Origin of the sequence: Desulfosarcina sp. BuS5, assembly GCF_028752835.1 — a bacterium.
Taxonomy (GTDB): Bacteria; Desulfobacterota; Desulfobacteria; order Desulfobacterales; family BuS5; genus BuS5.
The window spans coordinates 1-115,343 of record NZ_CP087952.1 but is presented as its reverse complement, the minus strand read 5'-3'; the positions used below and the strand labels follow the sequence as shown (position 1 = coordinate 115,343).

Sequence of the window (115,343 nt, the reverse complement as noted above, 5' to 3'; positions counted from 1 at the left end):
GAAATAATTTCACTGCGTTATCGGTCGTCGGAGTAGGGATTCAAGATTTTGAACCCCTACCACCTCCGGCCTTGTGCCAAATTTTAAAATCAGGTTATTATCTGACAATCTATATATCGGGTTAAAAGGATTGGTGGCAGTAAAACCGCTGACCTAAAAAAGGCAGAGCCTGGGAACGAGGGTTATGTGGATTTTTTTTGTTATTTCCGACAGTTACATTTTTTTGACAAAAATACTATATATAGCGATTTTTTTGTTGACGTGCAACAATATGTTGTATAAGTTGATTTCAATATTTTAATAAATAGAGAAGACTTAACAGTATTTCAACTTGTGATGCCGCTCCTGGAGTAACCTATGTTTGAAGAGATAAAAAAACGGGATGGAAGGATTGTCGAGTTCGATTCACCCAAAATTACAGCGGCTATTGCATGCGCAGGAAAGGCTACCGGCGAGTTTGAAGAAAGGGAGGCCAGGAAATTGACCCTCAGGGTTCTGACCCTGTCCCATGAGATTCGGTTGGGACCGATTCCGGATGTGGAAGAGATACAGGATATTGTCGAAAGAGTCCTCCTTGATTCACCATATTATAAAACAGCCAAATCCTATATACTTTACAGGGAGCAGCATGCCCGGATCAGGGATATTACCGCCAGGGCCAATATAGATCTGGTTGAGCATTATATCCGGAAAGAAGACTGGAAGGTAAAAGAGAACAGCAATATGTGTTATTCATTACAGGGGTTGAATAATTACATATCATCCGGAATTACATCAGAGTACTGGCTTAACCGGATATATCCCCCCGAGATAAGAAAAGCACACAAAAGCGGTGACATTCATATCCATGACCTGAGTCTGCTTTCCGTATATTGCGTTGGCTGGGATCTTGCCGATCTTTTAAAAAACGGTTTTAAAGGCGTTGAAGGCAAGGTAGAGAGCGCTCCACCCAGGCATCTCAGGTCGGCCCTGGGGCAAGTGGTCAACTTTTTCTATACATTACAGGGGGAAGCCGCAGGAGCCCAGGCACTTTCCAATTTTGATACCCTTTTAGCGCCTTTTGTCCGCCATGATAATTTAAGCTACACCGAAGTAAAACAGGCCATGCAGGAGTTTATCTTCAATATTAATATTCCTACGCGGGTCGGTTTCCAAACCCCTTTTACAAATATCACCATGGATCTGTGCGTGCCGTCCACTCACAAGGATCAGCCGGTAATTATCGGAAGCCTGGAAACCGATGATACCTACTCCGGTTTTCAGCCGGAAATGGATATGCTGAACCGGGCCTTTGCCGAGGTGATGATGGAAGGCGACGCCAGGGGCAGGGTCTTCACTTTTCCCATACCAACTTATAATATTACAGCCGATTTTGACTGGGATAATCCTAATCTTGATGCAGTATGGAGAATGACCGGCAAGTACGGCATCCCCTATTTTTCCAATTTTGTGAATTCCGACATGTCGCCTGAAGACGCAAGGTCGATGTGCTGCCGGCTGCGACTTGACAACAGGGAACTGTTGAGAAGGGGCGGAGGGCTTTTTGGGGCCAATCCGCTTACAGGTTCCATCGGAGTTGTAACAATAAATCTGCCCAGGATAGGATTCGTTGCCGGAAATGAAGAAGATTTTCTGGCAATTCTTAAAAATCATATTATGACTTCGGTTGAGAGCCTTTCGATCAAGCGCAAAGTGCTTGAACAGTTTACGGAAAATAATTTATATCCTTACTCAAAATTTTATCTGAGAGCCGTAAAAGAGGGTTCCGGGATTTATTGGAAGAACCATTTCTCCACCATCGGAATTATCGGCATGAACGAAGCCTGCCTTAACCTCCTTGGCCTTGATATTGCCAGTGACGCGGGACAGGCCTTTTCCCTTGGAGTCATGGATTATATCCGCGCTGTAATGGCTGAAGTGCAGGATCAAACCGGAGAAATGTTCAACCTGGAGGCGACTCCCGCCGAGGGGACCACCTATCGTCTCGCAATGATAGACAAGGATCGGTTTCCAGGGATAGTCTGCGCCAATGAGGATGAATACAAAATGGGAGCCGCGCCTTATTATACTAATTCAACCCATCTTCCGGTTAATTATACGGATGATGTTTTTGACACCCTCACGCATCAGGACAAGCTGCAGTCCAAATATACCGGAGGCACGGTGCTGCATGTTTTTCTTGGTGAACAGATAAGTGATATCAATACATTAAAGGGGCTGGTAAGGAAAGTTGCGCAAAATTACAGGCTGCCCTATTTTACGCTGACTCCTACATTCAGTGTATGTCCTTCGCACGGGTACATCAACGGCAGGCATGAAGAATGTCCTGTGTGCGGCGATCAGACCGAGGTATATTCCAGGGTTGTAGGGTATCTGCGGCCTGTGAAGCAGTGGAACAACGGTAAAATGGCGGAATTTACCATGCGGAAAACCTATAAATTTTCAGATAAATTAATTTCACAAGGCCAGAGGGAGTAGGGGTTCAAAATTTTGAACCCCTACTTCGACGACCGATAACGCAGTGAAATTATTCATGTGGAACTTTATATATAAAGTTGCATGATGGAATATGATATTCGGGGGAGTATTAAAAAATTCGTTCATCGATTATCCTGGTAAAATAAGTTCTGTGCTTTTTTTTGCGGGATGCAATTTTACCTGCCCTTATTGCCATAATCCGGATCTTGCGGTCGGCAGGTCTGAGAGACATGAGTTCCTCCATGAAGCGAAAGTCTTTACATTCCTTGAAAGCAGGCGGGGATTAATCGAAGGGATTGTGATTACAGGCGGTGAACCGACCTTATGTCCTGACCTTTTGCGAATATGTGAACAGATCAGGGGGCTGGGCTATCCGGTCAAGCTGGACACCAACGGCAGCAGGCCTGTAGTTGTTAAAAAACTTATCGATTCTGCTTTGGTCGATTATATTGCCATGGATATCAAGACCGATCCTGATAAATATTCGCCTTTAATATGGAAAAAAGCGGAACCTGATAAAATTCTTGCTTCGGCGGAGATTATTATGCGCTCAGGCCTGGATTATGAATTCAGGACAACCTGCCTTAAGCCTTTTGTTGATGAAAAGATCATTGAGAAGATATCGGGCATTATAAAAGGAGCCAGGCTTTATGTGCTGCAGAGATGTAATGACGAAAGAGTCCTTGATCGTGATTTTTTCAATACTACTGACCGGCTGATTAAAGAGGATGAGCTTCAGGGATTAAAATTGATTGCATCCGGACAGGTGGGTGAGTGTATTGTCAGGGGATAGGGACTAAAATCCCCACCAGGGACAATTGTCGTCGGCGTGTTTTTTTCGGTGGTATTTTTCGTATTTTGGGTATCCTCATGGGTACCTCTACTGATTTTTTTTTGTTGCAGTTTGCCCAATGCAATTTGGTTGGGGATTATATTGTGAACAGTAAGATCATTAAGTCCCAGAGAGCTCGTCTTAACCCGGAAATTGCTGCCTGCAATCTCATTGCAGGGCTGGTGTACATCCCCCCCCAATATTATCCCACTTCACCTGCAACTGTGGGGCTTTAAGCTAAGTTTGCGGTTACTTCCTGGATGCCGATTGAGGCTTGCGCCACATTTTCGGCAATCTCATTGCTGGTGGATGATTGTTCCTCAACCGAGATGTTAATTGTTTCTACAATATCTTTGACTTGATTGATTACTTTGGAAATCTGTTCAATCTTCGAAACGGTGTCCCTGGTCGAACCCTGGATGCATTCTATTTTCTGCCACATCTCCATAGGCGCTTCGGCAGTCTGTTTGGCCATCTCTTTGATTTTATTTGCAATAACCGTAAATCCTTTCCAGGTTTCCCCGGCCCGGGCCGCTTCGATAGTTGCATTCAGGGCCAGCAGGTTGGTCTGCTCCGCAATTTCCGTTATGGCCTTGGTAATATTACCAAGCTGATTTATTCGTTTGTCGTTCAACTCTTCCGCTGCAGCAGCGATGGTATGCGAGTAGCCGTTAAGATATTCCGTGCCGGAAGACATCTGAGCGGAAATATCTGCAAGTTCAGATGAAGAATTATTCTCATTATAACGGATTTAGGGGAGGCCTACCATAGCCCCTCAAAGAAGCCGAAACATAAAGGTTGTGCAGCCAATTATCGTGGTACCTGAACTTGTTTAACCGTTCAGCCGGACTTTTTAGCCTATGTAGTTTTTCTACGGTACGTGGATTATAGGGCGCAAAATTCTGGATAAGAACCCAACCTCTGATGCTCAGTTCGACTGAGGCCATGGAACCATGAAAATATTGGACGCTGAACAGGTGACGATCCATTCTTTGCATCAGCCGGTCGACCATATTACTGGTTCTATGGGCATTCGGGTGTTCATAAGCCACTTTATATTCAGCAATATTCTTGCGTAACTTTGCGATGGGCTTTGAAATGACGGCTGGCATCTCCTTTTTCTTGCACCACTCTACAAGTCTTCTGACTCGTTGTGAAAATGACCGCTTGTTCTCGGCATGATAACAGTCCCAAAGTTTTGAGGCGGCTTCAGTGAAAACAGACCTCGGAACGTACAAAGTGAATAGAAATACGTAAAGCCTTATTATTCAGGTAGTTAGACTATTCTCCAGTAATTTATTGGACAAGCATAATGTTGGACATTCATATGTTTAACCTATTTTATTTTAACTATTTCTTTTATTTAATGTAAATTTATTTTGTAAAAAATATTTTTTTGTGATACCTTATTAAAAATTCACATTGCGTACACCACATTAAGGTATCAATTATGCAAAAACAACTATTTCCAGATATACCAAAGAAAAAAAACGATAACACCAAAATGATTGGCGCAAATTTGTCGTTGGTTTTTAACAGAAGAAATAAGCACATGATTACCCTTAAAAACCGCGATATCATTGTTAAAAAGGTTGATATTTCTGACAAGCCGGCAAAAAAAATATTTGTTGTTGATGCCGTTGAATTGGGTGCGAATAAATCTTTATTGGCTGGTGCCCTTAATATTAGCAGACAAACGATACACAATTACATTGAGAGCAAAAAAAAATTTGGGACAGAAGGCTTATTGGGTGGATATAATCCCAAAATGGGCAAAAATCTTGAACAACATCGCAAGAGCACGCAGCACAAACGCATACAGGGCACCAAGGCTGTCATTCTCGCTAAAGAGAGAAAAGCTAAACGATTAGAAAATCAAAAAAAACAGCAGGAGCTTGATTTTGAATTCGGCGAACAACTTGTTTCAAAAGACGAACAACCATTTAAGAGCCTTCATGATTGGAAATTCACTCGTTTTGCAGGGATATTCCCTTATCTAATTGTTTTAATTAGTACAAATCAATGGCTTAAGCTGATAATGGGTTATTTTGGTTCTGCCTATAAAATATTTTTAGTTTTCTTGTTGATGGTCGCCAATAATATCAAATCCATAGAACAACTGAAAAATATTAACCAGAAAGAAGCGGGGCTTATTTTGGGCCTCAATAAATTGCCTCCAAAAAGAGATGTTTGGCAATGGTTCTATGCAGCTTGTAATTTACGATTTTCCACATCTCTTTGTAAATTATTTTTTAAGCAACAGCTTTTAGGCGGATTGGTCAGTACCTGTATATGGTTTGCAGATGGGCATCTGCTTCCATACACAGGCAGACGAAAAATTCATCTTGCCTTTAATACACAGCGCAAAATGATGATGCCGGGACAAACAAATATAGTTACATGCGATGAAAGTGGTCGTATTGTTGATTTTCAGATTCAAGAAGGAAAAGGCGATCTTAAAACTCATATTGTCGAACTGAAAAAAAAATGGGCCAAGGAACTTACAGAGCCTCCCATCATGGTCTTTGACAGAGAAGGGTATGGCGCTCCATTTTTTAACTCTCTTATTGAAGATAAAATTCCCTTTGTTACTTGGGAAAAACACGTTGATTCAAAAAAACTCAAGGAGTTAGATGATGATTGTTTTAACGAATCCTTTGAGATGAACAACAAAAAATACCGCATTTTCGAGGGTGAAAAGACCTTCACCCTGGAGGAAAATGGTAAAACTAAAACCTTTGAACTCAGGAAAATTTATCTTTGGAATCAGACCAGCAACCGTCGGACATGCTGTCTTGCATGGGATGACGGCAGACCTATAACTACTCTTCAATGCGCACAAGCTATATTGAACCGCTGGGGTGCCTCTGAAAATACATTTAAACACCTCCATGACAGGCATCCTTTTCATTATCACCCCGGCTTTAAAACATTAGATAGCGATAAACAGCTTATAGCAAATCCTGCTATCAAATCCATTGAGAAAGAAATTAAGACCGTACGTAAAAAGCTTGATAAAAAGCATAAAAAAAATTCAAGGACTAAGGAAGTTTTAAACAAAGATGGCTCAAGGCGCGAAAACAGCTTGAAAGCCTGTTTAGAATCAGGAATAAGCCAGTTAGAGGCAGAGCTCACAAAGCTCCTCAATGAGAAAAAACAACTGCCTGAAAAGGTGGATGTTTCTACTCTTGAGGATTATAATTCCTTTAAGAAGATTGATAATGAAGGAAAAAATCTTTTTGATTTTGTTACAGCTTCATTATGGAATGCGCGTAAGGATATGACTGACTGGTTATTGTGTCATTACCCGAATGAAAATGAATATGTGGACTTGTTTTATGCCATCACTCAGTCTCATGGATGGATCAAATCTGAAGCAGACAGAGTGGTTGTCCGATTGGAGCCTCTTCAACAACCAAGCCGCCGAAAAGCGCAGGAACAATTTTGTAAAAGATTGAATGCATTAAGCGCCTATATTCCGATTGGAAAAATATTACAGATTGAAGTTGGTTCGTCACCTATTTAAAAGGAAAGTGTCCAAAAAATTATGCTTAAAATGCTATTTTTTTCCGAGGTCTGCACCTTATGTTTATTCAACTTTTGAAAATGCCTTTGCGAGAGCGCCGCATACAGGACATTTTTCAGGCGGCTCGTTTTCACAGGTGTACCCGCACACGGGGCAGACATAGTAATCGCATTCTTTGGCAGAGTCTATATTGTCAAGGGCTTTTTGATAAAGGTCTGCATGGATCGCTTCAACTTTATTAGCATAGACAAAAGATCTCTCCGCAGCCTTTTTCCCCTCCTCTTTAGCAGTCTCTATCATAGCGGGGTACATCTCTTTGAATTCAAATCTTTCACCGGAGATTGCTTCTTTAAGATTTTCAACCGTTTTGCCAATACCATCCATGACGCGCAGATGGGCGTGGGCATGAACTGTTTCGGCTTCGGCCGCAGCTCGAAAGAGTTTCGCCGCCTGTGGATAGCCCTCCTTTTCTGCCTGCTTGGCAAAAGCCAGATACTTTCTGTTTGCCTGTGATTCTCCTGCAAAAGCTTCCTTTAGATTCTCTATGGTCTTGCTCATAACGATCCTCCTTCATAAAGTTGTTAAATAATACACGAACTAAAAAACCGTAAATCTTTCCACTATTTCAATACCCTGTTTTTTGCATACCTTCCGTGGGTTACAGCAGCTTTTTAAGGGCCATTAAAACTTCGGTGTAGTCAGGTTCATCTGCTATCTCTTTGACAATCTGAACATAATTGACGACCCCATCTTTATCCACAACAAACACTGCCCTCGCTAACAAACGCAGCTCCTTGATAAGAACGCCATATGCCTCGCCAAACGAAGCGCTGAAGTGGTCTGAAAGGGTAGTTACTTTATCAACCCCTGCTGTGCCGCACCAGCGCTTCTGGGCAAAAGGCAGGTCCATGCTGATAGTGAGTATGGCCACGTCGGAACCTAGCTTGCCCGCCTCTTCATTAAATCTTCGAGTCTCCATGTCGCAGACCGGTGTATCCAGGGAAGGTATCGAAGCGATAACACAGACTTTTCCCCGAAATGATGAAAGTCTTACCGGCGAAAGATTATTGTCCAGGACTTCGAAGTCAGGAGCAGGATCTCCAACCCTGGGTTGTTTTCCAAGCAAGGTCAAGGGGTTCCCTTTCATAGTGATTATTCCAGAATTTTCTTCCATTTTTAAACCTCCTTAAAAAGATAATATTATTTCAACCTATAGCTCGTCACATAAATAATTTATGTGAACATCTATAGATTGTCAGATAATAAATTTCACAAGGCCAGAGGGAGGAAGGCGTATTGTAATACTCCGACGACCGATAACGCAGTGAAATTATTTATGTGACAATCTATATAAGTATTTATCTATTAGTTTACCCAATACAGCCAGATGAGCCTTTTCTTCTTCTGCTATCTTATAAAGAATGGCTTTGCTTTTTTCTTCTTTAACACTCCGGGAATACCTCAAATAGAAATCCAATGCTTGTGCCTCAAGCATCATGGCAATACTCAGAACATCTTCCAGGGTCTGCATAACCGCTTTGTTCTTCGTTAAGAATTCGTCTGTAGTAAGACCGCCCTCCATGACATCTGCAGAGATACCGGCCTCAAATACCTCAATATCTCCAACACCCGGATTAAGGGTGCTATATACAGTATAAAGCTTTTCTTTATGTTTATCCTCAATACCGGCCAGCTTTGTCAGAATCCTGACTACTTCAGGCTCATCCAGCATTTCAGCAAGCTTTAAATACAATGATCCAAGGCCTGCCTCCATCCCATATGCAAGAAGAATTATTTCAGAAGCAGTTTCATCACCTTTTAAGTAAAGCATTCCAGCTTCTTCAGGACCTTCTGCAACGAGACCCTCCCAGGCATTGATACCACCCTTGAGATTATATACTTCTTTAAATCCTTTTCCGGAAAGCAATTGCGCGGCAGCCCGGCTGCGTCCTCCCATAGCTCAATATACAATAGTAGGTTTTTCAGGATCCAGTTCATCAGTGTCCTTTCGGCAAGCGTGCATAGCGCAAAAAAAAATTTGGCGTAGGTAAGCAGTCAGCGGTTAGGTGCCTGTTTTTTGCAGGCACCCGGCTGATCAATCAGGATGGAAATATTAAAAAGTGATTTTATGCTTCAGGATTGTCCGGTTCAATCAGTGCGGATTTATAATTCCACGGCATCCATTTATCTGGGGATTCTGACAACTCAGAGGCATGTTCCAGCAGTGCTGTCAGGTAATCAAAAGGATTGGTACCGGATAAATTACAGGTATGAATCAGACTCATGAACAGATCACCTACCATGGCACCATGCTCAGTTTTATAAAACAGAGCATTCTTGCGATGCAGAACGACCTTTTTCAAAGCCTGTTCGCAAATATTGTTGTCCAAAGGTACACCTGGTTCCCTGAGAAAAAGGGTCAACGCCTCCCAATGTTTGAGCATGTAGCCAATAGCCTGGCCCAGCCCGCTGTTGGGCTCCACCAAATGTTGGTCTATTTGTTTGTGAAACCAGGTGTTGAGCTTTTTCATCAGCGGACCGCTGTTGTCCTGATGAAACCGCAGCCGTTCTTCAGCTTCCATGTTCTGTTCTTTGGTAATCTTATCATTTTTATATACCTCTGCGAGGATTTCGAGTACATAACTGCACTCTTCCGGGAAGCTTTGCAGTACGTCAACAAACTGTCTTCGTCCATGTGTAAGACAATTTGCCAGCAGAGTTTCGAATTCTTTGGGAACATTTCTGGACAGAGCATCACACATCTGAATGGGTGGGCTCAGACCAATACGACGCTTAAGTAAATCCATCAAGTTTTCTCCGGCATGCTGACGGCCGGTAAAAAACAGTGCAATTTTATGATCATCGGTTTTTGACAGTATACCCGTGGTAAATATACCTTTACGTTCCGGGTTATTTTCTTTGTTTTCCTTCATCAGGGACAAAACCTTCATAGTGGTGTCATCATTATGAATGATATCGCCCTGAGCGCCCTGACGGATAAATTCCTGATAAATCGGAGTAAGTTCCATTGCCATTTGATCGACAATCTCGAACTGTGTCGATGCAGGCAATGGTATGCCAAGACTTTGCTGAAGATCTTTAAGTCTGTTAAATGGCATACCGGTACCATATTTCAAAAGAGCAATCATGGCCTTGGCTTTTGCATCATATTTGTCTTCACCCACATTTTCAGGTGTCGATGCGGTGAAAATTGCTCCACAGAGATTACAGCGTAAACGCTGCATTTCATAGACAGTTCCACTTAATGGAGCGTTTCCGGTGATGCGTATGATTCGCTGCGGCTCCTTTAATTCATATACCTTGCCCTTTAAACATTCAGGGCAGTTGTCTCCAGGTTTAAGAGTATCATGGAAGACTCTGACTTTTTTTGCCCCGGTATAATTTTTAGCAGGTTTGCGGCCATGACCTTTTTTAGCTTTAACAGAATTCTTCTTTTTTGGGTGAGCCTTTGTTTTTCCAGTTTTTTCGGTAGTTGCACCAAACAGCATGCGCAACAGCCGTCGTATGGAGGCGGCTTTATTGTCCACACACTGACTTAAAAGGTAGATAGTGTCAGCCATAGCCTTGATGAGTTCATAGTCCTCAGGTGGCAACAGTTCTTTAACACGCTTTAAAAGAGCATCTAACTGCTTGACGTCCAGGTCTATACGTTCCGGGGTCTTCACTGTGTGTCCCCCCGTAAAAGGCTGCGAAAATTTTTGGCTAATGGATATCCCCAAACAGCCTTTATAGATCGGTTCGGTTTAAATGTTTGATCATTTTTACCCCTGCCGGTGGTGTCTCCAAGATACTTCCAGTTCGCAGCCTTGTAACAGGTACCGGCAAAACGGGTTTTGTCCACAAAAGTTTCAAGGTACCAGATGGGATGATTGTAGATTTTACGCCAATCCAGGGCCAAGATTTTTATCATGTGACCAAGAAGATGGGAGGCCAGATGTGGTACGCGCACCCATGGTAGAATTAAAAATCGTGTATTATACGCCAAAAGGTGCAGATTTTTTTTACGCGTCTTCGCATCCCAGCCGATAAACCTGTCCCTGCAGCCTATATGCCTCGCTGCAGAAGACCAGGCAAAACATGCTATTGGCCGCCCATCAGTATAAACGATGTATTTCAGCTGTTCGCCCACTGAATGGCAGTAACCCAGATAATGGTAATACTCGATCAGGCTGTTGAACATTTTTTCATGCGGGCTTCTGCGTACCTGGCAAAATTCAAGCGGCCGTATTTTGGCTAATTTTGTTTCCAGTAAAGTTTGATTGATCTGAATTTTTTTAGGTTTTCTACGTTCTACAAATGGATTATGGGGATTACATTTTTTGTCCGGCAGACGTATGAATCCTGCACGGTGCAGTTCTAACATCATACCCCGACAGACCATATCACGCAATGCCCCATTGGCCTGGACCCAATTCCAGGCTATGCACAGTTTTCTGGAAAGCGCCCGGCGGCTGGCATCCGGATTTTGAGCAATAAGCTCCTTGATAAAAATAATATCTTTGTCAGTAACGACTCTGCCTCTATACGTAAACATGGGCATCAAATATCACATTTTTTACTGGAACGCAAGTCATTAAATATTTTTTTTTATTTTTTTACAGGAATTGGCCGCCACAATGGTGCAACATGAGCCTTTACAGGATTACCGTTCCAGATCAGAAGCTGCAGTTCATGAACGGCCAGAGGCCTGACCGCCTCACCGGATTTGTTTGGCCACCAGTTGAAACGTCCCTTAGACAGCCTTTTCTGACACATCCAGAATCCTTGGCCATCATACATAATGATCTTTATGGCAGTTGCCTTTTTATTACGAAAAATAAAAACATACCCTGAAAATGGATCGGAGCGCAGCACCTGCCGACAAACAGCATTTAGACCGTCGATACCTTTTCTGAAATCCACCGGGTCTATGGCCAGCAGGATACGCATTTGCGGAGTTATCTGAATCATGGCTGACTCCAAAACTGTTGGGTTATATTGATCAAGTCAGAACTGTCCGCAATTTGCATTGTCATCCTGGCACCGTTCTGATGTTGCATCTCGATAATGCCCTTGAAAGGCAAAGGGGCTTGGGCTACATCAAGTTCGATGAAAGATGCCGTCGGCACGGACGGATTTGGTGATATATTCTGGACGTAATGCTTTAGCTTGGTATGGTTGAGGCTCAAGGCTTTTGATATACGGTGCAGAGAATAGGCAGGGTATAACGAGGCAGCGGCTTCCCATAATGCTTCCGGAATGGCTTTACCTCTATCCCGGCTGTTACGCCATTGTTTAAATTTTTCCCGTACTTCATCCAGACTGTACTCGCCTGAAGGCTGCATAAGATTCATCGGTCATCCTCCTTATATAATATTACGTGATTTGAATGACCGATACTACCTTATTTGAATTTGTTTTTCATGCACGCTTGCCGAAAGGACACGTTCATCAAAACGATCGTTAATTTGCGGCAAAGGGATGAGCTTGGCTCCGGGAATATGCGATTTTTCGTACTCAGATGGCTGACGCACATCTAACAGAACATACTTTCCTTCTTTATGTTTTTCGATATAGGCCTTGGCGTTTTCACTGTCAATATTCGCTACAGGAGTTAATAACTGTTTCCAGCGCATAATTATTCATCCTTACATTTGATGAGATTGTTTGTGGGCCATCGGTATTTGTGTGATCTCCGACACCTCCTGCGACAATGACCTCATGTGGTGAGCAGCAAGCCCGGCTACGCTGCTTATGCCGCACAGGCGGCAGATTCTGGCTATTTCGTTTGTTGAAACCTTTATCAGGTTTTCAACTTCTTTTGACCGTTGTTCTACTACCAGCCTGCGTCTAAGAGCGGGATCCTGGGTTGTAATACCGGTGGGGCATCTGCCCGACTCGCAGGATCGGCAGTAAACGCAACCTAATTCAAATTTGATAAATCCGGCGCTGTATACGGCATCCGCACCCAGTGCCAGAACCTTGGCAAAATCGGCTGGTCCTTTAAGACCCCCGGCGGCGATCAGGGTATAACGATCACGAACCCTCTTTTTTCCGCAAAGTATACACCTGGCTGAATCAACATGGGAAACTCCCCCACACTCACAAGGGCTATGATCGAAAGATTCATCTTTTATTGATCCGCAATCACGGCATACTGCATAAAAAGAATTTTTATCCGGTTTGTTTTTACGAGACATAATTTTTATCATGCTGTATTCTTTCAAAAGATGACTTTCTTCAATTCTCACCTTTTATTTTCTTGATAATTTTGGGAATTAAGAAAGAAAAAATAAAAATAGCTTTATTCCGATTTTCCCTTCGCTGCTGTTCCACTTCTTTCACCCTCCTGACGCGTGTCCGTTCATAAGCAAGGGCACCGGTTCAACATCAAGCCGTGGTGTATGGGCACTACTTAAGGATTGGCTCTAATTTATTTATATCGGTAATAGGAGCCTGACATGCAAAATTTTTACACACATATGCCGTGGGACGTCCATCTCTTGGGAGCATGTTTTCCACAAAAGGGACCAGCTCCACGAGTCTGCCCGCATCGAGCCCGGCAGGATGAAATAACAACACCTTGTTGGGGAGAAAGTTCCGCACCGGAAAAATAAAGGCCCCCATTTTGTTCGTCCCAGAACATATCAAGCATGGCTCTGTTTAAAGCAATCGCCTCCTCAAGATAACTGACTTCAAAGGTGGCCTCATGCAGTTCAATCAAACCCCATACCAAGAAAGCATAATCGTCCAGAAACCCTGAATAGGCAGCATCACCATGCCTGTAACGATGTAAGAGTTTACCATCTTTTGTCCTGAGATTTTTTAAGATGAAATCGGCTGCTTTTCCGGCGGCCCTAATATATTCCTGGTCTCCCAAAGCCTGATAGCCTTTAGCCAGGGCCGCAATCATAAGTCCGTTCCATGATGTCAGGATTTTGTCATCCTTTAGGGGGTGGATGCGTTTCCTGCGAATATCAAAGAGCTTGCTGCGCGCATTATTCAAGAGATTCTCAAATTTTGCTGAATCCAGGCCTATTTCGGATGCAAAACCGGCAAGGGGAGTGGCAATATAAGGATTACCTTCGTTTGTCATAAAGATGGAAAGGGGCCACCCGCCGCTACCGGTAAGGCGCCGGCATACAGCCATGTAAACCATATCCACATCCGGTCGTTCTTCGCGATCAAGCTTAATAGCTATGAAATTCCTGTTTAAAAGCTCGGCTACGTCTTCATCCTCAAACGATTCATGTGCCACATTACATGACACCAGTGACAGGTGGCATAGCCGATAGAGAGAAATATCGGTTTCTCCTCCTGCCTGGCCCTTTGGAATGCCTCTTCTCCCCAAGGATACCAGTTTACCGGATTTGAGGCATGTTGCAACAGGTAGGGGCTCTTCTCTCCAGCCAAATGATTAGCATACTTATTCAGTTTTGCATCAACAGCCTGCACGTTTACCTCCATTCCCAAAATTAAAAGAAGAATCAGTAGTGTCCGGTTAGGTTTTTGCATGTTATATGGGATAAAAAAATTCAGTAGTGTCCGGTTAGGTTTTTGCATGTTATATGGGATAAAAAAATTAGAAAAATGTTCATTTTTTACTTGACAAACCAAATAAAAATTTTTTATCGTTTTGTTATAAAATATAATTATAACAAGGAGTTAAGACAAAAATGGACATATTCAATATCCCAAAAAAGAATTTTAATCCCCAATCTCATGCTCGATTTCTCAAACCTTTGCAAAAGATTTTTCCTGACACGCCACAGCTTAAATCCCGAGGTCACAGGCCATTGAAAATGACTTTTGAAGATCAGCTTCACGCACTGATATTTTTCCATCTACAAGAACATGAATCAGCTCGTGATCTTATTCAACACCTTAAAGAAGACGATTTTGCCAAAGAATGTGTCGCTCCAGATGGAGGGATCAGTCGTAGCAGTTTTTCCGAAATTATCAATTCTCGAGGGCTTGAACAGCTTGAATATGTTTTTCAAGCTCTTTGCAGCCAGGCACAAAATGCTTTACCATCAAATTATTCAGATCTCGGTGAACTCGTTTCCATTGATGGATCTTTAATTGATGCAGTTCTGTCCATGTACTGGGCTGATTACAGAAAAGGCGCTAAAAAAGCAAAAGGCCATTTCGGCTTTGATGTCAATCGCAAGATTCCTATAAAAATTCATCTGACAAATGGAAATGGCGCTGAACGCCCCTTTGTCAGGTCTATCCTTACAAAAGGCCAAACAGGAATCATGGATCGGGGGTATCAATCACATAAGGATTTTGATCTTCTTCAGGATGAAAAAAAACATTTTGTTTGCCGCATCAAAGCGAAAACAACAAGAACTATTATCAAAGAGCAGCCTGTTGATCCCGACAGCTATATTTTTTATGATGCTGTGGTTCTTCTTGGCACTCCTGGGGTAAACCAGACCAGAAAGCCGGTTCGACTGGTTGGTTATAAAATTGCCGGTGTCAAATATTTTGTGGCAACTGATCGTTATGATCTTACAGCCGAGCAGGTTGCAACCGTTTATAAGCTTAGATGGGATATCGAAACTTTTTTCAAATGGTGGAAGAAACATTTAAAAGTGTACCACTTGATTGCTCACAGTAGATATGGCCTGATGGTTCAAATCCTTGCGGGGTTAATAACCTACCTGCTTATGGCCATATACTGCCATGAACAGTTTAATGAACCTGTATCAATAAAGAGGATTCGTCAGCTTAGAAATACCATCCAGAACGAATTACGTACTGACGAAAAAAACGTATGGTCTAATAATCTGATTATCAAAGAGCAAATGCTATATGCAAAAACTTAACCGGACACTACTGAAGAAGAATAGATAACCAACTGTTAGCATAAAAAAATTTTATCTATTTCATTTTGCGACGCCAAAAAATCAGTACCCCATCTTTAGCAAAGACCGCCTGAACAAATTCCCATCCAATTGCTCCCCGGTCATTCAAAATATCCGTCAATATTTTTATCTCATCCCCGCCAACTTCTTCAATATTGCAGTGTCCGGATTCGGTGCAAAAATAAACCAGCGATTTAAATGTTTCTGTCGGATGTTTAGTGATTTCATATTCAAATTTCATAGTTCAACCTGTTATCTTATTCGTATTGAAAATTATTTTGTCAAATCAAATGTCTTCTAATTTTCCAGTTTATCTTCAGCATTCAAAAAACACTCTAATGCTTTAACTATTTGATGTTACAACAAAAACCCCTTTCCCTTTCCAATTTTTAATACCTTCCGAATATTGGAAAAAACTTTTTGACTTTGTCTCATCCAGAATTTAAAATCTTTTATCTTAAAAAGATAAATGCTATACATTAACAACAGCTATAAGGAGGTAATCATGATTAATGATAACACCCATGAGCCCGTCGTTATTACCCAATTTAAATGATCCGGCAAGCTCGGTCCTTTTAGTATTAAAACCAGTTGTGACGAGTGCGACCTGACCACCTCCATCCTTCAGGATATGTTGAAAAATGAATTCAAAAATAAAAACGTTACATTCGAAGTTAAACCATGGCTCGATAATTTCTTTTATTGTATTGTTAGATTCGCCTGGCATCCTCCCATTATTATGGTCAATGGCAAAAAATTTTATCAGTTTAACGAAAAGGAGCCCCTTTTTAACCGAAAAAAGTTAGCAGCGTTGGTGGAAAATTATCTCGGTTAAAATCTATTACAGATTTACTCTATTATTGACTTTCCTATTTTCTTACCAAACTCGATACAAGCTGCAAGGCTTTCCTTGTCCGGCACAAACTGAATTTTCAGTCCCGGATCTATGATTTTAAATTTCATGGCCTCTAATTCCCGGTTAATCAATTTGACCGATTCGCCGCTCCAGCCATAAGACCCAAAGGCTGCTCCAATCTTGTTCTTTGGTTTAAGACCCTTCATGTAGGTTAAAAAATCACTGACAGTGGGAAACAACCCGTTATTAATGGTGGGAGAGCCGACGATTATTCCCTTGGCATCCATGACTTCGGTCATGATTTCGCTGCGATGGGAACTCCTGATGTGGATCGGCTTGGCGCTTACGCCTTCCTCACCAATGCCGGCAGCTATTGCTTCGGCCATGGCCTGGGTGCTGTGCCACATGGTATCGTAAATAACAACCGCCTTTTTTTGCGGTTCCTGACTGCTCCAGTCAAGATAGGCATTAATGATTTTTGCGGGGTCTTTCCTCCAGACAATACCGTGGTCCGGGCAGATAGTATCAATTTCCAGTCCGAGTTCGTTAACTTTTTCTAAAAGTTTAAGAATCAGTGGCGCCATAGGCAAAAGAATGTTGGCAAAATATTTACGGGCGTGTGGCATGATTGCTGCGCCGATTTCATCGTCAAAACTTTCAGATCCGGCATAATGCTGTCCGAAAGCATCGCTGGAAAAGAGGATTTTGTCCTCCTTTAAATAGGAAAACATGCTGTCCGGCCAATGGAGCATCCTGGTTTCAAGAAAAGCCAGGGTTCTTTTGCCGAGGCTTAATTCTTCGCCATTTTCAACGGCCTTATAATTCCATTTTTGACTGAAGTGAAGAGAAAGATTTTTACAGCCCATTTTTGAGCAATAAAGCGGTTTATCTTCTCCTATTTTATGCATAATACGCGGCAGGCTGCCGGAATGATCCATCTCGGTATGGTTGCTGATTACATAATCGATTTTTTTGGGATCAATAATTTTGGCAATGTTATCCAAAAGCTGATCAGCAAATTCACTTTTTACAGTATCTATGAGGGCTACTTTTTCATCTATTATTAAAAAGGCATTGTAGGTTGTCCCCTGATAAACGGAATATCCATGAAAATCACGAATATTCCAGTCTCTAACGCCAACATTATAAATATTCTTTCCTGTTTCCAGCGGTTTCATATTTTGCTCCTTTTGTTGCAGTCTTGTCAGACTGAAGATTTAAACGATTTTTTGCTGGCGCCGCAAATCGGGCAGTGCCAGTCATCGGGCAAATCCTCAAAGCGGGTTCCTTTAGCAATTTTTCCTTTTTTGTCGCCCTTATCCGGATTATAAATATATCCACAATTTGATGTCTGGCACTGCCTCATTTCTTCCGGTTTTACCATTATATCACCCTTTAATTAATTTCAGCTTAGAAATTGTCGATCCATATATAAAAAATTTATCAAGCTCAAGAACAGCCTACTACTCCTGCACTATCGGACACCCCGCATTTATCCAGGCCTTCATGCCTCCCGCCAGGCTGTGAACATGCTCAAAGCCCTTACTTTGAAGAAAGCTTGCGGCAATATTACCACGATAACCGACCCCGCAAGTTACAATTATCTCCTCATCTTTTGAAATATCCGGCGCTTTTTTCAACAGCTCCGCGAGGGGATAATGTTCAGCTTCTTTTATGCGAAAAAGATTCCATTCATCTGTCGTCCGAACGTCCAAAAAATGCTTGTAATGGCCTGCATTAAGTTTATCATTTAATTTTGCGGTGGAAATCTGCCACAATTGCGAAATAGGATACCCGGCTTCCTGCCAGCTTGTAATTCCTCCATAAAGATAACCGATAATGTTGTCATAACCGATTCTGTGCAACTCAACGCACATAGCATCATATTTTTGCTCATCAGCCGTCACCATGATAAGTTCAGCGCCGGGCTCTATTACCATTCCTATCCAATTAGCGGTCTGTTTGGCAAAACCTATATTAATGCTGCCTGGTATATGCACTCCTCCGAAAGAAGCGTTGTCCCTGGTATCCAGCAGTACGGCTCCCCGTTCCAGATAATCCTTGACCTGCAACGGCGACAGATCCCTGGTTACCGGACACCGCTCCAGAAGCGGAGGACCGATTTTATTGGTTTCGATGATATGGGTAAAACTTTTAGGCCGTTCCGGAAACGTGGCAGACATTGTTTTTACAAAATCATCTTTGGAAAGGTTCAAAAAGGAATTGTTTAATTTTTCAAACCCAATGGTCGAGTTTGATTTGGCACTCATACCCTTGCCGCAAAGGGAACCTTGTCCGTGAGCGGGGAAGACTTCCATGCTTTCAGGGAGACGTCCCAGTTTATTATAAAGTGAATCAAAAAGATTGGCCACCTGTTCATCAATCAGTTCTTTTCCGGCCAGATCGGGCCGCCCGATATCTCCCACAAAAAGACAGTCACCGGTCAAAACCAGCCAGGGACTATCACTCCTTGTTTTATCCGTGACCAGAATTGAAATGGAATGGGGCGTATGACCGGGTGTTTTGATTATTTCAAGCCTTACATTACCTATCTCAAACCGATCCCCTTCTTCCACCCCCTTAAACTGGTAGTCGACAGGAGAATCTTTGAGAAGATAAATATCAGCGCCGGTCCTGGATCTAAGTTCCATGTTCCCTGATACATGATCGGCATGGATATGGGTTTCAAAAATATGTGTGATTTGCATACCGTTTTCACGGGCAATATCGATATAATCCTGCACATCCCTTTTGGGATCGACAACACATGCTGTTTGAGCTGCCGGGCATCCGATCAAATAAGAGAGGCAGCCTAGCCCTTCGGCAGTAACCTGTTTAAAATACATATTATACTCCTTGTTATAAAAGAATTACAGCGCCGCCTTTCCTCAGCTTTTCCATAGCCCGTGGAGATTGCAATATTCCCGGGCCGTAATCTGTTCGGCCTCTACCTGAAAAGTCGCCTCGGGCGTTTCACCTGGATTTAGAAAGCGGCGATAAGCCATTCCATCGGCAACAATCTCTATCCACTGAATATAGTGTTTCTCTTCCATGGGATGAGCCACACTACCCACTGTAACTTTTACTCCGCCTGAAATTTTTTCTATCATCGGCACATGTTTTTCTTTGGCGGCATCGACACTGTTCTCAGCCATAAGTTTCATCGGCTGATTGCAGCATGCAAGTTCGCCCTTTTCTCCCTGAAGAACTTCGACAATATTTCCACAAACCTCACATTTATAAACTTCCAGTCTTTCAGCCATGTTATCCTCCTTTTAAAATGTTCAGAAATTTACAAACTCATTATAACTATCTGATAGGTAAAAAATTGATTAACAATCAATTTTTTTTGGTGGATTCGCTTCGCTTAATCCACCCTACAAACTACCAACTTTTATATTAAATTGTAGGGTGGATTAAGGAGCGTAGCGACGAATCCACCAAAGTTAACAATATCAAACAGTTATTCAGTTTGTAAATTTCTGATGTTATAATTTTCCACAGTAGGGGTACGATGCATCGTGCCCCTATAATTTTAATGTAATACCCCAGCGATTTCTGCGTTCTCCGCGGTTAAACCGGTTTTTTGTACAAAGTAAAGGATTACCAGTTTTCACCCAGCAACTCAAAATGGGCCTGGGGATGGTCGCAGGCCGGACATTTTCCTGGAGCCTCGTTTTCTTCGTGCAAATACCCGCAATTTCTGCAGCGCCATACTACCTTTTCAGTCTTTTTAAATACTAGACCGGCATCAATGTTGGCTGCCAAGTCATTGTATCTTTTTTCATGTTGTTTTTCCGCCACTGCGATGGATTTAAATATAAGGGCAACATCTTCAAACCCTTCCTCTAAGGCTGTTACGGCAAAACCGGGATACATTTCGGTATGCTCATAATTTTCTCCTGCAGCGGAAGCCTTGAGGTTCTCCAGGGTTGTTCCAATAACTCCGGCCGGGAAGGCTGCACCAATTTCAACCTCTCCGCCCTCTAATAACTTGAAAAGCCTTTTGGCATGCTCTTTTTCCTGATTGGCGGTTTCTTCAAATATTGCTCCTATTTGCACATAACCTTCTTTTTTGGCCTGGCCGGCAAAATAAGTGTAACGGTTCCTTGCCTGGGACTCACCTGCAAAGGCAGTTAAAATATTTTTTTCTGTCCGTGTTCCTTTTAAGCTTGCCATTTTTTGATTCCTCCTTAAGAAATGAGCACGGGATAAGTCCCCGGCCCTTGAATTAATTACGTTTATTAGAGTTATTGATCTTCTTTCCACCAGCCCTTTTTAATATGAGCCTGTTTCTCTTTTTCGGCATGTTTTTTAAGTTTATAAGCTGAATCGAGCAGCATTCCATAAAGGATTCCACACCCTGTATCTTCCCGATCCGCATCTCCTTTTACTGCGAGCTCAATCATGGCATCAGTTAATTTTAAAATTGCTTTCAGATTTTTGTCACATGATTTCAATGTATATTGTCCTTGGAAAGGCTTATAGTTTTCAAGTTCTATAATTCATGTATTTCATAGATTTCAATATGCATGCCAAATAAAATATACGGATTGCTTGTATTTAAATTATATAAAATTACAAATAGTTATGTAGTTATAACGGCTATCCGGGCGATCATTAAATAATTTATATTTGATACACACTGAAACATGAGTCACTGAGCCGCAATAAAATTTATAGGGTTTAGCTTATAACAAGTTAAAATTATATAGTATTATTACTAAAAAATATTTCGTTTTTATTTGTGAGACATTAGTGTCTCATGCAACAAGATTCTCGTATGAATTGGGGAAAGCAGCATTCTTATTTAAGACGCTGTTTACGAATGGTCGTTCAAAAAACGGTATAGGGTGGCCCTTCCAACACCAAGCAGCCTGGCAGCCCGGGCTTTATTACCCCCGGTCTTTTCCAGGGTTGCTTGTACCGCATGAATATCAAGTTTTTTAAAGGGACCGCGCTTTTTGCGATCAACCTGACTACCAGCCAGTTCCATTGGAAGATTTTCAAAAGATATAATATTGCCCTTACATTTGATAATAGCGAACTGTATGGCATTTTCAAGTTCTCTCACATTACCGGGCCAGCTATAATCCATCATTGCATACATAGCTTCTTTGGAAATATGCAGACGTTCCTTTTTATATTTTTCAGCGACTTGCTTAAGGAAATGATTGCACAAAAGAGGAATGTCGCTCTTCCTCTCGCGAAGGGGCGGGAGATCAATTGGTATGACATTTAATCGGTAATACAGGTCATCGCGAAAATTATTTTTTTTGACCTCCTTTTTAAGGTTTTTATTGCTTGCACTTATTATGCGCGTATTTACAGAAATCGTTTTTTCACTGCCGACTTTTTCAAGGGTTCCTTCCTGCAAAAAACGAAGCAATTTTACCTGGACATGTTTCGGCAATTCTGCAACCTCGTCCAAAAAAATGGTGCCGCCCTCAGCTAATTCAAAGCGGCCTTTTTTATCACGAACCGCCCCTGAAAAAGCTCCTTTAAGATGGCCAAAAAGCTCGCTTTCAATCAAGCCCTCAGGAAGAGCCCCGCAGTTGATTGCCACAAAAGGAGCGCCGCTGCGATGACTTTTATTATGAATAGCCATCGCCACAAGCTCCTTGCCGGTTCCGGTTTCACCATGAATATGTATCGCTGAGTCATATGAAGCAACATCCCTGATCTGCTGGAAAACCTGAAGCATCCTGGAATTCCGGCCGATAATATTGGCAAAGTTTGAAATTTCACCCAGCCTGATTTGCAGATCTAGAATATCGGTTACATCTTTAAATGAAGCCAGCACGCCGAAATCCTGACCGTTTTTATCTTTCATCATGGTGGATACCATGTCAAGCTGACGGATTTCTCCGCTTTTAGTTGTTATAGTGATGGAATAATCAACTGTATCGGTATCTATTTTTTTTTCTTGGGAGGGATTGCAGAACTGGCAATGTTCACCGCAAAAAGGCCCGCCATGCGCTTCATGACAATCTTTTCCAAGGACTTCATCTCTACTGTAGCCTGTTATTTCTTCAGCTTTCCGGTTATAATAAAAAATACGCCGCTCCAGATCATGAGCAATTATACCGTCTTGAAGATTATCCAGGATCCGCTCCAGATTTTCAGGTTCGGAAGATATTTTTTTAAGTAATATTTTTTTCATTCTCGCTTATCATCAAATAACGCAAGAATTGAGAAATTGCGCAAATGTAGTTTGTAACACATTAATTTTGTTGCTAAAATATTTCATAATGTTATAAGGTATGCTTAAAAAATACCACTTTTTGCTATTTTTTCACAAAGATGGGATAGGTGAACTTTATCAAACTATAATGAAATTACAAGATTATTTTGCAATGCGTTGGGATAAAAAATTTAGATTTAATGAAAAAACCAGATAGATAATATTCTTATGAATTTATATAATAAAAAATATGATATAATTATTGTCGGCGCGGGCCATGCCGGTTGTGAAGCTGCCCTGGCCGCGGCAAGGATGGGGTGCAGGGTTCTGCTGATGGCCATAGATCTGGACAAAATCGCGGCGATGCCGTGCAGCCCCTCCATAGGCGGCATGGCCAAGGGGCAGCTTGTCAAAGAAATAGATGCACTTGGGGGCGAGATGGCCAAAACAGCGGATAAAACCGCCATCCAGTATCGAACCCTCAACACAAAAAAAGGGCCCGCGGTGCAGTCTTCAAGAACCCAAAATGACAAGATTCGCTATCATATGGCCATGAAGTCGGTTATTGAAAAACAGGCCAACCTGAGCGTTAAGCAAGCCATGGTTGACAAACTTGTCGTGGAAAACGGCAGGATCGCAGGAGTGGAAGATCAGACCGGCTTCGGTTATCAGGCTGAAAACGTTATTCTGGCAACTGGAACGTTTTTATGCGGCCTGGTTCATATCGGCTTTAAATCTTTTAAGGCCGGACGGGCTGGTGAGTTTGCCTCCTATGGCCTTCCGGCACATTTAAAAGATATAGGGTTCCGACTCGGCAGGATGAAAACCGGTACTCCTCCCAGATTAAAAAAAGGGAGTATAGATTTTTCACAATTCACCCGGAAGGATTCAGAAAATGATCCGACTCCGTTTTCTTTTTTTTCAGATAAGATTAAAATGCCTCAGGTATCTGTATATATAGGACATACAGACAGAAATGTGCATAACATTGTGCGGAGCAGCTTGCACCTGAGCGCATTGCATAGCGGTATTATAAAAGGTGTTGCAGCGCGGTATTGCCCCTCATTCGAAGATAAAATAGTAAGATTTCCCGACAGGGACAGGCATCAGGTGATCCTGGAACCTGAGGGGCTTGATACTGATGAAATCTATGCCAGTGGTCTTGGGAACAGTCTGCCTATGGATGTTCAGATAAAATTTATAAGATCCGTCAAAGGGCTGGAAGAGGCGGAAATAATGCGGCCAGCTTATGCTATAGAGTATGATTATGTAAATCCTGTCCAGCTAAAAACAACTCTTGAAACAAAACTTGTATCCGGTCTTTATATGGCTGGCCAGATCAACGGCACTTCGGGTTATGAAGAGGCTGCAGCCCAGGGAATGTGGGCCGGGATCAATGCTGCTTGCAGAACGCAGGGCAGATCTGACTTTATCCTAGATCGCTCCCAGGCTTTCATGGGTGTTATGATTGATGATCTTATAACAAGAGGAACCAAAGAACCATACAGGATGTTTACATCCAGAGCCGAATACAGACTCACGATGAGAGAGGATAATGCAGATCTGAGATTAATGGAAAAAGGGCATGAGTTAGGCTTGATAGATGATAATACCCTGAAAGATATTAAAGCAAGAAAAGAGGAGATAGAAAAAGAGATTAAACGGATAAAAGGAATAGTTGTTAAACCTAAAAAAAAGATAAATGATTATCTTGTTTCCAGGGGAACCCAGCCCATTAATAATGGTATACATCTTGATCAGCTTTTAAAAAGAGCGGAATTAGATTACACCACCGTGGAGATTCTTGCTAAAAGCAATAATACGCTAAGCAGCAAAATAACCAGGCAGGTGGAGATAGAGATAAAATATGAAGGATATATAAAGAGACAACTGAAAGAGATTAACAAATTTAAATATTTGGAAAAAATAAAAATACCGGATAATATAGATTACAATGCTGTACACGGCCTGTCGAATGAACTTAAATCAAAATTAACTAAAATAAGGCCGGCCTCCCTGGGACAGGCCTCCCGCATTGAAGGAATAACGCCGGTTGCAATTTCCGTACTTATGATAGCAATTAAAGGACACGAAAAACGGGGTTAAATTGGAACGGTTAAAAATAGATTCCTTATATTTTCATAATATCGGCCCTGTTGATATTACTCTATACAGATCGGAATCTATTGGAATAACAGGTCCTTCAGGATCAGGTAAAACACTCTTTCTAAGGGCCATAGCAGACATTGACGATCATTCCGGCAGTCTTTTTTTGGATGGAAAAGAATACAGGGAATTTCCGGCTCATGTTTGGAGAAGAAAAGTCGGTTTACTACCTTCCGAAAGCAGTTGGTGGTTTGATTCTGTTGGAGAACATTTCTATAATCCGGACAAAAGTCAGTTGCAAATACTAGGTTTTGATCATACAATTCTTAGATGGAAGGTGAGCAGGCTTTCAAGCGGTGAACGCCAGCGTCTTGCATTGCTTCGTCTCTTATCAAACAATCCTAAAGTTCTTCTTTTGGATGAACCTACAGCTAATCTTGATACAAAAAATACTTTGAAGGTTGAAAAAATACTAATCAAATATATTTCTGAAACAGAATCATCCATGATATTTGCCGGACATGATATAGAGCAGTTAAAAAGAGTTTCCGACAGACAGTTTATTATTAAAGAGGGAATAATCTCTGGGTAAATGTTTAGAACATTGACATAAAGACTGTAAAACAAAACAGCTATCGCATTTCAGGTGCAATTTATAAAAAACACTCAAAGCGCAAAAAGACACCAAGTTTAAGAAAAATATTCTAAATCAATTACTGGAACAAGGATTGCTGGAAATAACAGGGGCAGGCAGGAATAGAAGTCCAAAACAAAATTATTATATCACGGGAAAAAAGCAAAATTGAACCTACTTTGGGCAATGTTCTTTCTTATATGCCATGTTCTGCTTTCAAAATAAAACCGAATTGGTAAACGCGTGTAATTATGGTATACATATATTATGGCTATATTGAAACACGAAAGAGCCAAAAAATGAAACATGCTTGATTGCAGAGGAGGACTTATGCCCACAATTTCAATGTTTTATGGCATTATTATACGAATGTATTATGCCCCAAGTAAACACCCACCCCCGCATTTCCATGTATACTATGGGGAGTATAGAGCCTCTGTCGATATTCAAACATGCGAAATAACCCAAGGCAAATTGCCAAAGAAGCAATCGAGACTTGTAATTGCATGGGCAGAGCTTCATCAAGAAGAATTAATGGCTAATTGGACACTACTAATGAATGGTGAAAAGCCGTTTAATATTCAACCTCTTCAATAGGAGGCAAAATAATGTATCCAGCAGTTAAAGAAGTAATTCCAAAAAAAAATTATATACTTTCAGTAACTTTTGATAATGGGGAACGTGGAATTCTGGATATGAAACCATTTTTGGATTTTGGAGTTTTCCAAAGTCTAAAAAATCAAAATGAATTCTCTCGTGTTCGGGTGGCATTTGACACTATAGAATGGGAATCTGGAGCTGACTTAGATCCAGAATTTGTTTACAAAAAATGCAAGTAGAATAGCAGAACAAAACGCTGGAGAGGGACCAGGCTTACTGCGCGGCCTTTCGGAAATGCCTGGTTCAGGAAAATTTAACTTTCATCGGAGCTTTTGGGGTTTAAACGCCTGGCTCCTCAGCTTAGTGTTCGGTCAACATCAAACGATAGGAGATCATAATGAAGGCAGAATTCACAGCAATCATAGAAGCCGCACCCGAGGGCGGCTTCTGGGCTATCTGCCCGGAGGTGCCTGGTGCCAATGGACAGGGTGAGACAATAGAGAAAACCAAGGCTAATTTGCGACAGGCTATTGAGTTGATCTTGGAGGATCGCAAGGCTGACATCCTCCGAGGGCTGCCTGATGACACTATCCAAGATACGGTGATGATTGGATGAAGCGACGGGACCTGGAGCGAATGTTGAGAATCGCGGGTTGCTACCTGAAGCGGGAAGGCGCCTCACATTCACTTTGGATTAATCCAAAGAATGGAACTACGGAAGCTGTCCCTCGGCACATCGAGATCAAAGAACCATTAGCAAAGAAGATTTTGAAGAATCTTAATGCAGATTAGATGACCGAACAAGGCAAATACAGCCGACCGCTTACAGCGGCGGCTGATTTGCAACGTTCTCGGCGGCTGCGCCGCCGACTCCAGTGTGCTGGCGTGAAACATACAGGGCAAAGCTTTAAGTAATATTCTGAGCTGGCAGGACACTCGCGCTGTCGATTTTATGCAGACCCTGCGCTCACACGAAGCCGATATTCAACTGGCCACCGGGTTGCCCTTGTCAGCCTATTATGGTGCAACCAAATTACACTGGTTATTAAACGAAGCGCCGAAAGTTAAACAGTGCGCGCCAAAACGCTTGCGCCTATCACCCATGGTGAGCTATTTATTATTTCATTTACTCGAAAAAGGGAATCTATATTATTCTTAAGCAGGTCTTCAGGACAGAGCTGTTCGCACATAATTTAAGCCTCCTCTTTATTGTATTTTTCATCATGAGTTGATATGTAAAATCGAAGATGAAAAATCAAACTATTTAAATAGAACATTAGCTATCGTGAAAACTGGAAATAGAAGCCACCCTAACGCCATAGCGACAATGCAGGGTCAAGATGCAAAAAGAAAATGAGATAAAACATCGTGTTTTGATTCCAATGCGACGCTATTTCCCCATAATATTTCTGCTTGTTTTAGGGGTCACGGTATCATTCGTCATGTTTTTGCTCATTCACAGTTGGGAACAGACGAATCAGCGCAGCGAATTCGAATCTTGGGCAAAAACGTACACGAACGCCGTAGAAAGCAGCTTAAATGCCTATGTCGGGGTACTCCTGTTCCTTGGTGATTTTTTTTTGATAATTCATCACTCGTGACCCGTCAGAAGTACACCGGCCTTGTGAAAAGCGTTCTGCCCCGCTATCCAGGGATCCAGGTATTTTCTTGGAATCCTCTTGTGAAGGACGAGGAACGTACCCTTTATGAATCCGCGGCAAGGAAAGATGGGTTCGATGATTTTGAATTCACGGAACGTTCAGAAACAAATGAGTTGGTTAGAGCTGCACGCCGAGAGGAATATGTCATCGTCTATTATATACATTCCTTGGAAACCAATAGGCCTGCCTTAGGTTTTGACATCGCTTCCAATAGCACACGGCTAAAGGCCATCACAAAAGGATTCAATACGGGAAAGCTATCTACCACCGGCAGAATTACCTTGGTACAGGAAACCGGCAATCAGTTCGGAATTCTGCTCCTCCTACCAATCTATCATCAAGATGTTCCCTTGAATACAGCGGAAGAACGCCGAAAAAGATTTGCTGTAGAAGTCCTTCGCATTGGCCAGGCAATAGAAACCGCGCTGAGAGGCTTTTCCGATTCCAGGTAGGAGCATCGGTTACCCGACGCCCCCCCTACAGACCCGTACGTGAAGATTTCCCTCATACGGTTCCTCGGTTCAAATCCTTTTTACCGGATTATCAACCAAACAGGCGACACCCCGTTTGGCGTATAACTTTGCAGCCCTTACGGCATCAAATATTATGGACTATTCTGGGTAATGGCAGTGGGTATGTTGTGCGCAAGTCCTCGAACATTACTTCGCCCTTGTGACTTCTTCGGCTTAACCATCGACGCCATGCTTTCTCAGTATATTCAAACACAACTTCCAGCACTTTGTAGTTACTTATTACTCCAAAGTACTGGTAAAAACCTCGCAGTTTACTGCAAAGAATCTCATACTGCTCGGCCATTGGCTTATGACGGTTATCCTTGCACCATATCCATATTCTCTTCATAAAACGGCTTGAACGCTTTCTTGCCGTCTTTTTCTTTATTACCATGTACCCTTTTAATGATTTTGACCAGTAAAATGTAAACCCTAAAAAATCAAACGTCCCGTTTCCCTTTCCGCTAATGCGTTTGGAAAATCGAATCAGTTTTGTCTTTTCCGGGTGAAGTGACAGCTCGAACTGTTCGAACCGCCTGGGTAATACATCCATGACACGCAATGCGTCTTTTTCATACTCGAACCCGAGGATGAAATCATCCGCCCAGCGTATGATGGAGCATCTCCCTTTCATCCGGGGGATCACTTCTTTCACGTACCAGTCATCTAAAACATAATGAAGAAAGATATTACTGAGCACAGGGGAAATTACTCCTCCCTGTGGAGTGCCCGTTTCAGAGTACGTCAGGTTGCCTTCCTCCATTACGCCTGCATTCAACCACTTCCCTATCAGGCGAATCATTCCGCCGTCACTTACTCTCCGACGTATCATGTCTTTAAGTAACTCGTGATTAATATTGTCAAATAGTCCTGTAATATCTGCGCTTACTATCCAGCTGATATTCTGCTTCAAGCATTGCTCACGTAAATCTTTGATTGCCATGTGTTGGCTCCGACCTTTTCTGAATGCATGGGAAAAATTGTAAAAATTCCTGTCAAATATGACATTCAATATGGCTGCTGCTGCTTTCTGGACAATTTTATCCTCAAGTACAGGTATGCCAATTGGACGCTTTTTCCCTCCTTCCTTGTCTATCCAGATACGCTTTACAGGAGACGCAACGTACTGTCCTCTCCGCAGTCGTTCATACAGATTATAGAGGTTTTGATCAAGATTTTCGGCATACTCCTTTGCCGTAACCTTGTCCACTCCTGCAGATTTGCTTTTCCGAATTTTACGAAAGGATTGTTTCAGTAAATCAAAGTCTATCCGATGGACTACTGATGTAAATACCAGTTCAGGATTACTTTGAGCAAGCAGCTCGATTTTGATAAGGGATGACCCACCTGTTAACACCGGTGGTTGTCCCCATTCTATCGGTCTGGAATTGCAAGCGACCGTTCTTGCAATTTCTCGGCTTTTTGTTGATATGGTTTGTGACATCTGTGTATCTCCCATAATTCCTGCCAAAAAAACGTTATACCCTGCTTCACCTTCCCTGCAGTGGGTCGCTTGGGCATCACTTCCCCACCTTTCCGATCAAGATAGTTCAATTCTTAATCATCGGTACTATGATCTGCTAAGACTTCCGAATGTTTATCTCAGGTTCGTTCGCTCTTCGCTATCCTCCCCTGATACCTTGTATCGCCCATCTTTTAATGTTTGTGTTTCTGCCAATGGCAGACTCGTTGCAAGGCGGGACATTCCTATGCAACGCCGGGATTTCGCTTGCGCTGGATTTCCTGTTACCGTTCTTTTTACCCAAGGAAACATCCGGGTCTCCCAAGTTCCCGAGCTACCCCTTTGAGTACATGCCCTGGTCTAAGACCCCGGTGGTGTCCTGAATACTTGCCTTAGCATATTCAGGACTGCTGCCTTCCGCTGTCTCCAAAGCGTCGGCTTTTTCCTGCAAGCAGGATTATCACAATGACCACAACCATACATTTTTCGGGGCTCAATACAGAGCCTGCAATCTTGCTCCGTCCAGCTCCAGACTCCCGTTACCGGGTTTACCTGTGGACTTCGCTACTGACCTGCTGGTTAGTCTTTAGTCAGGTGGGACTATCTTAACATCAATGCCAGAGCAAGCCCTGCAGAGATGAAGGAAACAAACCGTTTCCCGAGCACCCACTTGGTAACAATATCGAGTTTCAAAGACCTTGTGTCTTATCCCAACGATTCGGATTTATCTTGGCACGAGAAGGGATTTGTTTAACGCTTTACGATATGTTTGTCTGCCGATAAAGAAAATCGTATTCTTTACCACCGGCCTTCACAGATGTCAAAAATAATAGATAATCTAATCCGATATCAGCGGAGGAAATTCAAAAAGACATTTTCTGGAGCAAAAATATTGAGTTCGCAGAACGCCAGTGGAAAATTTCACTTAGGCCGTCGGACTTCTATTATCAATCTCGGAAGATGTGGCAAGGATAGATTGTCTTATTTGGATCGTTGCTATTGACGACTCTTTTGGCATTTTTCATGCTAAGAAAAATTCTATACACTGCCGAGATTGAACAAAGGATAAAAAAGCAGGCTCAAACAAACCAACAACTGGAAAACGAAAATAGAGAACGCACCGCAGCAGAAGCGGAGCGCTATAAAACCATTCTGAATCTCCAACGGGCTCTCGATGAGGTAAAAACCTTAAGGGGCATACTTCCCATTTGTTCATTTTGCAAGAAAGTCAGGGATGATAAAGGATACTGGGAGCAGGTTGATGTTTATATTTACAAGCATTCACAAGCTGACGTCAGTCACGGCATTTGTCCTGATTGTTTAAAAGAGCATTATCTGGTGGAATACAAAGTTCTTTACCCTGATCAAAAATAAAATAGTTGAAAATCGATTCTGATCTTAAGAATATAACAATCTAATGCACGGGATAGCAAAAAGCCGCCCCACGTGATTAGTACGTTATATCAAACTTAATTTTGAGGTTTATTTTTCAATATTTTTCATACTCTAAGGTACTCCCCATTGTCAAGACAAAAAACAAGGTTTTTTAAGGTGCGCTTTTGAGCTATAAATAATCCTGAAAATTAAAAAAATAATAGTAAATAAAAAAAATATGTTTCTGTTTATCATAAAAATGTTCATAAACAACTTAACTAATTGATTTAATAAATAATAATACCATTCTAAAATGTTCATAACTTATTGATAAAATGTTTATAACTTTTTTGTATCTCATTAACATACTGTTAAAATTCAATATTAATATGTTTATAACTTATGCCGCACGTTGAATAGGGCATTCACCAAAATATATTATTTTTACAACCTCACATTGATCACCATTGCTGATAAATCTTGCCTGTTACTTCCTTTAATTTGTCCGATCTTAACTATCAATTTCGTAATCATCCGGCAAATTCAAAAAATCTTTTTTCGCCAATTGACTCTCAATTAAATAACCAATTTGACCATTCCTCTTGAGCTGTGAAATCATCCACTGTGGTAATCTAATTGTCACAAGCTCTCGTTTCAAATGGTCTGGTTTCTTTTTTCGACCAGCCCCTGCACGTTTTCCTCCTCTCATTTTTTTACCTCCAAAACATATAGTATGTTGAATTAAGTGCAACGCTATTCAAAAAATCATCCTAAAAATACGCTATATATTTGATTAGCGTTATGCAATATTCAAACAAACTCTACTACCAACTGATTATGTGTTGGATAGTACGCTTTTATCTTGTTTGCAGCAGGAAACATTTTTTATAATATCAATACGACTTAATGGTATTCTAATTAATTATACAAAGTGGTTCTGAAATTACCCTGGAAAAGTTTTAAAATATATCTCTGCCGGGGTCTGGTAATCCAAAGATTGATGGAGTCGTTCATTATTGTAAAAGCCAAAATATTCTCCAATGTTTTGAATAGCCTCCCTGACGGTCTCATAATTGTGAAGATAAACACGTTCATATTTCACGGTACGCCAAAGGCGCTCTACGAAAATGTTATCCAGAGCACGGCCCCGGCCGTCCATGCTGATCTTCACATCGGCTTTTTTTAAAACGCCGGTAAAGGCATCACTGGTAAACTGACTGCCTTGATCCGTGTTAAAAATCTTAGGTTTTGCAATTTTTAAGGCACCCTGTAAGGCTTTTATACAAAAATCCTTATCCAATGTGGTTGAAAATTCGTAGCTCAGGACATACCGACTAAACCAGTCTATCACTGCTACAAGATAGATAAAACCTGAATTCAAACGGATATAGGTAATATCCGTTGACCACACCTGGTCAACTTGCTCAATGGAAACGCCTCGCAGCAAGTATGGATAAATTTTATGCTCTTTTGATGCTTTGCTCAAATTTGGTTTTGGATATATAGCTTCAAGTCCCATAAGCCGCATCAAACGTCTTATTCGTTTAGGATTAACAGTGTGCCCTTGTCGCTTTAATACGGCCGTCATTTTTTCAACACCGTAGAACGGATATCGGGTATATTCTTCGTCTATCAATCGCATGAGAGCCAGGTTATAGCTCTCATCTTTGCAGGATTGATAGTAATAGGTTGATCTGTTTATTCCCAAAAGATCACACTGGCGCATTACCGGTATCAAAGAATGATTCGGCTCAATGTATTGACGCTTTATATCAATTGAGAAGGTTAGATTTTTTTTTTAGCCAGTCCAATTCGACCTTTAATTGGCCGATTTGTTGGTAAAGCTCCGCCTGGAATTCTTCAGCGTCTTTTTCTTTTTTTTGACGCTTTTTTGAAAATATATCGGGCAATTCTTCTAATAGACGCTTTCGCCATTGATTTATTTGATTTGAATGAACTCCATATTCACTAGATAGTTGAGAAATCGTCTTTTCCTTTTTAACCGTTTCAAGCGCTACTTTAGCTTTGAATGATGCACTGTAATTTTTTCGAATTTTACCCATTAATGAGCCTCCTTTTTGTTGATCAGGATATACTCATTTTACACCTTAAACAACTGTCCAGTTTTTGGGGAGTATTATACTCTGCTTCCGCTCCATCGTAATTTTGCTTTTAAAACATTGTAATACAATTGGTTTGGTATTGTTATCATATTGATCGGGTAAGGCCATTTTTTTATAATAATTTTATCTTCTCTATCTATTTCAACACCTTCCTGTCCATCTATGGTTAACATTATATCCGAAGATTTTTTGCTTGTTTCAATTCTGATAGATACTGAATCAGGAACGATAAGGGGCCTGTTAGTAAGAGTAAAAGGACAAATAGGGGTCATAAGTATGCCTGAAACCGAAGGATGGATTACAGGCCCGCCTGCTGCAAGAGAATAAGCTGTTGAACCTGTTGGTGTTGAAACTATAAGCCCGTCAGCTCTGTATGTGGTTAAATAATAATCATCAATATATGTTTTAATATCGGCTAATCTGGCAAGGGCGCCTTTGTTAATAACAATATCATTTAAAACAGCTTCACTAAAATATTCCAGATAATTCCTTATAACCTGGACCCGGAGGCGCATCCTTGGTTGTGTTATAAAATTTTCATTTATAATATTTTCAGCCGCAGAGAAAAGGTTATTTTCAGAGAGTTCTGCAAGAAAACCGACTTCTCCAAATTTAACGCCTATTATAGGGATATTCTGATTAGAAATCCAGCGGGCGGCGGTTAAAAATGTTCCATCCCCTCCCAAAACAAAAACACAAAAAAGATCAGACGGTGCAAATAGTTTTTTTTTAAAAAAACTATTTGCATGTGAAGTTATATCTTTTCTTATTACATTAATATCTTTTTTTATCAGCCATTCTTCAAATTCATCGGCTTTTTCCATAGCCCTGTTATCTGATTTAACAACTAATCCGATCTTTTTCACAACTTCCTTTCTTCTATATATCAAGAATTCCTACTTTGAGGGCATTAGTCTGAATGAATTCTCTTCTTGGCTCTACTTCCTCTCCCATAAGAATGGTAAAGATTTCATCAGTATCGATCTCATCATCAATTTTAACTTTGAGCATGTTTCTTTTTTCCGGATTCATTGTTGTTTCCCATAACTGATCCGGATTCATTTCGCCAAGACCTTTATATCTTTGAATATTTATTCCTTTTTTTCCTTCCTCTATTAAAAAAGAAAGGAGTCTTTTTTTATCCTCAATGATTATATCTTCATTTTTATTATCCTTTTTAAAGATTTTAAATGGAGGGTGGTCATATTTCATAATTTTTTTCCAAAGAATCAGACTCTTTTGAAAATCAGTTGAATATATAAGTCCTGCTCCTATTTTTACCGGTTTCTCATTATCATCTTTAACTATTTTTTTTAAAATGCCGTTATTTCCATTTTTCGAGGATTTCACTATAATCTCATATATATTTTTTTCTTCATTCCATATAAGTTCATCAACCTCAAATCCTTGTTCATGAAGAGAATCTCTTAAAGAGGACATTTTTTGATGATTTCGGAGAAAAGTGCTGTCTTCTATACCTTCCTGCATAAGTATTTTAATTAAATCGGAACTTATACCCTTTATTTTAAAATTATTCATATTTGCAAAGTATTCCGAAAGATTTCCTGCAAAAATATAAAGATTATGTTCTGATAATATTTTATAATCATCTCCGTATGCTAATTTCTTATTATCACACACTCTTTTCAAAACATAATCACTAAATTCGGTCTCATCTTTAAGATATAATGCATTCTTTCCTTTACCAACTTTAAATAAAGGCGGCTGAGCAATATACAAATATCCTTTGGATAATAATTCAGGCATCTGTCTGTAAAAAAAGGTCAACAGCAAAGTTCTTATATGGGATCCGTCAACATCCGCATCTGTCATTATTATAATTTTATGATATCTAATATTATCAATATTATATTCTTCTTTTCCAACACCTGTGCCGAGTACGGTAATTATATTTTTTATTTCTTCACTGTGTAAGACCTTATCAAATCTTGCTTTTTCAACATTTAATATTTTACCTTTCAGGGGAAGAATAGCCTGAAATTTCCTGTCCCGACCCTGTTTTGCGCTTCCACCGGCGGAATCTCCCTCAACAAGAAAAAGTTCTCTTTCAGAAGGCTCGGAATATTGACATTCCGCTAATTTTCCCGGAAGAGTGGAATCTAATAAGGAACCCTGTTTTCTTGCCATTTCTCTTGCCCGTTTAGCAGCGTCTCTGGCCCTGGCTGCATCAACAGCTTTTGATAATATTTTTTTGGCTATTGAAGGATTTTCTTCCAGAAATATTCCTAATTTTTCATTAACAAGAGATTCTACATATCCTTTAACTTCACTGTTCCCAAGTTTTGTTTTAGTCTGTCCTTCAAATTGTGGAGATTTAATTTTAACACTTATAATTGCGCTTAAACCCTCCCTTACATCATCTCCGCTTATTTTTTCCTGCATATTTTTAGGTATATTTCCATTAACCGCATATTGATTAATTGTACGCGTTAATGCGGCCTTAAAACCTATTAGATGAAACCCACCTTCAACGGTATTAATATTATTTGCAAAAGAGAATATTTTTTCTTTAAAGGTTTCATTATACTGTATGGCTACTTCTATTTTAACATCATTCTTGTTCCCTTCAATAAATATAGGTTTATGAATAATAGCATGCCTTTTATTAAGATATTCAACAAAAGATATAATTCCGCCTTTATCATAAAATTCTTTTTTTTTATCATCAAAGCGTTCATCTTCTATTAATATCTTTATTCCTTTATTTAAAAAGGCAAGTTCCCTTATTCTTCGGGTTAAAATATCATAATTGAAGTCTACGTTGTTAAAAATACTTTTATCAGGAAAAAAATGAATCTTTGTACCATTTTTTTCAGTATTTCCGATAACTTTTAATTCTGAAGTTTTAACACCCTTCTCATATGTCTGATAATATATTTTCCCGTCTAAATATATTTCCACCTCAAATAATGATGAAAGAGCATTAACAACAGAAACGCCTACTCCATGCAGACCTCCTGAAACCTTATAAGTATCATTATCAAATTTACCTCCGGCGTGAAGCTTTGTCAGCACCACTTCGAGAGCAGGAATATGTTCTGTTTTATGTATATCTACAGGAATACCTCTACCATTATCTTCAACACTGACACTGTTGTCTGTATGAATTTTTATATTAATGAGATCGCAAAAACCAGCCATTGCCTCATCAATACTGTTATCCAAAACTTCATAAACAAGATGGTGGAGTCCTTCAACATCAACATTTCCAATATACATTGATGGTCTTAATCTTACAGGTTCAAGACCCTCCAGAACATCTATACTGCTTGCATCGTAAATATTATCCATTATATTCTCATCGGCATTATAATACTTAAAAAGTTATTATCGTTTTCCCCTTTTATTAAACAGGGATGTTCTTCATCTACAATATTTAAAATCACTTTTTCATCATCAATTACATTAAATGTATCCATAAAAAATTTAGGATTAAATGCAATTTCAACTTTATTATCAGGAAAATCTATCTCCATTTCTTCCTTTGATTCACCAATTTCAGGATTTGATGATGTTATTAAGAGTCTATTTTTTTCAAAAGTAAAAATTACACTTTTATAATCTTCAGATGATAAAATTGACATTCTTTTTAACATCATATTAAATAAATATTTATTAAATTTAATATATGTTCCTTCACTTTCATCAACAATATCATCATATTCCGGAAATATCCCTTCAAGGAGTCTTATTGTTATAATTTCTTTATCTTTTTTCAGTATAAAATTATTCTCCATAAAACCAAATTCTACATCCCTTTCTGAATCTAAAAATTTAATAACCTCAGTCATCCCTTTTTTAGGAACAATAACATTTTTCAGTGAAAATATATCAACATCCTTGTCAAGTATATAATCAACCTTTGAAAGCCTGCTTCCGTCTGTGGAAACCATCCTGAAAATTTTATTATTATTATCTTCAATTATTTCAAAATATATGCCTATTATATGAGCTCTCTTATCATCTCCGGAAGCCGATATTATAACCATCCTTTCTATCATTTTTTTTATTTTTTTTTCTTTAATTTTATAAAAATATATATCATCAATTTTGGGAATATTCGGGAAATCATCTGAATTCATACCTACTATATGATAAAGAACATTCTCATTGCCTATTTCAATCCAATTTTTTTTAACCTCATTAATGAGGATATCTTCTTCAGGAAAATCTCTTACAATTTCATATAATTTTTTTGCATTTATAGTTATAATACCTTCTAATTCAATATCAGCTTCATATAACCCTTCAAAACCAGTCTCAAGATCAGTAGCTATAAAACAAATATTAGAATTGACTGTTTTTATTAAAACATTTTCAGTTATGGCTAAACTGCTTTTATAATTTGTCAGACCCTGGATTTTAGATAAAACATCCTTAATGATATTTTTTTTTATAACAAATTTCATAAGAAAAAACCTGACCCGAATAAATCGGAAATATAATTATATTTAATTTTTTTTTATAAATATTATAATTATTAATTAAGAAATATTAAATAATAATTATTAAAGACTGTTAATAACTATAATAACTTTTTAAGTATTTCATTTTATTTATAAAAAATAATAATAATAATTTTAAAACTATAATTAAAAAAATATTATAACCTTTAAGAATTAAACATATAAAATAGTATTGTTTAAACTAAGTCAATTATTGACAAGATTTGAACAAGATTATGTCTTATTATTTTTTTAAAGATTTATTTTTATACCATATTTTATCCGGTTTTTCTAATTCTATCAATTTATTTTTAAGTACATTGCCAGGGCAAACGAATTTAGCTGAATTTTACCCTAATACTGTTACATAAGGGTGTTGCAAAGTAAAAAAACTTTGATAATAAAATCAATTAGTTAACCCAGAAAAACCCCATTTTTTCATTATGGCGTAACTATTTGTTTTAACTACCGATAATAGCAATCTTTGCAACACCCTTTACATGTAAAAAAAATAACAGGACATTATTAATTTTTATTATATATTAATAATATATAATAAAGACTGTTAATAACTATAATAACTTTTTAAGTATTTCATTTTATTTATAAAAAATAATAATAATAATTTTAAAACTATAATTAAAAAAATATTATAACCTTTAAGAATTAAACATATAAAATAGTATTGTTCAAACTGAGTCAATTATTGACAAGATTTGAACAAAATTATGTTTATTATTTTTTATAAAAAATTTTTGTAACCGTTCCCGAGCATAAATACCCTCTTTAAATATTGGAATGGCAGAAAATGGTCGGGCCTATGAATAAACGGTATATCGTATCGCTTATGTTATGATTAATTCCATTCCTGCATAATATACTGATTAAAGAGATAAAAAAATGGCTCAACAGCATCAGGCTGAAAGTAAATAAAAAATAAATGGATCCCTACACACAATTTTTTGATGAAGCTGATATTAAAAGAGAGAAACGCAAAGCGCGTGAACTCAGGGCAACGCAATGGTGGAAACGACGAATTGCCAAGGGACTATGCCATTACTGTGGACGGAATATTACGGCTAAAGATGACCATGGATTATATTGTGCCCCTGGCCCGTGTAGGTAAAAGCACCAGGGGCAATCTGGTCACGGCCTGCAAGGAGTGCAATAATAATAAAAAAATAAACCTATCTATGTTTATCTGTGTCCCATTGTTGTTTCAAAAGTGTCAACGACAAATGAAAGACGCCAAAGTTTTTTAACAAATGTTTTTGTTTTGTACCTATCAGGGCATAGGGGTTATTCAGCAATATTGCCGGTCTGCAATGATCCCTGCAACTCCCTTAGCCGCTCTAATTTTTCAAAAGCTTTGCCGCTTGCAAGAGCTTCTTTGGCTTTATCAAATCCCTGGGCATAGCTCTTTGCCATATCCGATATATAAAGAGCGGCAGCTGCATTCATGCAGAAAAAATCCGCATCCGGAGTATCGTACTTCCCTTTAAGAACGTTAAGGATTCGCCTGGCGTTTTCGTAAGCAGAACGGCTGCTGGCAATCTTTGAAATCGGAACGGTCTTAAGACCAAAATCTTCAGGAGTTACTTCGTAGGTCTGAATGGAGCCGTCTCTTAATTCCACCACCCGGGTTGGCCCTGCGAGGGAAAATTCATCTATGCCTTTATCTTTTTCCGTGCTGTCGGACATTCCAAAAGGAGCTACGGCCGACGGCATTTTAATCTCTTTAAGCACTTGAATCAGCTGAGCACATACTTCCTGAGAGTAGCCTCCTATCACAATGCTGTCTGTTTGTTCACAGGGACAGGTAAGGGGGCCGATGATATTTAAAACCGAAGTAAACCGCATGATTTTTATAAGTCTTGCCCACCCTGATTTAAGGAAAGCTTCGCCGGGAAGATAACAGATGCCGTACATTTCAAGACATTTCTCAGCCTGATTAAGAGGTGCGTTCAGGTCTATCCCCAAAATATCCATGATATCAGACGCGCCTGAAACGCCTGTTACCAGCCTTGCCCCTTTTTTGGCAATAGGCAATCCGCAAGCTGATGCTATGAATGCAGCCGGAGTAGAGCAGTTGACCGTCTTCAGGGTATCTGAACCGGTTCCCACAATATCACAAATCGGTCCCTTGATGCTGATTTTCAATTTTGAAGTATCATATCCATCAAGAGCATCCCATGCTCCTGAAAGTTCAACGATTGAAGGGCCTCTTGAAATATGGGCCATAAGGAAAGCTCCCTGCTGGAGCTCAGGCTGCTCATTCAAAATTACCTGTTTGTATGTTTCACAGGCTTCTTCCCGTGTCATAAATTCACCAGCCGCAATTGAACATATTTTATGCCCAAAAGCGCGTAATTGAGTTTCTGATGCCATCAGATTTACCTTTATAGTTCTGCAACAAATTTTAGTACCGCACCAGACAAAACCTTCGGAAGAACTGAAGGGATCTGTTCCAGGCTGATATGCTCTTCTATAAGAAAAACAACTTTGTTTTTCTGTTTTGTTAATATCTCAACCGCTTCCTTGATCTGCCCCCGAGTGCATCCATATGCTCCGGCTACTTTTAACTGCCGGTAGTGGATTTCATTTATCAGAGCTGCGGGAATTGATCCGGAATCCGTAAACCCGCTGAAAAGGCAGAATCCCCCGCCGCTTTTAAGCCTCTTTAAGCCATTTAAGAAAGTATCTACGGAAGATGCCGCATTAATAGCAAATTCAAATTTCACCCGGTTAAATTCCTTCGCGGCCTTTATCCCGGTTTCATCTTGAAATTTTTTTGATATCTTTAATTTATCCGGGTTAATTTCGATAATAAACGGATTGGCGTTTTTTTCTTTAACTGCCAGCGCCATTAAAAGCCCTGCCGGCCCTGCACCGTAAATCAAAACATCGCTTCCTGCCGTTACGTTAATCCTTTCAAGGGCATTTATTGCGCAGGCCAGAGGCTCTGCCATCACCGCAATATTCCCCGGTAATGCATCCGAGATCGGAATCAGGCTTGATTTCGGAACAGCCACATATTCCGCAAAACCCCCATTTTTATGAAAACCTGTGATTTCCATCATTTCACAAAGATTTTCCGTTCCTTGTTTACATTGAACACAAGTACCGCAGGCTTTACCAGGCCAAACCACAAAACGTTTCCGGCCATCCGTTTCATATCCGCATATTTCATGACCTAAAATTTTCGGCACAACAAGATCTCTCTGGCCCATCTTCCACATCTTGGCGTCTGTTCTGCATACCGCGCAATGGGTAACATTTAAAAGAATCTCACCAGAACCCACAGCGGGGATTGGTATTTTTTGATAATTCAAGGAGCCGATTTTTTCTAAAATAAGTGAGTTCATAAAGTAATAGGTGTCATTTTTAGGTTAGCAAAATCAAATACCCAGGCAAAATAGACGCCCCGTATTTCACCGTAAAAACCGGTGGCGAATAATGATAATATATGTTATTTTAAAAAATTCAACATAGATCTCCATATGAATAATTTTATTGCCAAAAACATTTTTAAACGAACTTTAAAAATTGTGAACAACAATAAACATAAAAAAATAATTTACGCTGCTTTAATCGGCAATCTTGCCATTACCATGATGAAGTTTTTTGCAGCTTCTGTTTCCGGCAGTTCGGCAATGCTGGCCGAGGCTTTTCACAGCACGGCGGATTCCGGCAATCAAATAATGATGCTGCTTGGTCTTGCCAGATCCAAAAAGGCCCCGGACGGGCGGCATCCTTTTGGTTACAGCAAGGAATTATATTTCTGGGCATTTATTGTGGCTGTATCCATCTTCTTTGTGGGAGCGGTTCTTTCGATTTTTGAAGGTATCCATAAAATTTTACACCCTCAGCCGATAGTGTCTTTCCGTCTGACATTAATTGTGCTGGGATTATCTGCACTATTTGAAGCCTACCCCTGGTTTGTGGCCTTGCGTGAAGCAAGAAAAATAAAAACAGGAACAGGCACTAAAAGTTACATTAATATGGCGGTAAAATCAAAAAATCCGACAGTTATGGTTGTGCTTTTTGAAGATACGGCGGCCTTGGTTGGACTTTTTGCGGCTTTTATCGGCATCAGCCTGGCCCATTATCTTCAGATGTCGGTAATAGACGGCATCACAAGTATCATAATCGGCATCATCCTTCTGGTGGTTGCCCTGTTTCTGGCAAGAGAAACAAAAGAGCTGCTTATCGGCGAGAGCGCAAGCAGGGCGGATCGATACAAAATGTACCAGGCCGTATCAGGGATACCGGAAGTATGCAAGTGCGGCAGATTAATGACAATGCACCTGGGGCCGGATGACATTCTTGTAAATCTGGAAGTTGAGTTTAAGGACAACCTGTCCACAGATGAAGTTGAATCTGCGATTGACAAGATTGAATTGGAAATAAAAAAAGCAGTGCCGGCAGTCGGGAAGATATATATCGAAGCGGAATCGTTACGAAAGGGCCTGGCCGACAAATGATGTAGCCGGTTTCAGCAGGCTTGTATTTTCGCGGCTATACTTCGGGATTTTCTCCATCAATCTCCCATGATTCCTGTATTTCTTTTTCAACTTCTTCTCTTGGCCTGCCATAACGTTTCCTGGAAAGCTCCAGAATCATTTCCATACGTTCAGAATTTTTTGATTGCCCGGGCATAATTGTCCGCATATTAAACGGGGTGCTGACATTACCGTCAACAAGCAGCCTTAAATATACGTTCCAGTTGGAAAGGCCCATTAAACTCAAGTTTTCGAAAAATAATAGTAGACAAAATTAACAAAACGTGTCAAAATAGTTTGGTTCATTTTTTTTCTCACATATACATCAAGGAGAACAAATGAAAATTCCATGTGCCAAACGGCTTGGTTTTGTTGTAAGTGGTCTCTCTTTTCTTCAACCCGCACTGACGAATGCCCAGATGTATGACTTTACCTTGGTTGCTACAGCATTAATATTAGGGTCACGTCTACATCTTACTGAAATTAGCTGTATGTTGCTGAAAGAGAAAGCAGTGAGCACACTTTCCTATCTTTTTTCGAATGCAAAAATTTGTACAGATGAATTGCAAATGCTCTATTTGCTTCAGACACTCAACACATACAAAATTTCTCATGGCTATTTCATCATAGATGATACCATGAAACATCATACCAAATTTTGTAAATGGATTCATGGTGTTTTCATATTGTTCGATCATGCACTTGGAACCAATTTAAAAGCAACTTGCATTGTTTTCCTCTATTATAGTGATGGGGCACTTATCAAATTCCCCATTGCTTTTCGAGTATATCACAAGGGAACCGGTACTCTTATGCCTTGGCAACGCGGTAAACGGTGTGACTGCATAACCAAATATGATCTTGCAGTAGAAATGATGGAGTGGGCCATATTAAAAGTATAATACTCCCCAAAAACTGGACAGTTGTTTAAGGTGTAAAATGAGTATATCCTGATCAACAAAAAGGAGGCTCATTAATGGGTAAAATTCGAAAAAATTACAGTGCATCATTCAAAGCTAAAGTAGCGCTTGAAACGGTTAAAAAGGAAAAGACGATTTCTCAACTATCTAGTGAATATGGAGTTCATTCAAATCAAATAAATCAATGGCGAAAGCGTCTATTAGAAGAATTGCCCGATATATTTTCAAAAAAGCGTCAAAAAAAAGAAAAAGACGCTGAAGAATTCCAGGCGGAGCTTTACCAACAAATCGGCCAATTAAAGGTCGAATTGGACTGGCTAAAAAAAAAATCTAACCTTCTCAATTGATATAAAGCGTCAATACATTGAGCCGAATCATTCTTTGATACCGGTAATGCGCCAGTGTGATCTTTTGGGAATAAACAGATCAACCTATTACTATCAATCCTGCAAAGATGAGAGCTATAACCTGGCTCTCATGCGATTGATAGACGAAGAATATACCCGATATCCGTTCTACGGTGTTGAAAAAATGACGGCCGTATTAAAGCGACAAGGGCACACTGTTAATCCTAAACGAATAAGACGTTTGATGCGGCTTATGGGACTTGAAGCTATATATCCAAAACCAAATTTGAGCAAAGCATCAAAAGAGCATAAAATTTATCCATACTTGCTGCGAGGCGTTTCCATTGAGCAAGTTGACCAGGTGTGGTCAACGGATATTACCTATATCCGTTTGAATTCAGGTTTTATCTATCTTGTAGCAGTGATAGACTGGTTTAGTCGGTATGTCCTGAGCTACGAATTTTCAACCACATTGGATAAGGATTTTTGTATAAAAGCCTTACAGGGTGCCTTAAAAATTGCAAAACCTAAGATTTTTAACACGGATCAAGGCAGTCAGTTTACCAGTGATGCCTTTACCGGCGTTTTAAAAAAAGCCGATGTGAAGATCAGCATGGACGGCCGGGGCCGTGCTCTGGATAACATTTTCGTAGAGCGCCTTTGGCGTACCGTGAAATATGAACGTGTTTATCTTCACAATTATGAGACCGTCAGGGAGGCTATTCAAAACATTGGAGAATATTTTGGCTTTTACAATAATGAACGACTCCATCAATCTTTGGATTACCAGACCCCGGCAGAGATATATTTTAAAACTTTTCCAGGGTAATTTCAGAACCACTTTGTATAATTAATTAGAATACCATTAAGTCGTATTGATATTATAAAAAATGTTTCCTGCTGCAAACAAGATAAAAGCGTACTATCCAACACATAATCAGTTGGTAGTAGAGTTTGTTTGAATATTGCATAACGCTAATCAAATATATAGCGTATTTTTAGGATGATTTTTTGAATAGCGTTGCACTTAATTCAACATACTATATGTTTTGGAGGTAAAAAAATGAGAGGAGGAAAACGTGCAGGGGCTGGTCGAAAAAAGAAACCAGACCATTTGAAACGAGAGCTTGTGACAATTAGATTACCACAGTGGATGATTTCACAGCTCAAGAGGAATGGTCAAATTGGTTATTTAATTGAGAGTCAATTGGCGAAAAAAGATTTTTTGAATTTGCCGGATGATTACGAAATTGATAGTTAAGATCGGACAAATTAAAGGAAGTAACAGGCAAGATTTATCAGCAATGGTGATCAATGTGAGGTTGTAAAAATAATATATTTTGGTGAATGCCCTATTCAACGTGCGGCATAAGTTATAAACATATTAATATTGAATTTTAACAGTATGTTAATGAGATACAAAAAAGTTATAAACATTTTATCAATAAGTTATGAACATTTTAGAATGGTATTATTATTTATTAAATCAATTAGTTAAGTTGTTTATGAACATTTTTATGATAAACAGAAACATATTTTTTTTATTTACTATTATTTTTTTAATTTTCAGGATTATTTATAGCTCAAAAGCGCACCTTAAAAAACCTTGTTTTTTGTCTTGACAATGGGGAGTACCTTATATAGCTCTCATCTTTGCAGGATTGATAGTAATAGGTTGATCTGTTTATTCCCAAAAGATCACACTGGCGCATTACCGGTATCAAAGAATGATTCGGCTCAATGTATTGACGCTTTATATCAATTGAGAAGGTTAGATTTTTTTTTTAGCCAGTCCAATTCGACCTTTAATTGGCCGATTTGCTGGTAAAGCTCCGCCTGGAATTCTTCAGCGTCTTTTTCTTTTTTTTGACGCTTTTTTGAAAATATATCGGGCAATTCTTCTAATAGACGCTTTCGCCATTGATTTATTTGATTTGAATGAACTCCATATTCACTAGATAGTTGAGAAATCGTCTTTTCCTTTTTAACCGTTTCAAGCGCTACTTTAGCTTTGAATGATGCACTGTAATTTTTTCGAATTTTACCCATTGATGAGCCTCCTTTTTGTTGATCAGGATATACTCATTTTACACCTTAAACAACTGTCCAGTTTTTGGGGAGTATTATACTTTACCGAAAAACAGGCTGAAGTCCAGGCCAAAACTTTAAAAAGAATTATTGACAGCAACCTTGCCACCAAACAGGATATCCTGATGCTGCAAAAGGATATTGCTGAGACCAAAGGCGACTTGCAAAAAGAAATTGCCGAAACAAAAGCCGGAATTATAAAATGGGTGGCCGGCATGCTTTTGGCCCAGTCCGCTGTTGTGGCAACCCTGGTTAAGCTGCTCTAATATAGATTTTCAGACAATTAATTGATAAAAGGAAAAATATAGGGAATTGTCCTTTTCCGCCTTTCTGCGAAAAAGCTTCAGAATCAAAGAATCATATATTTCACTTAATCTATTCACGATTGACTGTGGGACAACAAACCTTACCGCAAGATTGTCAATAACAGCTTCTCCGGCTTTTTAAAAAATTTTTGATCGACAAAAAAACGATACAGGATGATCAAGCGTGGTTTTGCTTTCTGTATGACGTTTCATGCAAAAAAGACCTAATTTGGAAAATTATAATCCAGTTAAACAAATTTTCCTGGAATTATATTTTAATCCTGTTCAGCGTAAATCCGCGTCCAGCAAGGTCTTCGAAGCATAACTTCTGTCTATTTTTTTGAACGTTATGTGTATGAAAAAAAATACCCGGAAGCGTCTTGAAGACTCCCGGGTATCTTAATATTTTATTTTGAAAAAAACCTACTGCACAGGTACAGCACTTACAATTTTCGGTGGAGTCACGTCAGGACTTATTAAAACGTTAATCGAGTCTGCGCCAGTAGCGCCATCATCGTCTGTTGATGTTGCGGTAACTGTATAGCTGCCCGGTTTGGAATAGGTGTGGGTTGTTGCGTTGCAGTTATCATTACCATCTCCATCGCCGAAATCCCAGTGACATGATATTATCTGCCCATCAGGGTCCTCAACTGAGCTGGTAAAATTAACCCTGGAATTCGCTTCGCCTGTATAACTGCTTGTGATAGTCACAATCGGAGCCTGGTTGGCGCCGGGATTTTCCTCCGGTGTGGCACTTGCATGGGCTGTAGATGAATAATTACTGTTATCATCATATGTAAACGCAGAATAATAATAGGTTGTGCCGTTTTGCACACCATCAGAGTGCACAAAAGCATCACTGCTTCCGGGTTGGCCAATTTGATCGCAGACTAACGTGCCTTCCTGATAATTAGCTGGGTAATCATCTGTGCCGCAACGAATCATAACCCCTTCAAAATCTGTATCTGCTGGATTCGTCCAGCTTAGTGCGACCTGGCTATTGCCGGAAACAGCGTTGAATGCTGTGACATCGCCAGGGGGAATGTTATCCTGTCCTGTAGTATCAGCAAAAAACTGTCCATCGAAGCCTGCATCGTCCTGGCCGCCGTTATGAATCTGGCCGCCGACAGAACCGTCATCGTAATAGAATTTAATTTCATCTATCCAGATTGTAAAGGGACGACCCGGATTTGGCCCACCGGCTTCAGGGCCAAAGTGAAAACAGAACCTGCCGAAGTTGTCAAAATAATAGGGAATATCAGGAGGAACAGTAGAGCCGCTGTAATTTGCCTGGTCAGGATGGGTATTGACAATATATTTTACCCAGCCGTCACCGACCTGCTCGATTGTTAAACGTGAGTAATAGTGGTGTATGCCATGATCGTCTTCTGATGTTGCTGAATGGGTATCATCCCAGTTATCAGGGTCATGAATAAATGTTCCAAGCTGCCAGGTGTCATACCGGAATGGAAGCGGCTGTATGGGAAATCCTTCAGGGAACCTGACATAAAAACTCATCCGGTTGGCATTTTCCGCTTCAGGCATGTGGTCTGTTATTTTGTCGTTTGAGCGAAAATAGACACTATCATTAGAGCTTGCAAAAGTTAGTTTTAAGGAATTATTTGTACCGTTTGCCCCGATATTATCTATTTCAAGCATGTCACCGGAGCCTGCTGAAAGAAAGGCCCAGCCTCTGCCATTGCCGGTGGGATCCTGACTGCCGCCAGGCTGCCACAAAACAGTGTCTTCAAAATCCTGCAGGGTATTCATTTGAGCGGATTGTGCCCCTGTGGTAAAGGTGAAATCATCGGATTCCGATGTATTGCCGCTGGAATCGCTTGAAATAACTTTAAAATGGTAGGCGGTTTCCTGCAAAAGCCCGGATACTGATATCGTATGGTTAGTGACAAGGGATAAATCTGTCACTTCCAGTCCATAATTATTTGACTCGCCATATTCTGCCTTACTGCTTGATGGTTCGTCAGTTGTCCAGGTGATGGTTGCAGATTGTGTAGACATATTGCCTGCCTGCACATCGCTTATAACCGGGGGAGTATTATCTCCGGCAGGAGGATTGACTGTAATTTGAACTGTATCTTCACCTGTTGCGCCCAGATTATCTATAACAATCAATTGTATCTCGTGGGCGACACCTGTGGTTAAAATTACTGTTGGAGATTCTCCTGTGGCTTTTTGCTGCCCGTTTTCGCTCCACACATAGCCGGCAATTGATCCGTCCGAGTCATAAGAGCCTGAAGCGTCAAGGGTTACTTCCTCGCTGCCGTTATTATCCGAGTCCGTTACTGTCGGATCTGCCCCGGCATTTGCTACAGGGGGGGTGTTTTGCTGCTGACTGCCGTAAATTTCGGGGGGAATTGGGTTGCCGAGGTATTCCCAGATGTATTTTGTGAGTGTCTGGGGGCTGCCGTCCATGGAAGTTCCTGTGCAGAAACCGCGGGCGCCGCTCAGATTGCCATTATCATAAGAATAGGCACGCATGTGCTGACGAATGATATCTTCATTCGGGAAAGGCCAAAGATTTTCATCTGCCTGGCCATTTGTTCCGTCCTGTAAAAGGTTATAGCCAGGTTCTCCCCAAAATGTCCCTGATTTACCCATTCTTTTGATAATTGTAGCGCCTCTATCGCCTCCATCGCTTGCGGTTCCGTCAAGATTTGAGCCGTCTTCGATACGAACGAGATATTTTAAAGCTGGTATGCCGTTACCGGGAGTGCCGTCTATGGGGTCGATGGCGTTGGAGTTTTCCGAACAATAATCATTAGGGAATGCTGAAAAACCATTATAATTTTGTCCGTTAGCATATAATACATTATTATCCGAAGAAGAACCTGCTATATCTCCACTGTGCAAAGCTGTATCACTAATATTATAAAAAATACTGTTAGTAACATCAGTTGTGCCTGCTGTTCCACCCCACGAATCTACTCCATAACCTACCAAGCCCCCCATAGTACAATGATTAATATTATAACCACCTGGAGAAAGTCCATTATCACTTCTCGCTCCTATGCCACGATTTTTTATTGACCAGGCAACAGAATTTTTTATATCCCATCCTGCTCCAGGAGAACCACCTGTAAAATAATTATCATTATTAAGGCCAATGCAACTGTCAATAATAACATTAGTAGCGCCATGATGCACATAAAATGACGGACCTCGTTCATCAGTATTAAACCAATACTCATCATGATCACTATCAATAACTATACAATTTTGTAAAACTGTATTATTAGATGAATACATACTAAATGCCGCCATTGGCCAAGAGCAATCAATTCTATCAATTCTTACTACGCATCTCCTAAGAACTATATGATCTCCACCTATTAAAAATGCGTAATGATTTCCACCCCATGCCCAGCAATCTTCTAAAAGAATATACTCAGAAGACCCAGCACTAAAACAATTATCGTTTGATAGTCCTGATACATTCATTGTAAAAGAACATCGAAGGAATTTAATATGATCTGCACCAGAAATTCTAACACTCGACTCTGATTTTAATCCTTCATAACTAACATAATGTTGATCTGCAACATTAGCCATCCTTAAAAAACTGTCTGGAAAAATGGCTTCCCCATCATGCTCAGCTTTAATCGTTGTATACTGATCCGCCGTCCCACTTGGCGGAACCGCAAACTGCCATAATGCATTATTGTCGCCAGAATAAGTGCCGTCTCTAATTATAAGCGTGTCGCCGCCATTCATACCTGCGACTGCTGTTCGCAAATTAGCAAAATCATCCGGCATATAATATGTTGCAGCGTATATTATTTTACTATTTAAAAAAATAGAAATAGCAAAAAACAACATAATAATAATAATTTTTTTATTCAACCTGATTGAATCCATAATATTTTTCCTCCTCATTAATTTTTTCATTTCATGTTTTTCAAAATACACGCAAGGAATATGCCAAAAAAAAGCATAAGTTGAAAGACGACCATCCAATGCCCTATATTATTCAACATGATAAAAAAATATGTAACCGTTCACGGTTATAGGTTCACAGTTAACGGTTGAAAAATACAGCGGGTTTCGGTGGATTCGCTTCGCTTAATCCACCCTACAAACTTACGTTGCTCTTGAACCGTAGGGTGGATTAAGGAGCGTAAGCGACGAATCCACTAAAGTAGCTGTCCCGCCTTACGCTGATGGCCTGAAATTCAATTTATAAACAGGAAATTATGCCGCTTGTAACCGTGAACGGTTACAAAAATATTTTATGAGAAGGTCTTTATCCGATTATAGAGATTTAAAACTGAACGTGCATTGTGTATCCAAAGATGTTTTTCTAAAACTTGTTCCCTGGCATTTTTTCCTATTTGTTTGCGCAGGTCTTTATTTTCACAAGCATGAATTAATTGTTCCTTTAAACTTTGTACATTTTTTCTATCAAAAACAAAACCTGTCACTTCATCTTGTATGACATCTAAAATTGGAGGAAGTTTTGGCACAACCGGCACTACTTTCATGGACATGTACTCAAAAAGCTTCATAGGAGAACCGTATTGATTTGAGTCAGGAATAACACCGATATCCATCGCCTTTAAATAACAAGGTACATATTCCGACGAAACTTTTCCCGTAAATATCACTTTTTCGATTAAACCACTGTTTTTTATTTTATCTTTAACATCCTGAAGACAAACGCCGGAACCAACCATCAAAAAATAAACATTGGGGATCTTCTTGATCACATCCGGCATAACCCGCAACAGCATATCAACACCATGCCACTTGGCAAAAGAACCTATAAAGCCTATAATTGTTTTACCTTTTAGCTTCAACTGAGAACGTACTTTGTCATCATATCTAAAAGGATCAAAAACCAAAGGATCAACCGCGTTGGGGAGAAATGAAACTTTTTCCTCTGAAACTCCCCTTTGACAAAGTATTCGTTTGAATTCAGAAGAAATAGTTACAATAGCGTCACAATTCCTGAACACCCACGATTCTATCCGCTGCGCCAAAAATTCTGCTTTGTGCCGGCGAACCCGCCTTATGCCTGTTGCATCATTAACCTCCAATATAACAGGTATATTATATTTTTTCCCAAACCAAACGGTTGCAAACGTGTTCAAAGCATACCGTTCGTAAATAAAATCAATATGCTTTTTTTGAACATTTTTTTTCAAATTAGCATATAATACAAAGTTATAGGCTAACTCCATTAATTCAAAAAGTAATTGCGGACAAAATTTACTAACAAACGTCCAAAAACTTTGACGTCCACCACCGTTTTTTTCGTTTTTCTTGAGTTTTTTTTCCACATTGTTTGTGGTTGCGCCTGGGACAGCAACATAATTGACATGATGTCCAAGCTGAAGAAAAGCGTTTGCCATGCCTTTTATGTGTATCCCCTCAACATCCTCACCCCTTGTACGGTGAGAATAAAGTATATTAAACCGATCTGAAGTTTCCATTGTTCCTTTATAATTTGACATCATATATTCTCATGCATCCATTCTGAAAACACTAAAAGCGTCATTAATATTTTACTATTATCTTCCCTCTTATTGTGCGCTGATATTATCTTATCAAGGATTTTCCGTGTAAATAATGAAGAACCTTTCAAATTAGTAATAACTTCTGCAACGTTGTTTAATAATTCTCCCTGAAACCATTTTTTTGTCGGTACTGGAAATCCCATCTTCTTTCTATATACAATTTCACGGGGCAAAAGAGGCTCTGCAATTTTTTTCAGAATATATTTCCCCTCTCCGCCGTTTATTTTATATTTGGCAGGAAGCGCCATTGCAGCTTCCACCAGTCTGTGATCCAGGAATGGAACCCTAAGTTCCACAGAGGCTGCCATGGTCATTTTATCTGCCTTAACCAGAAGATCATCAACAAGCCAGGTTTTGGTATCAACATAAAGCATCTGTGATAATGAATCCATTTTTTTAACACGCTCAAAATAACCTTCAAAAACAGATTCAAGATAATCTGATTTGGAGTTAAAAAAATCAGGAGTGTATAATAATTTTTTTTGCGAATCTGTAAGATAACTTGAAGTCCCTTGATAACGACCGGATAAAGGCAGCGTAAGCCAGTCGAGATACTTGCGTTGCTTCATTTTTGGGGCACGATTCCCCAGGCTTTTTAATAATGGAAAAATAAAATTGGGCAAAATTTTATGTGCCTTATCAATCCTTGCCATATATTGATAAAGATAATAGCCTCCAAAAATTTCATCGCTGCCCTCCCCGGAAAGAAGCACGGTTACTTTTTTGCGGGCAAGTTTTGCAATATGGTAAAGAGCAATGGCCGCAGGTTCAACAATTGGTTCTTCGGCAAATTTTACCAGTGTTTTAAGAGAAGAAAAAAAATCGTTGGATTCAAGATAAAACAGATTATGGCTGGTCTTAAATTTGTCGGCTATAATCTTCGCATACTTTTCCTCGCTTTCACCTTCATGATAGCCGACTGTAAAGGTATTAACAGGATCGGCCGTAACATTGCTCATTAATGCCACAACCAGACTAGAATCCAGGCCACCGCTTAAAAAAGCGCCAAGGGGCACATCACTCATAAGCCTCTTTGCTACAGCGTCTTCAAGCAGTTCCTTTATATATTGCGTAGCTGTATTGGAATTCATCTCCTGAATATGATTAAAATTAAAATCCCAGTATTCACGCTCTTTAATCCCGGATGTGTCCACCATCAGCCAATGACCAGGGGCAAGTTTTTTTATATTTTTAAACATTGTTTCAGGCCCTGGAACATAACCAAGTGAAAAATAGGCATCCAGCACATTTTCATTTAATTGCGGCTTTACCAGCCCTGTCTTTAAAATTGCCCTTATCTCAGATGCACAAATAAATACATCTTTGTCTGAATAATAATACAGGGGCTTTATCCCCAGACGGTCACGAACAACCCACATTTTTTTTGCACTATTATCCCACACAGCAAATGCGAACATACCGTTAAATTTATCAACACAATCAGCGCCCCACTGCTCATATCCATGTACGATTACTTCAGTATCGCAATCTGTTTTAAATATATGCCCTTTTGCTTCAAGTTCTTTTTTTATCTCTTTATAATTATAAATTTCTCCATTATAGACAGTGGCAATCCGTTCATCTTCATTGAACATTGGCTGCTTGCCTGTAGAAAGGTCAATAATGCTTAGGCGGCGATGTCCCAAACCAACATTTTTATGCACAAAATACCCGCAGCCATCAGGGCCTCGGTGTACCATGGTGGTGGTGGCATCTATTACCATCTGTTTGTTGACAGGATGATCTTTGTTTAAAAAATATATTCCGAAAATTCCACACATGAGCTAAGACCAATTTTTAATTCTTAATTTTGAATTTTTAATGGTGAATTAGGGTATCAAAAATAGAATCAATCCTTTAATTTTGAATTAAAAGCAAATAAGATCAATTTTTAATGCTGAATGAAGGCATTTAAATTGTCATCTTATGTATTATCTTGAGTTGTTTTGACTATATGAGGTGAGAATTTTGATGATTTTTTCAGAATTCATGAGCAAAACGGACAAATCCAGATCATTACAAAGATTACTGTCCCGCAATAAACGTAACCAGCAATTTGTTTCTCTTGCTTCTTTGGAGGCTATGGACATTTTTGAGATAAATCCTTGCGACTTTGGGCTGCTATAGCTCTTCTACATTGGCGCCTATACTTGTTCCCGAGCGAACAATCTGTTTCGATATTATGTATTCGTTTTGTTCTAACATCGCTTTATACAAACCTATTACATCAAGCGCGAATTGATAGGTTTTTTCTAATAATATTTGGTTTCTTCTCATTTCCCATAATTCAAAATTCAAAAAGACGACTAATTTTTCAATATATTTTTTAGTTTTCCAATAATATCAAATATTGTTACTGGTTGAATTGACTCATGCTGTTCGGGATCATTCAAAGGATGAATATGCCAATCTCTTATACTATCTTTATCAATACCCCATATTCTTTTCTCATTTTTAATTAAAGCAAATGCTATCGTCTCAGTTATTTCATTATAGTAAACATTCAAAAACATTTCACCTGCCAAAACTACTCGTCCATTTATAATAATTCCTTCTGACTTAAGATCAATATCTTCGACAAAATTAGTATCAGCCAAAGCAGCAATAAGTTCCTTTAGAAAAGTTTTTACATCCATTGCGATCTCATAGATTCATAATGCACTTTCAGTGTTTCTGCCCTTTCCCATGCCCAGAAGTCTCTTTCTACATCATAAGAAAATATATCCTTGTTTATTTCCCCTTTGCTGCTTTTTTCTGTAAATTCATTAAACGACATATTCCATTTAGCCTCGAATCCTTCTAATTCATTATTCAAATCCTTAAGTTTTAACACCAGATATTCACTAAGGATTTGCTTCAAAGCAATTTCCAAATCAGTACTTTGGGTTGCTTTAATTAAAAATTCGCCCAACTTTGGTGATAATGCAAGCATTTATACCTCCTTTCACAACTTCCATGATAACAGTAACAATTCCCCCGCAAGACGCAAAAGAGACTGTCTTTAAACTTATTAACTTATTCGAGCTGTGCGGGTAGTCATTAGCCGGTTAGCCATTAGCGTTTAGCCGTTAGCATTGAAAAGGGGTGGAAATGAGAGATTTTAAAGAACTTAATCAACAGGTCAATGAGGTAAAGAGGATGTTGAACAGTTTTATCCAAAAGCTAACCGCACAGGTCGAACTTATTCATGTATATATCAAGCAGCCAAGACGGGCTAAATGCCCGCAACCCCGCAAAAAAACAAATGACATGAGCCACCTTTTTGTTAGCAAGATGGAAGCAAAAAACCCATAAAACAACTGATTGATGCTGTAATTCGACAGAAGAATACCTGCTTTTAAAATCAGCCAAACCACCTTCCCATGTGAAATCAAATTGAGCTGAAGATAAGTTTTCTCTTTAATAACCTTTGGTTTGCTACGCATATTCCATAATTTAAAATTAAAAATTACTTTACTCCGTAAAGAAAATACTTCCAGGCTGGTACGATTCTAATTATTTTTCCATTTTTTTCTATTTTATCTTCCTCGTCCATGGTAACGATTATACCGCCCTCAAGATCTAACTCCTCAAAAGCTTTAAACAAAGCCCGGCACTCTCTTTGCCTGGTTTTTTCATTCTGCATATCTGCACAAACCTGTAAAAGTTTTTCTGAACCAATTGCATCGGGACAGAAAAAATCAACCTCCAGACCATTTTTAGTTTTATAGTAGTAAACTTTTTGCTCAGCCTGCAGAAAGGAGCAAAAAACCATATTCTCCAGGTAGCGACCGATATTGGCAGAAAATGAAAAAGCTGCAGAAGCTGTCAACCCATTATCAATACAGTAAATTTTCTTTGACGCACGCAGTTGTTTTTTAAGCGAAAAATCATATCGCTCCAACGTATAAAGTAAAAAAGCATCATTAAAAAAGCCCACATAGTCTTTGACTGTTTTGTCAGATAAACCAACCACTTTAGTCAGGCTGTTGAAAGTAAAAAGACTACTGATATTTGAAACAAGATAGTAGAATAATTTTTCAACCTCATAAGGTTTTTTCAATTCAAAACGAGGCACAATATCCTGATAAAGAATATTTTTTGCATAATTGAATAAAATATCTTTTTTTAGAAGTTTTTTTCCTGCCAGTACAACTTCAGGAAAACCACCTTCAGATAAATAATTATCACATAATTTTCTCAATCTGTTACGATTGCGAATGGCCTGTATTGGTGATGCCGCCTGTTCACCTCTGGCCAGCAGGTATTCATTAAAGTCAAAAGGATACAGCGTCAGCGGAAGCGTCCGCCCTGAAAGCAGTGTGACCAGCTCTGAAGAAAGTAATTGTGAATTTGAACCCGTGATAAAAAATTTTATATTTTCAGTTTCATATTTTGATTTAATAAATACCTGCCAATCGCTAAAATACTGTAATTCATCAAGAAAAAAATAAATTGTTCCATGAGGATCAACAATTTTTAAATAATCATCATATATTTTTTCAAGATTACGGATATCTTCGCGATATGGAGTAAAATATGGATTCTCAAGATTGAGAAACAGGATATTTGAGGGCAAAACATCTTTTTCCCGGATAAGATAGTTTATGGTCTGCCGCAGCAATGTACTCTTGCCGCAGCGTCGAACCCCGACAATAGATATGACCTGCCGTGCATCAATATATTTCCTGACCGTTTCCATTGCCTTTCGCGGAATGCCGGGTTCAAAAAACAGATTATCCCAATGGGGATTTTGATCAACAATAACATCTTCGAACATTCGGAGCAAACTCCCTCTCTTTTCTATTTTTTACGGAGTTTAATCCGAATTATTACGTTTGTCAACAAAAAACAATTATGAATTTTAAATTTTGAATTGTAAATTATAGAATTCCTTAATTCAGCCTTCATCATTCAAAATTCATCATTTTCTTATAAAAAGAAAGTTGAAAAACATCCACCTGCACCTTATTATGTATTTTTTTGGTCCCTGTAATTTTTTGTACAAATAAATAATATCAATGGCAAATTAATACGTCTTCTCTTTGAGAATATCGAGTTTTTATTTATCAGCCACAATTCAAAATTTAAAATTAAGAATCGCCTTCCAAGACCGACCTAAAAACATCAACGGTCTGCTTTGCCACCTTATCCCAGGTAAACTGACGGCCATAAGCTGATATCATTTCTTTGCCCCAGTTTTGTGACATTGCTTTTTTCATTATGGCAGTAAACTCTGAAACGCTATCCGGTTCACATAAAAACCCAAACCTGTCATCTTTTATTAAATCAGGGATAGCTCCCACAGTTGTCGATATAACCGGCACGCCACATGCCAGGGCTTCATGAATGACAACTGGACATCCTTCTCTTTGAGATGGTAAACAAAAAAAATCAGACGCATTGAGCCACCAATATATTTGATCATGAGGCACAGGCCCAACAAATTTAACACTACCTTTCAATCCCAAGCTGACAACAAGTGCCTCAAGCCTCTTTTTTAAGGGCCCATCTCCAACGATATATATCGTTAATTTACTATCTGCTACCAATGAGACTGATTTAAGCAAAATATCCAGATTCTTTTCCTCTGATAAACGAGCGACACAAACACCAATTATTTTATCAGAGGTCAACCCGAGTTTAAATCTTGCTTTTTTCTGATCTATTACAGGAAACTTATTTAAATCTACTCCATTTAATATTACTGAAATTTTATTTTTATCCACATGGTATTCATTAACAAGTTTATGTTTTAAATCATTGCTTACAACTATTATTTTATCAAGAAGTTTAAACGCGTTAATATATTTTTTCTTATGACTTTTTTTCCCGTAATATTCAATAGCCTCATTACCATGCACTACTCCAACAAACTTTATACTATATTTTTTAGCATACCTGGCGGCTGCATAAGCATCAGGATAAATCCATTCAACATGCATAATGTCACAATCTGGCTTTTTATTTTTCCAAAATCGAAAACACATAATATAATATGTTATCCACCTTAATGGCCATAGTAATGAAGGTAAGCCAAAATATTGGGGGTGCAGCACCTTAAGGTAATCAAATTTTTCAACAAATGGGGGAATATTATTTTTTAATAAAGGAACATATGATACAGGCGCCACAATATCCGTCTTAAATAGCAGGGACAATGCCTTTGCTCTTTCGACCATAAAAGGCACACTGAATGGTGTAATAGTATTCGGAAACATATGGCTGAGAAAAATAATCTTCAATTTTATTTATATGACCTCATTTTTTAGAATTTTAAATTTAGGAATTCTAATAATTTATAAAATGGCGTTAAACGATATCTCCTTTTCAGATTTTGTTGTACGCGACAGAGCATGACAGTTATTAAAAATTAACTGGCTTTCGAAATTACTGAAACAATCTTTTCGCACACTTTGTCCCACATCCAATTTTTTAACGCTTCACCAGTTGCATTATGTGAAAGTTGTTTTAAAAGCAGAGGGTTTTCAATTAGAGAGATCATCGCATTTGCTAAAGATTCAATATCTTCCTGAGGCACGATAATGCCACATTTTCCGGCTAAAACCGGTTCAGGCGCACCACATGTTTCAGTTACTATCGGAACCAGACCATAGGACATAGCTTCAATGGTTACATGACCCGCTCTCTCATATCTCGAAGGTAAAATGAAAATATCAGACGAGCCTAATATTTTTTTAAGTTTGTCAGCTTCACAATATCCATGAAAAAGCAAACCTTTAGTCAAATCACCTGAATATTCTTCACTATTCATACCAGCAATATTCAATATTACGTCAGGATATTTTTCCTGTACTATTTTAAAAGCAGAGATTAAAATATCCAGCCCCTTTATAGGAGAGTTGCGACCCACAAATACAAAATGAGGAGGATTATTAAAAAAGCCTTTATCTTTCTTTTCTATAGTCAAACAAGGTCCCCATCCTACATCAATTATTTTTTCTGATTCGATTTCACATTGCTCAATATGTTGTCTTTTTGCCCATTTGCTGAAAGTAAAAATGCGCGTGGCCTGTTTATATGCCTTTTTTTGCATCCCGGAAAGCCATTGTCCGAATCTTGGACAATACCAATAGGGATTATTGGGGTCATATGCCCCATCGAGATAAAAAAAAATCTTCGGATCACCGAACAAAGAATAATCATAGGAATTCATTAGCCCAAACTGCAAAACAGCATCAACTTTTTTACTAAATTTTTTGATTGCATTATTACCATTTTTTTTTCTGAAAAAAACTGCAAGGGGATTTCTATAAAATTCGTTTTGCCACAGTTTTCTGTTCAAATGAAAAGAGACAAGCGCTGAAATGTATTTTTGCCACCATTTAATTGAAACCCCCGACAGATCAATCTCAACTACTTCGCAAAATTGTGCACAACCCTCTGCAATATATTTGCCTCTCCTGTCTGTATAGATGACGGCGAGTTTCATGTTTGCTCCTTTTAATCCAAACTACAAATAACAATAGGGTTTGATGACCAAGTCCCTTACTTTGTTTGGTGCTTTTTCCAGACCCAATTCAACAGCCTTAACAAGGTTATACATTTCGCGGGAAGTCACGTAATGCAAAATATAATCTTTGCCATCATTATATTTTCTTTCCAAGTACCCAAAAGCTCTGTCAGCGGATTCTCCAAAATTAGCATCAAAGCGAATTTTCCTTCCAGCGTGTGTATGCAGCTTAATAAACCTCCAATTGGGCTGACCATTAATTGCAATTGAATTTTTCACCCAAAAATCCACTCTCTCCTCAGTCGGAGGGTTATTAAAATCTAAATCAGAATATTCAATTGCGAGTTTCATTTTTTTATTTTTATCAGTACGGAAACCAATGATCCCCTGTATTATCATTAAATCATTCGCTGGGGGCTTCTGCCCGCACTTTACAGGAATGCCCCAATTATATGATTTTGGCCTACGAGGATCATCGTGTGCATAATAAATTTTGTTAACAATTGCAGGCTGACATTGCCCAAGAGATGGAAAAGTAAAATCTGCATAACATCCACACTCACGTAAAATAGTCAATTCATCATTTACCCCGCATATTGCATCCCCTGCAGAATTATCAAGCGACCAGTCACCATGGATAAAACCAAACCGCGGCTTGCCATCGGGCTGACTGAAAATTCCATATTTCCCGTAATCATCAATACATTTTAAAATTTTTTCTCTTAAAGTCTGCGATGTATCCGGGAATGGATCCATTAGATTATGATGAAGGTGCATCTCGATATCACCATAACCCCACTGGCACAGCTCAACAATGTGGGGCAGCAGACTGTGGTCTAAATGAGGTGGATAAAACCATGTATGCTGAATTGGTTTGCCGTCTGCATCACAATGTTTATCAGCAAATTTCGGATAGCTGCGTTTCCATTCCAATACACGTTTTAATGCTGTAGAATAAGGTACATGGCCATTAAATGGTTCAAAATGGTCAACTACGCAAAGAAAGATGTGAATCGGTTTACCGGGGTCAGGTTTTTCTCTATACAGCAACTGTTGCCATAAGTAATAAGGCAGCCAGTATCTTAATCCTTTTCCTGAAATGTTCATTAAACATACCTTGTTAATTCATTTTCCAGTTTAGCTGCAAGCATATTCCATCGAAAATTTTCCCATACCCTTTTTTTTCCATCTTTACCCATAGCTTTTGCCTTATCAGTATTAGTTAATAAATATATAATTTTTTCAACCAATTCTTCAGTTTTATAAGGATTTACATTATAACCAGTCACACCATCTTCAATAGCCTCTATCGCTCCTCCAGCACTACCGCCGATAGCAGGTCTGCTTGAAGCAGATGCCTCTAAAAATACAATACCAAAGCCTTCTGTATCGCCATCGTCTAAAATCCGGTTAGGCATGACAAAAACATCTCCACAATGATGAAAAGCACAGATATCCTTATCCGCTATAAAGCCACAGAACTTCACATAATCCTGCAGATGATGCTCCTCAACCAACGATTTTAATTGTGGCAAATATGGCCCTGTACCACCAATTAAATAAATGACATCAGGAATTTTTTTGATGATTTCCGGCATTGCCCGAATAACAAGATCATGCCCTTTTCGTTTATCAAGCCGGCCTACGGTATACATAACTTTTCTGTCACTGACCCCAAACTGTTTCTTGCACTCATTTTTATCCATGTGCTGGAAAAACTTTTCTTCAACTCCAGGATAGGCGATAAATTCCGGTATCTTTTTCCCCAAAAATTCCTGCAAACGATTATGAGTAAAAAGAGAATTGCAAGCATAAGCATCCAGACGGTTTATCAACCAGCGAAACAAACCATTTGATTTCAGATTAATTACCGGGATATCTTCACCATGAAAAATACAGATAAAAGGCAAATGAAGTACCAACTTTAACGGCAAGAGAGAAAAAAAATAAAAAAAGGATGAATGGGCAAAAATCACATGGGAGATGTGTTCTTTTTTGATAATCTTAAACAGAGTTGTACAAAAAGAGAAAAAAAGTAATGGGTGTTTTACAATGGAAAAAACATTCAAATCTTCCGGAATTTCCGTTACCCTGTAAACTTTTTGCTGCTTCAGGCCCAATTTATCATCAATCTTATCTGTCTCTTTTTCATCCCCCTGCTTTCGGGTCAAAACTACGCAGGAACCCGGCAGCATATTCTGAACATAATGAAAAGAATACTGCTGTACACCTCCCATGCTGGGGGGGAAGTTTTTGACAACCCAAAGCAACTTCAAATGACTTGTTCTCCCAAAAGCTTTAAAATATGACTCTCTATTATCTTGGTATGTTTCTCCTGAGTAAAATTTCTTTTCACAGTAGCAATAGCCTTTTTTTTCTGTTCTTCCCACCAGACAGGATTATCAAAAAATATTTTCACCTTTTCTGTCAGATCATCAACATCATTAGCCTGACAAAAAAGACCGCCCTCACCATCTTTAAAAATTTCAACAATGCCGCCAACGGCACTGGCCACCACTGGCGTTCCGCAGGCCATGGCCTCGATAACAACCCGGCCAAAAGGTTCCCTGATGGAAGGAACCACAAGCAAATCACACAAGCTCATCAGGTCTGGAATATCATTGCGAAATCCCAAAAATTTGACCATATTCTCAATACCGTAATCAATTACAGTCTGCCTTAGTTGCTTTTCATATTCTTTATCTCGGCTTGTATCACAACCAACAATTAAGTAAACGGCATTAATGCCCTGTGAGGAAAGAGACTTTACCATCTCCAGAAAAAGATGCTGGCCTTTGATTTTTTTTAATTGACCTATAATTCCAATTACATGAGAGTTATTGGCTATTGCTAACTTATTTTTCAGTTTTTCAATGGGTCGTGGGAAATGTTTGCCTAAATCAATACCATTATGGACGAAAAAACATTTTTCCCGATCGAGCCACGGAGAAGTTTCCAATACTGCCTCCATTGTTGCTTTGGAAGGAAACAATATTCTGTCCGCCCTGTCAGCCTTAATCCAACTCAAACTCGCATCGTCTTCATGAATATGCAGATGGAGTATAATCGGCAGTCTCAACAACCTGCATACAGGAGCCAAAAACTTAAATTCAGAACCGGTTCCAACATTTACATACACCAGATCGACACCCAATCTCATTAATATCCACAACAGTCTGATCAGCGCAACTGCGATTAAAAATACATTTTTTTTCTCGAACGGGGGCAATGATAAAGGGCAAACCTGGATATTCTGTCGGATATCTTGTTTATCCATTCCAGAAGCCGGGTCAAAGCATAAATACGGGCTGACCTTATGAGTATCAATGGTATTCAGCAACGCCAGTAAATTAACCTCTGCACCGGAAAAAATTTTACTCTGGGTTATGAATAATGTGCGTACCGGCTTTTTATGCATAATATTATCAATATCCAGGATAGTTGTTCACGCTGTAACTGTTTGTAAACTATGAAAATTTACTCTGACGCCTTTCGGCTATAATATTTACCGACCAATGCCCCGAAATACTTTGTTGCGACAAGAATGAGTAACGTTTTCGGTTTCCGCCCCCAGTGCCAGGCTTTTTTCAGCCAGTAGTACGCAGGATTCAAATCACCTACCTTCAAATTGCTATAAGCTGTATCAAAACATACTTGATATAATCTTTTCTTCATTTCCCTTTTTCCAACTAACTTATCTACATCAGGAAAATTTTCCACAGCTTTTAATATAGCTAAAGCTGTACGATTTTCCATTATGGAATTATTTTTTGAAAAATTTTGAGAATGCACCCTATATTTATTAAGAGGCGATGGCACAAATCCTATAGAATAATAATAGGAAATTCTTAACCATAAATCATAATCATCAGCCCCCCATAATGTTTCATCAAACAGCCCTATTTTGTCAAAAATTTCTTTCTCCATCATTACAGAGGATGGACTAATAAATGTTCCATTTAGAAATAACTCGTTAAAACACTTGCCTGATATAGATTTGGTCTTCCGCCATTTCAAAACCGACGGATTGACAACAGTGCTATTTTTATCAATGATCATAAAATCATTATATATAAATGAGTAGCTATCAGACTTATGGAAATATTTAACACGCTCCTCAATACAAGTGGGCAAATAAACATCGTCCTGATCCAGAAAACTGATCAAATTTCCTTTACAAAATTTTATACCACAATTTCTGGCCGATGCTTGACCGGCATTTGTTTGACTAAGACGTTTCAATCTTGAATCCAAAAAACTGTCAATTATCTGCTGTGAACCATCCGTGGAGCCATCATTGACACATATGAGCTCAAAATCCTGAAAACTTTGACTCAATACACTTTCAATAGCCTCAGCCAAAAATTTCTCTCCATTATAAACAGGCATTATCACACTGACTTCCGGCATATTATCCCCTTTTGCAAACGTCCCTTAATAAACAGTTTAACCTCTCTTCGTTCTTTCTTGCTTAAAAATACCAAAAATCCTAATATCAGCATGACGCAAATATGAATGATAAATATTCTCAACAAAGAGAAATAGTTTTCCTGCACTCCCCGGCCCAGGAAATACCAAACTGGTGCCAGCAAAATACAGGTTTGCATACTTGCACCAGCAACTCTGCCTAACAGCCGGAATGGACTTGTATTGATCACCCTGCACGCATAATAAGGTTTCAGGATAACATCAAAAATAATGCACGGAATTGCCGTTCCCCAGGCCACCCCCACAGCCCCGATCTTATAACCAAGGATGAGACTTAATATAAGATTCATCCCTCCTCTCATGGCATCCAGGATAGTAGCCAGGCGATGTTTGCCGGTAGAATTCAGGACAAAAACACTTGGGAATACACCATACGCCAATATCATTGGAGCAATCAAAATTGCCGTATAAAGGTACGAGGTGTTAAAATGCGGGCCAAGCCAACAAACGAGAAATGTTCGTCCATAAAGCAGCACCAGACCTCCGGCAAAAGTAGCTATAATAGTCCCCAACTTTGAGCCCAAAGTGAGCCATCGTTCCAACCCCTCTAAATCCCCAGCCCCCTCTTTCTGACTGAACAAGGGGAATAATACTCCCTGGGTAGTTCTGAAAAATTCTCCAAAATAATTAGTCAGGGTTAACGCTACGCCATAGTAAGCCACAGTGGTTACGTTGGATACAAGAGCCACGACATAAGGATCAAGCCTGCTGGTCAATATATTGGTGATGGCATTGATAAACGTAACAAAAGCAAATTCCCCCATCTCCTTAATTTTGGACAGACTGAAAAATTTTATTCCCAAGCTGAACTGGCGATCTATTTTTATACATGTAAATGTTTTGACAGCCAACTCACCGACCCCTGCCAGCGCGGAGACAATTACAAGGCCATAAAGTCCATAACCCATTTTCAGAAGGACAATTATGGCCACAGTCCTGAAAACAATTTCGCCAAACTCAATATAACGTTTCAGATCAAAGCGCAGATGAGCACTGAGAACACCATCAAAAACTCTTAACGGAAATGATAGGCCTATGGAAAGTCCAAGAATGATAATTGCGAACTTGAAAATAAAAAGATTGCTTTCGCTTGTAATAAAAAAATGCGCGCCCCATGCGGCGCCAAAGGATATGGCGATAATAAACAACCCCAATCCACACAGAACAAACAAGGCACTGTTTATGTAGTATTTAGCGTTATCATCACAGCCCGCTCCAATCTCCCTGGAAACAAAACGCAATACCGCCCCGCTGATGCCAAAATCAAGCATTCCATAATAGCCTACGAATGCAGAAATAAGTATCCAGAAGCCATAATCATGTTCGCCCAGCATCCTGATAATAAACGGCATCAGGAAGAAGGAAACGGCTATGCGGCTGAACAGTACAACTGCGCTTAAAAAGGAGCCTTTAACTACCAGCTTATTGGTACTCATCTGTTCATCCAGTTTAGCAATTCATGAAGTACCATTTTACGTGACTGTGGAAACATGATGGAATGATCAGTATCAGGCAGCGAAACAATTTTACAGGTGGGAAATTGCTTTTTATGTTTATCTAAAATTTTTTGCTTAAACTCTACATTAAATTCAAATGTTTCATTATCAAGCTGCGGCAATAAAAAGCAGATATTTTTTTTCGCCTCGGCGATTATCTTGAAACTTTTCCAGAACAGCATATTAAAGACCGGATTTTCTGGAATACTGGTTGGATGGGGAAAAATTATCGAACAACTTTTTCTCACCAAAAAGTTTAATTGAACAAAAATACTCCCGAAAATTAATTTCATATCCGATTTGCCACTTAAAAAACGAAACCAGCTTGAGAGCTGAAAAAATTTACGATGATATTGTTTACTGGTGTTTCTGGCATCAAGGACACCAATTTGAGATTTACTGTTATTCGTTATGGAAAAGCGCAATACCGGCGCAGCTATCAAAATATAACCCTGGATATTTTTTAATCTTTCCGCCCCGGCTGCCAAAGCGGAAATACAGCCCCCACATTCTCCCAATAAGAAAATATCATAATCAACAAAACGTTTAATGGCCCAGTCTATTACGCTGAGAGTATCATTGACAAAGCAGCCATCCTGAACCCGCTGAAAAAATAATCTGACCGGGATATCCTGTTCGCACTCGCCTTGACTGTCACCAGTGCCATGCTGGTCAAATCTGAGAACTGTTATGCCCTGCTCGGCGAGGCGATCTGCCACCCACCGCAAATGGTCTCCTATCTCCCCTTTGGCAACTATCCCTGATTGACACGAAATCACAAGGCGATTCTGGTTATTTTCCTGACATGGTTTAGTCAGAATACCATACAGGAACAAACCTTCTTGGTTTATAATCCGAACAACCTCTTTCTGTATATCAACAGCCATTTGTCTTTATCCATTTTATTACACAGGCATTCAAACCAGAGAGGATCGGAGTCCATATTTTTTTGGTAGTCCAGGAAAACCTGGTCTTCACTGGTTCGATTTCATAAGTGGCATTTTCACTAAAATCAGCACACCAATTGCTAACCTGCCGGGCTGGAGCAACAGGTTGTTTATTTTTATAAAAATTAACAAGTAATGCCTTGCCTAGAAATAACTTTAACTCAGCGGATATATCAAAACCCTGTAATTGTCGTAAAAATGTCAAAGTCGTTTGAAAACCGTAAATGGATATTGTCTTTCCTTTTTTTAAAATTTTCCAAATATCGTCCTCTTTCATTAAAGTGTTGCCAAAATAATCACGTTGAGCAATAATGTTGGCGCGTATATAATTTTTTATAAATTTTTCCAGATTATAAACCGGCTCACAAAGAACGAGTTTGGTAATATTATTTTTGTTAGCAGCCTTTAAGGCAAACAAGGCACCCAGCCTGAAACCAAGCAAAATTATCACATTAATCCCAAATCTTTTTTCAACCTCTATTAAAGCAGTATCTATATCGTCAAGCCTGCTGTTAATATCAAAATCAGCAAATTCACCAAAGCTCTCCCCTTCCCCCCGATAATCAAAGCGCAAAACCGGGAACCCGGCCCCGGCAAGGGAACGGGCCAGGTTAACGCTTTCCCGATAACACCGCAGCCTTTCATGGCCGACTGGCGGGACAATTACTATACCGGTTTCCGACATATTAGACCTTGGAATATAACTGCACCCATAAAGATAATGACCTTGCTGGTTGTAAAAGAAAAAACAGTCTTCTAAAATTTTATTCATCAGCAATTAATCCCTGCTGTTTTAAAATATTTTTTCGAACTGCCGTTATCAGCGCAATCATTACATACAATATCTTGAAATAGATCCTGTTTGAAAAAAAAGCGCATACCCAAAAACCCGCAAGTGTAATAATCAAATATTTATATATAATAACTGATTGGATGGTCATATTATCACGATTTAATTTAAAGAATTTCCATGCTTCCCATAGCGGAAAAATTGTGAACATTACAAAAAAAATACCGCCTGGAATACCGGTTTCAGCAAACGCCTGAATCAGGGTGTTATGCGGTACCAGACCTCGGATACCTCCATAGCTTCTCATTTCATAAGCAGATTCGCCAGGTCCTACCCCAAGAAAAGGATGCGCCTTAACCATACGCAGGCATGCTTTCCATTGAAGGATACGATTTTCCGATGAATCATCGCCTGAAAGATGCCCTGGCATCAAGTCGCTTCTTGTAAGAACTGTGGCAACCCCAAAAGTAACAACAGAAAATATTAACAGGATTAAAATAGACAATCGGATAAAACGTGATATTTTTTTCATAAATAAAATACTCAGACAACCAACAGACATCAACCCCAAAAGTCCATTACGAGAAGCACTAAGCAGTATATTAAACGCAAAAAAAGAAGCAATAGCTATAAAAAAATATTTGATAATAGTTGAGTTTGAAGATTCTCCCAGACATAAGGCCAGAGGGATTGCACAGGTTAATATCAAAACAAGATCATTAGGGTTCTCATACCATCCAAAGCCCTGGGGCCGCAAACCAGGATGATAATTGATGATAACATCTGAAACTGATTTATACGAAAGATAAAATATTGCTGCGACGACCATTAAGATAATTGACTTTATTTTTTTTTCATCGGTACAGGACATTACTATAATTACATATATAATAATCAAGTTTAACCAGATATTTTTAAATGTATCTATTCCGCCATGGAGCCATATAGCGCTGGAACTTATTACCTGCATCGTCGCAAATAATAAAAAATAGCGCACATTAGGCACAGACAATAAAGGTATGTCAGACTTTTTACCAGCCAGCAGGAATGAAATAAGCGCTATAATGGCAGAGTATCTGTATGGCCGATAAGGCGCTAAGACCGGAAAAATAAAAACAGGCTGGAAAAACATAATAAATGTAAAAACATTTAAAAAGAAAAATGCCATTTATATTTTTCGACCTTTCAGAATATCAAAATATAGTTTTTCGTAGTCTAACACCATTCTAATAATGGAATATTTATTTTTTACTATATTATGCGCATTAGCACCCATTGTTTTGCGCAATTCCAAATTACTACTCAACAGATCAATCCTGTCTGCCAGCCCTAACACATCATTCTGTTCAATCAGAAAACCGACCTTTCCATCTATAACAAGTTCAGAAGTACCAACAGATCTTGTGGCAATAACAGGCAAGCTGGAAGAAAAGGCTTCAAGAATTACATTTGACATACCCTCATGACGGGATATGCTTGTTGATATAAATATATCCATTGCAGATAAAAGTTGAGGTACGTCATCTCTGTTACCGAGAAAGGCAACATTATTTTCAAGGCCATTATCTGTAACAAACCGGCTTAATTTAGCATGGTCTGTTCCATCACCAATAAATATTACACATATTTTATTATCAGATTTTCTATTTTTAATCTCCATTAAGGCTTTTAAAAGCATCATTTGATTTTTTTCCGGTTTTAAAGAGCCTGTGCAGCCTATTACAAAGCTGCCGTCATCTACTAAAACCCCATACTTTTTTAATAGTTCTTCACGGATATACGAGCAATCATAATTGCCGGTAAATATGTCTGTATCAACACCGTTAGGGATTACTTTTATTTTATCAGGCGCTATACATAGATTCTGCACAATTCGTTTTTTAAGGGATTCAGAAACTGAAAGAGTCAGGTTGCACATGATGGCAAGAATTCTTTGGAGTATAACCTGGTGCGGCTTTAAAAAAAACGAGCCGTGTTCACCGTTAATTATCACAGGGACTCTGGCCAATCTGGCAGCGGCAATGCCTACATACGACCCGCCGGCAAGGCCATGGGTATGAACTATATCCGGCATAGATTGCCTGAAATATCGTTTCATTTTCATGGGATCAAAAACCGGTTTTCCCTCAGATAAATTCAGACATACCATTTTAACATCATCGCGAAGCCGTTTTGCCATTGCTCCGGCAAATTTCAGGCAGCAGACTGTCACATCAAACATCTCCCTGTTATGCCTGTTGCACAGGTTTATAATCCCGTTTTCCATTCCGCCGGTGCCAAGAGTGGTTACTATATGAACTATCTTTATTTTTTTTGTCAGGTTGCTCATAAAGCTTGGCATGTAATTCATTTTAACCATTACGAACTTGGTAAAAAAAGTGCAGCTGCATCACCGATTAATTAGTATCTGCTGAATTTCTATTGTACCATGTTTTCAGGTAGTTAGTCATGGTTACGTTCGACTCTTTGCGAGACATCAAAAACGGCCTTTTCATATATAGCGGCAACAGGGAAACTATGACAATTCCTTCTTGGGCAGCAATAATATGGAAATCCCTAACCAGCTTAAAATACTACGAATATAGAAATTCAGCAGATACTAATTAGACTGTATATTATCGGTTTAAAATCATCTAAAATTGACAACCCATCTTTTAAGGCAGGATTCATCAATTCGAAAATTAAACGAAACTTTTTTTTAAATCTTTTCTCTTTTCTTATATGTTCAACAATTGATAAAATATCTTTATGGATAAAACGTACTTTAACACCTGTTTTATAATTGAGTACAGGCTCATAATCCTCATCGAGGGCGGACAAGACATGCAACACTGGAAAATTAACGCCACTAAACACAGCAAGGGGAAGAGAACCCCAATAACGGGGATTTATCTCTATGATATAAAACTTTTTCCTATTAATATCATATTTAAATTCCACCATACCTAAACCCATCCAATCCAGCGATTCAAAAAGAGACCGCCCTATTTGAACTAACTTCTCTTCATAAACACTCTCACAACAACTACTAGGTCCACCTGTAATAGGGTATTCTCTAATTCTTTTATGGCAAAATTGTGCTTTAAGTCTACGTTCTTTATCAAATAACGCAAAGTACCCATATCCTGTTCCATTGATGTACTCCTGAATAATTGGATATTCTTCTATTTTGTGCATCCTGGAATATTCAGAAACTAATTTTTGACAAGAATGAACAATAGAATATCTATCTGCCGGATTCCAATGAGTAGATCTGTTATCACCTCGAAATTTAATAATACTAGGAAAAGTGAGGCCAGAAGCTGGTAAATTTTCTATTTGAGATGGATGTTGTTTAGTATATGTTTTTGGGCAGTTAAGCCCAAGTGCTTGAGCATGTTTTGTTAACAATTCCTTATCGTCAGCAATAACTAAACTTTCCATGCTTGGAAGCAAGTAGTTACATTTAATGCTATAGTTTTTAACAACATCCAAAAATTTTCGCATAGATGAAGTAAAAATAGGATTTATGACATCATATTTATGATAATTTTTAGTTAAAAACTTTTCAAAATTATCAGTGTAGTTTTCTTCCTGAATGAATCTTTTTTCAGTAATATACTTCGAAAAAAAACCTACAGTACTATTAAGTGCTTTACCAGTACCAATGGCTGTAACCTGAGCGCCAGCTTTTCCCAAATACTGGATAGCATATAATCCGATGCGTGCTTGAGCATCAGTTGTCAATATCCGAACATCATTTAGCATCTTCATCAAAAATCCTATTTTGCTTGCCTTTTAATAAACGTCTTAGTATACGAAAAAGAATACGGCCAAATTGATAAATTGAAGGAGTTTTTATAAAATTAACAACTTGGCTTGCTTCATCTAACCAAGAAGAAGAAAAAATTTTACTATGTATCTGTCCTGTCCCTTCACGAATTATTTTTTTTAGCTCACAGGGGGAAGAAAGTTTAGGAGTAACTAAATAAGCTCTTCCAATTTCAAATAAAAAATGTGCATCACTTCCTGCTGATCGGCCACGCACTGTAGACAATAACATAGCAGTTTTTGACTTTTTATCATAATTCTTCAAATTCACCCACCGAGAATTTACAATTTCAATAGCATCTAACATATCAATAACGTTTTTTGGATATTGTTTCATGCGCTTGAAAGGATGAGCCAAAATTGCGATTCCATCTTGATCATGGATTTCTTTAATTAAATCCACTGCATTATGTTTTGTTAGAGGCCTGGAAATAAATAATCCAATGATGTCACCAACTTCTGTATGGATTTCACTACCAAAAATCACCCAAAAGTTATCGTTTTGGGAGGAAATTTCAAATGCAGCATCAAAAGAATTATGATCTGTAATAGCAATGCCATTTAACCCTTCTTGCCTTGCATGTTTAATGATGGCATCAACTGAAGATAAAGAATCATATGAATATTTGCTATGAATATGTAAATCAAATTTCATGTTGGGATAACTTAGCCGGTATACTTTTATAAATATTTCGGTTGATCTATTTGATCATTCTTTTCTGACCATACATTGAGTGTCCCATAAATGAACAACTTGTTCTTTTTTATTCAAGAAGAACTCTTCGAAAGCTTTTTTTACTCCTGGATAGAATACTGAATAGTAGTCATGGGAAATCAACACCCCACCTTTTTTAAGACGTGGATAGAAGTAGTTTAGGGCTGCAATTGTCGACTCGTATATATCAACATCTATATGCACAAAACAAAATTCGATATCGGATGGCAAAAAGCCATGCGCTGTATCCGGAAAAAAGCCCTTGTAAAAATGGATATTGGGGTAATCCTTCAGATACTCTCTCACTGAAGATAACGTCGTATCTGAAAAGCTTCCCTTTTTGCATAAATCAACGGTTTCATCAACGTCGGGCATACCATCAAATGTATCAAATAGATGAAGAGCCAGATCCGATTTAATTGAACTAATTAGCTTCGCGCCCCCCCCCTTATACACTCCGAATTCAGCGAGGGCACCGCCTAAACATACTGCTTCGGTCACGTAATGGTAGATATTATATGCTTCTCTTACTGATAAAAGCATTCTTCCTTCTTTGCTAAGTTGCCAATAAATCGCCATAAAACGATTGTCCATTTTCACTATATTGTTTGAAAGATAAAGAATTCTATTCACAAATTCAGGTACAAAACGATTTATCTTTTCCAGTATTGATGTTATACGCATTCGAGTGCCCCTAATCTTTAAAGAAAGTCACAATAAGAATACATGGGTTACCCATATCATCTTTCTGTCGGCTCCCATTTTGCCATTTTATTGCCAATAAAAAAATTATACCATGCACCCATGCTTGCCATGTTTGTCATACATATAAAATAAAAAATCCTCGAAATTTTCATGAAAAAGTTATCGGATATTGATTGTGACCCTAAAAAGGCCAATATATAATAAATAATCTGTAAAAAAAGACAAAATTTATAAAAAACATTCAGGTTAAAAAGCATAACATTAGTGATAAATAATGCTATAAAAAAGAAAGGGAGCAGCCATCTGAACACTTTATGGCTCCAGAGAATAAAAGAAAATTTTCCATACCTGAATATATTTAAAAGGCTTTTTTTGTAAAACAGTGTTGATATGCCATTTGTAAAGGTTCTTGTTTTTCGTGCAAATTCGGTTTTTTGGTTTTCAGTCGGTTTTACGGAACAAATTGCATCAGGTTCATCTACCGATATATAACCCTTTTCCCTTGCAATTAAAGGAAGTGCAAAATCACGTGTTACATAATTCGGCAGATCTGTGCAAAGTTTTTTTCTTGCCGCATAACAGCTCCCGCTTAAACCGATTAATGAATCAACCCTGCTTTCCAGTGTTCTTGTTGCCATTTCGTATCTTACATAAAGGTTTTCACCTTTATTTGTATCGGATTTTATACTTTTATCACGGGTGCTGACACACCCGATTTCCTTAAACTCGAAATGTTTTACCATGTTGTGAATACAATTTTTGTCAAGAACGGTTGAGGCATCGGTAAAGATGATGAAATCGCTCTTTATTTTTTTCAGTCCAAGATTTTCACAATATGTTTTACCCCGCCGATCCTGCGAAATAATGAGATGTACTGCCTTATTCTCAAATGACGTTATTATTTCATGAGTTCGGTCGGTTGATGCATCAGAAACTATATAAACAGCAATTTTTTCTGCCGGATACTCTGATTCAAAAATATTATGAAGCTTGGCAAGGATATTTTTTTCCTCATTATATGCAGCTATTAAAAAAGAAACATGGGGATATTTTTCGAGACCGGTTTTAGAAAATTTGTTCTTTTGCGATATGCGGCCAACAAGATTCAAAACAACATAATACCCAGCATAGGTATATATAATTAATAATAGTGATATAACAAAAAATATTTCTACAACAGTCAGCATAAAAATCACAATTTGTAAATGTTGGACCTGGTTTTAAATTGAAGTGGAAAGGTCATAACATGTAATGTTGATTCCAGATGATTTCACAAGTCAAGTGTTAATAAATTATAATGAAATTATTTCAACCATATTCATTAAATCTTTCTTTTTTACAAATGGATGAGTTGGCAATGTTAAAAGAATTTCACAAAGTTTTTTAGAATTCGGAAAACCGTCATTGGAATTAACAATATATTTTTTAAACTCCTTTATTTTGCTTAAAGGAAAAGGAAAATTTTTGCTAATACCTAAGCCGGCTTTATTCAGTTCATAAAACTTACGGTCACGGCTCTTTGAATCCATACAAATCACAGGAAAACGGATAAAACAAGGCTGTGTTTTTTTTGCAATTTGGGGCAGCGCGACCTTATTGGTGTTTATCAAGCTTTTTGACAGAAGCCGGGCGTTTTTCATACGTTGCATGTTATAGGAATCGAGTTTGATGAAATTTTTTTTCCCAATGCCTGCCTGCAACTTTGAAAAACTAAAACTTTTGAAATCAGGAGCATAAATATTGGCTCCCAACTTTAAAAACGGAAGACTGTTCGGAATAAAATAGAATTCGGGACGTAAAAAAAATGTTATGGCAAAGGCTGTGAATAACATACTAAATTTATTCGGCACTTTCGTGAATGGCAATTTTCTGACATTTTCAGCAATGACATTGGCAAGATCATTTTTTTTGGATACTATTATCCCGCCATGAACAGTTGAAATGCTTTTACCTCTTCCAAGACTGTATATTCCTGCGTCTCCTATTGTCCCAACGCATTGGCCGTTGTATTCGGCACCTGCGGCCTGGGCAGCATCTTCTATAAGAAACGCTCCTTTTGAACGGGTTATCTCAGATATCTCATCAAGCCTTGCCACCAGACCGAATAAATGGACAGGAATAACTGCCAGTGTTTTCTCATCTACCAATCTGGAGAGATGTTCCAAATCAAAATCGAGATATTTCAAATCCACATCGCAAAGCTTGACGGAAAGACCTGAAGCCGCGACTGTTGATGCCAGGCAAAAGCTGGAATAAGCAGGAATAATTATATCTTTTCTGTCAGAGAAGGAAGAGATGGCCTTTAAAATTTGGAAAAGTGCGGCCTTGCCGGATGACAGCAAAAAAATATTATTACAACCGAAATAATCTGCAACCTGTTTTTTAAAAATCCGGATGGAATCGTCATTAAACAGCTCTGCTTTTAATCCGCAAAACAGATCACGAAATTTAACAGGCGCGCCTGACGGAGAAAGCGTTCTTTTCATTATATAAGGTCAAATGTTAAAGGTTAAAGTTATCAACACTGGTCGAAAAGCAATCATCGTTGCATGAGTTCATCAATTTTATCTTGCTTGATTTTCCAGAATATCTTCAATTATTTCTAATAAATTTTACTGGATTCCTGCTGTAATTTTGTTGGGCATCCTTTTGAAAGCAAGTTGCAACTATAGGCTACACAAATTTTTCTTTTTTCTGTTATAAACACCACCGCTATTATGCAGGACAATTTGCCGATATCCTGCGATCTTTTAAAAAAAAATATCGTTTAAATTTGAAATATCAGGCATATTTTTACAACGGCTGCCAGCCGGAAAGTCTGGCAAACATCCACCAGGCAGCCTTTCCCTTTTGCATGCAGCTCTCAATTGTGGTGTGAGCCTTTTCATTTCCATGAAAGCCGGGATGCTCTACCGGCACATGTATATATTCTTTGCCATTCCAATAGTTGTAGGTGGATTGTTCCCACTTGCCGGTCTGCGGACTGAACCGCCAGGTGTCTATATCAGCAAAATCAAAAAGGACACGGTTTTTGTCCTGGCAGCTCTTTACCCATTTGCGAATTATATTATTACATATATAGCGATTATACCCTTTTTTGCCTCCTTGCTGGGCGTGGCCGGTTATGTAAACAAATGTTACATCCGGGTACTTTTTTTCAAAAAAAGCCATTGCATCAAGATATTCCTGCACCTGCCCGGGTGTGTATATCCCCAGTTGCCCACACCAGCACCACATGCAAAGATTGATAGAAGAATTCCTGTTAATAATTTCCTCTGTGCGCGCCCGCCCTTTTGATGAAGCCCAGAACCCTTCCGGAGCCACGTATGGGTTGTCCATAATAGACACCGCAGTTTTGCTCAAAGACAAATGCTTTCTGTCAATGGATAAAGCATACTGTGAATCGTTCTCCATGATTTTTGTCAAACCGAATGTAAGTTGTTCGCCATGCGATGTGTGGGCATAGTAACAACGAATGCGATTTTTTGCCGCTGCTATCATCTGATCAGGAATTTGAGTAAACTCTGTACATGTATGATTGATAATCAAAGGGCTTGACAAAGAGAGCGGCTCCCTTTGTCCTAAAACAGACCTCGTATTTTTATCAATATTAATTAGACGCTATGATATCTAATAATCTGAATATATTTATAATTAAAGCTATAGTGTAAAGCTGTATAAAAATTGGACACGGCAATTTTCATGCCATCGTTTTGTTTAAATTAATTCAATAAGTTAGTGGTAAAATTTATAAAAACATTGTCGAACTCAAATACCGAGGTCTGTAAAAAATATGAACAGGCAGTTCCTGCAAAAAGAACAAAAAACAGAGAGAATAATAGCTCGCATGTAATTTTTCGATATTTTAACATTATTTTTTACCCCCCTACTGAAAGAAAAATATTGTATTCCTTTAATCACAAAGCAATATGTTTTCTGATCACCGGCCCGATTATTTTTGTAATTCCAACCGGCATTTTTTGCCATAGTCTAATAGCTGTATCAAATTTTGATTTGTCAGAAATCTCTTGTTCTACTGGTTTGTCATCCATGGATATATAATGCCAGTAGAGCGGTTCCGGTTTTGCTCCCCACTGCTTTTTAAATTTATATGTCCCCTCATCAGGTGTTGAACGACCGAAATCAAAAAATTTAAAACCATTATCGCAGGCATATGCCAGGAGTGACCAATAAAGAAGTGTATTTGGCCTAAATGCACGGTGCTGCCTTAGAGCCGATGACCATGGGTTTTCCAGTGTGTTTTTAAAGCCTATACCCATACCACATGCCAAGGGGATATTATTTTTATAAACCACACCAATTATTGCTTTTTCTGAAAATTCTTTAAAAATATTTTGTATTATTTTTTTTGAATGGACTGGGGAACCTAAATCCCTCATATTCACTAAAAATACCTCATAAAAATTGTCTAATAACTCAACCCCACCAAGTCGAAAATTTAATCCCATTTTTTTTGGTTTTTTTATCTTGGTTCTGAATTTGGATTTAAATGATTTCATCAATGCTTCAGAAGAATCCGGCAATTCAAGCAGCATGCGAACCTTATGTGATTGTATGGTATGGCTCAAAGATGACAGCTTATTGCCCAAGGAAGTATTTTTTTGATCATCAATTGATAAGTTTGAGCTGTCAGATAGCCATGTAAGTGGTTGTGCCTGGCGAAGTTCTATGCTTTTGACTTTGAGTTTTTGCCCAAGTTTAACGGCTTCGGTCAGAAGAACTTTTTCGATTTCCTCATTGTCAGCCAAAATGCCTCCCATATCAAAAAAAGGAATTGATACAAGGCTGTTACCAAAAAAAAAATTCTTCATATGAACAATCGGAAGTATTCCGACAACACCATTTGTTAAATTTTGAATTGGTTTGTCCAACGAACTATGCTCATTCTGCTCACAGGTATTTGAGCTGTTTACAGCCATCAGGTAGTAAGTCTTGTGGCCATAGGTTTTTTCGATAACATTTTTCCAGCCGGACAGATGGTAAAGGGTTGCCTTGGGGTGTTTGTTCACATAGGCATCCCATGCGTGGGCATGAATTGACTGAATTATATTGACTCTAACTCTCACTTTTTAGTCTCCATCTTGTGTGTGGCCTGTTGATTTGGAATTGTGCTGACACTTTCCAAGTCCAATTTCCCCATACTTTGATTTTGAGCATACTAAATACACACTCAACCCAAATAATATTCCAAGCAAATCTAACCCCAAATCCATTATAGTGGCTGAACGGCCTGGGACAAAATACTGATGAAATTCATCCGACACAGCGAATAACAGCAAACATGCTAAAATTAATGCAATATATTTTTTGCTATGCCTCTCTTTTTTCCCAGGCTCCAATGCTTTTAACCAAAAAAAAGTCAACAATACAAAAACCGGAATATGCGCGAGATTACAAATAATTCTTTTAAGTAGTGATGGATTCCCAAAAAATGACTGGCCCTGGATGGATGACATCCATATTATTGCCACCGTTATTGTGAAAGAAAGCAAAAGGTACGGAAAATTTATTTGTATTTTATTTTTTCTCATCAACCCCCATGGCCTGTCGGGCACAACAAAACATAAAAATGAGATACCATATTAATAGCTTGTCGCCCTAAAAACAATACTGTTTTTCTCTCCATAATGAGGAATCGTAACAAGGTTTGAACTTATAATTCATCATTCAAAATTAATAATTTTCACATCAAAGATGGTTTCACCTTTGAATATTTCATGCCGTTCACAGAACCTTTAACGCTGTTTAACCAGCGCAGCTTCCATCAATAAGCTTTTTTAAAAAATCCACTTCTTCTATCCAGTGTTCCCGCATTTTCAACTGTACCTTTTGCGGAAATCCCTTGCATCGTTTCCAGTAATTTAAAAACAAAACTCCTCCAGACATGAACCTGCAGTAACCCTGATATTTTTTGTACATATTCATATCATCTTTTATGTCAGGCTGCGGTCTAAGCCCTAATCTAAATAGTTGATGATCGGCTCTGTCAGTTTGATGTTCATAATATACGGGGCTGTCATGAATAATGGCATAATCGGCATAGAGTTTTTTTATTTCTTTTTTTACAATCTCAATCTGCATTGGAGAAGCTTCTTCGTATTCTGTATTAGCTCCATCCCTTACATCAGAAATACCGTTTTTCAGGCAATACATTATGGTTTGAACATGAAAACAGGCCTGGCAGGCAAAGCAGACAAATTGCATTTGGATAGTCCGGTATTTAAATAGATTTTTGATATAATGACGGTTGTAGATTTTTGAAAATAAATCACTTACATCAGTTATAGAGTGCTGGAATTTATCTGGAAATTTTTCATTTAAAATTGAATAACTTTTTCTGCTGTTTTCTATATTCATTTGTCCGAAATGGCGGAACGTCAGGAGATGAACCTGATCAAACTCAAGGGACATGCGGTAGGCTGTTAAAGAGGAATCGGAGCCACCGGAAAATTGTATGCAGACTTTTTTTTGTTTTTTTGACATTTTTACCTTTTTTTATTAGCCACAGACTCACACGGACGGACACGGACGGACACAGACTATACAGTTTTTTGATGGGCTACATAATAAAACGCTTTATTTCTGCTTTTGGATGTTTAAAATTTACAAGGAGACCGATTTTATATCCGGTGGCTTTCAGGTAGTTCAGTATCTGAGCTTCATGTATTTTTTGCAATGAATCAACAGCTTTGAGCTCTATAATAATTTGGTTCTCTACTACAATATCAGCATAATATTCACCAATTTCAGTGCCTTTGTAATTCACTTTAATCGGCATTTGCTTTTCTGCCTTTAAACCTACTTTTTTCAGTTCGATCATTAAGGCATTTTCGTATATTTTTTCAAGAAAGCCTGAGCCGAGTTCACGATTTACCTCAAATATGGCTCCGTTGATTTTGTATGTTATATCATTTGTTTTCATTTTTTAGCCACAGACTCACACGGACGGACACAGACTATTACCTCTGCCGGCTCGGCAAAAATTGGGCACAGATAAATACAAAAGTATACTGTTCAATAAGAAACGGGGACGAAATAACTTCCACAAGTAGGCGCACAGATTTAGATCGGGCAAAGATGGCCTGAAGCTGTGATGCATAGTTGGGGAAGTTATTTCGTCCTCGTTCCTAACCCTTATAATCTGTTTTCAAATTCATTGATGCTTTTTACCCGAAGCGCCTGGCGATGCAAGGCTTTTAGCTTTTCACGTGAATCTATATTTTCAAGTTGTTTCGACAATTTGGCGCTTGTCCTGCCAAAACGCTCGGTTAAAACTTCAATAATCATTTCCCGGGCTTCTATTAACATTCCCACCGGTATTCCCTGCTGCATTCCCAGAGGTATTCCTTTTTTAATACCAATTTTTTCTACACTTGTTACGTATGGCATTTTGTATTCCTCCTCAAAAGAGATGAGTTTGTCCCAAAACCGTTGGGATAATTCTTCAGGAAGTGACATGATCCAGTCAATAAAAGGGTGTTGCAAAGATTGCTATTATCAGTAATTAAAACAGGTAGTTACGCCATAACGGAAAAATGGGGTTTTTCTGGGTTAACTAATTGATTTTATTATAAAAGTTTTTTTACTTTGCAACACCCTTAATAAATGAAAAAAGCTGAACCACATCTTTTTTTTTATAACCTTTTTGATAAAGCCGCTTTACCAGATCAAACTTTACTCTGGTTCTGGCTTCCGGGTCATTACGGGTCTTCATTGCTTTTAGTTGCGATAAAACTACTATAGCAAACGGGTTGGTGTTTTCCAAAAGTTTTTTTTCGCTATTATTATAATCCAAAATTTTCACTACTGGAAAGCGCAAACTTGCTTCACATCCCCAAATTTCGTAGACAAACCTTTCAGGACGCCATGAAACGGTTTCATCCGTCAAAACCGCCAGACTTGCAACCGGTCGTCGATATCTGTCGTAGGTTCTGTAATTATACACATACATCCGTTCACTAAAATCCGTTTCTTTTGTCCCTTGTACTTCTATGTGAATCAAAAGCCAGGTTTCCTGATTGTTTTTCCGGTATACACTTATCAGTTTGTCGAGATGCCTTCTGCCTGTTTTTGCTTCTTTTACTATGCTCTGAAATTCCTTATCCAGAAAGACATATCCCTTTTTCCAATCCAGGTCTTTTTCAATTTTGGGGAAGAAAAACTTCAAAAATTCCCGGAAATAAACCTCAAGGATATCTTTCCAGGGGCTGTCATAGTCTTGATTGTTTTGTTTCACAACTCTATTTCCTTAAATTTTCCAAAATGGCGGAACGTCAGGAGATGAACCTGATCAAACTCAAGGGACATGCGGTAGGCTGTTAAAGAGGAATCTGAACCACCGGAAAATTGTATGCAGACTTTTTTTTGTTTTTTTGATATTTTTACCTTTTTTTATTAGCCACAGACCCACACGGACGGACACATATTATTATTTATGCCGGCTCGGCAAAAATTAGACACAGATAAATACAAAAGTATACTGTTCAATAAAAAACGGGGACGAAATAACTTCCACAAGTAGGCGCACAGATTTAGGTTAGGTTTGTTCGATCTAAAAGTATAAAAGTTGCAGGAATAGCAAGCTATTTCAAGATTTTTATACTTTTATATCGGGCAAAGATGGCCTGAAGCTGTGATGCATAGTTGGGGAAGTTATTTCGTCCTCGTTCCTAACCCTTATAATCTGTTTTCAAATTCATTGATGCTTTTTACCCGAAGCGCCTGGCGATGCAAGGCTTTTAGCTTTTCACGTGAATCTATATTTTCAAGTTGTTTCGACAATTTGGCGCTTGTCCTGCCAAAACGCTCGGTTAAAACTTCAATAATCATTTCCCGGGCTTCTATTAACATTCCCAGAGGTATACCCTGCTGTATTCCCACCGGTATTCCCTGCTGCATTCCCAGAGGTATTCCTTTTTTAATACCAATTTTTTCTACACTTGTTACGTATGGCATTTTGTATTCCTCCTCAAAAGAGATGAGTTTGTCCCAAAACCGTTGGGATAATTCTTCAGGAAGTGACATGATCCAGTCAATAAATGAAAAAAGTTGAACCACATCTTTTTTTTTATAACCTTTTTGATAGAGCCGCTTTACCAGATCAAACTTTACTCTGGTTCTGGCTTCCGGGTCATTACGGGTCTCCATTGCTTTTAGTTGCGATAAAACTACTATAGCAAACGGGTTGGTGTTTTCCAAAAGTTTTTTTTCGCTATTATTATAATCCAAAATTTTCACTACTGGAAAGCGCAAACTTGCTTCACATCCCCAAATTTCGTAGACAAACCTTTCAGGACGCCATGAAACGGTTTCATCCGTCAAAACCGCCAGACTTGCAACCGGTCGTCGATATCTGTCGTAGGTTCTGTAATTATACACATACATCCGTTCACTAAAATCCGTTTCTTTTGACCCTTGTACTTCTATGTGAATCAAAAGCCAGGTTTCCTGATTGTTTTTCCGGTATACACTTATCAGTTTGTCGAGATGCCTTCTGCCTGTTTCTGCTTCTTTTACTCGATGTTCAAGTTTTTGATGATGAACTTGCCAAAAGCACTTAGCAAGGACAATATTTACGTGATAGAGAAGGTGTTGGCCCCAATCTACCTATAGTTCTTCCGCTCATATGTTTTCCCGATGGCATAAGTCGGAAAACTTTTTTGATAACTTGGCCCATTTCTTTAAGTTTTTCACCGGGATCTTGTTGTTGCAGCAAAGATTTGACACATTCCATCAAAACATCCATTTGAGTTTTTCTTTGCAGACTTCCCACGGTAAACACGGGAGTTTTGTTCTCTATGCAGGCCTCCTGCTCAGGGTGAAGGAGGAGGCAATGGTCTAGCAACAGACTCAAGATCAGGCCTCGGCTTGATCCTTCTTCGTCATATTGTTTGGCCTCTTGTCCCCATCCTTCATAAAGCTTCCAGTCTTCAAAAAAAACCTCTACAAGCCATCTCAAAGAATATGCTTGAATAATGTCAACTGTGCGCCAACTCACATCAGTGGCAGCTAAGTAACGGTATTCATCTTCCCCTTCATATTTAAGAGCTATCACAAAAAGCACATTGCCATCGTGTGCATCAACCTTAAGGCGGGCACTGCTCACTGTTGCATTGACTTTTTCACCGCCTCGCACACGAATGGTGCAATTTACACCTTTGTTAATCATGTTGAAATAATCCGTAATTGTCTTTTTTTTACCTTTGTATCGTATATTTTGATTTGACTTTAATTGGCTGATAATTTGCACTCCTCCCAAAATATTAGAGGCTCCATTCATAAATTCTTTTGAACCGTATAAAGCGTCAGCCAATACACATTTAACAGTAATTTTAGGATAATATTTTTTAAAATTCTCAAGTAAGAGCAGGGCTAATTGAATTTTTTTCGGATACTCAGGGTTAAATGCTGGTTTGACAGGACGCTTACTCTTCGGGAGTCCCTTTTTTTTCAATCTCTCTTCTTCTTTTTTCCAGGCACTAACAACTGGATCAGGCATGTAAAACTTAAAACCAATAGGTACGGTTATAGAGTCTGTGACCAAAAGAAGCAAAACAACTGTTTGCCCATTAACATAACCTCCGCTTGCTTTGTGTTTTTGCTTATGAGCCTTGTATATTCGCTTTGTATTCTTAGAACGGGCACGATCAGACTCATCAAAAACAATTACACCATTTGTGATACCATATTTTTTCAAAATACGCCTGACGCTTCCAACAAGTAAATTGTCCCATGAAATCTTACCCTTACGAAACATCCAAGATAGAGCTGCTAATTTATAATTGCCCAGACTCGCCCGTTCAAATTTTGCCCAACATACAGCATTTACCATTAATATACCGGTAAGACAAAAGCTTAGCCATGCTTTCTGGGTAAATGTTAATCCCGCACCAGGTTTGTATTGCTCCAGGCTATTGTTGAGATCTTCAATGTACTGTTTGATAAATGGTGCAGATTCAGTTAATAGCATTATGAATGGACTCTTTCAAAATTATTAATATTTTTCAATGGCCGTGATTATACTCTCAAGCTTAAAATTTAGCTAATCATAAAAACTTGATCATCGAGTTTTACTATGCTCTGAAATTCCTTATCCAGAAAGACATATCCCTTTTTCCAATCCAGGTCTTTTTCAATTTTGGGGAAGAAAAACTTCAAAAATTCCCGGAAATAAACCTCAAGGATATCTTTCCAGGGGCTGTCATAGTCTTGATTGTTTTGTTTCACAACTCTATTTCCTTAAATTTTCCGAAATGGCGGAACGTCAGGAGATGAACCTGATCAAACTCAAGGGACATGCGGTAGGCTGTTAAAGAGGAATCTGAACCACCGGAAAATTGTATGCGGACTTTTTTTTGTTTTTTTGATATTTTTACCTTTTTTTATTAGCCACAGACACACACGGACGGACACAGACTATTATTTATGCCGGCTCGGCAAAAATTAGACACAGATAAATACAAAAGTATACTGTTCAATAAGAAACGGGGACGAAATAACTTCCACAAGTAGGCGCACAGATTTAGGTTAGGTTTATTCGATCTAAAAGTATAAAAGTTGCAGGAATAGCAAGCTATTTCAAGATTTTTATACTTTTATATCGGGCAAAGATGGCCTGAAGCTGTGATGCATAGTTGGGGAAGTTATTTCGTCCTCGTTCCTAACCCTTATAATCTGTTTTCAAATTCATTGATGTTTTTTACCCGAAGCGCCTGGCGATGCAAGGCTTTTAGCTTTTCACGTGAATCTATGTTTTCAAGTTGTTTCGACAATTTGGCGCTTGTCCTGCCAAAACGCTCGGTTAAAACTTCAATAATCATTTCCCGGGCTTCTATTAACATTCCCACCGGTATTCCCTGCTGTATTCCTTGCTGCATTCCCTGCTGCATTCCTTTTTCAATACCAATTTTTTCTACACTTGTTACGTATGGCATTTTGTATTCCTCCTCAAAAGAGATGAGTTTGTCCCAAAACCGTTGGGATAATTCTTCAGGAAGTGACATGATCCAGTCAATAAATGAAAAAAGCTGAACCACATCTTTTTTTTTATAACCTTTTTGATAGAGCCGCTTTACCAGATCAAACTTTAATCTGGTTCTGGCTTCCGGGTCATTACGGGTCTCCATTGCTTTTAATTGCGATAAAACTACTATAGCAAACGGGTTGGTGTTTTCCAAAAGTTTTTTTTCGCTATTATTATAATCCAAAATTTTCACTACTGGAAAGCACAAACTTGCTTCACATCCCCAAATTTCGTAGACAAACCTTTCAGGACGCCATGAAACGGTTTCATCCGTCAAAACCGCCAGACTTGCAACCGGTCGTCGATATCTGTCGTAGGTTCTGTAATTATACACATACATCCGTTCACTAAAATCCGTTTCTTTTGTCCCTTGTACTTCTATGTGAATCAAAAGCCAGGTTTCCTGATTGTTTTTCCGGTATACACTTATCAGTTTGTCGAGATGCCTTCTGCCTGTTTTTGCTTCTTTTACTATGCTCTGAAATTCCTTATCCAGAAAGACATATCCCTTTTTCCAATCCAGGTCTTTTTCAATTTTGGGGAAGAAAAACTTCAAAAATTCCCGGAAATAAACCTCAAGGATATCTTTCCAGGGGCTGTCATAGTCTTGATTGTTTTGTTTCACAACTCTATTTCCTTAAATTTTCCAAAATGGCGGAACGTCAGGAGATGAACCTGATCAAACTCAAGGGACATGCGGTAGGCTGTTAAAGAGGAATCTGAACCACCGGAAAATTGTATGCCAGACTTTTTTTTGTTTTTTTGACATTTTTACCTTTTTTTATTAGCCACAGACCCACACGGACGGACACATATTATTATTTATGCCGGCTCGGCAAAAATTGGACACAGATAAATACAAAAGTATACTGTTCAATAAGGAACGGGGACGAAATAACTTCCACAAGTAGGCGCACAGATTTAGGTTAGGTTTGTTCGATCTAAAAGTATAAAAGTTGCAGGAATAGCAAGCTATTTCAAGATTTTTATACTTTTATATCGGGCAAAGATGGCCTGAAGTGGGGTGTCCAAATCGACAGACATAGTTGCTCAAAAATGGACCCAAGAAAATTGCTTGCAAGGCTCATTCTCGTAAGGCTTTTAAGCAAAATTTAAGGGGTCCAAAAAGTGAGGAAAAACTGATATTGGTATGTTTCAAAAGGCCTTTATACTGTTTAAAGTAAAATATCATTTAAGCCAATAAAATCAAATGCATACAACATTTTCAATAGTTGACCGAACGTCTATTTTTTTCAACAATAATATAAATATAACTCGTTGTTTTCATTTAATTTTTTTATAAATAGGTACCATATCCCGTTAATTTTTTTGTGAAATTTGTCTAAAAAATATTATCAAATCAACATGTTACCTTTTTAGACACCCCAGGCCTGAAGCTGTGATGCATAGTTGGGGAAGTTATTTCGTCCTCGTTCCTAACCCTTATAATCTGTTTTCAAATTCATTGATGTTTTTTACCCGAAGCGCCTGGCGGAGCAAGGCTTTTAATCTTTCACGTGAATCTATGTTTTCAAGTTGTTTCGACAATTTGGCGCTTGTCCTGCCAAAACGCTCGGTTAAAACTTCAATAATCATCTCCCTGCCTTCTATTAACATTCCCACCGGTATTCCCTGTTGCATTCCCTGTTGCATTCCCTGTTGCATTCCCTGCTGCAGTCCCTGCTGTATTCCTTGCTGCATTCCTTTTTCAATACCAATTTTTTCTACACTTGTTACGTATGGCATTTTGTATTCCTCCTCAAAAGAGATGAGTTTGTCCCAAAACCGTTGGGATAATTCTTCAGGAAGTGACATGATCCAGTCAATAAATGAAAAAAGCTGAACCACATCTTTTTTTTTATAACCTTTTTGATAAAGCCGCTTTACCAGATCAAACTTTACTCTGGTTCTGGCTTCCGGGTCATTACGGGTCTCCATTGCTTTTAGTTGCGATAAAACTACTATAGCAAACGGGTTGGTGTTTTCCAAAAGTTTTTTTTCGCTATTATTATAATCCAAAATTTTCACTACTGGAAAGCGCAAACTTGCTTCACATCCCCAAATTTCGTAGACAAACCTTTCAGGACGCCATGAAACGGTTTCATCCGTCAAAACCGCCAGACTTGCAACCGGTCGTCGATATCTGTCGTAGGTTCTGTAATTATACACATACATCCGTTCACTAAAATCCGTTTCTTTTGTCCCTTGTACTTCTATGTGAATCAAAAGCCAGGTTTCCTGATTGTTTTTCCGGTATACACTTATCAGTTTGTCGAGATGCCTTCTGCCTGTTTTTGCTTCTTTTACTATGCTCTGAAATTCCTTATCCAGAAAGACATATCCCTTTTTCCAATCCAGGTCTTTTTCAATTTTGGGGAAGAAAAACTTCAAAAATTCCCGGAAATAAACCTCAAGGATATCTTTCCAGGGGCTGTCATAGTCTTGATTGTTTTGTTTCACAACTCTATTTCCTTAAATTTTCCAAAATGGCGGAACGTCAGGAGATGAACCTGATCAAACTCAAGAGACATGCGGTAGGCTGTTAAAGAGGAATCTGAACCACCGGAAAATTGTATGCCAGACTTTTTTTTGTTTTTTTGATATTTTTACCTTTTTTTATTAGCCACAGACCCACACGGACGGACACATATTATTATTTATGCCGGCTCGGCAAAAATTGGACACAGATAAATACAAAAGTATACTGTTCAATAAGAAACGGGGACGAAATAACTTCCACAAGTAGGCGCACAGATTTAGGTTAGGTTTGTTCGATCTAAAAGTATAAAAGTTGCAGGAATAGCAAGCTATTTCAAGATTTTTATACTTTTATATCGGGCAAAGATGGCCTGAAGCTGTGATGCATAGTTGGGGAAGTTATTTCGTCCTCGTTCCTAACCCTTATAATCTGTTTTCAAATTCATTGATGTTTTTTACCCGAAGCGCCTGGCGGAGCAAGGCTTTTAATCTTTCACGTGAATCTATGTTTTCAAGTTGTTTCGACAATTTGGCGCTTGTCCTGCCAAAACGCTCGGTTAAAACTTCAATAATCATCTCCCTGCCTTCTATTAACATTCCCACCGGTATTCCCTGTTGCATTCCCTGCTGCAGTCCCTGCTGTATTCCTTTTTCAATACCAATTTTTTCTACACTTGTTACGTATGGCATTTTGTATTCCTCCTCAAAAGAGATGAGTTTATTAGCTACAGATACACACGGACTATCACTGACAATAAAACTGACAAACAAGAAAATGTTAAATTCTATTTTAGAAAATCAGTAGAATGCCCTAATTCATAATTATAATGGGCTGATACAGATAATAAAAAACTTTCCTCACCGCAAAAATCGCTGAGGACGCAGCATGTCCAATCATACGCAAACACCTATAATTTTTATTTTGGTCTATTAATTCCTGGAAAAACACAAAAGTATATTATCATACAGTAGTGTCCGGTTAGGTTTTTGCATGTTATATGGGATAAAAAAATTAGAAAAATGTTCATTTTTTACTTGACAAACCAAATAAAAATTTTTTATCGTTTTGTTATAAAATATAATTATAACAAGGAGTTAAGACAAAAATGGACATATTCAATATCCCAAAAAAGAATTTTAATCCCCAATCTCATGCTCGATTTCTCAAACCTTTGCAAAAGATTTTTCCTGACACGCCACAGCTTAAATCCCGAGGTCACAGGCCATTGAAAATGACTTTTGAAGATCAGCTTCACGCACTGATATTTTTCCATCTACAAGAACATGAATCAGCTCGTGATCTTATTCAACACCTTAAAGAAGACGATTTTGCCAAAGAATGTGTCGCTCCAGATGGAGGGATCAGTCGTAGCAGTTTTTCCGAAATTATCAATTCTCGAGGGCTTGAACAGCTTGAATATGTTTTTCAAGCTCTTTGCAGCCAGGCACAAAATGCTTTACCATCAAATTATTCAGATCTCGGTGAACTCGTTTCCATTGATGGATCTTTAATTGATGCAGTTCTGTCCATGTACTGGGCTGATTACAGAAAAGGCGCTAAAAAAGCAAAAGGCCATTTCGGCTTTGATGTCAATCGCAAGATTCCTATAAAAATTCATCTGACAAATGGAAATGGCGCTGAACGCCCCTTTGTCAGGTCTATCCTTACAAAAGGCCAAACAGGAATCATGGATCGGGGGTATCAATCACATAAGGATTTTGATCTTCTTCAGGATGAAAAAAAACATTTTGTTTGCCGCATCAAAGCGAAAACAACAAGAACTATTATCAAAGAGCAGCCTGTTGATCCCGACAGCTATATTTTTTATGATGCTGTGGTTCTTCTTGGCACTCCTGGGGTAAACCAGACCAGAAAGCCGGTTCGACTGGTTGGTTATAAAATTGCCGGTGTCAAATATTTTGTGGCAACTGATCGTTATGATCTTACAGCCGAGCAGGTTGCAACCGTTTATAAGCTTAGATGGGATATCGAAACTTTTTTCAAATGGTGGAAGAAACATTTAAAAGTGTACCACTTGATTGCTCACAGTAGATATGGCCTGATGGTTCAAATCCTTGCGGGGTTAATAACCTACCTGCTTATGGCCATATACTGCCATGAACAGTTTAATGAACCTGTATCAATAAAGAGGATTCGTCAGCTTAGAAATACCATCCAGAACGAATTACGTACTGACGAAAAAAACGTATGGTCTAATAATCTGATTATCAAAGAGCAAATGCTATATGCAAAAACTTAACCGGACACTACTGATTATCATAAATGTTTTTTGCAATATTTAAAACTTCAATTGCTTCTTCTTTTGAAGGAAAACCGGATGGCAGTAAGCCAAGACCACTTGGGTATCTTGTGTCGATATATATATCGTCTATGAGATTAAGATGATCCTCGTCAATTGTAAATTTTAATTCAATTTTTTCATTAATTATTCCATACAAACGAACAACGCTATGTATTTTTGCTGCTTCAAGGTCTCTATCGGTAAAAGCCATCCAGGATCTGGCACCATCTTTCATATAAAAATTAATACCTTTTTCTTCTATAATTTGTATAAATGAAGTTTTTGAATCTTTGAGAAAAGCCCATTCATCTTTAGTGTAAACAATCAAATCAAGAGGATATTTTTTTTTTATCTTTAAAAGTTTTTTAGAGATCATTGTTTTATTCTTTAAAAGGGTGTTGCAAAGTAAAAAAACTTTTATAATAAAATCAATTAGTTAACCTATAAAAACCCCATTTTCCCATTATGGCGTAACCACCTGTTTTAATTACCGATAATAGCAATCTTTGCAACACCCTTTTTAAATAATCTTTATAATTTTTGCTCATACCCCTGGCGTTGGATACAACAATCAAATCAATATCGCTGTCAGCACAAGGAGTTCCATATGCATATGAACCGAAAAGAATAATTTTATGTAAATTTTCATTTTTAAGGCACTGCAATATTTCACTTTTTATTTTCCCATCAAGCATAATATATGCCTCATTAAAAAATTTAAAATTTAAAATTGTGTTTCAAGCTCGACATCATCCACAACAGTTTAGCTCTCATTCTTAATGGTATTAACAGAAGAACACATATAAGAATAAGATTAAAATATTTAATTATAAAATTTTTCATTTTCATATAAAATCCAAATATCTCCTGTGCCACAACTCAAGGGTTAAAAGACCGGCAATCGCATTTGGTCCCGGGAAAAAATAATCGCCTTTGTTTTCAAGAAAAACATTTACAAACTTCTCAATAGATTTTCCCTTAAAATAACCTCTTTGAAGTGAGCCTGGATCAAGCAATATTTCTTTTATTTTTTCTCCATTATTCTGTTTTAACCATTTTTCAAGAGGAACACCAAAACCCTGTTTTTTTTTTGTCAGAATTTGTTCTGGAAACCGATTTTCACAAACTTTTTGAAGAATATATTTTGTTATTATCTGATTGTTTTTTGTTTGCAGTATTTTGTAGTGACCGGGTAATTTGTTGACTATTTCAGCAAGTTTAATATCCTGGAATGGAGAAAGAGTCTCCAAACCATGTGCCATACACATACGATCTACTTTTATCATAAGATCGTCAGGTACATAAAATTGCATATCCGCATATAAATATTTGTTAATATCGTCCAGACCTTGCGCCTGTTTAAACCATGCTTCAGGATGCCGGTAGGGATTGTGGGCAGAATGGACATCGTACAGATTTTTTGTACAAAGATATTTTTTTACTATATCAGGAAAATATGAACGGATATCATATGCTGCATGAACCGGTCCAAGGCTTTGCCGATATAATTTTCTGTGAATTTTGGAAAAAAGCGCCGGGGTCGGGTCGATTGATAAAGCAGATGCTATGCCTGCTCCAATTCCTGAAAGAAACTGAAAAGTTTTTTTTCTGTTTGCAAATATATTATTTTTTACGGCAAAGACATAATGACCGCTTCCTCCCATGGTTTGATCAGGGCCGTCACCGGTCAGGATAACATCAGTTAGACTGCTTCCGAGTTTACCGGCATAAAAAGTGGGATATGCGGAAGTGTCAGTGAAAGGGGTGTCATGATGAAAAACCATCAGGTCGAGCATATCAAAAAAAGAATCCGGCTTTGCAATTACCTGGTGCAGTTTTGCGCCGACATGTTTTGCCATTACAGCAGCATCTTCAAGTTCATTTTCTTCCTCTTCCTCAAACCCCACGCTTACAGCATGAACTGTAGAGGAAGATACTTCTGTCATAAAAGAGACTATGGCACTGGAATCCATACCACCGCTTAAAAAGCAAAAGGCATCTTTTGCCATCATCCGTCTTTTTACCGCTTCTTTTAAAGATTCGGTAATCATTTGAGCAGCATTTTCAAAGGATATCGTCTTGTCAACGGATATAACCGGTTCCCAGTATTTTTTTATTTTAATATCAAGACTGTTTATAATTACCAGGCTGCCTGGCGGGACCTGGAAAATGTTTTTAAAAATTGTTGCCGGATAAGGGATACAATTTAAACTTAAAAAATCGCTTAATGAAGTCAGGTCGATGCCAGGATTTACGCCGGCATCCAGGATGCCTTTAATTTCTGAAGAAAAATAAACTTTTTTATTATTGGAATAATAATGTATTGGTTTATGCCCAAAAGGGTCACGGGCAAGAACAAGCCTTTTTTTCTTTTCATCCCAGATAGCGCAGGAAAATTCTCCTTCAAGATGCAACATAAAATCAAGACCCCATTTCTGGTATGCTGCTGCAACTATGGAAGAACATGTATTATCCTGCATTGGAAGCCCGTTGCTTTCAAAATATATTTTGTGCTTTGGTACGTCTAACACTATTCCATCTGTAAAAGCATATATGCCATTATACAGGCCGGAAATAGGATTATGGCTGTTTGTTGGTATATCGTATTCGGAAAATATGGAGTCTAATGGATTTACCATAGCAATGGCAATTTGCTTGTTTATATATTTAACAGGTTCTCCACCCTGGCAGCGATGTTGTTGACATTGTATCATTTTATCCAGATGCCTGCCGCTATCAATGGCTTTATTTTCTATTGAATATATTCCTGCTATTAGTCCCATATCTTTTATATAACAATTTTTAATTTTGAATTAAGGAATTCTACTGATTTATGAGAAGGATCAAAAGCTGTTCAGCAATTTTTACGCGGCCGGGTTCATTAAGATGGCCGTCATCATAAGTATATTCCGGAGCAAGAGAAAAATAGCTTTTGTCTTGTTTTGTAAAGGTAGATCTTTTTCCGTTAGAATAAGTGCTTTCAAATTTTGCTATATCAAAGACAGGTTCTTTGTCTTTATATTCTTTTATCAGTAATTCATTATATTCGTTTTTTCTGATATTTGCGTCTAACTCCCAAATATCTTTTTTCCCGATCAGCATTTTAATCCTTGTTTTTAAAGTAATTTTTGTTGTGCCAAGGGGTATAGTAAAATGAACAAATTTTGTTTTGGGATATTTATTTTTCAGCTTTGCCATAGTTTCTTTGTAATGATTAAAAACCTTATTCACATCTGTTTGGGAATTAATATCTACATAACAGAATTTAAAAAAAGCTATATCAATATTATCCCCCAATTTGTTGATAATTTTAACAAATGCATCTGCTTTTGACTCAGGATTTACATTTTTCCCTACTCGTGAATGGGCAAAAACACCTTTTTTGAAATCAGCAGGTGATGATGTTTCGATAATGTTCAGCTTTATTTTTGAATTTTTTTTCATCAGGTCTTTTATGCCGTCTATTATGTTGAATCCAACTGACTGATGGCCAAAATATATTTTCTTTTGAGACAACTTTTTCCATGCGGATGCAGGGACGTCTTTTAATGCATTATAATTAACTTTTTTTTCCTCCATTTTTCCTCCGTTGCAAGAGATAAAAAAGATCGATAAAAGGATGATTATTAATAATTTTGATTTTATATACATTTTTTTCATTTTTCCCCTTATATTTTTATACTGGCAAAGATGTCACAATTTTTTCAAGCTTTATTTAACCCCTCATTCTTAATTCATAATTAAAAATTCAAAATTTGCATATAAGCTTGTGCAAAAAATAAAGACAGGGTATTGCAAAAATAAAAACAAATATCCCGGACAATTCATGCAAAAAACCTTGCGCGATCTGGGGGTTGAAATACTGCGTTAACAAAGCGGTAAAGGACAAACGGGCAATGTTTAACAATATGGCAATAGGTACGGCAGAGAGGAACAATGCCAATTTTTTTATTTTTGAATAACCGGCAGCCAGGACAAAGGCGGCGCTCAATGCCAGCAGTGAAACAAGGGAACGCATGCCGGAGCAGGCATCTACTACCTGAAGTGTAGTATTGCTAAGGTGAATAATATTTCCTTCCCTGTAAGCAGGTATTTGCGCCAACTTTATAGTGTTAACGGCCATTTTTGTTGCAAACAGCTTTAAGGGGAAGGCGATTTTGTTCCAAATAATAGCTGGGAGCGGAATCATGAAAATCAGATAGGCTACAGGTGCCAGAGTAATTTTTCCAAACTCGACTCCTTTCAGGAAAATGATGAGTCCATAGATCACGATAAGCATTGAAAAACGCATCATGAAAAGTTCTGCGCCGATAGTGCCGACAAAAAGGATTAAGAGGCCTGAAAACAGAATAACGATACCAGTGTTGGCAGGGTTAACCTGGAGCTTTGAAAAGTCATCTTTCCGCTGCCAAATAAAATAGACTGTAATAAATGGAATCATGAAACCATGGCCATAGTTATCGTCGCCAAGCCAGTCCTGAACCATTTTAATAATAACATGCTGATAAAGCGCTGCAAAACAAATGATCAGGATGGCGATCGGCAGCCAGGTTTTTATTTTTTTAATACCCAAAATTATGCTTCAGGGAGGTATTCTTCAAGGATTGGGAAAAGCTGCTGAGCAAAGTCTCCCATGTATCCGGTTGTTTCAGCTTCGGTTTGTACTACTGGTGCTATCAGCCGAACAAACGATCCGTCTGTACGGTGTTTTAAAATCGCATCCAGCACAAGATAGATTTTTTGCCGATATTCTGAAGAAATAATACGGCCTCTGGACTGAAACCAGTAAAGAACAACTTGTTTTTGATTTCCCTTTTTCAGAATCATTTTTATGATATTTGTTTTACCAGAGTCTCTTCCCGGGACGGTCAATTCTTTTATTGAGGTATGGATAATGTTCCAGCCTGATCCGGGCATACAGTTTTTTGGAGAATGAATCAGGTCTCCTTCTCTTTGATTATTGTAATAGCCAATGTAGAGCTGTATTTGTTTTCCGTCATGAGATTTATAATTGCACAGGAAAAAATCATCTACCCCCAAAATGTCATAGATTTTTTGATCAAAGCGCCCTGTTTCTCCGTACCAGTGCCCTATATGACGAGGAAATCCTGAAAGGGGTTGTAGGGGGTTGATATTTTTAAAATGTCCGAAGTGATTAATGACTAGAAGCGTGATTAGCATAAGGCCTGATGCGATCAAGCTTCGTTTGGATGAAAGGATATTCATTTTTTTCATTTAGCCACAGACTCACACGGACGAACACAGACTACATAGATTTTCAAGGGGTTACATGATAAAATTAAGGCCACATGTAAAAATAACGAAATTTCAGGTTAAAAGGCCTCGGTTAGAAAATGCATCAGATATATTGACCATCGTCCTGGCCAATTTAATTATCAAAATGCTATAGAAAGCAAACTACCTATTGGTTCTGGTGAAATTGTTGGATACTTGTTAAAAACAGCTCTGAGCTTTCAATGGATATTTCATTTTTTTATGCCTCGTTCCTTAGGATTAATAGGATTAATCCAATACTGTATAACCTTTGTTTCTTAAAACAGATGCCAGAGCTGTTTGGGCTTTTGTTTCACCATGAACGAGTTTGACTGCATGCGGTTTTTCGGCTATTGACTCCACCCAGGATACAAGTCCATTTTGGTCGGCGTGTGCGGAGTAGCCTGAAAGCGTGTGGACATTTGCCTTTATAAATTTTTTTTCTCCGTCCAGATAAACATAACCGCCAAGATATTTGCAGTATTTTTGAATTTTCCTTCCAGGTGTGCCTTTCGCCTGATAACCCACAAAACAAATGTCGTTTTCAGGCTGGTCTATACCTACTGTCAAATGATTGATTATTCTGCCGCCTGTACACATACCGCTGCCTGCAAGGATGACGGCCGGGCCGCTTGTGCTGCATAACTTTTGATGATCCCTGTAATTACTGACAGCGTAAAGCCCTTTGAAATCAATGGGATGGTCGCCATGACAGTGCAGTTTTTTTGCTTCTTTATCCCAGTATTCAGCAAGCTTTGAATAAACCTTTGTGATGTTAAGTCCCAGAGGAGAATCGATAAAAACAGGTGGACTGTTTCCATTGCTGAGTTCAGGAAATATTTCATGATATTTGGAGTCTGTAAAAAGCCTGTCCATTTCATAAACTAGTTCCTGGGTGCGCCCGAGTGCAAATGCCGGTATAAAAACTTTACCTTTATCAGACAAAGCCCTGGTCAGCATGGTTCCAAGATTGTGTACTCTTTGATCTCTTTTTGCGTGAAGCCTGTCGCCATAGGTGGATTCGAGTACAAGAAGATCGGCAGGCTCAGGAATTTCCGGATCAGGCAAAATGGGTGTATCCTTTGATCCCAGGTCACCGGAAAATATTACAGACCAGCCGCGGTCAACTTCAAACCTGATAAAGGAGGAGCCGAGGATGTGACCGGCCCTGCCAAGCTTGTATGTAATTCCTTTTTTCAGATCAAAGGTTTGATTGTATTCAAATCCCCATGAAAGATCATCGATGATTCTCTCCAGATTTTCCATATCCTTCTCAGGCAGGTGGGAGAATTTCATGGCGTCTGCGAGCATCGGACAAAGCAGGGCTTTTGTTGGATGGGAACAGATGATTTCGCCTCTAAAACCGTTTTGAATAAGCTCCGGCAGCCGTCCGATATGATCTATGTGTGCATGGGTGAGAAAGAGAAAGTCCAGGGCCGAAGGCGAAGCCGGCCACTTTCCCATCGGCGTACAATAATCGTTCCCCTGGGACAGACCACAGTCAACCATAATGTTCAGTCCCTTTACCTGCATCAGGTGGCATGAGCCGGTGACACAGTCTTCTGCTCCAAGATGGTGGATGTACCGGTTCATCGAGGTTATTCCCTTTTATCCGGAAGAATAGAAATAAACATCATGTTTATCCTTCCACCTTTAAAAATCTTCGATTTGAGAATAGCATCCAACTGACTATAATTTCAGGGGTTTTGAGTTTTCATCCAAACACGGCTAATTAGCGGCCGGTGTATCATCAATCATCTCTATAAACATACGCAGTCCATGTTCCATGCTGCGCCCCTGGATGGTATATTCAGCAGTTACAGGGTTATACGCCAGGAAATTCTGCCTTACCAGTTCAGAAAGTTCTTTGCGAAGTTCCGGTTCTGCGAAAAGGCCGTTTTCAACAATTCCTGCAAGATCGCGTAATTTGATATGTGGCTGTGCACTATTGACTTGATTTATGGCACGAAACAGACCTGTTTTCTGCTTATTCAGGCCTGCATAGTCCTCAAACATGCTGCGCATAGTAATTTTTTTTTGTTCAAGAAGCTCTTCAAACTCATCATCAGGTATAAAACCATCACTGGCCACTCTCAGCAAATCTCCAAGAAAAGAACTGATTTCCCAGCAGCTTCCACCGAATATCTTCCACATTTGTTCTTTTTGAGAATTAGTTAAAGTAAACTTTTTAATTTTTGAGTTTCCGGCAAGATCATTAAGCCAGAATTGGACATCTTCTTTAGAGAGATAATCAACCTCAAGAAATTTTGAGGTCTTTTTCAGTTTGCTATCGTTATAGATGCGCTCTATGAAATAACCGTCACTGGAGGCGATGATCACATGGCATAGATGAGACTCCTTGGTCATGGCCACAAAAAAATTAAAGAGTTCCTTGAGCAGTTCCCTCTGACCATTGAGATAGATTCCCTCCAGGGCTTGAAGTTCATCAATAATGATGACTGGACGAATTCCATGGTTGGCTGTTTTTTGCAGTTCTTTTTCCATAACGGCAAAGGGATCAAGAGACTTATCCTCAAGACCTTTCAGGGTATCCACGGTCAGATTAAACACTTTAAGATTGTACTGTCTTCGCTCTTTTATATCAGCCTTGCTTTTACTGTAATCAACCCCGAAAAAAGTCTGAATGAAATGCTGATAATTAACAATGAATATTTTTCGAAGATTAAAATGTTTGATCTCATACCTGCTGCCTGGCAAGTTCTGTTCAATGAAGTGTGACAGCAAGGTTGTTTTTCCGCTGCTTTTGGGGCCGAAAATAAAAAGCAGGCTATCAGGTTTTTCCGATATCCACTGCTCCAGAAAAAATATTTCCTGCTTGCGGTTCATAAAGGCTGGTTCTTTTGTCCATTCCATCAGTTTTTCAATATTCAAAATTAGTCCCCGTTCCTAAGGGCTCGCGCAAAAATAACTTTACATTTTAAGCGTCGATACATCCTGCCTGGCTGCGTTACAAAAGCGTAGAAATATCTTGATATTCCTACGCTTTCGCGCCTTGCCAGCCAGGCGCCTCAACACTTAAAATTGCTAACTTATTTTTGTGCGAACCCTAAGCGTGCCTTAACTTCAAATCATGCAGCATAACGCAGAATTTATACCTCAACACCTTTTCCTGCTTTTTTTCCTAAAACATATTATATTCCCTATAAAATTGTTAGGTTATGAAACAATCATTGCAATTGTAGAGATAAGGAGTCTGCATTCAGACTACCGAAATTAGGGCCTCCCGTAAATCCGTTATAATCAGATTTGTTTTAAGAACTCAAAATACTCATCCCGACTCATTCCAACAGTTCTCATGTTGTTCTTGATGATATCAATATCAATTTCATCATATTCAGGAATTACAACTGCCCGTTTTGCATTTGGATAAGTCAAAATATGATGAGACCCTTTTTTACGTTTGTATTTGCAACCATAAAGTTGAAAAACTTCCATCTGCACTTTCCAATTAGTTGGCGCTATTCTTGGCATTTATGCAACCTGCAATGAATATTTCTCAAATCCAATCATTTCTGTATTAAGAATGATTGTATTATTTTGCTTCTCATACCCGCACTCGGCAAGGTATTCATCCAAAGCGCCTATTTGACTCATTTCTTCAAATTGTATTTGGATAACCTCTAAAAGATTGCTTTTAGCTTCTTCACGAGTCGTCCCTTGGGAGATAAAATCCAATTCAGGGCATTTAGCAATATACCATTGCCCCTTACGCCATACTTCAATGGTTACACTTAGATTCATTTAAAAAAACCTCCTTTAGTTTGGCCGACAGAGTCTGCTTCGAATTGCTGCTTTTGTCAATAAAAGGAAAATACTTCAATTTTGAATTAAGGCTTTTTGCGGCCGTTGAATTTATTTTTAGGTGCGACTACTTCATTTTAATCAACCTCTACAGGTTCAGTCAGAAGTTTAATACCATGCAAAATTTCGAGCTATTTCAACATTTTTATACCTAATGCTATATCGGGTAGATCTGGCATTGAAATTCAGGTTTTGTTAATGCCAATTTTTCTGTTTCAAACTTTGAAAGATTTTTCTCTTGTTCGTCGAAGTCTATTCCAATCAAAAAGATTTCTTTATCTTCTGCTATATATTTTTCATGATATTTTTTTTCTTTGATCTGTTCTATTCCATACAACAATCTTCCGTCCGAATTTCTTTAAATACACTTTTACTGATTGGTAATTTTTTCATACAGACACTTATGCTTTTTCCCATTCAAAGAAGCTGATATTTCTCTCTTTTTTGCTTAAGGTCATTCCTATCAGGTAAATTGATTTATTTTTGTATACATATTTTTCTTTGTAGCCTCTTGATTTTATTTGTTGAAGAGGCAAATTTTTATCATCTCCCGAATCTTCCGATACCTTGAATTCAATTATATAAATCTTGTCATCTAATTTTAGAGTTAAATCAATCCTGCCTTTGTTGGTTACATCCTCTGCTATCAGTTCAATCCCAAGAGCGGCAAAATAGCTGTAGATCACAGAGGCATAATAACCTTCATATTCATGAATCCTGCTTTTGGAAAAGTTATTGTACGGAATAGATGCAAACAAAGATTTAATAGCAGAATGCAGTCTTTCAGGGTCACCTGCTTCAAGGGAATAATAGAGCGCATCCTGATGTTTTGATTTGCCTGCCGGATCGGATATCAAATAATCAAGAATATAATCGTTTAGAGAATACTGTACCTCTATATTTGGATATTTGAGTTCATATTTTAATCTGGGGCCAATCCGTTTTTGTTTTTTTATGGTCAGATATCCGGTTTGAAAGAGAAGTGTCTCAAGATCAATGAAATCGACGTCAAAACTTCCCAGGAGACTCTCTGTGACTTCTACTTTTTCAAGATCAGGTATAAAATAATTATTTTCTTTAAAAAGTTTTATTAAAAAAGCAGGACTCCCTGTTTCAAACCAGTAGTTTCTGAATTCACAGTGATTAGAAAGAAATAGAAGGATATCGAAGGGATTATAAACAGATTCACCAAGCCAGTTGTATCCATTATACCAATTTTTTATTTCATTTAAATCAGCCTGCTGCAGTCTGTCGGCAAATTCCCTTTCAAGATCATTTTGGGTATAACCGCAGATAATTGAATAATCACGATTAAAAGTTATGTCTTCAAGGTTATTGAGACCGCTGAAGAGGCTGACTTTTGAAAATTTTGAGACTCCTGTTAAAAATACAAATTTAATACAAGCATCTGAATCTTTAATCACAGAATAAAAATTTTTCAGACTTTCCCGCATCTCTGTTGCTTTGTTTTGATCTGTGATGTTATCAAGAATGGGCTTGTCGTATTCGTCAACTAAAATTACTACTTTCTTATTATAACGATGATGCAGTTTTTCTATGAGTTCTTTAAAATTTTCTTTATAATTAATACCCGCTAATTTGAGATTAAATTTTTCCTCCCATCTCAAAAACATTGCCTCAAAGGTTTGGTCAAGCTCTATACTGTTACGGAAAATACCTGCACCAAAGCTTATCTTTATTACAGGATACTCTGCTTCCCAGTCCCAATGATTTTCAAGATACAAGCCTTTAAATAATTCCTTTTTGCCTTCAAATGCAGACTTTAATGTGTCAAGAAAAAGGCTCTTTCCAAATCTGCGGGGACGCGACAGGAAATAGTATTCACCACTATCTACAAGTTTTTTTACCAGCCTGGTTTTATCAATATAGTAAAAATTATCCTGCCTTATTTTGGCAAAGGTTTGTATTCCGATTGGAAGCTTTTTCATACGATTTTTTTCACTCGAATAGCCGGGATATACTTCTTTAGCTATTCCCTAATGAAATTGATATATTCACTGCAGGTTACAAATGAGCAGTGCTTGAAACTTTTTATCAGTGCGGATAATCTTGCGGCGGTTTTGTCCAGATTGATGTAGTGTCTGAATTTATATGCCGGAGATGCTTCATCCACCCTGGGCTGTTCCGGATCTATTTCCCAGGGGTGCATGTAAAATATATAGGCGTTATCTTTTTGAAGAATTTTTTTAACTCCATATTTAAATAGCATAAAGGGCATAAGACGAAAATAGCCGCCTCCTCCGAGGGGAATAATTGTTTTGCCTATTTTTAAATTACTGACAGGTATTTCATAAAAATCTTTTGTTATATTGACTGCAATGCTTTTGTTGTTGCTGTGAGGAAGGGCTAAATGCCCGTATCTGCCGTGCAGGCCAAAGGAGTTGTAGCTGGAGTCGTATTTATATCCGCATTCTTCTATGACTTGTAATACTTTATTGTTAATTGAAAAATTCGGAGCCCTGTAACCGTAAACCTTGGCGCTTATTATATCTTCCAGTATTTTTTTGCATGCCTGGAGATCTGCTTTTAACTCTGGGAGAGGCTGCCGGTCGCAACGCTTGTGAAAATAACCATGTGAGGCAACTTCGTGTCCACGATTGTGAATTTCTTTGACCAGATCAGGAATACGTTCCGCAATCCACCCAAGGATGAAAAAAGTGGCTTTGGGCAGGTTGTTGGTTGGGTGAACATTTTTTAATGAATCAAGAAGGTCAAGGAGCTGATTGGTCTTTTTTTCCACTCTCAGCTCCCTGGATGACCAGGTAGAATATGATATCCAGGGTTTGAAATTTTCTACCTGGAACCAGTCTTCAACGTCGATTGTTAAGATAATATCAGACATAGGTATTTAGTATTGTGAACTGCTATTGTATTGATTTGGTTGTATTTTTCATTGTCTGAATCAGGATTTACATGATTTTTGGATTTTCCTGATTTGTTATTTTATTTTAAAATAATAGGAATGGTTCCTGTTCGCATAAGTCTACAGGTTGTGGATTTTCTTAGCGCTTGAAATAGGGGAAACGTTCTCAATAATCCTGTTTATCTTTTAATCCTGGATATCCTGATTCAGACAATCAAGAAGCCCATAGCGTGTAAATAAACATCTTCAAATTCAGGTTCAAACAAAAAAAGACTTATTTATTGTGAGTTGTGGATTGCAGCGCTTGCCGGCTTTTAAACCATTGAACAAAATTTTTAATACCGGTTTCCAGGGGGGTTGAAGGTGTAAAGCCTACGTCCCGTGTAAGGTCATCTATGTTTGCGTATGTTGCTTTCACATCGCCGGCCTGCATTTCCATAAAGTTTTTTTGGGCTTTTTTGCCGATTACTTTTTCTATTGTTTCGATAAAATCCATCAGTTTTACAGGCTGATTGTTTCCGATGTTATATATTTTATATTTTACGTACGAAGTGCCAGGGTCGGGAGAGTCTCCGCTCCATTTCGGGTTTGGTTCGGGAATTTTGTCCATCACCCGCACAACTCCTTCTACAATGTCATCTATGTAGGTAAAATCCCGCTGCATGTTGCCATTATTGAAAATTTTTATCGGTTTATTTTTAAGAATCGCGTCTGTAAAAAGAAACAGGGCCATGTCCGGCCTGCCCCATGGACCGTAAACCGTAAAAAATCTAAGACCAGTGCAGGGCAGATCAAATAGATGGCTGTAGGTGTGTGCCATCAGTTCATTGGCTTTTTTTGTAGCGGCATACAAGGATACAGGGTGATCAACATTATGATGAACGGAAAAAGGCATTTTGGTGTTTGCGCCGTAAACTGAACTGGATGATGCAAAGACCATGTGATTTACCTTGTAATGACGGCAGCATTCCAGCAGGTTGACAAACCCGGCCAGGTTTGAGTTAACATAAGAAGCGGGATTTTCGAGAGAGTAGCGGACACCGGCTTGGGCTGCCAGATTAACTACAATATCAAAATGATTGTTTTTAAATATATTTTCAAGCCCGGCGGCATCAGCAAGATCTGCTTTAAAAAATGAGAAGTTATCAAACGGTTTTAATTCTTCCAGCCGGGCTTTTTTAAGTTTTACATCATAGTAACTGTTCAGATTGTCAAGTCCGACGACCTTGAAGCCATCATTCAAAAGACGCATGGCCAGATGAAAACCGATAAAACCGGCGGCTCCGGTGACTAATATTGGAATATCAGGGTTCATGATTTTAAATTTTGCCTCATTTTTTATAATATTTTTTTTGTTCGTAGGGGCACAAAATTTTGTGCCCTTCCCCCCAAAAAAACCCAATTTTATCTACCGATACTTAAGTAGGTAAATCCGAGTTTCTCCATCTCTTTCGGGTCGTAGATATTTCTGCCATCAATGATAACCGGCTTTTTTAAAAGTACTTTAACAGCACGCAGGTCAAGATTTCTGAATTCGTCCCATTCCGTCACCACAATCAGCGCGTCGCAGTCTTTGATGGCTTCGTAGGGACTTTCGAAAAATTCAACATCATTAAATATCTGTTTCGCATTTTCCATAGCAACCGGGTCATACGCTTTTATTTTGGCGCCTGCATTTTGAAGCTCTGTTATTATCCGGATTGAAGGGGCTTCCCTGATATCATCAGTTTTAGGTTTAAAGGAAATTCCCCAGATGGCTATGGCGCTGCTCTTTATTTCTGATACTGATTTCAGTTTTTCCACCACAACAGTTTTTTGTTTTTCATTAATTCTGTGAACCGCTTCAAACAAATCAGCATCGCAGCCATACTCTTTTAAGGTTGCGATCAGCGCTTTAACATCCTTGGGAAAGCAGCTTCCGCCATAGCCGATGCCGGCATGCAGGAAACGTGAACCTATTCGTCCGTCCAGACCGAGTCCGCGTGATACGGCCTTGATGTCTGCTCCGGTTTTTTCACAGAGATGGGACAACTGGTTCATAAAACTGATCCTGGTGGCAAGCATGGAGTTGCTTGCATATTTAATCAATTCAGCGCTTTTGATGCAGGTCACCATAATCGGCCTGTCTGTTCGGGCAACTGATCGATAGAGGGAGGTAAGCATCTCTTCCGCGCGGGGACTGTCTGTTCCGATTATTATTCTGTCCGGATTTTCAAAATCTTTTACTGCCGCACCTTCACGCAGAAATTCAGGGTTGGAAACAACATCGAATTCAATGGGTTGAGACTGATTTTCAAGGATCACCCCTTTTACAAGATCTGCCGTTCCAACCGGCACTGTACTCTTGTTGACCACGATTTTATAGCCATCCATATATTTACCTATAGATTTGGCAACCTCTTTAACTGCAGTCAAATCCGCTTCCTGCCTGGAATTGGAGGGGGTACCCACGCAAATAAAAATAATATCGGATTCCTGGATGGCTTTTATTGTGTCAGTGGTAAATTTAAGCCGCCCGCCCTTGAGGTTGCGTTTAAAAATTTCCTCCATGCCAGGTTCATAGATTGTAAGCCGGCCGTTTTTAAGTTGATCTACTTTTGAATTATCAACATCAAGACAAATGACATCGTTACCAAGATTGGCAAAACCGGTTCCTGTAACTAAACCAACGTATCCTGTGCCTACTATTGTTAGTTTCATATTTTATCCGTTGTGAGTTGTTATATAAATCAGTAGAATCCTTCAATTCATAATTTATCATTCAAAATTCATAATTATCACATCAGTTCAAGGCATTTCTTTCGGTCAATTTTTCCGCTGTTTTTTTTAGGTATTGATCTTACAAGTTTTATTAAGCCCGGCAATTTATATTTGGGCAGTCTTGCAGCGCATTCGCCTAATATTTGTGTTTCCGTGGTTTCTTTTTTTTGGGGAGCGACAAGGGCGATAAGTTTATGACCAAGCAGTTTGTCGGGCAGGCCGAAAACGGCGGTCTCAAGTACAAAACCGGTTGCCATTAATACGTCTTCAATTTCCCGTGTGTTGATGCGGTGTCCGCCAACTTTGACCAGGTCGTCTTTTCGGCCTGTGATGTAAAGGTAGCCGTCTTCGTCTTCATAAGCCTGATCACCGGTATGGTACCAGTCATTGTCAAGAGGATCCATGGTATCTTTCCAGTATCCCGCCATGATATTATCACCGGCTGCCAAAAGTTCCCCGGTCCGGCCGGTTGGTACTTCACTGCCGTTTTTATCTACAATTTTAATGGAAACCCCTGGAATGGCCCGACCGATAGAATCTGTTTTTTTATCAAATTTATCAGGTTCTAAATATGTAAGGCGTGCGGATGCTTCGGTAGCGCCGTACATGATATAGATTTCAGTATGTTCCGGCAAAATTTTTCTTAATTCTTTTTTGGTCTGCATTGACATATGTCCGCCGGCCTGGGTGCAATAACGGAGTGAGCCGAGTCGATCTTTATAATCCGCCAGGGGCGATCTGTGAAGCAGATAGGTATAGGTCGACGGCACGCCGGAAAAGCCGGTAACCTGCTCTGCTTCTATTTGTTTTAGCACTGTTGCCGGAAATGCGAATTTATTATTGATAACAACTGTTCCGCCAACCGCAAAATGAGTATTGAGAAGTGATTTGCCCATTACATAAAAAAAGGGTAGCACCACCATCTGTTTGTCTTTACCTGTAAGATTCAGATAGGTACAGATTGATTTAGTGTTGGAAACTATATTATTATGCGTCAGCATAACCCCTTTCGGCTTTCCGGTTGAACCGGAGGTATAGATAATTGAAGCAAGATCTGTTTTTTTGAGCAGCAGGTTCTGATTGTCAGTCGGCCCATCATTAATAAGGTCATCCCATAGCAGGAGAAGAGTTTTGCTTTCCTGCCATTGAAGCCTGGGTTGTTTTAGTATTAAATACTTAAGCTTAAATTGGGAAAGATCGACAGCCTTAAGCAGTCTTTCGAACCTTGCGGAAGAAATCAGTACTGTCGGTTCAATTTCATCCAAAAGCGGCTTTAATCCGTCCGGCTTTATCTCCAAACTGAGCGGAACAGCCACAGCGCCTGCCTTGAGAGTGCCATAATAACTTACGACATATTCAAGGGAGTTTTCAAGAATGATAACAACCCTGTCACCGGTTTTTACTCCACTGTTAATGAGGCTCTTTGCCAAGCGGTTGGCCCATGCATTTATTGTTGCATAACCAGCTCTTGTATCCTCATGTATTAGAGCTATCTTTTCCGGAAACGAATTTGCACTCTGTTCGAGAAAATGATGGATCAGGGAAGATTTCATAAATAAAGATTGTCGATAATTTATTTTTTGTCCGTGTGTGTTTGTGTGGGTCTGTGGCTAATTATTTTCATCATAGTTTTTTTGTAAGATATGCAGTGACATTATCAATCGAATCAAGATTTTCGGGAATCAACTCTTCATCATCAACGCTTATTTCAAACTCTTCTTCCAGGTAATTTACCAGCTCCAGTATTCCGGTTGAATCTATAATCCCTTCTTCCAGAAAAGAGGTGTCATCTTTAAGGCCTTCGTCATTACCAAAAAGAAAATTTTCTATTATAAACTCTTTGATCTTCTGTTTTGTACCGCTCATAACCCTAATTTCTCCTGCGCGTATGCAACCATTTTAGCGTTCTGCTCTGTATATATTTTTTCTATGCCTTCATCCCTGTCCACTATCCCCTGCCTGACCATGTTGGCGATCTCCCACACATAAGGGTGGAAACCGTTTCTTGTAATATGGCAATGATTGGCATAGGCATTAAGCAGGCAATTGGATGAATTCGTATCTGTATCAGAAGGGACTTCCCAGCCTATGGAGTTCAATTCAATCTTGATTTTTTCTTCATCATAATCAAAAAAAGCAAGGGGATGAATATTATATGGGAATCTCTCTTTATAAATTTCATAATAGGAAAGGGGAAGCAGATAACGGCTGATAATATTTTTTGTATCTTCGGGAAAAGACTTTAAAAATGCCTCCTGGGTCAGGCGATTCATAGCCGGGTTCGTTTTCATAATAGCCGACTGAATAGGAGCCTGGCCTGGAGACCATCCGAATGCAACCAGGGGAATCGACATTTCAAGCGCTGTTTTCAGCACTAATGGTTTGACTATTCCTATACAGGTTGTGCATATACTGCTGGCCCTTAGCATGGTTGTTTCCGGGAAAATATCTTTTTGGGCTGTTAATGAAAAGAGTTGTTTTCCAGCCGGCCATGGGAGGCGAAACTGTACAAGATCGGTCTGAAGTTCATCTGTAATCCGGTTTATATTTTCAAAGGCAAAAGGTGATACAAAGTGATTATTAAATGTGAAGGCCAGAATTCTTAAATCATATCGCTCTTTAAGCAGTTTCAAGGTGTAGCTGGAATCCTTGCCGCCGCTGTATGCTACAATTACATCATATACAGGGGCATTGCCTTTATGGGTCTGAATCAAGCCATCAAGCCGTTTTTTGTATTCTGTTTTTTTTGCAGCCGCTTTTGCAAGAGCTTTTTCTTCACGTTTACAATGGTTGCAAACTCCTTTGTCGTCAAATTTAATGCCCGGAAAAGTATCCGGCAAAATACATCTGGTACAAATTTTATTTGCCATATTTATTCCTGTAATCCCAGTTTATGCACATACATTTCGTCAATTAGATGGGTTGAAAGAATTCCGACGATTGCCATATTTTCCCTTTCACTTAAAAGATTCCCCTGGTTTCGGCTGCATTTGGCAACCAAACGGGATACTTTTTTGTGATCAAAATAACCTTTTTCTTTTATAGCGTTTTCAGAGAGCAGTTCTGTCACATAACCAGGCGCTGTTTTCCCGAAAAAACTTTCGCTGATAGGAGCCCGGTAGGGCTGTTTAGGCCTGCTGACAATTTCATTGGGTATTAAATTTTTAGCAGCCCGTTTCAGGATGAATTTTTCCTGGAGGCCGTTCATCCGGTATTTTGGCGGTATTGTGCCTGCAAACTCGATTACCCTGTGATCCAGAAAGGGATAGCGGCCTTCAACCGAGTTGCCCATTGCCATGCGGTCGCCCTGGGAAGAGAGCAGGTAGTTGGGCATGAAGATTGTGCTTTCGGTATATTGGGCTCTGGAAAGGGGTGCCCAGGACATAAATTCCGATGGAAGCGAATCGATAATTTTGTTATAGAATCTGTCTGGTCCGTAAATGTTTGGCCCGCCTGTTTGTGCAAACAGATCTTTTGAAAAAAAATTTTGCAGTGTAAATGTATTCTGCCATCTTGGTAAATGTGAATAAAAGGGTACAGATGTTTCCTGGATCCCTTTTTTAAAAAAGTTTCTTAAAAAGGTTTTTGCCCGGCCGTCATTCCGTGAAAAGATATAAGGATAGAGTCTTTCCAGAAGTTTCGGCCGTAAAACAGAATCAGGATTTTTGGCCCAGAAACGGCGGACCTTATCTTCTTTAAAGATATTATACCCGGCAAAAATTTCATCTGCCCCTTCACCGGTGAGCACAACCTTGAAATTATTTTTACGCACGAGCCCGGAGAGTTGAAAAAGGGGAACAGGTCCGGTTCTTAATAAAGGGGTTTCCGTGTGCCAGATAACTTTTGGGAAAAGGCGGCTGATATCCTGGTTGCTGCAATGGATTGTACTGTGATCGGTTTTAAGATTTTGGATCGCTATGTTCTGAAATACGGCTTCATTAAATCGTTTTTCCTGAAAAGCTACTGAAAAAGTTCTGAGGCGGTTGTTAAAATTATTTTTTACCAGACTGCTGATATAGGTGCTGTCAATTCCTCCGCTGAGATAGCAACCCACCGGAACATCCGCCCTGAGCCTGATTTTGGCAGCATCCTTGAGTAAGGTATTTAGCTCAAGTGCCCAATCCTCCACAGATTTATTTTTGTTTTCATTATCCGGATTGAAGGTTAACTGCCAGTACCTGTGTATTTCCAGTCCGTTGCTGGAGAACAGGGCGTAATGTCCCGGTGGAACCTGGGATATGTTTTCAAAGGTGGTGCGTGCTCCAAAAGATGACCAGCAGGTGAATATATCTGCCAGGGTTTCCGTGTCGATCCTGCGCGGGATTCTGTTGTCGGCAAAAATTGCTTTTATTTCAGAGCCGAAGACCAGGCGCTGATTATCAAGATAATAAAAAAGGGGCCTGATGCCAACCCTGTCCCGTCCAAGCAGCAGGATCTCTTTTTTTGCATCCCACAGGGCAAATGCAAACTGGCCGTTGAGCTCCTTGAACATATCGGTTCCCAGTTCTTCATAAAGATGAACCAGTACTTCGGTATCTGTTTTAGTGGAAAAAAAGTGCCCTTTTAATTTTAAATCTTTACGCAATTCGGGGTAGTTGAATATTTCACCATTAAAGACCACCCAAACGGTTTTATCCTCATTGGCAATAGGCTGATCTCCGGTATCAAGATCGATTATGCTCAACCTTGCATGGGCAAGACCTGCGGGTCCATTGCTATAATAACCTTTTGCGTCGGGGCCCCTGTGATGCAGAAGTTCCCCCATCTGCTCGAGAAGAGGAAGCATCTCTTCCCGATCTTTAAAATTTATTATGCCTGCTATTCCGCACATTGTTTTTGTTGTTGGGTGTAAGGTTTTATATGCTTGGGGCTCTTTAGCCTTATCTATAGCTTTCAGGCATTTTTCATATACCAGTCTATTGTTGCCTGCATGCCGGTTTTAACGTTGTATTGAGGTGAATATTGGAGCAGTTTCTCTGCCCGGCTGATGTCGGCCAGAGAATGTCGAACGTCTCCTTTACGGAAGGGGCCGTAGATCGGTTCAATTTTTGCGATTTCAGATTTATGTGCCGAAAGTCCGCTTTTGATCATATCCAGGAGTTCATTCAAGGTGGTTTTTTCGCCAAAGGCTACATTGTAAACCTTGTTTACTGCTTCGGGAGTATCTGTTACGGCTGCAAGGATATTGGCCTGCACTGTATTATCTATAAAGCAGTAATCTCTGCTTGTTTCTCCGTCTCCGTTTATTACCGGCTGATTGCCTTGCAGCAACATATCGATCCATTTAGGGATTACCGCTGCATAAGCGCCTTCCGGGTCCTGTCTTTTTCCGAAAACATTAAAATATCTCAAGCCTATACTTTCAGTTCCGTAAGTTGTGGCAAAAACATCCGCATAAAGTTCATTAACATACTTGGTAACAGCATAGGGTGATAGTGGGCGGCCGATTTTATCTTCAACCTTGGGAAGATCGGGATGATCTCCGTAAGTGGATGACGATGCGGCATAAACGAATCTTTTAACGCTGTTATCTCTTGCCGCTACAAGCATATTGACAAATCCGTCAATATTGGAACTGTTGGTTGTCAAAGGATCATCAATTGATCTGGGTACACTTCCCAATGCTGCCTGGTGCAGGACATAGTCAACACCGGCGCAAGCCTCCATACAGTCCGGGAGATTAACAATATCCTTTTTTAAAAAAGTGAAGTTTTGCCACTTGTCAGGGCCTGAAATCTGCTCCACCCCATCCAGATTCTCCTGTTTGCCGGTTGAAAAATTGTCAAGACCTGTAACAGTTTGACCTAAATCGAGCAAAACTTCGAGCAAGTTTGATCCAATAAAACCGGCAACACCGGTCACAAGCCATTTTTTGGGATTTTGCTTTAATTGCGCTTTAACTTGATCAATATTCAAAATTTTATTCCTCCCGGCACATAGATTTACAGTTTATTAGCTTCCCAGCCTCCATGGCCTTTCAGGCACAAATGAAATTGAAAAAACAACCCTGTTTTCATCATATTCGTCTTCTCTATCGGTAGAGGCAACAGTGTTATACTGATAATTCAGGTTTAAAAAAATCCACCTGGTCGGAGCGTAACGGCACCCGGCTCCGAAACTTGAAGTTCTGTCAGTCCGATTTTCATCTGTATCAACATATTTGCTGCGTCTGAAAGAATAGCTTATATTCGCACTCAAACGCTGCGTCAAACCGTATTCACCAATACAGGCAATCTCGTAATATTTTTCAAAACCCAGGTTTTCAGCTCCCAGGTTGGCTTCATCGTAACCCATTGCTCCGGTTAAACCTATTGAGCCGCGTCTGAAATCCCAGGTTTTGCCAATATCGCCGGACAAAGAAAGGCCGGAATCGCCGTCACTCTCTTCTCTGTCCTGCATAAAATATCCGATACCTATATTAATGTGAGCATCGTCTGAAATTGCATAATTAATGCCTATGGAAGGGTCAAAAACCTTGTAATCTTCTTCATCGCCATCATAATTCATGATTATATGGTTATAATTTATAAATCCTTCCAGATGCCTGGAAAATCGTTTGATCAGTCTTAAGCTTCCCTGGAATTCTTTGGAATCATCAGCAGGATCATCAGTGCCGGAATATTTCGCCCTTGTGTATGAAAAATCCGTTTCAAATCCCATATCAGGCATGAACCAGTATGTAAGTCCGATATAAGGTGCCTGGCTTTTATTATCATCATCTTCCGGGTTCTCATTCTGGAGAATGTCGTAAATATATCCCATCCGGAAAAAATCGGCCGCGCCGAACTGGTGGGTAAGATTAAGGCTGGTTGTATTTGTATAATATGGTTCTCTGCTCTGCCGCACAGTATGATCCGGATCTCTCAGGGATTCACCTGTTTCCAGGAAAAGATCATCTTCTCCAAGCGGGTCTTCAGTGCGCATAAATGAGTTATTAAGTTCAAGCCTCGTGTTTTTACCTAAATCGCTCCACCCGGAAAACTGGGCACTATGCCTGATTGTGTTATTATCTGTTTCTCTTTTATAAAAAACAAGCGAGGGTTCATAAGAGATAGTTGCGCCGATGCGCCTACCGGAAAAATCAAGAGTAAATCCCGGGGTTATGCTGGTAATATAGTCATGCTCTTTAATCCTGGATGACAGATAAATATTATCGGAATATTCCTCATCAACAGATATCCGCGGCGTAAAATCAGCCTGGAAGCCATAAGCGTTATTTATAATAAAAAATATTCCCAAAAAAAATAGTAAGATTATTCTTTTATTATTCATCATCCCCTTATCCCTCAAACGAAGTGCCCCTCAAGGCCGCAGGCCGGTTCCTCCAGCGAAGCGCTCCTCCAACGCAGCGCTCCTCACGGTACAATTATAGTATCATCAGCCCTGATCAATACATTTTGGTTCAAATTCTTACCTTTGGCGATGTCTTTATAATTTACCCGATACAACTTTTCTTGACCGTTTTCTTTTCTTAAAAGTATAATTTCTTTTTTTGCCGCCCATTCTGTAAAACCGCCTGCAAGTGCAAAAGCCTGCAGAACAGTCAGTTGTTTAACGAGCGGATATTCGCCTGTATTTACTATTTCACCTAAAATGTAGAACCTCTGACTGCTTGGGTTTGTAACATTAACTGTTACAACAGGATTATCAATATATTCTTTTAATTTTATTTCGATTGCTTTTTTGAGCTGAATCGGTGTTATGCTTGCTGCCTGAACATCATCAAGCAGGGGAAATGTTATTTTGCCATCTATTCTTACAAGCACATCTTCCCGTGTAAAATCCGGTTCTTTCCAGGTGATAATTTCCAGGATATCACCGCATCCAATAACATATGAATTTTTATCAGGAACTTTATTACCTGCAAAGCACAACCCGGAAAGGGTAAAAGCTGGAATTAATATAAATAGAGTAAAGTAAAAAAGTCTTAACCTTTTCATAAATTACCTCCTTAATGATATAGCTCCGCCTGGTCAATTACAATGACATTTTTTTAATCTGATTTATTTACAACTGGCTGAGATTGCTTATTTTTTTAACCCAAAACGCAAAACCAAAAACTTAAAACCGTGCCTTAGGGCTCGCTCAGGCACTATCGAGCGCCTTCGCCGAAGAGTACTGTTTTAACGGTACGGAAAATTACAGTTAAGTCCATCGGGATCGACATATTTTTAATATAAAAAAGATCATAGTTCAGTTTTTCAATTGCTTCATCAACAGTCGCGCCATAACCGTAACTTACCTGGGCCCATCCTGTTAATCCCGGTTTTACATTAAAACGCTGGCTGTAATAAGGAATAATGGCTTCGAGTTCTTTTACAAAATGTTCTCTTTCCGGCCTGGGCCCGACAAAACTCATCTCTCCAATCATTACGTTCCAGAGTTGAGGAATTTCGTCTATGCGCCATTTGCGGATATATTTTCCCACCCGCGTTACCCTGTTATCGTCAGTTGTGGCCCAGACCGGGCCGTTTTTTTCAGCATCTGTAAACATTGACCTGAATTTATAAACATCATATGGTATTCCGTTTTGCCCCATTCTTTCCTGGGAAAACAAGATTGGTCCTTCAGAGTCCATTTTGATCAGAATCGAAGTCAAAATTATCAATGGCGAAAACATGATAAGCATGCTCAAGGACAAAAAGAAATCTGTGCAACGTTTAAAAGCGCGCATTATGAATGATTTCTTAAAACCTTTGGAAAAAATCAGCCACCCTGGATTTATTTGCTCTACAATAAGTTTGCCTGTAAGCATTTCGTAAAAACTGTTTCCTTCAAGCACATCGATCCCTGCCACACGGCAGTTTAGAAGCTCCTTAACAGGAAAAACCCCTCTTTTTTCTTTCAAGGCAACAACAATTTTGTCAATATTCAAATCTTTGGCTATTTCACAGAGTCCATCATATCCACTTCGGGATATGGTGATTTTTGTTGCATTTAGTCTGTCGGTATCGGCATCTTCCTTAAAAATCATCTTGACGGTATATCCGCAGTCTTTAGTAGTTTCTATTTCGATTTTTATATTGTTGGCCAGTTCTCCGGAACCAAGAATTATTATCTGTTGATTGAATAAACCGCGCTCAAGAACAAGAGTGTAACATAACCGCCATGATGTAATAAAAATAAGGATAAGAGCAATGCTTATTCCGGATACACCCTTGCCGATAATAGCGCCCGGAAAAAAAAAATAAATTACTGCAAGAATTATAGCAGCAAAACCCACGGCTTGAAAAAGCCGGATGCTAAGTTCTGTGAAGCCGTCAATTACTTTGAAATTATAAAGATTATTATAGTACAGGCATGCCTGTACTATAAATGATATTAAAAATATTTTGCAGTATAACCACCCGCCAAGTATGTTTGAATCTATGATAAACCAGTATGCAATTAATACTGAAAAAAAAATTACAAAGGCTTCTCCGATTACGAAAACAGCATTTCTTATAGGATAGTATTGTTTTAATAACCGCAGCATTATAGTCTATTTACCGTATTTACCATAGCCGTAATAGGATGTAGCTCTTTTGCTCAACCAGTTGAACACAACTCCCAGCACTTTTTCCTTACCAAGCCTGCCGATCATCTCTGCCACCATCTCGCGTTTAGTGCCGCCGTATTTTATCACAAGGAGGATGCCGTCCACCTGTCTCGCAATCACATTTGTTTCTGCCGTCAACTGCGGAGGCGGGGAATCTATTATAATAATACGGTCTTTATATCTTTCCGTGACCTCCACCAGCATTTTTTTCATAGCTTCGGAAGATAAAAGTTCGGACGGGTTGTCAGGAATTTTCCCGCCCGGCAGCAGGGTTAACTTTTTTATTTTTGTTTTCAAAAGGAGCGAAGCAAGGGGAACATTCCTGCTTAAATACTCGCTCAGACCCCGGACGTTATTATAACCGAATCTTGTATGTATACTGGGCTTGCGTAAATCACAATCAATCAGGAGAACATGTTCGTTAATATTCCTGGCAATGCTGACCGCAAGGTTTGCGGCTACAAATGTTTTACCCTCACCAGGCATGGCGCTGGTTACAAGTATTGAGCGCGGAGGTTGCCCGGAAACAGGAAAAAGGATGTTAGTCCGGAGCATTTTGAACTGCTCTGCTTCTATAGAATCAAAATCTGCGTATGCTATAATATCTTCATCGATAACCCTGTTATTATTTTCAAATTCTGAGTCTTTAATCAGGATGCCGGATTTATCAGATCCAGGTTTATCAGATCCGGATTTATCAAATAAAGTCCTGACAAGTTCGGGATACTTTTCAGGTGGCGCCGGAATCGGTTCCTCTTGCTTGGCTTTTTCCAGCGCATCAAATATTTTACCCATTTTTACCCCTGGCTACGTTTAGATAAACTTTTTAAGCAATTCAAGTGCATAATCAACACCTTTCAAGGTCAGTAATGCAAAACCTGCCAATAATACGAATGAAATCATTAATGAAAAAACAGACGCCGCATTATTCAGTCCTCTCAAGACCTTATCCTTTTTATGAAAAACCGATGGTATAGCTGCAATTACAGGAATATTCAGATAAGATTCAACATCATTTATCGATTTAAAGCCCTGGTTGAAAAATTCAAACAAAAAAGCAATGCCGCCTCCAGCTCCAAGCCCTGCTGCAATTGTAAAAAGAAACAGTTTTTTCATATCCGGAGAGACCGGTTTCTGGGGCAGTCTGGCAGGATCGATAATGCGAAATTGCTCGCCTTTTTGTTTTTTTTCCATGTTAACGGAAAGCTCTGCTTCTAGTTTTCTTTCCAAAATAGAGTTGTAGGTATCCCTGATATTGTCATAGTCTCTGTTTAAAGATAAAAGCTCCTGCTCCCTTTTTGGAGTATCTTCAACCCGTTTTTGATAAACGATTATCTGATTATTAAGTTTTTTAATTTCAGATATCAGCCCTGCCTTTTCGCTGTTAAGCTCATTGATGCGGTTTGAATTTGCATAATTTATATTTCTGCTTCTGCCTGATGCCGGCCCATCTGTTTCGCCGGTGTCTTTATCTGATATTTTTCCAGCTTCCATATCTGCAATCATTTTCTGCAGGCGAAGAACATCAGGATGCTTGTCAGTATACCTTGCTTTAAGATCAGATAACTGCATCTGCATCTGCGCCAGGTTAGTCTCAGTACCTGTGCCTTGTGCGGCGTCGGTACCTGCCGGCTGCATTATTGCTGGTTGCGACCGGATTGTTTCAAGATTGGCAAGCCTGTTTTTTACATCCCTGAGATTAATGTTGGCGGAATCAAGTTGTTCCTGAAGCCGTTCAAGGATTCTAAGGTTACTGTCAAGCTGCTCAGGCAATCCCCCCATATATTGTTCCCTATATTCCTTAAGGGTATTCTCCTGTTTAGTGAGCTTTGTTCTGGTTGAATTAAGTTCTCCCGCAAGAAAGTCACTGGTGCCTACAGCCTGGGCTTCCCTGACCTTGAGATTTTCATCAATTACATAGGCGGCAAGTGTATTGGCGATTCTCATTACTCTGTCAGGATCCCCTCCCCTAAAAGAGATTGAAAATGAATCCGCCTCCCTCCTTGACGATCTTGTTACATCAACCGAAATACGCTTTGCAAGTATAGCCACCTTGTCTTCCATGAACATATCCTGATTTTCCGGCTCTGAAAAAAGGTTGAATCTCTTTATAATGTTTTCCAGATTTGTCCTGCTCATGACCCGCTGCGAGATGGTGTTGATTCGGGAATTAATATCACTTGATACTATGGATCGAACATAGGATTGCGGGACCTTCTGTGGCTGGATAAAAATCAGGGTGCTGGCGCTGTATATTTTCGGCAAAGTTATCGCAAGGTAGCTGCCAACCACTATTGCTATGCAAAAGGGAATTATCAAAATCCAGCGCCGTCTTAAAATAATCGCTATGATTTGATCGACTTTGATTGTATTGGCAGTTTCGGCCATTTTCATCCTAAAGTATTATATTATGGTTAATTAGGCTGACTGAACTATTTCATAAAGTTTGAAAAGCAA

At 39.0% G+C, this 115,343-nt stretch carries 113 protein-coding genes and 2 pseudogenes; 21 read left to right on the top strand and 94 right to left on the bottom strand.

Annotation, left to right across the window (positions count from 1 at the left end; translation table 11 throughout):
- Positions 1–357 precede the first annotated feature (357 nt).
- Positions 358–2,478, top strand: coding sequence for a ribonucleoside triphosphate reductase (locus tag BuS5_RS00560; protein WP_027354932.1), 2,121 nt, complete (start codon positions 358–360; stop codon positions 2,476–2,478).
- Positions 2,479–2,569: 91 nt separating this feature from the next.
- The gene (locus BuS5_RS00555) at positions 2,570–3,271 is read left to right on the top strand and encodes an anaerobic ribonucleoside-triphosphate reductase activating protein (protein ID WP_027354931.1); all 702 of its coding nucleotides are present in this window, start codon (positions 2,570–2,572) and stop codon (positions 3,269–3,271) included.
- A gap of 271 nt (positions 3,272–3,542) precedes the next feature.
- On the opposite strand, the gene BuS5_RS00550 is transcribed toward BuS5_RS00555, so the two are convergent.
- Positions 3,543–4,007 carry a methyl-accepting chemotaxis protein gene (locus tag BuS5_RS00550; protein ID WP_027354929.1) on the bottom strand — a complete coding sequence of 155 codons (465 nt, stop codon included), beginning with the start codon at positions 4,005–4,007 and terminating at the stop codon, positions 3,543–3,545.
- 753 nt (positions 4,008–4,760) lie between these two features.
- Between BuS5_RS00550 and BuS5_RS00545 the strand changes: the two genes are divergently transcribed.
- Complete coding sequence (locus BuS5_RS00545; protein ID WP_274427741.1) at positions 4,761–6,836, top strand: putative transposase; 2,076 nt, start codon at positions 4,761–4,763, stop codon at positions 6,834–6,836.
- 63 nt (positions 6,837–6,899) lie between these two features.
- On the opposite strand, the gene BuS5_RS00540 is transcribed toward BuS5_RS00545, so the two are convergent.
- The 11 genes from BuS5_RS00540 to BuS5_RS00490 form a co-directional block, all read right to left on the bottom strand.
- Positions 6,900–7,394 carry a rubrerythrin family protein gene (locus BuS5_RS00540; RefSeq protein WP_027355173.1) on the bottom strand — a complete coding sequence of 165 codons (495 nt, stop codon included), beginning with the start codon at positions 7,392–7,394 and terminating at the stop codon, positions 6,900–6,902.
- A 100-nt stretch (positions 7,395–7,494) separates the two neighbouring features.
- Entirely contained in the window at positions 7,495–8,010 is a 516-nt protein-coding gene (gene tpx / locus BuS5_RS00535) for a thiol peroxidase (RefSeq protein ID WP_027355172.1), read from the bottom strand.
- 156 nt (positions 8,011–8,166) lie between these two features.
- On the bottom strand, positions 8,167–8,793 hold the full coding sequence (locus tag BuS5_RS00530; protein WP_274427930.1) for a ferritin family protein: 627 nt from the start codon (positions 8,791–8,793) through the stop codon (positions 8,167–8,169).
- 169 nt (positions 8,794–8,962) lie between these two features.
- On the bottom strand, positions 8,963–10,522 hold the full coding sequence (tnpC, locus tag BuS5_RS00525; protein WP_274427632.1) for an IS66 family transposase: 1,560 nt from the start codon (positions 10,520–10,522) through the stop codon (positions 8,963–8,965).
- On the bottom strand, positions 10,519–11,391 hold the full coding sequence (locus BuS5_RS00520) for a DUF4338 domain-containing protein (protein WP_274427862.1): 873 nt from the start codon (positions 11,389–11,391) through the stop codon (positions 10,519–10,521). Before BuS5_RS00520 ends, tnpC begins: the two co-directional genes overlap by 4 nt.
- A 53-nt stretch (positions 11,392–11,444) precedes the next feature.
- The gene (gene tnpB, locus BuS5_RS00515; protein WP_274427634.1) at positions 11,445–11,807 is read right to left on the bottom strand and encodes an IS66 family insertion sequence element accessory protein TnpB; all 363 of its coding nucleotides are present in this window, start codon (positions 11,805–11,807) and stop codon (positions 11,445–11,447) included.
- On the bottom strand, positions 11,804–12,190 hold the full coding sequence (locus BuS5_RS00510; RefSeq protein ID WP_274427635.1) for a hypothetical protein: 387 nt from the start codon (positions 12,188–12,190) through the stop codon (positions 11,804–11,806). The genes tnpB and BuS5_RS00510 overlap by 4 nt, the downstream gene beginning before the upstream one ends.
- Positions 12,191–12,235: 45 nt before the next feature.
- Entirely contained in the window at positions 12,236–12,472 is a 237-nt protein-coding gene (locus BuS5_RS00505; protein WP_027355127.1) for a rhodanese-like domain-containing protein, read from the bottom strand.
- 12 nt (positions 12,473–12,484) lie between these two features.
- Positions 12,485–13,036 carry a glutamate synthase-related protein gene (locus tag BuS5_RS00500; RefSeq protein WP_274427929.1) on the bottom strand — a complete coding sequence of 184 codons (552 nt, stop codon included), beginning with the start codon at positions 13,034–13,036 and terminating at the stop codon, positions 12,485–12,487.
- A 272-nt stretch (positions 13,037–13,308) separates the two neighbouring features.
- The gene (locus tag BuS5_RS00495; RefSeq protein ID WP_027355129.1) at positions 13,309–14,094 is read right to left on the bottom strand and encodes a DUF255 domain-containing protein; all 786 of its coding nucleotides are present in this window, start codon (positions 14,092–14,094) and stop codon (positions 13,309–13,311) included.
- Positions 14,061–14,351, bottom strand: coding sequence for a DUF255 domain-containing protein (locus BuS5_RS00490; RefSeq protein ID WP_274427928.1), 291 nt, complete (start codon positions 14,349–14,351; stop codon positions 14,061–14,063). Before BuS5_RS00490 ends, BuS5_RS00495 begins: the two co-directional genes overlap by 34 nt.
- Positions 14,352–14,512: 161 nt before the next feature.
- On the opposite strand from BuS5_RS00490, the gene BuS5_RS00485 reads away from it, so the two are divergent.
- The gene (locus tag BuS5_RS00485; protein WP_036019371.1) at positions 14,513–15,667 is read left to right on the top strand and encodes an IS4 family transposase; all 1,155 of its coding nucleotides are present in this window, start codon (positions 14,513–14,515) and stop codon (positions 15,665–15,667) included.
- 55 nt (positions 15,668–15,722) lie between these two features.
- Here BuS5_RS00485 and BuS5_RS00480 read toward each other — a convergent pair whose 3' ends face one another.
- The 9 genes from BuS5_RS00480 to BuS5_RS00440 form a co-directional block, all read right to left on the bottom strand.
- The gene (locus BuS5_RS00480) at positions 15,723–15,947 is read right to left on the bottom strand and encodes a hypothetical protein (protein WP_027354725.1); all 225 of its coding nucleotides are present in this window, start codon (positions 15,945–15,947) and stop codon (positions 15,723–15,725) included.
- A gap of 231 nt (positions 15,948–16,178) precedes the next feature.
- Positions 16,179–16,433: a hypothetical protein gene (locus tag BuS5_RS00475; RefSeq protein ID WP_027354726.1), complete on the bottom strand. Its 255-nt coding sequence runs from the start codon at positions 16,431–16,433 to the stop codon at positions 16,179–16,181.
- A 122-nt stretch (positions 16,434–16,555) separates the two neighbouring features.
- A complete protein-coding gene (locus tag BuS5_RS00470; protein WP_027354727.1) occupies positions 16,556–17,740 on the bottom strand; it encodes an FprA family A-type flavoprotein in 1,185 nt (394 codons plus the stop codon).
- A gap of 26 nt (positions 17,741–17,766) precedes the next feature.
- Positions 17,767–17,946 (bottom strand): rubredoxin, encoded by a 180-nt coding sequence (locus BuS5_RS00465; RefSeq protein ID WP_027354728.1) that lies wholly within the window; start codon positions 17,944–17,946, stop codon positions 17,767–17,769.
- A 79-nt stretch (positions 17,947–18,025) separates the two neighbouring features.
- Positions 18,026–19,408 (bottom strand): MBL fold metallo-hydrolase, encoded by a 1,383-nt coding sequence (locus BuS5_RS00460; RefSeq protein ID WP_027354729.1) that lies wholly within the window; start codon positions 19,406–19,408, stop codon positions 18,026–18,028.
- Positions 19,409–19,450: 42 nt separating this feature from the next.
- Positions 19,451–19,825, bottom strand: coding sequence for a desulfoferrodoxin (locus tag BuS5_RS00455; protein WP_027354730.1), 375 nt, complete (start codon positions 19,823–19,825; stop codon positions 19,451–19,453).
- Between the two features lie 340 nt (positions 19,826–20,165).
- Positions 20,166–20,741, bottom strand: coding sequence for a rubrerythrin (rbr, locus tag BuS5_RS00450; RefSeq protein ID WP_027354731.1), 576 nt, complete (start codon positions 20,739–20,741; stop codon positions 20,166–20,168).
- 71 nt (positions 20,742–20,812) lie between these two features.
- On the bottom strand, positions 20,813–21,022 hold the full coding sequence (locus BuS5_RS00445; RefSeq protein ID WP_027354732.1) for a hypothetical protein: 210 nt from the start codon (positions 21,020–21,022) through the stop codon (positions 20,813–20,815).
- 362 nt (positions 21,023–21,384) lie between these two features.
- Positions 21,385–22,725, bottom strand: a complete 1,341-nt coding sequence (locus BuS5_RS00440) for a sigma-54 interaction domain-containing protein (protein WP_027354733.1) — start codon at positions 22,723–22,725, stop codon at positions 21,385–21,387.
- 249 nt (positions 22,726–22,974) lie between these two features.
- Between BuS5_RS00440 and mnmG the strand changes: the two genes are divergently transcribed.
- The 7 genes and pseudogenes from mnmG to BuS5_RS20290 all read left to right on the top strand — a co-directional run.
- On the top strand, positions 22,975–24,852 hold the full coding sequence (gene mnmG / locus BuS5_RS00435; RefSeq protein ID WP_027354734.1) for a tRNA uridine-5-carboxymethylaminomethyl(34) synthesis enzyme MnmG: 1,878 nt from the start codon (positions 22,975–22,977) through the stop codon (positions 24,850–24,852).
- 1 nt (position 24,853) lies between these two features.
- Positions 24,854–25,444, top strand: coding sequence for an ABC transporter ATP-binding protein (locus BuS5_RS00430; protein WP_027354735.1), 591 nt, complete (start codon positions 24,854–24,856; stop codon positions 25,442–25,444).
- A 348-nt stretch (positions 25,445–25,792) separates the two neighbouring features.
- Positions 25,793–26,083, top strand: coding sequence for a DUF4160 domain-containing protein (locus BuS5_RS00425; protein ID WP_338000278.1), 291 nt, complete (start codon positions 25,793–25,795; stop codon positions 26,081–26,083).
- An 11-nt stretch (positions 26,084–26,094) separates the two neighbouring features.
- On the top strand, positions 26,095–26,325 hold the full coding sequence (locus BuS5_RS00420) for a DUF2442 domain-containing protein (RefSeq protein WP_027354737.1): 231 nt from the start codon (positions 26,095–26,097) through the stop codon (positions 26,323–26,325).
- Positions 26,326–26,483: 158 nt separating this feature from the next.
- A complete protein-coding gene (locus BuS5_RS00415; RefSeq protein ID WP_274427927.1) occupies positions 26,484–26,702 on the top strand; it encodes a type II toxin-antitoxin system HicB family antitoxin in 219 nt (72 codons plus the stop codon).
- On the top strand, positions 26,699–26,878 hold the full coding sequence (locus BuS5_RS00410; protein WP_027354739.1) for a type II toxin-antitoxin system HicA family toxin: 180 nt from the start codon (positions 26,699–26,701) through the stop codon (positions 26,876–26,878). The genes BuS5_RS00415 and BuS5_RS00410 overlap by 4 nt, the downstream gene beginning before the upstream one ends.
- A 160-nt stretch (positions 26,879–27,038) precedes the next feature.
- Positions 27,039–27,146: pseudogene (locus BuS5_RS20290) on the top strand (hypothetical protein); the annotation flags it as partial.
- 4 nt (positions 27,147–27,150) lie between these two features.
- Here BuS5_RS20290 and BuS5_RS00405 read toward each other — a convergent pair.
- Positions 27,151–27,276 (bottom strand): hypothetical protein, encoded by a 126-nt coding sequence (locus tag BuS5_RS00405; protein WP_255342831.1) that lies wholly within the window; start codon positions 27,274–27,276, stop codon positions 27,151–27,153.
- Between the two features lie 407 nt (positions 27,277–27,683).
- Here BuS5_RS00405 and BuS5_RS00400 point away from each other — a divergent pair, with 407 nt between their 5' ends.
- Positions 27,684–28,199, top strand: a complete 516-nt coding sequence (locus tag BuS5_RS00400) for a CHASE domain-containing protein (RefSeq protein ID WP_027354741.1) — start codon at positions 27,684–27,686, stop codon at positions 28,197–28,199.
- Positions 28,200–28,344: 145 nt separating this feature from the next.
- On the opposite strand, the gene ltrA is transcribed toward BuS5_RS00400, so the two are convergent.
- Positions 28,345–29,718 (bottom strand): group II intron reverse transcriptase/maturase, encoded by a 1,374-nt coding sequence (gene ltrA, locus BuS5_RS00395; RefSeq protein WP_036019348.1) that lies wholly within the window; start codon positions 29,716–29,718, stop codon positions 28,345–28,347.
- 1,026 nt (positions 29,719–30,744) lie between these two features.
- Here ltrA and BuS5_RS00390 point away from each other — a divergent pair.
- Positions 30,745–31,095, top strand: a complete 351-nt coding sequence (locus tag BuS5_RS00390) for a hypothetical protein (protein ID WP_274427926.1) — start codon at positions 30,745–30,747, stop codon at positions 31,093–31,095.
- A gap of 511 nt (positions 31,096–31,606) precedes the next feature.
- On the opposite strand, the gene BuS5_RS00385 is transcribed toward BuS5_RS00390, so the two are convergent.
- The 5 genes from BuS5_RS00385 to dnaN all read right to left on the bottom strand — a co-directional run bounded on the left by BuS5_RS00385 (position 31,607) and on the right by dnaN (position 37,648).
- Positions 31,607–31,804 (bottom strand): hypothetical protein, encoded by a 198-nt coding sequence (locus tag BuS5_RS00385; protein ID WP_274427654.1) that lies wholly within the window; start codon positions 31,802–31,804, stop codon positions 31,607–31,609.
- 234 nt (positions 31,805–32,038) lie between these two features.
- A protein-coding gene (locus tag BuS5_RS00380; RefSeq protein ID WP_245266731.1) for an IS3 family transposase occupies positions 32,039–33,158 on the bottom strand; the annotation gives its coding sequence in 2 pieces (ribosomal slippage) (positions 32,039–32,884 and positions 32,886–33,158; 1,119 coding nt in all).
- 74 nt (positions 33,159–33,232) lie between these two features.
- Entirely contained in the window at positions 33,233–34,108 is an 876-nt protein-coding gene (locus BuS5_RS00375) for an NAD(+)/NADH kinase (RefSeq protein WP_274427925.1), read from the bottom strand.
- Positions 34,098–36,530, bottom strand: coding sequence for a DNA topoisomerase (ATP-hydrolyzing) subunit B (gyrB, locus tag BuS5_RS00370; RefSeq protein WP_027354861.1), 2,433 nt, complete (start codon positions 36,528–36,530; stop codon positions 34,098–34,100). The genes BuS5_RS00375 and gyrB overlap by 11 nt, the downstream gene beginning before the upstream one ends.
- Positions 36,530–37,648, bottom strand: a complete 1,119-nt coding sequence (gene dnaN / locus BuS5_RS00365) for a DNA polymerase III subunit beta (protein WP_027354860.1) — start codon at positions 37,646–37,648, stop codon at positions 36,530–36,532. The genes gyrB and dnaN overlap by 1 nt, the downstream gene beginning before the upstream one ends.
- Positions 37,649–38,649: 1,001 nt before the next feature.
- Between dnaN and BuS5_RS00360 the strand changes: the two genes are divergently transcribed.
- On the top strand, positions 38,650–38,946 hold the full coding sequence (locus tag BuS5_RS00360) for an HNH endonuclease (RefSeq protein ID WP_304412923.1): 297 nt from the start codon (positions 38,650–38,652) through the stop codon (positions 38,944–38,946).
- Between the two features lie 37 nt (positions 38,947–38,983).
- Here BuS5_RS00360 and trpD read toward each other — a convergent pair whose 3' ends face one another.
- A complete protein-coding gene (gene trpD / locus BuS5_RS00355) occupies positions 38,984–40,072 on the bottom strand; it encodes an anthranilate phosphoribosyltransferase (RefSeq protein WP_035266333.1) in 1,089 nt (362 codons plus the stop codon).
- An 11-nt stretch (positions 40,073–40,083) separates the two neighbouring features.
- On the bottom strand, positions 40,084–41,049 hold the full coding sequence (locus BuS5_RS00350) for an alcohol dehydrogenase catalytic domain-containing protein (RefSeq protein ID WP_027354858.1): 966 nt from the start codon (positions 41,047–41,049) through the stop codon (positions 40,084–40,086).
- A gap of 135 nt (positions 41,050–41,184) precedes the next feature.
- Between BuS5_RS00350 and BuS5_RS00345 the strand changes: the two genes are divergently transcribed.
- Entirely contained in the window at positions 41,185–42,168 is a 984-nt protein-coding gene (locus BuS5_RS00345) for a cation diffusion facilitator family transporter (protein WP_157487463.1), read from the top strand.
- 34 nt (positions 42,169–42,202) lie between these two features.
- Here the strand turns inward: BuS5_RS00345 and BuS5_RS00340 are convergent, their stop codons facing one another.
- On the bottom strand, positions 42,203–42,424 hold the full coding sequence (locus BuS5_RS00340) for a hypothetical protein (protein WP_027354856.1): 222 nt from the start codon (positions 42,422–42,424) through the stop codon (positions 42,203–42,205).
- A gap of 100 nt (positions 42,425–42,524) precedes the next feature.
- Here BuS5_RS00340 and BuS5_RS00335 point away from each other — a divergent pair, with 100 nt between their 5' ends.
- The 3 genes from BuS5_RS00335 (at position 42,525) to BuS5_RS00325 (ending at position 44,714) form a co-directional block, all read left to right on the top strand.
- Positions 42,525–43,088, top strand: a complete 564-nt coding sequence (locus BuS5_RS00335; RefSeq protein WP_274427924.1) for a hypothetical protein — start codon at positions 42,525–42,527, stop codon at positions 43,086–43,088.
- 74 nt (positions 43,089–43,162) lie between these two features.
- Positions 43,163–44,282, top strand: a protein-coding gene (locus tag BuS5_RS00330) for an IS3 family transposase (protein WP_245266731.1) whose coding sequence is annotated in 2 segments (ribosomal slippage) — positions 43,163–43,435 and positions 43,437–44,282 — 1,119 coding nt in all. Because the reading frame shifts where the segments join, the coding sequence is not laid out codon by codon here.
- Positions 44,283–44,516: 234 nt separating this feature from the next.
- A complete protein-coding gene (locus BuS5_RS00325) occupies positions 44,517–44,714 on the top strand; it encodes a hypothetical protein (protein ID WP_274427654.1) in 198 nt (65 codons plus the stop codon).
- 397 nt (positions 44,715–45,111) lie between these two features.
- Here the strand turns inward: BuS5_RS00325 and BuS5_RS00320 are convergent.
- Positions 45,112–45,502 (bottom strand): annotated as a pseudogene (locus tag BuS5_RS00320) (transposase); the annotation flags it as partial.
- Positions 45,503–45,504: 2 nt separating this feature from the next.
- Here BuS5_RS00320 and BuS5_RS00315 point away from each other — a divergent pair.
- A complete protein-coding gene (locus tag BuS5_RS00315; RefSeq protein WP_035265395.1) occupies positions 45,505–45,807 on the top strand; it encodes a hypothetical protein in 303 nt (100 codons plus the stop codon).
- A gap of 462 nt (positions 45,808–46,269) precedes the next feature.
- Here BuS5_RS00315 and BuS5_RS00310 read toward each other — a convergent pair whose 3' ends face one another.
- The 7 genes from BuS5_RS00310 to BuS5_RS00290 form a co-directional block, all read right to left on the bottom strand.
- Positions 46,270–49,722 (bottom strand): PKD domain-containing protein, encoded by a 3,453-nt coding sequence (locus tag BuS5_RS00310; protein WP_027353922.1) that lies wholly within the window; start codon positions 49,720–49,722, stop codon positions 46,270–46,272.
- A gap of 371 nt (positions 49,723–50,093) precedes the next feature.
- Positions 50,094–51,296 carry a glycosyltransferase family 4 protein gene (locus BuS5_RS00305; protein ID WP_255342813.1) on the bottom strand — a complete coding sequence of 401 codons (1,203 nt, stop codon included), beginning with the start codon at positions 51,294–51,296 and terminating at the stop codon, positions 50,094–50,096.
- A gap of 20 nt (positions 51,297–51,316) precedes the next feature.
- Complete coding sequence (gene asnB, locus BuS5_RS00300) at positions 51,317–53,161, bottom strand: asparagine synthase (glutamine-hydrolyzing) (RefSeq protein WP_027353924.1); 1,845 nt, start codon at positions 53,159–53,161, stop codon at positions 51,317–51,319.
- 150 nt (positions 53,162–53,311) lie between these two features.
- Entirely contained in the window at positions 53,312–53,470 is a 159-nt protein-coding gene (locus BuS5_RS20285) for a four helix bundle protein (RefSeq protein ID WP_198012245.1), read from the bottom strand.
- A gap of 31 nt (positions 53,471–53,501) precedes the next feature.
- Positions 53,502–53,585, bottom strand: coding sequence for a four helix bundle protein (locus tag BuS5_RS20280; RefSeq protein WP_443112714.1), 84 nt, complete (start codon positions 53,583–53,585; stop codon positions 53,502–53,504).
- Between the two features lie 101 nt (positions 53,586–53,686).
- A complete protein-coding gene (locus tag BuS5_RS00295) occupies positions 53,687–54,016 on the bottom strand; it encodes a hypothetical protein (protein WP_027353925.1) in 330 nt (109 codons plus the stop codon).
- Entirely contained in the window at positions 54,007–54,312 is a 306-nt protein-coding gene (locus BuS5_RS00290) for a hypothetical protein (protein WP_035265400.1), read from the bottom strand. The genes BuS5_RS00295 and BuS5_RS00290 overlap by 10 nt, the downstream gene beginning before the upstream one ends.
- A gap of 158 nt (positions 54,313–54,470) precedes the next feature.
- Between BuS5_RS00290 and BuS5_RS00285 the strand changes: the two genes are divergently transcribed.
- Positions 54,471–54,674: a hypothetical protein gene (locus BuS5_RS00285; RefSeq protein ID WP_027353926.1), complete on the top strand. Its 204-nt coding sequence runs from the start codon at positions 54,471–54,473 to the stop codon at positions 54,672–54,674.
- Between the two features lie 154 nt (positions 54,675–54,828).
- Here the strand turns inward: BuS5_RS00285 and BuS5_RS00280 are convergent, their stop codons facing one another.
- From BuS5_RS00280 to BuS5_RS00135, 30 genes are all read right to left on the bottom strand, one after another.
- On the bottom strand, positions 54,829–56,139 hold the full coding sequence (locus BuS5_RS00280) for an ATP-binding protein (protein ID WP_051374774.1): 1,311 nt from the start codon (positions 56,137–56,139) through the stop codon (positions 54,829–54,831).
- Positions 56,140–56,452: 313 nt separating this feature from the next.
- Positions 56,453–57,541: a glycosyltransferase gene (locus BuS5_RS00275; protein ID WP_232223054.1), complete on the bottom strand. Its 1,089-nt coding sequence runs from the start codon at positions 57,539–57,541 to the stop codon at positions 56,453–56,455.
- A gap of 191 nt (positions 57,542–57,732) precedes the next feature.
- Positions 57,733–58,665 carry a glycosyltransferase family 4 protein gene (locus BuS5_RS00270; protein ID WP_198012247.1) on the bottom strand — a complete coding sequence of 311 codons (933 nt, stop codon included), beginning with the start codon at positions 58,663–58,665 and terminating at the stop codon, positions 57,733–57,735.
- 168 nt (positions 58,666–58,833) lie between these two features.
- Positions 58,834–59,940 (bottom strand): hypothetical protein, encoded by a 1,107-nt coding sequence (locus BuS5_RS00265; protein ID WP_035265402.1) that lies wholly within the window; start codon positions 59,938–59,940, stop codon positions 58,834–58,836.
- Positions 59,940–61,028 (bottom strand): glycosyltransferase family 4 protein, encoded by a 1,089-nt coding sequence (locus tag BuS5_RS00260; RefSeq protein WP_274428177.1) that lies wholly within the window; start codon positions 61,026–61,028, stop codon positions 59,940–59,942. The genes BuS5_RS00265 and BuS5_RS00260 overlap by 1 nt, the downstream gene beginning before the upstream one ends.
- A gap of 77 nt (positions 61,029–61,105) precedes the next feature.
- Positions 61,106–62,251: a glycosyltransferase family 4 protein gene (locus tag BuS5_RS00255; RefSeq protein ID WP_051374776.1), complete on the bottom strand. Its 1,146-nt coding sequence runs from the start codon at positions 62,249–62,251 to the stop codon at positions 61,106–61,108.
- Positions 62,252–62,310: 59 nt separating this feature from the next.
- A complete protein-coding gene (locus tag BuS5_RS00250) occupies positions 62,311–63,243 on the bottom strand; it encodes a glycosyltransferase family 2 protein (protein WP_027353930.1) in 933 nt (310 codons plus the stop codon).
- Positions 63,225–64,757, bottom strand: coding sequence for a lipopolysaccharide biosynthesis protein (locus BuS5_RS00245; RefSeq protein ID WP_027353931.1), 1,533 nt, complete (start codon positions 64,755–64,757; stop codon positions 63,225–63,227). Before BuS5_RS00245 ends, BuS5_RS00250 begins: the two co-directional genes overlap by 19 nt.
- The gene (locus tag BuS5_RS00240; protein ID WP_027353932.1) at positions 64,754–65,704 is read right to left on the bottom strand and encodes a serine aminopeptidase domain-containing protein; all 951 of its coding nucleotides are present in this window, start codon (positions 65,702–65,704) and stop codon (positions 64,754–64,756) included. The genes BuS5_RS00245 and BuS5_RS00240 overlap by 4 nt, the downstream gene beginning before the upstream one ends.
- Positions 65,694–66,536 carry a serine aminopeptidase domain-containing protein gene (locus BuS5_RS00235; RefSeq protein ID WP_027353933.1) on the bottom strand — a complete coding sequence of 281 codons (843 nt, stop codon included), beginning with the start codon at positions 66,534–66,536 and terminating at the stop codon, positions 65,694–65,696. Before BuS5_RS00235 ends, BuS5_RS00240 begins: the two co-directional genes overlap by 11 nt.
- A complete protein-coding gene (locus tag BuS5_RS00230; protein ID WP_027353934.1) occupies positions 66,529–67,722 on the bottom strand; it encodes an O-antigen ligase family protein in 1,194 nt (397 codons plus the stop codon). The genes BuS5_RS00235 and BuS5_RS00230 overlap by 8 nt, the downstream gene beginning before the upstream one ends.
- Positions 67,723–68,913, bottom strand: coding sequence for a glycosyltransferase (locus BuS5_RS00225; RefSeq protein ID WP_027353935.1), 1,191 nt, complete (start codon positions 68,911–68,913; stop codon positions 67,723–67,725). It abuts the gene before it with no gap.
- A gap of 230 nt (positions 68,914–69,143) precedes the next feature.
- Positions 69,144–70,307, bottom strand: a complete 1,164-nt coding sequence (locus BuS5_RS00220) for a carboxylate--amine ligase (RefSeq protein ID WP_027353936.1) — start codon at positions 70,305–70,307, stop codon at positions 69,144–69,146.
- Positions 70,291–71,019, bottom strand: coding sequence for a PHP domain-containing protein (locus tag BuS5_RS00215; protein WP_051374777.1), 729 nt, complete (start codon positions 71,017–71,019; stop codon positions 70,291–70,293). Before BuS5_RS00215 ends, BuS5_RS00220 begins: the two co-directional genes overlap by 17 nt.
- Positions 71,020–71,073: 54 nt before the next feature.
- Positions 71,074–71,763: a TylF/MycF/NovP-related O-methyltransferase gene (locus BuS5_RS00210; RefSeq protein ID WP_051374778.1), complete on the bottom strand. Its 690-nt coding sequence runs from the start codon at positions 71,761–71,763 to the stop codon at positions 71,074–71,076.
- Positions 71,764–71,819: 56 nt separating this feature from the next.
- Positions 71,820–72,971 carry a glycosyltransferase gene (locus BuS5_RS00205; protein ID WP_027353938.1) on the bottom strand — a complete coding sequence of 384 codons (1,152 nt, stop codon included), beginning with the start codon at positions 72,969–72,971 and terminating at the stop codon, positions 71,820–71,822.
- Positions 72,972–73,076: 105 nt separating this feature from the next.
- The gene (locus BuS5_RS00200; RefSeq protein ID WP_051374779.1) at positions 73,077–74,270 is read right to left on the bottom strand and encodes a DegT/DnrJ/EryC1/StrS family aminotransferase; all 1,194 of its coding nucleotides are present in this window, start codon (positions 74,268–74,270) and stop codon (positions 73,077–73,079) included.
- Between the two features lie 307 nt (positions 74,271–74,577).
- On the bottom strand, positions 74,578–75,345 hold the full coding sequence (locus tag BuS5_RS00195) for a hypothetical protein (protein WP_027353939.1): 768 nt from the start codon (positions 75,343–75,345) through the stop codon (positions 74,578–74,580).
- A gap of 356 nt (positions 75,346–75,701) precedes the next feature.
- Positions 75,702–76,871: a peptidoglycan bridge formation glycyltransferase FemA/FemB family protein gene (locus tag BuS5_RS00190; protein WP_232223052.1), complete on the bottom strand. Its 1,170-nt coding sequence runs from the start codon at positions 76,869–76,871 to the stop codon at positions 75,702–75,704.
- Positions 76,872–76,874: 3 nt separating this feature from the next.
- Positions 76,875–77,336 carry a VanZ family protein gene (locus tag BuS5_RS00185; protein ID WP_084445932.1) on the bottom strand — a complete coding sequence of 154 codons (462 nt, stop codon included), beginning with the start codon at positions 77,334–77,336 and terminating at the stop codon, positions 76,875–76,877.
- 214 nt (positions 77,337–77,550) lie between these two features.
- Positions 77,551–78,288, bottom strand: a complete 738-nt coding sequence (locus tag BuS5_RS00180; RefSeq protein ID WP_027353941.1) for a hypothetical protein — start codon at positions 78,286–78,288, stop codon at positions 77,551–77,553.
- A 76-nt stretch (positions 78,289–78,364) separates the two neighbouring features.
- The gene (locus BuS5_RS00175) at positions 78,365–78,727 is read right to left on the bottom strand and encodes a GxxExxY protein (protein WP_027353942.1); all 363 of its coding nucleotides are present in this window, start codon (positions 78,725–78,727) and stop codon (positions 78,365–78,367) included.
- Between the two features lie 212 nt (positions 78,728–78,939).
- Positions 78,940–79,194 (bottom strand): hypothetical protein, encoded by a 255-nt coding sequence (locus BuS5_RS00170; RefSeq protein ID WP_274427923.1) that lies wholly within the window; start codon positions 79,192–79,194, stop codon positions 78,940–78,942.
- Between the two features lie 193 nt (positions 79,195–79,387).
- Positions 79,388–80,041, bottom strand: coding sequence for a hypothetical protein (locus BuS5_RS00165; protein WP_274427922.1), 654 nt, complete (start codon positions 80,039–80,041; stop codon positions 79,388–79,390).
- A gap of 440 nt (positions 80,042–80,481) precedes the next feature.
- Positions 80,482–81,240: a hypothetical protein gene (locus BuS5_RS00160; RefSeq protein WP_274427921.1), complete on the bottom strand. Its 759-nt coding sequence runs from the start codon at positions 81,238–81,240 to the stop codon at positions 80,482–80,484.
- Between the two features lie 121 nt (positions 81,241–81,361).
- Positions 81,362–82,774, bottom strand: coding sequence for a transposase (locus BuS5_RS00155; protein ID WP_274427895.1), 1,413 nt, complete (start codon positions 82,772–82,774; stop codon positions 81,362–81,364).
- Between the two features lie 68 nt (positions 82,775–82,842).
- Entirely contained in the window at positions 82,843–83,031 is a 189-nt protein-coding gene (locus BuS5_RS00150) for a hypothetical protein (RefSeq protein WP_274427920.1), read from the bottom strand.
- A 440-nt stretch (positions 83,032–83,471) separates the two neighbouring features.
- Positions 83,472–84,452: a hypothetical protein gene (locus BuS5_RS00145; protein WP_274427919.1), complete on the bottom strand. Its 981-nt coding sequence runs from the start codon at positions 84,450–84,452 to the stop codon at positions 83,472–83,474.
- Between the two features lie 818 nt (positions 84,453–85,270).
- Positions 85,271–86,287: a hypothetical protein gene (locus tag BuS5_RS00140; protein ID WP_274427918.1), complete on the bottom strand. Its 1,017-nt coding sequence runs from the start codon at positions 86,285–86,287 to the stop codon at positions 85,271–85,273.
- A gap of 441 nt (positions 86,288–86,728) precedes the next feature.
- Complete coding sequence (locus tag BuS5_RS00135; protein WP_274427916.1) at positions 86,729–86,995, bottom strand: hypothetical protein; 267 nt, start codon at positions 86,993–86,995, stop codon at positions 86,729–86,731.
- A 416-nt stretch (positions 86,996–87,411) separates the two neighbouring features.
- Between BuS5_RS00135 and BuS5_RS00130 the strand changes: the two genes are divergently transcribed.
- A complete protein-coding gene (locus BuS5_RS00130) occupies positions 87,412–88,566 on the top strand; it encodes an IS4 family transposase (protein ID WP_036019371.1) in 1,155 nt (384 codons plus the stop codon).
- Positions 88,567–88,573: 7 nt separating this feature from the next.
- Here the strand turns inward: BuS5_RS00130 and BuS5_RS00125 are convergent, their stop codons facing one another.
- The 25 genes from BuS5_RS00125 to BuS5_RS00005 form a co-directional block, all read right to left on the bottom strand.
- Positions 88,574–88,984: a HEPN domain-containing protein gene (locus BuS5_RS00125; RefSeq protein WP_027353965.1), complete on the bottom strand. Its 411-nt coding sequence runs from the start codon at positions 88,982–88,984 to the stop codon at positions 88,574–88,576.
- A gap of 52 nt (positions 88,985–89,036) precedes the next feature.
- Positions 89,037–89,303 (bottom strand): nucleotidyltransferase domain-containing protein, encoded by a 267-nt coding sequence (locus tag BuS5_RS00120; protein ID WP_035265430.1) that lies wholly within the window; start codon positions 89,301–89,303, stop codon positions 89,037–89,039.
- Between the two features lie 150 nt (positions 89,304–89,453).
- Positions 89,454–91,391 carry an asparagine synthetase B family protein gene (locus BuS5_RS00115; protein ID WP_027353966.1) on the bottom strand — a complete coding sequence of 646 codons (1,938 nt, stop codon included), beginning with the start codon at positions 91,389–91,391 and terminating at the stop codon, positions 89,454–89,456.
- Positions 91,392–91,431: 40 nt separating this feature from the next.
- The gene (locus BuS5_RS00110; RefSeq protein WP_157487393.1) at positions 91,432–92,187 is read right to left on the bottom strand and encodes a hypothetical protein; all 756 of its coding nucleotides are present in this window, start codon (positions 92,185–92,187) and stop codon (positions 91,432–91,434) included.
- Positions 92,188–92,356: 169 nt separating this feature from the next.
- Positions 92,357–93,181 carry an exosortase/archaeosortase family protein gene (locus tag BuS5_RS00105; RefSeq protein ID WP_084445948.1) on the bottom strand — a complete coding sequence of 275 codons (825 nt, stop codon included), beginning with the start codon at positions 93,179–93,181 and terminating at the stop codon, positions 92,357–92,359.
- A 2-nt stretch (positions 93,182–93,183) separates the two neighbouring features.
- Complete coding sequence (locus tag BuS5_RS00100) at positions 93,184–93,843, bottom strand: exosortase C-terminal domain/associated protein EpsI (RefSeq protein WP_027353969.1); 660 nt, start codon at positions 93,841–93,843, stop codon at positions 93,184–93,186.
- A 288-nt stretch (positions 93,844–94,131) separates the two neighbouring features.
- Positions 94,132–95,475 carry an MBL fold metallo-hydrolase RNA specificity domain-containing protein gene (locus BuS5_RS00095; protein WP_035265432.1) on the bottom strand — a complete coding sequence of 448 codons (1,344 nt, stop codon included), beginning with the start codon at positions 95,473–95,475 and terminating at the stop codon, positions 94,132–94,134.
- A gap of 135 nt (positions 95,476–95,610) precedes the next feature.
- Positions 95,611–96,774, bottom strand: a complete 1,164-nt coding sequence (locus BuS5_RS00090) for an ATP-binding protein (RefSeq protein WP_051374783.1) — start codon at positions 96,772–96,774, stop codon at positions 95,611–95,613.
- Positions 96,775–97,143: 369 nt separating this feature from the next.
- On the bottom strand, positions 97,144–97,374 hold the full coding sequence (locus BuS5_RS00085; protein ID WP_027353970.1) for a type II toxin-antitoxin system HicA family toxin: 231 nt from the start codon (positions 97,372–97,374) through the stop codon (positions 97,144–97,146).
- Positions 97,375–97,644, bottom strand: coding sequence for a type II toxin-antitoxin system HicB family antitoxin (locus tag BuS5_RS00080; protein ID WP_027353971.1), 270 nt, complete (start codon positions 97,642–97,644; stop codon positions 97,375–97,377).
- 217 nt (positions 97,645–97,861) lie between these two features.
- Complete coding sequence (locus BuS5_RS00075) at positions 97,862–98,041, bottom strand: PD-(D/E)XK nuclease domain-containing protein (RefSeq protein WP_027353972.1); 180 nt, start codon at positions 98,039–98,041, stop codon at positions 97,862–97,864.
- 64 nt (positions 98,042–98,105) lie between these two features.
- Entirely contained in the window at positions 98,106–99,653 is a 1,548-nt protein-coding gene (locus tag BuS5_RS00070) for an ATP-binding protein (RefSeq protein ID WP_027353973.1), read from the bottom strand.
- A 41-nt stretch (positions 99,654–99,694) separates the two neighbouring features.
- Positions 99,695–100,567 carry an XrtA system polysaccharide deacetylase gene (locus tag BuS5_RS00065; protein ID WP_027353974.1) on the bottom strand — a complete coding sequence of 291 codons (873 nt, stop codon included), beginning with the start codon at positions 100,565–100,567 and terminating at the stop codon, positions 99,695–99,697.
- Positions 100,568–100,862: 295 nt separating this feature from the next.
- Complete coding sequence (locus tag BuS5_RS00060; protein WP_027353975.1) at positions 100,863–101,903, bottom strand: NAD-dependent epimerase; 1,041 nt, start codon at positions 101,901–101,903, stop codon at positions 100,863–100,865.
- A gap of 89 nt (positions 101,904–101,992) precedes the next feature.
- Positions 101,993–103,288, bottom strand: a complete 1,296-nt coding sequence (locus BuS5_RS00055) for a UDP-glucose dehydrogenase family protein (RefSeq protein ID WP_027353976.1) — start codon at positions 103,286–103,288, stop codon at positions 101,993–101,995.
- A gap of 77 nt (positions 103,289–103,365) precedes the next feature.
- The gene (locus tag BuS5_RS00050; RefSeq protein WP_027353977.1) at positions 103,366–104,901 is read right to left on the bottom strand and encodes a class I adenylate-forming enzyme family protein; all 1,536 of its coding nucleotides are present in this window, start codon (positions 104,899–104,901) and stop codon (positions 103,366–103,368) included.
- Positions 104,902–104,971: 70 nt separating this feature from the next.
- Entirely contained in the window at positions 104,972–105,214 is a 243-nt protein-coding gene (locus tag BuS5_RS00045) for an acyl carrier protein (protein ID WP_035265435.1), read from the bottom strand.
- A complete protein-coding gene (locus BuS5_RS00040; RefSeq protein ID WP_051374784.1) occupies positions 105,211–106,218 on the bottom strand; it encodes a hypothetical protein in 1,008 nt (335 codons plus the stop codon). The genes BuS5_RS00045 and BuS5_RS00040 overlap by 4 nt, the downstream gene beginning before the upstream one ends.
- Before the next feature lie 2 nt (positions 106,219–106,220).
- The gene (asnB, locus tag BuS5_RS00035; RefSeq protein WP_035265437.1) at positions 106,221–108,179 is read right to left on the bottom strand and encodes an asparagine synthase (glutamine-hydrolyzing); all 1,959 of its coding nucleotides are present in this window, start codon (positions 108,177–108,179) and stop codon (positions 106,221–106,223) included.
- Positions 108,180–108,241: 62 nt separating this feature from the next.
- Positions 108,242–109,264 carry an SDR family oxidoreductase gene (locus BuS5_RS00030; RefSeq protein ID WP_027353979.1) on the bottom strand — a complete coding sequence of 341 codons (1,023 nt, stop codon included), beginning with the start codon at positions 109,262–109,264 and terminating at the stop codon, positions 108,242–108,244.
- Between the two features lie 36 nt (positions 109,265–109,300).
- Positions 109,301–110,623, bottom strand: coding sequence for an outer membrane beta-barrel protein (locus tag BuS5_RS00025; protein WP_157487395.1), 1,323 nt, complete (start codon positions 110,621–110,623; stop codon positions 109,301–109,303).
- 80 nt (positions 110,624–110,703) lie between these two features.
- Positions 110,704–111,288, bottom strand: a complete 585-nt coding sequence (locus tag BuS5_RS00020; RefSeq protein WP_027353981.1) for a polysaccharide biosynthesis/export family protein — start codon at positions 111,286–111,288, stop codon at positions 110,704–110,706.
- Positions 111,289–111,440: 152 nt separating this feature from the next.
- Positions 111,441–112,823, bottom strand: a complete 1,383-nt coding sequence (locus tag BuS5_RS00015; protein WP_027353982.1) for a TIGR03013 family XrtA/PEP-CTERM system glycosyltransferase — start codon at positions 112,821–112,823, stop codon at positions 111,441–111,443.
- A gap of 6 nt (positions 112,824–112,829) precedes the next feature.
- Entirely contained in the window at positions 112,830–113,681 is an 852-nt protein-coding gene (locus BuS5_RS00010; protein ID WP_027353983.1) for a CpsD/CapB family tyrosine-protein kinase, read from the bottom strand.
- A gap of 18 nt (positions 113,682–113,699) precedes the next feature.
- Positions 113,700–115,274, bottom strand: coding sequence for an XrtA system polysaccharide chain length determinant (locus BuS5_RS00005; protein WP_027353984.1), 1,575 nt, complete (start codon positions 115,272–115,274; stop codon positions 113,700–113,702).
- Positions 115,275–115,343 lie beyond the last annotated feature (69 nt).

Coding starts and splice junctions, on each gene's coding strand:
- BuS5_RS00325 (WP_274427654.1), top strand. CDS start 44,517: ATGAGAGGAGGAAAACGTGCAGGGGCTGGTCGAAAAAAGAAACCAGAC.
- BuS5_RS00415 (WP_274427927.1), top strand. CDS start 26,484: ATGAAGGCAGAATTCACAGCAATCATAGAAGCCGCACCCGAGGGCGGC.
- BuS5_RS00440 (WP_027354733.1), bottom strand. CDS start 22,725: ATGAAAAAAATATTACTTAAAAAAATATCTTCCGAACCTGAAAATCTG.
- BuS5_RS00205 (WP_027353938.1), bottom strand. CDS start 72,971: ATGCTGACTGTTGTAGAAATATTTTTTGTTATATCACTATTATTAATT.
- BuS5_RS00175 (WP_027353942.1), bottom strand. CDS start 78,727: ATGAAAACAAATGATATAACATACAAAATCAACGGAGCCATATTTGAG.
- BuS5_RS00220 (WP_027353936.1), bottom strand. CDS start 70,307: ATGAAGATGCTAAATGATGTTCGGATATTGACAACTGATGCTCAAGCA.
- BuS5_RS00135 (WP_274427916.1), bottom strand. CDS start 86,995: ATGCCATACGTAACAAGTGTAGAAAAAATTGGTATTGAAAAAGGAATA.
- BuS5_RS00085 (WP_027353970.1), bottom strand. CDS start 97,374: ATGCCAAGAATAGCGCCAACTAATTGGAAAGTGCAGATGGAAGTTTTT.
- BuS5_RS00295 (WP_027353925.1), bottom strand. CDS start 54,016: ATGGATGTAAAAACTTTTCTAAAGGAACTTATTGCTGCTTTGGCTGAT.
- BuS5_RS00500 (WP_274427929.1), bottom strand. CDS start 13,036: ATGTCTCGTAAAAACAAACCGGATAAAAATTCTTTTTATGCAGTATGC.
- BuS5_RS00095 (WP_035265432.1), bottom strand. CDS start 95,475: ATGAACCGGTACATCCACCATCTTGGAGCAGAAGACTGTGTCACCGGC.
- tnpB (WP_274427634.1), bottom strand. CDS start 11,807: ATGATTCAGATAACTCCGCAAATGCGTATCCTGCTGGCCATAGACCCG.
- BuS5_RS00540 (WP_027355173.1), bottom strand. CDS start 7,394: ATGAGCAAGACCATAGAGAATCTAAAGGAAGCTTTTGCAGGAGAATCA.
- BuS5_RS00455 (WP_027354730.1), bottom strand. CDS start 19,825: ATGGCTGAAAGACTGGAAGTTTATAAATGTGAGGTTTGTGGAAATATT.
- mnmG (WP_027354734.1), top strand. CDS start 22,975: ATGAATTTATATAATAAAAAATATGATATAATTATTGTCGGCGCGGGC.
- BuS5_RS00465 (WP_027354728.1), bottom strand. CDS start 17,946: ATGGTAAAACCGGAAGAAATGAGGCAGTGCCAGACATCAAATTGTGGA.
- BuS5_RS00245 (WP_027353931.1), bottom strand. CDS start 64,757: ATGAGTACCAATAAGCTGGTAGTTAAAGGCTCCTTTTTAAGCGCAGTT.
- tpx (WP_027355172.1), bottom strand. CDS start 8,010: ATGGAAGAAAATTCTGGAATAATCACTATGAAAGGGAACCCCTTGACC.
- BuS5_RS00385 (WP_274427654.1), bottom strand. CDS start 31,804: ATGAGAGGAGGAAAACGTGCAGGGGCTGGTCGAAAAAAGAAACCAGAC.
- BuS5_RS00405 (WP_255342831.1), bottom strand. CDS start 27,276: ATGTGCGAACAGCTCTGTCCTGAAGACCTGCTTAAGAATAATATAGAT.
- BuS5_RS00185 (WP_084445932.1), bottom strand. CDS start 77,336: ATGAGAAAAAATAAAATACAAATAAATTTTCCGTACCTTTTGCTTTCT.
- BuS5_RS00115 (WP_027353966.1), bottom strand. CDS start 91,391: ATGGGACTAATAGCAGGAATATATTCAATAGAAAATAAAGCCATTGAT.
- BuS5_RS00290 (WP_035265400.1), bottom strand. CDS start 54,312: ATGCTTGCATTATCACCAAAGTTGGGCGAATTTTTAATTAAAGCAACC.
- BuS5_RS00280 (WP_051374774.1), bottom strand. CDS start 56,139: ATGTTCGAAGATGTTATTGTTGATCAAAATCCCCATTGGGATAATCTG.
- BuS5_RS00070 (WP_027353973.1), bottom strand. CDS start 99,653: ATGAAAAAGCTTCCAATCGGAATACAAACCTTTGCCAAAATAAGGCAG.
- BuS5_RS00155 (WP_274427895.1), bottom strand. CDS start 82,774: ATGCTATTAACTGAATCTGCACCATTTATCAAACAGTACATTGAAGAT.
- BuS5_RS00545 (WP_274427741.1), top strand. CDS start 4,761: ATGCAAAAACAACTATTTCCAGATATACCAAAGAAAAAAAACGATAAC.
- gyrB (WP_027354861.1), bottom strand. CDS start 36,530: ATGGATAATATTTACGATGCAAGCAGTATAGATGTTCTGGAGGGTCTT.
- BuS5_RS00340 (WP_027354856.1), bottom strand. CDS start 42,424: ATGGGCCTTTCCAACTGGAACGTATATTTAAGGCTGCTTGTTGACGGT.
- BuS5_RS00065 (WP_027353974.1), bottom strand. CDS start 100,567: ATGTCTGATATTATCTTAACAATCGACGTTGAAGACTGGTTCCAGGTA.
- BuS5_RS00520 (WP_274427862.1), bottom strand. CDS start 11,391: ATGTTTACGTATAGAGGCAGAGTCGTTACTGACAAAGATATTATTTTT.
- BuS5_RS00505 (WP_027355127.1), bottom strand. CDS start 12,472: ATGCGCTGGAAACAGTTATTAACTCCTGTAGCGAATATTGACAGTGAA.
- BuS5_RS00345 (WP_157487463.1), top strand. CDS start 41,185: ATGAATAATTTTATTGCCAAAAACATTTTTAAACGAACTTTAAAAATT.
- BuS5_RS00050 (WP_027353977.1), bottom strand. CDS start 104,901: ATGAAATCTTCCCTGATCCATCATTTTCTCGAACAGAGTGCAAATTCG.
- BuS5_RS00215 (WP_051374777.1), bottom strand. CDS start 71,019: ATGAAATTTGATTTACATATTCATAGCAAATATTCATATGATTCTTTA.
- trpD (WP_035266333.1), bottom strand. CDS start 40,072: ATGGCATCAGAAACTCAATTACGCGCTTTTGGGCATAAAATATGTTCA.
- BuS5_RS00275 (WP_232223054.1), bottom strand. CDS start 57,541: ATGGTCGAAAGAGCAAAGGCATTGTCCCTGCTATTTAAGACGGATATT.
- BuS5_RS20280 (WP_443112714.1), bottom strand. CDS start 53,585: ATGTTAGAACAAAACGAATACATAATATCGAAACAGATTGTTCGCTCG.
- BuS5_RS00225 (WP_027353935.1), bottom strand. CDS start 68,913: ATGGTTAAAATGAATTACATGCCAAGCTTTATGAGCAACCTGACAAAA.
- BuS5_RS00130 (WP_036019371.1), top strand. CDS start 87,412: ATGGACATATTCAATATCCCAAAAAAGAATTTTAATCCCCAATCTCAT.
- BuS5_RS00060 (WP_027353975.1), bottom strand. CDS start 101,903: ATGAACCCTGATATTCCAATATTAGTCACCGGAGCCGCCGGTTTTATC.
- BuS5_RS00230 (WP_027353934.1), bottom strand. CDS start 67,722: ATGGCATTTTTCTTTTTAAATGTTTTTACATTTATTATGTTTTTCCAG.
- BuS5_RS00100 (WP_027353969.1), bottom strand. CDS start 93,843: ATGAAAAAAATGAATATCCTTTCATCCAAACGAAGCTTGATCGCATCA.
- BuS5_RS00560 (WP_027354932.1), top strand. CDS start 358: ATGTTTGAAGAGATAAAAAAACGGGATGGAAGGATTGTCGAGTTCGAT.
- BuS5_RS00045 (WP_035265435.1), bottom strand. CDS start 105,214: ATGAGCGGTACAAAACAGAAGATCAAAGAGTTTATAATAGAAAATTTT.
- BuS5_RS00080 (WP_027353971.1), bottom strand. CDS start 97,644: ATGAATCTAAGTGTAACCATTGAAGTATGGCGTAAGGGGCAATGGTAT.
- BuS5_RS00390 (WP_274427926.1), top strand. CDS start 30,745: ATGCTAAGAAAAATTCTATACACTGCCGAGATTGAACAAAGGATAAAA.
- BuS5_RS00235 (WP_027353933.1), bottom strand. CDS start 66,536: ATGAATAAAATTTTAGAAGACTGTTTTTTCTTTTACAACCAGCAAGGT.
- BuS5_RS00025 (WP_157487395.1), bottom strand. CDS start 110,623: ATGATGAATAATAAAAGAATAATCTTACTATTTTTTTTGGGAATATTT.
- BuS5_RS00120 (WP_035265430.1), bottom strand. CDS start 89,303: ATGCTTGATGGGAAAATAAAAAGTGAAATATTGCAGTGCCTTAAAAAT.
- BuS5_RS00250 (WP_027353930.1), bottom strand. CDS start 63,243: ATGCCGGAAGTCAGTGTGATAATGCCTGTTTATAATGGAGAGAAATTT.
- BuS5_RS00425 (WP_338000278.1), top strand. CDS start 25,793: ATGCTTGATTGCAGAGGAGGACTTATGCCCACAATTTCAATGTTTTAT.
- BuS5_RS00055 (WP_027353976.1), bottom strand. CDS start 103,288: ATGAAACTAACAATAGTAGGCACAGGATACGTTGGTTTAGTTACAGGA.
- rbr (WP_027354731.1), bottom strand. CDS start 20,741: ATGGCAAGCTTAAAAGGAACACGGACAGAAAAAAATATTTTAACTGCC.
- BuS5_RS00210 (WP_051374778.1), bottom strand. CDS start 71,763: ATGCGTATAACATCAATACTGGAAAAGATAAATCGTTTTGTACCTGAA.
- BuS5_RS00305 (WP_255342813.1), bottom strand. CDS start 51,296: ATGGAAACTTCAGATCGGTTTAATATACTTTATTCTCACCGTACAAGG.
- BuS5_RS00265 (WP_035265402.1), bottom strand. CDS start 59,940: ATGAACATTTCAGGAAAAGGATTAAGATACTGGCTGCCTTATTACTTA.
- BuS5_RS00015 (WP_027353982.1), bottom strand. CDS start 112,823: ATGCTGCGGTTATTAAAACAATACTATCCTATAAGAAATGCTGTTTTC.
- BuS5_RS00180 (WP_027353941.1), bottom strand. CDS start 78,288: ATGTCAAAAAAACAAAAAAAAGTCTGCATACAATTTTCCGGTGGCTCC.
- BuS5_RS00255 (WP_051374776.1), bottom strand. CDS start 62,251: ATGCATAAAAAGCCGGTACGCACATTATTCATAACCCAGAGTAAAATT.
- BuS5_RS00020 (WP_027353981.1), bottom strand. CDS start 111,288: ATGAAAAGGTTAAGACTTTTTTACTTTACTCTATTTATATTAATTCCA.
- BuS5_RS20285 (WP_198012245.1), bottom strand. CDS start 53,470: ATGTCCATAGCCTCCAAAGAAGCAAGAGAAACAAATTGCTGGTTACGT.
- BuS5_RS00480 (WP_027354725.1), bottom strand. CDS start 15,947: ATGAAATTTGAATATGAAATCACTAAACATCCGACAGAAACATTTAAA.
- BuS5_RS00360 (WP_304412923.1), top strand. CDS start 38,650: ATGAAGCTGATATTAAAAGAGAGAAACGCAAAGCGCGTGAACTCAGGG.
- BuS5_RS00125 (WP_027353965.1), bottom strand. CDS start 88,984: ATGATCTCTAAAAAACTTTTAAAGATAAAAAAAAAATATCCTCTTGAT.
- BuS5_RS00460 (WP_027354729.1), bottom strand. CDS start 19,408: ATGTATTTTAAACAGGTTACTGCCGAAGGGCTAGGCTGCCTCTCTTAT.
- BuS5_RS00350 (WP_027354858.1), bottom strand. CDS start 41,049: ATGAACTCACTTATTTTAGAAAAAATCGGCTCCTTGAATTATCAAAAA.
- BuS5_RS00550 (WP_027354929.1), bottom strand. CDS start 4,007: ATGTCTTCCGGCACGGAATATCTTAACGGCTACTCGCATACCATCGCT.
- BuS5_RS00420 (WP_027354737.1), top strand. CDS start 26,095: ATGTATCCAGCAGTTAAAGAAGTAATTCCAAAAAAAAATTATATACTT.
- BuS5_RS00285 (WP_027353926.1), top strand. CDS start 54,471: ATGAGAGATTTTAAAGAACTTAATCAACAGGTCAATGAGGTAAAGAGG.
- BuS5_RS00475 (WP_027354726.1), bottom strand. CDS start 16,433: ATGCCAGGCGAATCTAACAATACAATAAAAGAAATTATCGAGCCATGG.
- BuS5_RS00510 (WP_274427635.1), bottom strand. CDS start 12,190: ATGAATCTTATGCAGCCTTCAGGCGAGTACAGTCTGGATGAAGTACGG.
- BuS5_RS00470 (WP_027354727.1), bottom strand. CDS start 17,740: ATGAAACCGCTGGAAACAGGAAAGAATATTTATAATGTTGGCGTTAGA.
- ltrA (WP_036019348.1), bottom strand. CDS start 29,718: ATGGGAGATACACAGATGTCACAAACCATATCAACAAAAAGCCGAGAA.
- BuS5_RS00005 (WP_027353984.1), bottom strand. CDS start 115,274: ATGGCCGAAACTGCCAATACAATCAAAGTCGATCAAATCATAGCGATT.
- BuS5_RS00240 (WP_027353932.1), bottom strand. CDS start 65,704: ATGGCTGTTGATATACAGAAAGAGGTTGTTCGGATTATAAACCAAGAA.
- BuS5_RS00315 (WP_035265395.1), top strand. CDS start 45,505: ATGAGCCTCCTTTTTGTTGATCAGGATATACTCATTTTACACCTTAAA.
- dnaN (WP_027354860.1), bottom strand. CDS start 37,648: ATGAAATTTGTTATAAAAAAAAATATCATTAAGGATGTTTTATCTAAA.
- BuS5_RS00010 (WP_027353983.1), bottom strand. CDS start 113,681: ATGGGTAAAATATTTGATGCGCTGGAAAAAGCCAAGCAAGAGGAACCG.
- BuS5_RS00490 (WP_274427928.1), bottom strand. CDS start 14,351: ATGCAAAAACCTAACCGGACACTACTGATTCTTCTTTTAATTTTGGGA.
- BuS5_RS00260 (WP_274428177.1), bottom strand. CDS start 61,028: ATGCTGCCGGGTTCCTGCGTAGTTTTGACCCGAAAGCAGGGGGATGAA.
- BuS5_RS00170 (WP_274427923.1), bottom strand. CDS start 79,194: ATGCCATACGTAACAAGTGTAGAAAAAATTGGTATTAAAAAAGGAATA.
- asnB (WP_035265437.1), bottom strand. CDS start 108,179: ATGTGCGGAATAGCAGGCATAATAAATTTTAAAGATCGGGAAGAGATG.
- BuS5_RS00555 (WP_027354931.1), top strand. CDS start 2,570: ATGATATTCGGGGGAGTATTAAAAAATTCGTTCATCGATTATCCTGGT.
- BuS5_RS00530 (WP_274427930.1), bottom strand. CDS start 8,793: ATGGGAGGACGCAGCCGGGCTGCCGCGCAATTGCTTTCCGGAAAAGGA.
- BuS5_RS00310 (WP_027353922.1), bottom strand. CDS start 49,722: ATGGATTCAATCAGGTTGAATAAAAAAATTATTATTATTATGTTGTTT.
- asnB (WP_027353924.1), bottom strand. CDS start 53,161: ATGTGTGGAATTTTCGGAATATATTTTTTAAACAAAGATCATCCTGTC.
- BuS5_RS00410 (WP_027354739.1), top strand. CDS start 26,699: ATGAAGCGACGGGACCTGGAGCGAATGTTGAGAATCGCGGGTTGCTAC.
- BuS5_RS00335 (WP_274427924.1), top strand. CDS start 42,525: ATGAAAATTCCATGTGCCAAACGGCTTGGTTTTGTTGTAAGTGGTCTC.
- BuS5_RS00200 (WP_051374779.1), bottom strand. CDS start 74,270: ATGAAAAGAACGCTTTCTCCGTCAGGCGCGCCTGTTAAATTTCGTGAT.
- BuS5_RS00110 (WP_157487393.1), bottom strand. CDS start 92,187: ATGGAGGAAAAAAAAGTTAATTATAATGCATTAAAAGACGTCCCTGCA.
- BuS5_RS00485 (WP_036019371.1), top strand. CDS start 14,513: ATGGACATATTCAATATCCCAAAAAAGAATTTTAATCCCCAATCTCAT.
- BuS5_RS00040 (WP_051374784.1), bottom strand. CDS start 106,218: ATGGCAAATAAAATTTGTACCAGATGTATTTTGCCGGATACTTTTCCG.